General features: G+C 58.1%; 96 protein-coding genes, 8 pseudogenes and 1 riboswitch (1 of these 105 only partly in view). Of the genes and pseudogenes, 56 read left to right on the forward strand and 48 right to left on the reverse strand.

What is annotated here, in order from left to right; all coding sequences use genetic code 11:
* Nucleotides 1-127: 127 nt before the first annotated feature.
* On the reverse strand, nucleotides 128-1,771 hold the full coding sequence (groL, locus tag XH98_RS36655) for a chaperonin GroEL (RefSeq protein ID WP_271621440.1): 1,644 nt from the start codon (nucleotides 1,769-1,771) through the stop codon (nucleotides 128-130).
* A gap of 80 nt (nucleotides 1,772-1,851) precedes the next feature.
* Entirely contained in the window at nucleotides 1,852-2,166 is a 315-nt protein-coding gene (gene groES, locus XH98_RS36660) for a co-chaperone GroES (protein ID WP_271621441.1), read from the reverse strand.
* Between the two features lie 1,091 nt (nucleotides 2,167-3,257).
* Between groES and XH98_RS36665 the strand changes: the two genes are divergently transcribed.
* On the forward strand, nucleotides 3,258-3,905 hold the full coding sequence (locus XH98_RS36665) for an FkbM family methyltransferase (protein WP_271621935.1): 648 nt from the start codon (nucleotides 3,258-3,260) through the stop codon (nucleotides 3,903-3,905).
* A gap of 480 nt (nucleotides 3,906-4,385) precedes the next feature.
* On the opposite strand, the gene XH98_RS36670 is transcribed toward XH98_RS36665, so the two are convergent.
* The 4 genes from XH98_RS36670 to XH98_RS36685 form a co-directional block, all read right to left on the reverse strand.
* Nucleotides 4,386-5,555 carry an acyl-CoA dehydrogenase family protein gene (locus XH98_RS36670; RefSeq protein ID WP_271621442.1) on the reverse strand — a complete coding sequence of 390 codons (1,170 nt, stop codon included), beginning with the start codon at nucleotides 5,553-5,555 and terminating at the stop codon, nucleotides 4,386-4,388.
* Nucleotides 5,556-5,596: 41 nt separating this feature from the next.
* Complete coding sequence (locus XH98_RS36675; RefSeq protein WP_271621443.1) at nucleotides 5,597-6,340, reverse strand: carbonic anhydrase; 744 nt, start codon at nucleotides 6,338-6,340, stop codon at nucleotides 5,597-5,599.
* A gap of 8 nt (nucleotides 6,341-6,348) precedes the next feature.
* The gene (locus tag XH98_RS36680) at nucleotides 6,349-7,047 is read right to left on the reverse strand and encodes a thermonuclease family protein (protein WP_271621444.1); all 699 of its coding nucleotides are present in this window, start codon (nucleotides 7,045-7,047) and stop codon (nucleotides 6,349-6,351) included.
* A 1,771-nt stretch (nucleotides 7,048-8,818) separates the two neighbouring features.
* Nucleotides 8,819-9,643 (reverse strand): nodulate formation efficiency C protein, encoded by an 825-nt coding sequence (locus XH98_RS36685; RefSeq protein ID WP_271600813.1) that lies wholly within the window; start codon nucleotides 9,641-9,643, stop codon nucleotides 8,819-8,821.
* Nucleotides 9,644-10,376: 733 nt separating this feature from the next.
* Nucleotides 10,377-10,579: riboswitch (cobalamin riboswitch) on the forward strand.
* A gap of 100 nt (nucleotides 10,580-10,679) precedes the next feature.
* Between XH98_RS36685 and metE the strand changes: the two genes are divergently transcribed.
* The 13 genes and pseudogenes from metE (at nucleotide 10,680) to XH98_RS36750 (ending at nucleotide 31,519) form a co-directional block, all read left to right on the forward strand.
* Nucleotides 10,680-13,025 carry a 5-methyltetrahydropteroyltriglutamate--homocysteine S-methyltransferase gene (gene metE, locus XH98_RS36690; RefSeq protein ID WP_271621445.1) on the forward strand — a complete coding sequence of 782 codons (2,346 nt, stop codon included), beginning with the start codon at nucleotides 10,680-10,682 and terminating at the stop codon, nucleotides 13,023-13,025.
* A 2,083-nt stretch (nucleotides 13,026-15,108) separates the two neighbouring features.
* Nucleotides 15,109-15,315 carry a hypothetical protein gene (locus tag XH98_RS36695; RefSeq protein ID WP_271600815.1) on the forward strand — a complete coding sequence of 69 codons (207 nt, stop codon included), beginning with the start codon at nucleotides 15,109-15,111 and terminating at the stop codon, nucleotides 15,313-15,315.
* Nucleotides 15,316-15,407: 92 nt separating this feature from the next.
* Nucleotides 15,408-15,697: pseudogene (locus tag XH98_RS36700) on the forward strand (IS3 family transposase); the annotation flags it as partial.
* A gap of 235 nt (nucleotides 15,698-15,932) precedes the next feature.
* Nucleotides 15,933-16,118, forward strand: a complete 186-nt coding sequence (locus XH98_RS36705; protein WP_271621446.1) for a hypothetical protein — start codon at nucleotides 15,933-15,935, stop codon at nucleotides 16,116-16,118.
* A gap of 1,038 nt (nucleotides 16,119-17,156) precedes the next feature.
* The gene (locus tag XH98_RS36710) at nucleotides 17,157-18,257 is read left to right on the forward strand and encodes a sulfotransferase family protein (protein ID WP_271621447.1); all 1,101 of its coding nucleotides are present in this window, start codon (nucleotides 17,157-17,159) and stop codon (nucleotides 18,255-18,257) included.
* 268 nt (nucleotides 18,258-18,525) lie between these two features.
* Nucleotides 18,526-19,425 (forward strand): sulfate adenylyltransferase subunit CysD, encoded by a 900-nt coding sequence (gene cysD, locus XH98_RS36715; protein WP_271621448.1) that lies wholly within the window; start codon nucleotides 18,526-18,528, stop codon nucleotides 19,423-19,425.
* A complete protein-coding gene (cysN, locus tag XH98_RS36720; protein WP_271621449.1) occupies nucleotides 19,425-21,308 on the forward strand; it encodes a sulfate adenylyltransferase subunit CysN in 1,884 nt (627 codons plus the stop codon). Before cysD ends, cysN begins: the two co-directional genes overlap by 1 nt.
* A 2,242-nt stretch (nucleotides 21,309-23,550) precedes the next feature.
* The gene (locus XH98_RS36725; protein ID WP_442868674.1) at nucleotides 23,551-25,962 is read left to right on the forward strand and encodes a 2-aminoethylphosphonate--pyruvate transaminase; all 2,412 of its coding nucleotides are present in this window, start codon (nucleotides 23,551-23,553) and stop codon (nucleotides 25,960-25,962) included.
* A 31-nt stretch (nucleotides 25,963-25,993) separates the two neighbouring features.
* A complete protein-coding gene (rtxC, locus tag XH98_RS36730; RefSeq protein ID WP_271600820.1) occupies nucleotides 25,994-27,052 on the forward strand; it encodes a dhydrorhizobitoxine desaturase in 1,059 nt (352 codons plus the stop codon).
* Nucleotides 27,049-27,879, forward strand: coding sequence for a gamma-glutamyl-gamma-aminobutyrate hydrolase family protein (locus XH98_RS36735; protein ID WP_271621450.1), 831 nt, complete (start codon nucleotides 27,049-27,051; stop codon nucleotides 27,877-27,879). The genes rtxC and XH98_RS36735 overlap by 4 nt, the downstream gene beginning before the upstream one ends.
* 150 nt (nucleotides 27,880-28,029) lie before the next feature.
* Complete coding sequence (locus tag XH98_RS36740; protein ID WP_271621451.1) at nucleotides 28,030-28,899, forward strand: EamA family transporter; 870 nt, start codon at nucleotides 28,030-28,032, stop codon at nucleotides 28,897-28,899.
* On the forward strand, nucleotides 28,896-30,182 hold the full coding sequence (locus XH98_RS36745; protein WP_271621452.1) for an ATP-grasp domain-containing protein: 1,287 nt from the start codon (nucleotides 28,896-28,898) through the stop codon (nucleotides 30,180-30,182). Before XH98_RS36740 ends, XH98_RS36745 begins: the two co-directional genes overlap by 4 nt.
* Entirely contained in the window at nucleotides 30,182-31,519 is a 1,338-nt protein-coding gene (locus tag XH98_RS36750; RefSeq protein ID WP_271621453.1) for a glutamine synthetase family protein, read from the forward strand. The genes XH98_RS36745 and XH98_RS36750 overlap by 1 nt, the downstream gene beginning before the upstream one ends.
* A gap of 581 nt (nucleotides 31,520-32,100) precedes the next feature.
* Here XH98_RS36750 and XH98_RS36755 read toward each other — a convergent pair.
* The 5 genes and pseudogenes from XH98_RS36755 to XH98_RS36775 all read right to left on the reverse strand — a co-directional run.
* Nucleotides 32,101-32,652 (reverse strand): annotated as a pseudogene (locus XH98_RS36755) (TlpA disulfide reductase family protein); the annotation flags it as partial.
* A 318-nt stretch (nucleotides 32,653-32,970) separates the two neighbouring features.
* Nucleotides 32,971-34,218 (reverse strand): MFS transporter, encoded by a 1,248-nt coding sequence (locus tag XH98_RS36760; protein WP_271621454.1) that lies wholly within the window; start codon nucleotides 34,216-34,218, stop codon nucleotides 32,971-32,973.
* Nucleotides 34,215-35,156 carry a sulfotransferase family protein gene (locus XH98_RS36765; RefSeq protein ID WP_271621455.1) on the reverse strand — a complete coding sequence of 314 codons (942 nt, stop codon included), beginning with the start codon at nucleotides 35,154-35,156 and terminating at the stop codon, nucleotides 34,215-34,217. Before XH98_RS36765 ends, XH98_RS36760 begins: the two co-directional genes overlap by 4 nt.
* A gap of 28 nt (nucleotides 35,157-35,184) precedes the next feature.
* Nucleotides 35,185-36,495, reverse strand: a complete 1,311-nt coding sequence (locus tag XH98_RS36770) for an aminotransferase class III-fold pyridoxal phosphate-dependent enzyme (RefSeq protein ID WP_271621456.1) — start codon at nucleotides 36,493-36,495, stop codon at nucleotides 35,185-35,187.
* A gap of 29 nt (nucleotides 36,496-36,524) precedes the next feature.
* Nucleotides 36,525-38,075: an FAD-dependent oxidoreductase gene (locus XH98_RS36775; RefSeq protein WP_271600827.1), complete on the reverse strand. Its 1,551-nt coding sequence runs from the start codon at nucleotides 38,073-38,075 to the stop codon at nucleotides 36,525-36,527.
* Between the two features lie 1,237 nt (nucleotides 38,076-39,312).
* On the opposite strand from XH98_RS36775, the pseudogene XH98_RS36780 reads away from it, so the two are divergent.
* Nucleotides 39,313-39,794: pseudogene (locus XH98_RS36780) on the forward strand (IS5/IS1182 family transposase); the annotation flags it as partial.
* Nucleotides 39,795-40,243: 449 nt separating this feature from the next.
* Nucleotides 40,244-40,597: an MmcQ/YjbR family DNA-binding protein gene (locus tag XH98_RS36785; protein WP_271621457.1), complete on the forward strand. Its 354-nt coding sequence runs from the start codon at nucleotides 40,244-40,246 to the stop codon at nucleotides 40,595-40,597.
* A gap of 339 nt (nucleotides 40,598-40,936) precedes the next feature.
* On the opposite strand, the pseudogene XH98_RS36790 reads toward XH98_RS36785, so the two are convergent.
* From XH98_RS36790 to XH98_RS36820, 7 genes and pseudogenes are all read right to left on the reverse strand, one after another.
* Nucleotides 40,937-41,224 (reverse strand): annotated as a pseudogene (locus tag XH98_RS36790) (hypothetical protein); the annotation flags it as partial.
* A 920-nt stretch (nucleotides 41,225-42,144) separates the two neighbouring features.
* Nucleotides 42,145-43,869 (reverse strand): outer membrane beta-barrel protein, encoded by a 1,725-nt coding sequence (locus XH98_RS36795; RefSeq protein ID WP_271600829.1) that lies wholly within the window; start codon nucleotides 43,867-43,869, stop codon nucleotides 42,145-42,147.
* A gap of 426 nt (nucleotides 43,870-44,295) precedes the next feature.
* Nucleotides 44,296-44,715 (reverse strand): annotated as a pseudogene (locus tag XH98_RS36800) (P-type conjugative transfer ATPase TrbB); the annotation flags it as partial.
* A gap of 1,340 nt (nucleotides 44,716-46,055) precedes the next feature.
* Nucleotides 46,056-46,652 (reverse strand): anthranilate synthase component II, encoded by a 597-nt coding sequence (locus tag XH98_RS36805; RefSeq protein WP_271621458.1) that lies wholly within the window; start codon nucleotides 46,650-46,652, stop codon nucleotides 46,056-46,058.
* On the reverse strand, nucleotides 46,649-48,043 hold the full coding sequence (pabB, locus tag XH98_RS36810) for an aminodeoxychorismate synthase component I (RefSeq protein WP_271621459.1): 1,395 nt from the start codon (nucleotides 48,041-48,043) through the stop codon (nucleotides 46,649-46,651). The genes XH98_RS36805 and pabB overlap by 4 nt, the downstream gene beginning before the upstream one ends.
* 153 nt (nucleotides 48,044-48,196) lie before the next feature.
* Nucleotides 48,197-48,514, reverse strand: a complete 318-nt coding sequence (locus XH98_RS36815) for a Dabb family protein (protein ID WP_271621460.1) — start codon at nucleotides 48,512-48,514, stop codon at nucleotides 48,197-48,199.
* A gap of 135 nt (nucleotides 48,515-48,649) precedes the next feature.
* Complete coding sequence (locus tag XH98_RS36820; RefSeq protein ID WP_271621461.1) at nucleotides 48,650-49,285, reverse strand: GntR family transcriptional regulator; 636 nt, start codon at nucleotides 49,283-49,285, stop codon at nucleotides 48,650-48,652.
* 114 nt (nucleotides 49,286-49,399) lie between these two features.
* Here XH98_RS36820 and bioB point away from each other — a divergent pair, with 114 nt between their 5' ends.
* From bioB to panC, 7 genes are all read left to right on the forward strand, one after another.
* Nucleotides 49,400-50,395 carry a biotin synthase BioB gene (gene bioB, locus XH98_RS36825; protein WP_271621462.1) on the forward strand — a complete coding sequence of 332 codons (996 nt, stop codon included), beginning with the start codon at nucleotides 49,400-49,402 and terminating at the stop codon, nucleotides 50,393-50,395.
* 46 nt (nucleotides 50,396-50,441) lie between these two features.
* On the forward strand, nucleotides 50,442-50,795 hold the full coding sequence (gene panD, locus XH98_RS36830; protein ID WP_271600834.1) for an aspartate 1-decarboxylase: 354 nt from the start codon (nucleotides 50,442-50,444) through the stop codon (nucleotides 50,793-50,795).
* Between the two features lie 70 nt (nucleotides 50,796-50,865).
* Nucleotides 50,866-52,017 carry an 8-amino-7-oxononanoate synthase gene (locus tag XH98_RS36835; RefSeq protein ID WP_271621463.1) on the forward strand — a complete coding sequence of 384 codons (1,152 nt, stop codon included), beginning with the start codon at nucleotides 50,866-50,868 and terminating at the stop codon, nucleotides 52,015-52,017.
* On the forward strand, nucleotides 52,017-52,652 hold the full coding sequence (gene bioD, locus XH98_RS36840; protein WP_271600836.1) for a dethiobiotin synthase: 636 nt from the start codon (nucleotides 52,017-52,019) through the stop codon (nucleotides 52,650-52,652). The genes XH98_RS36835 and bioD overlap by 1 nt, the downstream gene beginning before the upstream one ends.
* The gene (locus XH98_RS36845; RefSeq protein ID WP_271621464.1) at nucleotides 52,649-53,914 is read left to right on the forward strand and encodes an adenosylmethionine--8-amino-7-oxononanoate transaminase; all 1,266 of its coding nucleotides are present in this window, start codon (nucleotides 52,649-52,651) and stop codon (nucleotides 53,912-53,914) included. The genes bioD and XH98_RS36845 overlap by 4 nt, the downstream gene beginning before the upstream one ends.
* Nucleotides 53,915-55,190: 1,276 nt before the next feature.
* On the forward strand, nucleotides 55,191-56,069 hold the full coding sequence (gene panB, locus XH98_RS36850) for a 3-methyl-2-oxobutanoate hydroxymethyltransferase (RefSeq protein ID WP_271600838.1): 879 nt from the start codon (nucleotides 55,191-55,193) through the stop codon (nucleotides 56,067-56,069).
* A gap of 3 nt (nucleotides 56,070-56,072) precedes the next feature.
* Nucleotides 56,073-56,924: a pantoate--beta-alanine ligase gene (panC, locus tag XH98_RS36855; protein WP_271600839.1), complete on the forward strand. Its 852-nt coding sequence runs from the start codon at nucleotides 56,073-56,075 to the stop codon at nucleotides 56,922-56,924.
* A gap of 257 nt (nucleotides 56,925-57,181) precedes the next feature.
* Here the strand turns inward: panC and XH98_RS36860 are convergent, their stop codons facing one another.
* Nucleotides 57,182-57,385, reverse strand: coding sequence for a hypothetical protein (locus tag XH98_RS36860; RefSeq protein WP_271621465.1), 204 nt, complete (start codon nucleotides 57,383-57,385; stop codon nucleotides 57,182-57,184).
* A 1,111-nt stretch (nucleotides 57,386-58,496) separates the two neighbouring features.
* On the opposite strand from XH98_RS36860, the gene XH98_RS36865 reads away from it, so the two are divergent.
* Nucleotides 58,497-58,697: a hypothetical protein gene (locus XH98_RS36865; protein WP_271600841.1), complete on the forward strand. Its 201-nt coding sequence runs from the start codon at nucleotides 58,497-58,499 to the stop codon at nucleotides 58,695-58,697.
* 398 nt (nucleotides 58,698-59,095) lie between these two features.
* On the opposite strand, the gene XH98_RS36870 is transcribed toward XH98_RS36865, so the two are convergent.
* A complete protein-coding gene (locus tag XH98_RS36870) occupies nucleotides 59,096-59,299 on the reverse strand; it encodes a hypothetical protein (protein ID WP_271600842.1) in 204 nt (67 codons plus the stop codon).
* 1,008 nt (nucleotides 59,300-60,307) lie between these two features.
* On the opposite strand from XH98_RS36870, the gene XH98_RS36875 reads away from it, so the two are divergent.
* Nucleotides 60,308-60,574, forward strand: coding sequence for a DUF3551 domain-containing protein (locus tag XH98_RS36875; protein WP_271600843.1), 267 nt, complete (start codon nucleotides 60,308-60,310; stop codon nucleotides 60,572-60,574).
* 262 nt (nucleotides 60,575-60,836) lie between these two features.
* On the opposite strand, the gene XH98_RS36880 is transcribed toward XH98_RS36875, so the two are convergent.
* The 6 genes and pseudogenes from XH98_RS36880 to XH98_RS36900 all read right to left on the reverse strand — a co-directional run bounded on the left by XH98_RS36880 (nucleotide 60,837) and on the right by XH98_RS36900 (nucleotide 66,391).
* The gene (locus XH98_RS36880) at nucleotides 60,837-61,148 is read right to left on the reverse strand and encodes a hypothetical protein (protein ID WP_271621466.1); all 312 of its coding nucleotides are present in this window, start codon (nucleotides 61,146-61,148) and stop codon (nucleotides 60,837-60,839) included.
* 615 nt (nucleotides 61,149-61,763) lie between these two features.
* Nucleotides 61,764-61,968, reverse strand: a pseudogene (locus XH98_RS36885) (cold-shock protein).
* A gap of 241 nt (nucleotides 61,969-62,209) precedes the next feature.
* Nucleotides 62,210-62,272, reverse strand: a complete 63-nt coding sequence (locus XH98_RS41315; protein ID WP_442868692.1) for a cold-shock protein — start codon at nucleotides 62,270-62,272, stop codon at nucleotides 62,210-62,212.
* Between the two features lie 279 nt (nucleotides 62,273-62,551).
* A complete protein-coding gene (locus tag XH98_RS36890) occupies nucleotides 62,552-63,850 on the reverse strand; it encodes a hypothetical protein (protein ID WP_271621467.1) in 1,299 nt (432 codons plus the stop codon).
* Between the two features lie 379 nt (nucleotides 63,851-64,229).
* On the reverse strand, nucleotides 64,230-65,255 hold the full coding sequence (locus XH98_RS36895; protein WP_271621468.1) for a hypothetical protein: 1,026 nt from the start codon (nucleotides 65,253-65,255) through the stop codon (nucleotides 64,230-64,232).
* 893 nt (nucleotides 65,256-66,148) lie between these two features.
* Nucleotides 66,149-66,391 (reverse strand): hypothetical protein, encoded by a 243-nt coding sequence (locus tag XH98_RS36900; RefSeq protein ID WP_271600848.1) that lies wholly within the window; start codon nucleotides 66,389-66,391, stop codon nucleotides 66,149-66,151.
* 1,012 nt (nucleotides 66,392-67,403) lie between these two features.
* Here XH98_RS36900 and sfnG point away from each other — a divergent pair.
* The 7 genes from sfnG (at nucleotide 67,404) to XH98_RS36935 (ending at nucleotide 74,838) form a co-directional block, all read left to right on the forward strand.
* Nucleotides 67,404-68,510 carry a dimethylsulfone monooxygenase SfnG gene (sfnG, locus tag XH98_RS36905; RefSeq protein WP_271621937.1) on the forward strand — a complete coding sequence of 369 codons (1,107 nt, stop codon included), beginning with the start codon at nucleotides 67,404-67,406 and terminating at the stop codon, nucleotides 68,508-68,510.
* Nucleotides 68,511-68,577: 67 nt separating this feature from the next.
* Complete coding sequence (locus tag XH98_RS36910; RefSeq protein ID WP_271600849.1) at nucleotides 68,578-69,456, forward strand: ABC transporter ATP-binding protein; 879 nt, start codon at nucleotides 68,578-68,580, stop codon at nucleotides 69,454-69,456.
* A complete protein-coding gene (locus tag XH98_RS36915; protein WP_271621469.1) occupies nucleotides 69,456-70,346 on the forward strand; it encodes a branched-chain amino acid ABC transporter permease in 891 nt (296 codons plus the stop codon). The genes XH98_RS36910 and XH98_RS36915 overlap by 1 nt, the downstream gene beginning before the upstream one ends.
* A 51-nt stretch (nucleotides 70,347-70,397) precedes the next feature.
* Nucleotides 70,398-71,396: a branched-chain amino acid ABC transporter permease gene (locus tag XH98_RS36920; protein ID WP_271600851.1), complete on the forward strand. Its 999-nt coding sequence runs from the start codon at nucleotides 70,398-70,400 to the stop codon at nucleotides 71,394-71,396.
* Nucleotides 71,397-71,423: 27 nt separating this feature from the next.
* Nucleotides 71,424-72,755, forward strand: a complete 1,332-nt coding sequence (locus XH98_RS36925) for an ABC transporter substrate-binding protein (RefSeq protein WP_271621470.1) — start codon at nucleotides 71,424-71,426, stop codon at nucleotides 72,753-72,755.
* Nucleotides 72,756-72,824: 69 nt separating this feature from the next.
* Nucleotides 72,825-73,619: an ABC transporter ATP-binding protein gene (locus XH98_RS36930; RefSeq protein ID WP_271621471.1), complete on the forward strand. Its 795-nt coding sequence runs from the start codon at nucleotides 72,825-72,827 to the stop codon at nucleotides 73,617-73,619.
* A 22-nt stretch (nucleotides 73,620-73,641) separates the two neighbouring features.
* Nucleotides 73,642-74,838: an acyl-CoA dehydrogenase family protein gene (locus tag XH98_RS36935; RefSeq protein WP_271600853.1), complete on the forward strand. Its 1,197-nt coding sequence runs from the start codon at nucleotides 73,642-73,644 to the stop codon at nucleotides 74,836-74,838.
* A gap of 1,522 nt (nucleotides 74,839-76,360) precedes the next feature.
* On the opposite strand, the gene XH98_RS36945 is transcribed toward XH98_RS36935, so the two are convergent.
* The 13 genes from XH98_RS36945 to XH98_RS36995 all read right to left on the reverse strand — a co-directional run bounded on the left by XH98_RS36945 (nucleotide 76,361) and on the right by XH98_RS36995 (nucleotide 86,351).
* A complete protein-coding gene (locus XH98_RS36945) occupies nucleotides 76,361-76,741 on the reverse strand; it encodes a hypothetical protein (RefSeq protein ID WP_271621472.1) in 381 nt (126 codons plus the stop codon).
* A gap of 339 nt (nucleotides 76,742-77,080) precedes the next feature.
* A complete protein-coding gene (locus tag XH98_RS36950; RefSeq protein WP_271600854.1) occupies nucleotides 77,081-77,473 on the reverse strand; it encodes an avidin/streptavidin family protein in 393 nt (130 codons plus the stop codon).
* Nucleotides 77,474-78,576: 1,103 nt separating this feature from the next.
* Nucleotides 78,577-79,836 (reverse strand): HipA domain-containing protein, encoded by a 1,260-nt coding sequence (locus tag XH98_RS36955; protein ID WP_271621473.1) that lies wholly within the window; start codon nucleotides 79,834-79,836, stop codon nucleotides 78,577-78,579.
* Nucleotides 79,833-80,060 (reverse strand): helix-turn-helix domain-containing protein, encoded by a 228-nt coding sequence (locus tag XH98_RS36960; RefSeq protein WP_271621474.1) that lies wholly within the window; start codon nucleotides 80,058-80,060, stop codon nucleotides 79,833-79,835. Before XH98_RS36960 ends, XH98_RS36955 begins: the two co-directional genes overlap by 4 nt.
* A gap of 376 nt (nucleotides 80,061-80,436) precedes the next feature.
* Nucleotides 80,437-80,736 (reverse strand): hypothetical protein, encoded by a 300-nt coding sequence (locus tag XH98_RS36965; RefSeq protein WP_271621475.1) that lies wholly within the window; start codon nucleotides 80,734-80,736, stop codon nucleotides 80,437-80,439.
* A 119-nt stretch (nucleotides 80,737-80,855) separates the two neighbouring features.
* Nucleotides 80,856-81,419: a MarR family transcriptional regulator gene (locus XH98_RS36970; RefSeq protein WP_271600858.1), complete on the reverse strand. Its 564-nt coding sequence runs from the start codon at nucleotides 81,417-81,419 to the stop codon at nucleotides 80,856-80,858.
* A 118-nt stretch (nucleotides 81,420-81,537) separates the two neighbouring features.
* Nucleotides 81,538-82,227: an amidase family protein gene (locus tag XH98_RS36975; protein ID WP_333932797.1), complete on the reverse strand. Its 690-nt coding sequence runs from the start codon at nucleotides 82,225-82,227 to the stop codon at nucleotides 81,538-81,540.
* Nucleotides 82,146-82,925, reverse strand: a complete 780-nt coding sequence (locus XH98_RS41320) for an amidase family protein (protein ID WP_442868675.1) — start codon at nucleotides 82,923-82,925, stop codon at nucleotides 82,146-82,148. Before XH98_RS41320 ends, XH98_RS36975 begins: the two co-directional genes overlap by 82 nt.
* Nucleotides 82,922-83,455 carry a flavin reductase family protein gene (locus XH98_RS41325; protein ID WP_442868676.1) on the reverse strand — a complete coding sequence of 178 codons (534 nt, stop codon included), beginning with the start codon at nucleotides 83,453-83,455 and terminating at the stop codon, nucleotides 82,922-82,924. Before XH98_RS41325 ends, XH98_RS41320 begins: the two co-directional genes overlap by 4 nt.
* A 9-nt stretch (nucleotides 83,456-83,464) precedes the next feature.
* Nucleotides 83,465-84,397, reverse strand: coding sequence for an ABC transporter substrate-binding protein (locus XH98_RS36980; RefSeq protein WP_271621477.1), 933 nt, complete (start codon nucleotides 84,395-84,397; stop codon nucleotides 83,465-83,467).
* 8 nt (nucleotides 84,398-84,405) lie between these two features.
* Nucleotides 84,406-85,245 (reverse strand): SDR family NAD(P)-dependent oxidoreductase, encoded by an 840-nt coding sequence (locus XH98_RS36985; protein ID WP_271621478.1) that lies wholly within the window; start codon nucleotides 85,243-85,245, stop codon nucleotides 84,406-84,408.
* Nucleotides 85,246-85,257: 12 nt separating this feature from the next.
* Complete coding sequence (locus tag XH98_RS36990) at nucleotides 85,258-85,650, reverse strand: cupin domain-containing protein (protein ID WP_271600862.1); 393 nt, start codon at nucleotides 85,648-85,650, stop codon at nucleotides 85,258-85,260.
* An 8-nt stretch (nucleotides 85,651-85,658) separates the two neighbouring features.
* The gene (locus XH98_RS36995; protein WP_271621479.1) at nucleotides 85,659-86,351 is read right to left on the reverse strand and encodes a DUF2848 domain-containing protein; all 693 of its coding nucleotides are present in this window, start codon (nucleotides 86,349-86,351) and stop codon (nucleotides 85,659-85,661) included.
* A 163-nt stretch (nucleotides 86,352-86,514) separates the two neighbouring features.
* Here XH98_RS36995 and XH98_RS37000 point away from each other — a divergent pair, with 163 nt between their 5' ends.
* The gene (locus XH98_RS37000) at nucleotides 86,515-88,008 is read left to right on the forward strand and encodes a 4-hydroxyphenylacetate 3-hydroxylase family protein (protein WP_271600864.1); all 1,494 of its coding nucleotides are present in this window, start codon (nucleotides 86,515-86,517) and stop codon (nucleotides 88,006-88,008) included.
* A gap of 359 nt (nucleotides 88,009-88,367) precedes the next feature.
* On the opposite strand, the gene XH98_RS37005 is transcribed toward XH98_RS37000, so the two are convergent.
* Nucleotides 88,368-89,090, reverse strand: coding sequence for a dienelactone hydrolase family protein (locus XH98_RS37005; RefSeq protein WP_271621480.1), 723 nt, complete (start codon nucleotides 89,088-89,090; stop codon nucleotides 88,368-88,370).
* 113 nt (nucleotides 89,091-89,203) lie between these two features.
* Between XH98_RS37005 and XH98_RS37010 the strand changes: the two genes are divergently transcribed.
* The 13 genes from XH98_RS37010 (at nucleotide 89,204) to XH98_RS37070 (ending at nucleotide 101,288) form a co-directional block, all read left to right on the forward strand.
* Entirely contained in the window at nucleotides 89,204-90,382 is a 1,179-nt protein-coding gene (locus XH98_RS37010; RefSeq protein ID WP_271600866.1) for a CaiB/BaiF CoA transferase family protein, read from the forward strand.
* Nucleotides 90,383-90,431: 49 nt separating this feature from the next.
* On the forward strand, nucleotides 90,432-91,181 hold the full coding sequence (locus XH98_RS37015; protein ID WP_271621481.1) for a citryl-CoA lyase: 750 nt from the start codon (nucleotides 90,432-90,434) through the stop codon (nucleotides 91,179-91,181).
* A gap of 119 nt (nucleotides 91,182-91,300) precedes the next feature.
* Nucleotides 91,301-92,506 carry an ABC transporter substrate-binding protein gene (locus tag XH98_RS37020; protein WP_271621482.1) on the forward strand — a complete coding sequence of 402 codons (1,206 nt, stop codon included), beginning with the start codon at nucleotides 91,301-91,303 and terminating at the stop codon, nucleotides 92,504-92,506.
* A gap of 54 nt (nucleotides 92,507-92,560) precedes the next feature.
* A complete protein-coding gene (locus XH98_RS37025) occupies nucleotides 92,561-93,430 on the forward strand; it encodes a branched-chain amino acid ABC transporter permease (RefSeq protein WP_271621483.1) in 870 nt (289 codons plus the stop codon).
* Nucleotides 93,431-93,571: 141 nt separating this feature from the next.
* Nucleotides 93,572-93,868, forward strand: coding sequence for a hypothetical protein (locus XH98_RS37030; protein ID WP_271621484.1), 297 nt, complete (start codon nucleotides 93,572-93,574; stop codon nucleotides 93,866-93,868).
* Nucleotides 93,868-94,833, forward strand: a complete 966-nt coding sequence (locus XH98_RS37035) for a branched-chain amino acid ABC transporter permease (protein WP_271600871.1) — start codon at nucleotides 93,868-93,870, stop codon at nucleotides 94,831-94,833. The genes XH98_RS37030 and XH98_RS37035 overlap by 1 nt, the downstream gene beginning before the upstream one ends.
* A gap of 32 nt (nucleotides 94,834-94,865) precedes the next feature.
* Nucleotides 94,866-95,573 (forward strand): ABC transporter ATP-binding protein, encoded by a 708-nt coding sequence (locus tag XH98_RS37040; RefSeq protein ID WP_271621485.1) that lies wholly within the window; start codon nucleotides 94,866-94,868, stop codon nucleotides 95,571-95,573.
* Entirely contained in the window at nucleotides 95,560-96,255 is a 696-nt protein-coding gene (locus XH98_RS37045) for an ABC transporter ATP-binding protein (protein WP_271600873.1), read from the forward strand. Before XH98_RS37040 ends, XH98_RS37045 begins: the two co-directional genes overlap by 14 nt.
* Nucleotides 96,256-96,291: 36 nt before the next feature.
* Nucleotides 96,292-97,065 carry an SDR family NAD(P)-dependent oxidoreductase gene (locus tag XH98_RS37050; RefSeq protein ID WP_271600874.1) on the forward strand — a complete coding sequence of 258 codons (774 nt, stop codon included), beginning with the start codon at nucleotides 96,292-96,294 and terminating at the stop codon, nucleotides 97,063-97,065.
* Between the two features lie 22 nt (nucleotides 97,066-97,087).
* On the forward strand, nucleotides 97,088-98,401 hold the full coding sequence (locus XH98_RS37055) for a Rieske 2Fe-2S domain-containing protein (RefSeq protein WP_271621486.1): 1,314 nt from the start codon (nucleotides 97,088-97,090) through the stop codon (nucleotides 98,399-98,401).
* Between the two features lie 28 nt (nucleotides 98,402-98,429).
* Entirely contained in the window at nucleotides 98,430-98,735 is a 306-nt protein-coding gene (locus XH98_RS37060) for a non-heme iron oxygenase ferredoxin subunit (protein ID WP_271600876.1), read from the forward strand.
* Nucleotides 98,736-98,744: 9 nt separating this feature from the next.
* Nucleotides 98,745-99,962, forward strand: a complete 1,218-nt coding sequence (locus XH98_RS37065; protein ID WP_271600877.1) for an NAD(P)/FAD-dependent oxidoreductase — start codon at nucleotides 98,745-98,747, stop codon at nucleotides 99,960-99,962.
* 225 nt (nucleotides 99,963-100,187) lie between these two features.
* The gene (locus XH98_RS37070; RefSeq protein ID WP_271621487.1) at nucleotides 100,188-101,288 is read left to right on the forward strand and encodes a zinc-dependent alcohol dehydrogenase; all 1,101 of its coding nucleotides are present in this window, start codon (nucleotides 100,188-100,190) and stop codon (nucleotides 101,286-101,288) included.
* A gap of 543 nt (nucleotides 101,289-101,831) precedes the next feature.
* Here the strand turns inward: XH98_RS37070 and XH98_RS41330 are convergent.
* The 5 genes and pseudogenes from XH98_RS41330 to XH98_RS37085 all read right to left on the reverse strand — a co-directional run bounded on the left by XH98_RS41330 (nucleotide 101,832) and on the right by XH98_RS37085 (nucleotide 105,538).
* Nucleotides 101,832-102,014: a BBE domain-containing protein gene (locus XH98_RS41330; protein WP_442868677.1), complete on the reverse strand. Its 183-nt coding sequence runs from the start codon at nucleotides 102,012-102,014 to the stop codon at nucleotides 101,832-101,834.
* Nucleotides 102,002-102,247 (reverse strand): hypothetical protein, encoded by a 246-nt coding sequence (locus XH98_RS37075; protein ID WP_271621488.1) that lies wholly within the window; start codon nucleotides 102,245-102,247, stop codon nucleotides 102,002-102,004. Before XH98_RS37075 ends, XH98_RS41330 begins: the two co-directional genes overlap by 13 nt.
* A gap of 74 nt (nucleotides 102,248-102,321) precedes the next feature.
* Nucleotides 102,322-102,969, reverse strand: a pseudogene (locus XH98_RS37080) (FAD-binding oxidoreductase); the annotation flags it as partial.
* A 273-nt stretch (nucleotides 102,970-103,242) separates the two neighbouring features.
* Nucleotides 103,243-103,449: an MmcQ/YjbR family DNA-binding protein gene (locus XH98_RS41335; protein WP_442868678.1), complete on the reverse strand. Its 207-nt coding sequence runs from the start codon at nucleotides 103,447-103,449 to the stop codon at nucleotides 103,243-103,245.
* Between the two features lie 1,120 nt (nucleotides 103,450-104,569).
* A complete protein-coding gene (locus XH98_RS37085) occupies nucleotides 104,570-105,538 on the reverse strand; it encodes an AraC family transcriptional regulator (protein ID WP_271600880.1) in 969 nt (322 codons plus the stop codon).
* A 134-nt stretch (nucleotides 105,539-105,672) separates the two neighbouring features.
* Here XH98_RS37085 and XH98_RS37090 point away from each other — a divergent pair, with 134 nt between their 5' ends.
* From XH98_RS37090 to XH98_RS37105, 4 genes are all read left to right on the forward strand, one after another.
* Nucleotides 105,673-106,104, forward strand: coding sequence for a YybH family protein (locus XH98_RS37090; RefSeq protein ID WP_271600881.1), 432 nt, complete (start codon nucleotides 105,673-105,675; stop codon nucleotides 106,102-106,104).
* 76 nt (nucleotides 106,105-106,180) lie between these two features.
* On the forward strand, nucleotides 106,181-107,173 hold the full coding sequence (locus XH98_RS37095) for a zinc-binding dehydrogenase (RefSeq protein WP_271621489.1): 993 nt from the start codon (nucleotides 106,181-106,183) through the stop codon (nucleotides 107,171-107,173).
* Nucleotides 107,174-107,215: 42 nt separating this feature from the next.
* The gene (locus XH98_RS37100) at nucleotides 107,216-107,566 is read left to right on the forward strand and encodes a TfoX/Sxy family protein (RefSeq protein WP_271600883.1); all 351 of its coding nucleotides are present in this window, start codon (nucleotides 107,216-107,218) and stop codon (nucleotides 107,564-107,566) included.
* Nucleotides 107,567-107,611: 45 nt separating this feature from the next.
* Complete coding sequence (locus XH98_RS37105; RefSeq protein ID WP_271621490.1) at nucleotides 107,612-107,923, forward strand: hypothetical protein; 312 nt, start codon at nucleotides 107,612-107,614, stop codon at nucleotides 107,921-107,923.
* A 27-nt stretch (nucleotides 107,924-107,950) separates the two neighbouring features.
* On the opposite strand, the pseudogene XH98_RS37110 reads toward XH98_RS37105, so the two are convergent.
* A pseudogene (locus tag XH98_RS37110) lies at nucleotides 107,951-108,124 on the reverse strand (ATP-binding cassette domain-containing protein); the annotation flags it as partial.
* A 27-nt stretch (nucleotides 108,125-108,151) separates the two neighbouring features.
* Nucleotides 108,152-108,655, reverse strand: a complete 504-nt coding sequence (locus tag XH98_RS37115; protein ID WP_271621491.1) for a hypothetical protein — start codon at nucleotides 108,653-108,655, stop codon at nucleotides 108,152-108,154.
* A 143-nt stretch (nucleotides 108,656-108,798) separates the two neighbouring features.
* On the opposite strand from XH98_RS37115, the gene XH98_RS37120 reads away from it, so the two are divergent.
* Nucleotides 108,799-109,452, forward strand: coding sequence for a M24 family metallopeptidase (locus tag XH98_RS37120; RefSeq protein ID WP_271621492.1), 654 nt, complete (start codon nucleotides 108,799-108,801; stop codon nucleotides 109,450-109,452).
* Nucleotides 109,453-110,148: 696 nt separating this feature from the next.
* Here XH98_RS37120 and XH98_RS37125 read toward each other — a convergent pair.
* Nucleotides 110,149-111,024: a LysR substrate-binding domain-containing protein gene (locus XH98_RS37125; RefSeq protein WP_271600885.1), complete on the reverse strand. Its 876-nt coding sequence runs from the start codon at nucleotides 111,022-111,024 to the stop codon at nucleotides 110,149-110,151.
* Nucleotides 111,025-111,162: 138 nt separating this feature from the next.
* Here XH98_RS37125 and XH98_RS37130 point away from each other — a divergent pair, with 138 nt between their 5' ends.
* The 5 genes from XH98_RS37130 to XH98_RS37150 all read left to right on the forward strand — a co-directional run.
* Nucleotides 111,163-111,924, forward strand: a complete 762-nt coding sequence (locus XH98_RS37130) for an SDR family NAD(P)-dependent oxidoreductase (protein WP_271600886.1) — start codon at nucleotides 111,163-111,165, stop codon at nucleotides 111,922-111,924.
* A gap of 23 nt (nucleotides 111,925-111,947) precedes the next feature.
* Nucleotides 111,948-112,799, forward strand: a complete 852-nt coding sequence (locus XH98_RS37135) for a transketolase (protein ID WP_271621493.1) — start codon at nucleotides 111,948-111,950, stop codon at nucleotides 112,797-112,799.
* Nucleotides 112,796-113,812 (forward strand): transketolase family protein, encoded by a 1,017-nt coding sequence (locus XH98_RS37140; protein ID WP_271621494.1) that lies wholly within the window; start codon nucleotides 112,796-112,798, stop codon nucleotides 113,810-113,812. Before XH98_RS37135 ends, XH98_RS37140 begins: the two co-directional genes overlap by 4 nt.
* Nucleotides 113,813-113,978: 166 nt before the next feature.
* Nucleotides 113,979-115,004, forward strand: coding sequence for a TRAP transporter substrate-binding protein (locus tag XH98_RS37145; protein ID WP_271600889.1), 1,026 nt, complete (start codon nucleotides 113,979-113,981; stop codon nucleotides 115,002-115,004).
* Nucleotides 115,001-115,343: the 5' end (the start) of a TRAP transporter large permease gene (locus XH98_RS37150; RefSeq protein WP_271621495.1), read on the forward strand. Its footprint extends 1,544 nt past the window's final position; the window shows 343 of its 1,887 coding nt (coding positions 1-343); the start codon lies at nucleotides 115,001-115,003; its stop codon lies beyond the right edge, outside the window. The genes XH98_RS37145 and XH98_RS37150 overlap by 4 nt, the downstream gene beginning before the upstream one ends.

Here is a 115,343-nt window from a genome sequence, read left to right on the forward strand (position 1 = left end):
CCAAAACCTGACGGACTCGATGCGATGCATCAGGCGTAGCAGCCTGAGCGGGTCGATGCTCTCCTGCCTTGGACCCTGCTTGACATTATTGCCTGGGTTTCACATGTCATCGAGAACTTGGGAGGGATCAGAAGTCCATACCACCCATACCGGGGGCTGCCGGCATTGCTAGAGCAGCCGCCGCCTTCTTCGGCAGTTCGGCAACCATCGCTTCCGTCGTAATCAGCAGCCCGGCTACCGAGGCGGCGTTCTGGACGGCGATGCGCACGACCTTGGTCGGGTCAATGATGCCTTTGGAGAGAAGGTTGCTGTACTCGCCTGTCTGCGCATCAAAACCAAAAGAGTACTGCTCGTTATCGAGGACCTTGCCTACCACTATCGAGCCGTCTTCGCCGGCGTTGATCGCGATCTGGCGGGCCGGCCAAGAAAGCGCCTTGCGAACGATCTCGACGCCCGTCTTCTGGTCGTCGTTGTTGGTAGGCAGGCCCTTGAGCTGCTCGGAAGCACGGAGCAGGGCGACGCCGCCGCCCGGGACGATGCCTTCCTCGATAGCCGCGCGGGTCGCATGCATGGCGTCATCAACGCGATCCTTGCGCTCCTTGACCTCGACCTCAGTCGCGCCGCCGACGCGGATCACCGCGACGCCGCCGGCGAGCTTGGCGAGACGCTCCTGGAGCTTCTCACGGTCGTAGTCCGAGGTGGTCTCCTCGATCTGCGCTCTGATCTGGGCCACGCGCGCCTCGATGTCGGCCTTCTTGCCGGCGCCGTTGACGATCGTGGTGTTCTCCTTGTCGATCGTTACCTTCTTGGCGCGACCGAGCATGTTGAGCGTGACGTTCTCGAGCTTGATGCCGAGATCTTCCGAGATCGCCTGGCCGCCGGTCAGGATTGCGATGTCCTGCAGCATGGCCTTGCGGCGATCGCCGAAGCCCGGCGCCTTGACCGCCGCGACCTTCAGGGGGCCGCCGCGCAGGCGGTTCACGACCAGGCTCGCGAGCGCTTCACCCTCGACGTCCTCGGCGACGATGACCAGCGGCTTGCCCGTCTGCACCACGGCCTCGAACAGCGGCAGCAGCTCGTTCAGCGTGGAGAGCTTCTTCTCGTTGACGAGGATGTAGGCGTCGTCCATCTCAACGCGCATCTTGTTGGCGTTGGTGACGAAGTAGGGCGAGATGTAGCCGCGGTCGAACTGCATGCCCTCGACGACGTTGAGTTCGGTCTCGAGCGACTTAGCTTCTTCGACCGTGATGACACCATCGTTGCCGACCTGTTTCACCGCGTCGGCGAGAAACTTGCCGATCTCTGCATCGCCATTGGCCGAAATTGTGCCGACCTGGGCGATCTCCTCGTTCGAGGTGACCTTTTTTGAGTTCTTGTGCAGGTCCGCAACGACGGCCTCGACCGCGAGGTCGATACCGCGCTTGAGGTCCATCGGGTTCATACCGGCGGCAACCGACTTGGTACCTTCACGCACGATCGCGGCGGCCAGGACGGTCGCGGTGGTGGTGCCGTCGCCGGCTGCATCCGCAGCCTTCGAAGCCACTTCGCGGACCATCTGGGCGCCCATGTTCTCGAACTTGTCCTCGAGCTCGATCTCCTTGACGACGGTGACGCCGTCCTTGGTAATCCGAGGCGCGCCGAATGACTTGTCTAGCACGACATTGCGGCCCTTCGGGCCGAGCGTGACCTGCACGGCATTGGCGAGAATGTCGACGCCGCGCAGCATCTTGTCGCGCGCGTCCGCTCCGAACTTGACTTCTTTGGCTGACATAGAAAATTCCCTCAGTTCCTTAGTTCATCCTTTGGCGAGCCCGGTGGGCTCTCCTCAGGAGGGGCAGCTGCGAGCCTGTGTCAGGCGACTTTCTTCGTCGAGAACACCTCGGTGAGAACGCCCATAATGTCGCTCTCCTTCATGATTAACAGGTCTTGCCCATCGATCTTGACTTCGGTGCCGGACCACTTGCCAAACAGCACTCGGTCACCCACTGCGATGTCGATCGGAATCTGCTTGCCGCTATCATCGCGACCGCCCGGGCCAACGGCAACGACTTCGCCCTGCGATGGCTTTTCCTTCGCGATGTCCGGAATGATGATGCCGCTTGCGGTCTTCTCTTCGGCATCGATGCGCTTAACCACGACGCGGTCGTGAAGCGGTCGCAAAGTCATAGAGGTCTCCTGAGCGTTTGAACAAGTTAGCGTTAGTCACAATGTGACCAGCACCCTTGTAGCAAGAGTCAGGCCAGAAACGTGCTCAGCGATTATCCTCACATTTTTGCTGAAGTATGGACCGGACTGCGTGTGTGTTTGTCCCGAAGCAAACGTGCTGAGTTGCACGGCCGCCCGGCTGTCGTAAAATTGACATTGCGCTTCGTCCAAGCTCCCGCATCGATCCTTGGAATACACCAACATTGCTCGGGTGGCGTTGCACCGATCGAAAGGCCGCGGCTCGACGACGGTATCGGGATTGCACATGACTACCTGACAGCACCATCTAGCAGCTGGGGCCGGCGCAGCGTGCACTCTACAAGTCCTATCGAAAAGCGGCTCGTCAAATCTGTCGTAGTGGTGCATGCGAAGAAGTTTGCAGCTATCTCGAAAAACCGGGAGCTGCTTCTTGTAAGTCGTGGCGTGCTCCAAGCCAGGTCGCCATCGAATGGTAACAATGGGCGTCCGGCCGCGGTGTGTAAAGCCTATCGAATTGAGCCTGGTCATCCTAGGGCCACAGCATTTTCAGAAATTTGAACGTGCCGCGAAAGCGGGATTATGCCAAGCAACGCGTGGGCTGGTGCTTTCACCGACTTTGGCTCCTCTCCGGCGATTCCGAGGAAGAGGTCGCCGGGAGCCACCGTCAGCCAATCTGAGATGGCGGCCGTCAGTCGGCAGAGCCCATTTTCGCACCACTCGTCATCGAGCGGAGTGGCTGTTGCTCTGCACGTGGGGCACTCTGATCGGCACGCGCCAGAAAACATGTCCGATAGGTGACGCTCGGAGGAAGGCGTTCTTTCGGCAATTCGAAAAAGAAAGAGGGTCTGGCTCACCGAGGCCGCATTTTTCCGATAAGTTCGAGATTGCATCGCGAGCTGTTCGACAGGCTCTCTGTTTGATGCCGATGGCATGCAAACAGCTGTCGTGGATCAAGGGGTGCTGGCGCATATATGAACTTTATACCTTGATATACGTTGTGCAGCGGCTTCTGACATGTGATCGGCTTCGAAGTTGAAAATCATCCGATCTCCGCGCACCATGGAAGAGCAGCTGTGTCGTCCGTAGAAGTACATCAGCACATCGTCTCACTTCTTCAGAAGCCGAATCCGGTCATCCTGGATATCGGCTGCAATGATGGGACTGATACGAAAAAGTTTCTCGAGCTGTGCCCGCAACCCAAACTCTACTGCTTTGAGCCGGACCCCCGAGCGATCGAGCGCTTCAAGAGGAAGCTCGGTCCATCCCTCGATAAGGTGAAGCTGCTTGAAATCGCCATCAGTGATCGCAACGGGACGATCGACTTCCATCCGAGCAATGCAGATGGGGATGCGAAGGATTGGGACTTATCCGGTTCAATACGCCGCCCAAAGAACCATCTTACCGAGTATGATTGGGTTCGGTTTGATCACCCTGTCTCGGTTGAAACACGGCGGCTGGACGACTGGTGCAGCGAAGCCAACGTGGACGTAGTCGATTTCATCTGGATGGACGTTCAAGGAGCCGAAGCCGACGTTATCGCCGGCGGAATGCGGACCTTGAGCAACACGCGCTTCATCTACACCGAATATAGTGACCGCGAGCTCTACGAAGGGCAGTTAACCCTGCAAGGCATTCTTAACTTATTGCCATCATTTGAAGTGGCGGCTCACTATCCGCGCGCAGTGGAAGGTGATGTATTGCTCAAAAATACGCGTCTCTAGCAGCTACTCATGTCGAAGGTCTCATTCATGTAAGGCTTGACCAGCGGACTCGATGATGGTCGCAGCTGCACAACGGTGGTCGTCAAGGCGAGCGGCCATCGCTAGCTGGACAGGCAGCGCGGTGGGCTGGCATTGGGCCGGCAAGGGTGAGTGCTAGGATAGTGCGCAATGCAGAGCGTCTTCCGCACTCTGCGCCCCAAGCGGCAAGGTAGGCAACGGTGAGAATCGGGTCGCGCGCGCGGCCATTTGGAAAGTGTGGGAGTTGAACCGCGAGCCGTTACGCAAAAGCAAAGGTGGATACCGCTCGGCACCTCAATGATTGCGACACGGCGGTAGAGGCATATAACGGCTCGCTATGTTTGGACAATGAACCTGGTGATCCGGGATATGAAGTGGGATCTTTTTCAAGGGGGAGAGCCCAAAGCTGTCTTTGTTCACATTGAAACGCGTGACGTGTGGCTTGCGCGTGCGTAACCCACTTCATGGAAAGTCCGGCTGTATTGCCGTGCCGAGCAGAGCGCGGCCAGCGCTCTGAAGCGTTCCCTCGTTTAAAGCTGCGTGCTGAGCAACCACGAAGCTGTCGCACATGGCGCGTGCTAGATTGCCGGTGGTATGGAGCGCCTCAGTACCGGCAAGACCGCTCGCAATCCTGCAGACCTCAGCGCCCTGCCGCGCGGCGTTCGTCGCGGCGAGCCGCATCAGCATCGTGGTGCTCAGAGTTACCTCACCCGTGAGCGCTTGCTTCCACAGCTCCTCCGTGGCCTCGTAAAAGAAGGAACGAGCGGAACGTAGCATGGCTTCGGCTTTGGCGATCTCAAGCTGGACATAGCCGCGCTCAGCCATCACGGGCGCTCCAGTGATCGAGGCGCGGCTTCCGGCCATGGCGATCACCTCGTCGATTGCGGAACGTGCAATCCCAATGCCCACAATCGCATGTGCCTGCGCGGCAAAAGCCAACGATGGATAACTATAGAGCGGCCCATCAAGTGTCGCCGGACCACCGCGGATCAAGGTCCATTCCTCTGGCACAATGACGTCGCTGACAACAACGTCGTGGCTTCCAGTGCCTTGTAATCCGATGACGTCCCAATTGGGCCGGATTGTCACCTTCTCGGCCGGAATCACCGCTACGCGCGGGAGGTCCCCGGCCGGATCGCCTTCCACTGTGATACCAACTCCTATCAAATCCGCGCCCGGCGAGCCGCTAGCGAATGGCCACACTCCGTTCACGACAAATCCATCGGTGCATCGCTTGGCGGGCTGGAGCGGGAAAAGCGCGCCCGCCAACACGACGTCCGGCCCATTGGCGTAAACTTTTCGAAGCGTGTCGTCCGGAAGAGCAGCGAGGTAGCGAGCTCCATCCCCGAAGCTGGCGACCCAACCGGCGGATCCGTCGGCCTCGGAGATGCGCTCGATCAGGCGACAAAAATCGGCTGGCGTTCGCTCCTCGCCGCCGAATCGCTTGGCGACCATAGCCCGATAGACGCCGACGCGCCTGAAGCCATCGATGATCTCTTTTGGAATTTTCTGCGCGCGGCCAAACTCATTGCGATGCGCGCGGATTTCGATGAGTAGCGGCGACAGATGAGCCCAGCTAGCAGCCGCACCGGGGGTATGTTGTGGTGGTGCGTTCATAAAAACGTCCTCCATGTCTTGTCCAGGTGATTTGCCGTGGGTGTGAAGGTGAAGCGTCAGCTCACAATATCGACCTTGCCGGTGTCGATTCGATACAGGCCCCCGACGACCTTCAGCCGGTTCTGCTCGACTGCAGCGTTCAGAATCGGGCCTGTCGATCTAAGTTTGTTGACATTATCGATCACATTTTGTCGGGCTGCGTGAGCGAATGTGTCGCCGGCTTGCTGTAGAGATGCTTTCACTGCAGGAGCAAGTGCGGTGACCAGCGATGAAATGTGCCCCGGCGGCGGCTTGTCTTGCTGGAGAGACTTGATCGTGGCGTCGATCGCACCGCAATGATCGTGGCCGAGTACAAGGATCAGCGGCGTGTTCAGCACTGCGACCGCATATTCCATACTGGCGAGCGTATCATCATTAGCGAAGTTTCCGGCGACGCGGCAGACAAACAGATCACCTAGTCCGCTGTCGAAGATAAGTTCGGGCGCCACGCGAGAGTCGGCGCAGCTCAGAACCGCCGCATATGGATTTTGGCCCTCAACCAAGACCGGACGCTCGCGCCTGAAATCGTCGACTCGTGATGCGCCCTGGACAAAACGGTCGTTCCCCTTTAGCAGCCGCTTTAGGGCAGCATCTGGACCCAGCAGGTTGTCGGGCTTGGGCGGGCCTTTTGCTTCCTTCGCATCGAGAATGCTATTGCCGAACCGCAGGGAAACTGCCAAAGCAGCGAACGCCAACAGCGACCGGCGCGAACGCGCTACCTTGGCTAAATGGTACAGGTTTGGAGAGTGGGGTGCATGCATGTGTCGCCTCATCGCGCGGCCTTACGCCACCCGGTGGCTTCGGCTTCCGCTTCGCCACAGAGCCAGCGTTCGCCGCGCTTCTTCGTCATGTCGATTTGTTCGTAACTGGGTTGCCCTGGCAGGTGGTAAATTCGCTCGCCGCTGCGCTCGAGAGTGCCTTTTATCAGGCACTCGGGGGACGGCGGTTCCGTTAGCAGATCGGATCCGAGCAGGACTTGCTGAGCGTTGATAGGAACCAACGTCGCGCCGACGATAATTGTCCCCCTATTGCGGCGAGGCCAGTCCCAGGGCGCGATGAACGCCCCCGACCACAGCCCCGCACGGGCTGTGCTCGCCACCAACTCATAGACAGCGTAGGTATGGAGAGATGCACCTGCCGATAGTGCCCAGCCCGAGCGTACCATCCAGGCGTTCACATTCTCGCCTTCGATGAAGCAGCTGCCGAGGGCTCGCCTGTACTCGTCGGCCCTTTGGGTATGACAATCCCAGGTTCGCCCATTCGAATGCTTGATGAGCTCGTCGCGAGCAGCTACGCCGCAGGCCCATCTCCGGCCCTGGGCGTCGAGGCAAATCTGGTCCGTCTCAGGAGCTTCGATGCCCGAGAGCCGAACGTTGGTGTGCTCGATCTCGATAGTATTGCCGTCGTGGATGCGCGGAACACCGCTGAGTGTCGCGGCGCAGACCGGAGATGTGATGAGAGCGAGCAATGCGCATATGATTCCGCGGTGCTTCATCCCGAGGATAACCTTTCACTCCTGATCCATGTTCACGCACGATACGCTGCCGATACATTCGACTGCCCGACCGAATTATATTCGCGATCCCGTTGGCATTTTCGACATGCTGTATGAGAGATTCGCGAAGCTACGACCTGACGCTGCGTAAGGATCAAGAGATTTTTTCGGTAGTCCGTGCGGCGCTATTCTTTGACCATCGACGGCTCTCTCACTGGGAGCGCGCTGTACCTTCTCGACTTGCGGAGAAGATCCTCGTCGGGCGGCGCCAAACTCGCGGCGCTGAACGAAAACCCAAACCTCGCAATGTTGTCTTTGCAAAAGCGGCCGACTATGAAGGGTCGGCGCTCGCGGTGTTGTCAGGCGTGGAGGAGCAACCCTGCTGGGTTGGTGATGGCTTCGATCGGCAAACTGAACGCTGCCGATCGTTCCGCAGAGGACAATGAAATTTCGCCCTAAAGTCTTGACAGGAAAAAAGATGTTCAAGAAGCTTCTGGTCTGCTCGCTCTGACGGATTTAGAAAAAGACGCAAGGGAGTTCAACCTCAACGCTCGCCGCGCAAATGAACTTTTCTTGTTTGAGCAAATCGGACAAGTCCGGTGCGTTTTGCGCCCGACCAGATGATCGCTGATAGCAATCGCATTGGGGCTTTTGGCTCCTCCGCCCTGGACCATATTGGTTAAGCGCTACCTCCCAAACGATTGCACAAGGACTGAATGGGTATTGACTGAAGCCGCGACGGGCGGTCGCTCTTCGGTAGGGACGTTCCCCGCGATCTCAACGTGCGTACCCATGAGCGCTGGCATTCGCGTCCGGTTGCTCGAGAAGTTGTAACACCTGCGATATTGAGCCGCGGCTTTGCCGTAGACGCGCCGGAAAAGGGGAGGCGGCCCACGTGTTCGGACAATAGCGAGCATCCTGATGCAATTCAGTGCGAGGCTTCAGTCTACAATAGGCGTTGCGCATCACCGCGCGCGGGGCGGATAGCTTCGGTGCGGTTGCCGACTCAAGCTACGCATCATTCTTAAGCACCTGGCTGCATGATTGGAATGACATGCTCGCGGCCGTTCGGGAAGTACCGGTCTCGTCTTCCGCACTTGAAGTAGGTGCCCGACTCAGAGCCGGATTCGCAATAAGAGGCGGTGTCAGCTGGAGCAAAGCTAAAGACGCGCTTTCCTATGTTTCGAATCCGGATCTATGCGTGCAGACGAATGAGTGCGAGGAAAGCTAAGGGCCGAGCCAGTCTGGTCCTCGACGTTCTCGCGTACGGCCCCGGAGCTTCCTGCTCTGCGCACTCGGAAACGTGCAGGCGCTCAGCGGGTATGCCGGGGTCGCTACCGCTGCCCCGTTCGCGGTAACTTCCTCGTCGCTTTCGTCGCAGAACTGCGACCTTGGTGCAGCCTCGAGCCGATATGCTCACGCTGTTACGTATGCTACTCAGTCACGCGATGCGCGGCGCACGCGCCGAATCGGCCTCGTGCTGGAGGCATCTCGACGGGTCCAGCGAATAATGCGTGATAGCTGGTTCCCTCGCAAATCGGTCGCGAGCCAGTATGCGCCGCTGAGCTCGACAACCGGCGGTAAAAACCAAACGTGCTGCCGACCCTTGCGCACGACGGGTCGATCCGCTGCAGCCGGACAGTTGTGGAGCCGTAAACAACGGAGCGGGTCTGTCTTGTAGCAGGGCCCGACGCGCCCAGCCATGGACGGGCTGCGCCGCTATGTTGCGCTGCTTGACAATTTGCTAAGGCCTTCGCTCTCCTAAGTCTTCCTCTTCGTTTGGCTCGGTGCGTTGGAACCAGGAGCCAGGAGGAAATTTGGCGATGCGCTTGGCAAAGGAGGATTGTGGCTCCCAATCATGTCCTTCAGTCTTCTCGAAAGAGATGACCCCATTGTATGTAAAATAACGTGGTCCTTGGATACTACAGTTCACCACGAGCAGAACGCGCCACATATCGCCTTTCTCGGTCGGCTTGTCATTCCGCTTCGGTAGGTAGTCCACTCCGACAGGATCGATGATAGTGCAGCGGCCGTGCCGCAGAAGATCGCCGAGCCGGCCTTGCGGCGTAGTCACAAAGTTGAAGTTGGTCGGATCATGCAGAAAGCTAAGATTTGCGCCCCGTTCGCCATCTGCGACTTCAGTGGCGATTAGCGAGAGCGCCAGGGCGCGCCAGCCTAACTCCATCGGCTTCGCATACGTTGAGGCGAGTTGAATCGTACCGTCGAGCGCGACTTTCCAAGCGATAACGTACTGTTCGTCTGATTTGTTGTCCCGGTGCCTGGTCCACGGAACGAAAACAAAGTCGTTTTGGCCAAGTTCAACAACGCCCCACATTTGCGGGACGAACTGGGCCACCATCGAAACATTGGAGATGATTTGTTCTATCGTCTCGCCATCTTGCGCTCGCCAAGTTGACTTGAGTCGTTCGACTAGGGGGCTGTCGTTGGCGCGAATATTGTTGCTCTTGGCAGCCGGCCAGGCGAGGCAGATTAGAAATCCGCCCAGGCAAAGCCATGGCACTGGTCTTCCAGACATTCTCTTCATAAGCCTCAGCCTATCGCGTTTCATCGAGACATCTTTCAAAGTGGGCGACCTTGAATTGCTATGAGCGAGCGCAAGAAAAGTCCCGAGATGCGGCGGGCACCCCTCGTTAGCTCTCCCGCGCCAGCAGGCGCTCCCCTCTATGTCACGTGCCGCTGACTTCCCTCGCCAGCGACAGCGTCAATCGGCTGAGCTGGACATGCCCAGCGGGAGGAGACTGGACATGCCGACGGCTTGCATTCTTCGTGCCAGGCAATAGGCGGAAATTTGCACGGATTTTGTGTCCCTCCTTGTCGACTTTCCGACCTGCGCCCGTTTCGATGTTTCCATTCAGTGTATCCGTCGCAGCTGTTGTATCCTTGTGCCGTACCCGATAGTCAGCGCGAGAGGTGAACGCCTCGATGCCAAGTGCCTGATGACAATCGGCAGTGCGTTTGCCGCCATTTAAAACCGTTCGGTTCGCTATCGTTGTCGTCGACGTTCGAGCTACAGGATTGCTAGCGACACAAAGCCGAGTTAACCCCGACTTTGAAGTCTGGCTGGCACGCCAAATCTACCTCTCGCCGCGCATGTTGCTAGATTGCGCCGCGTGCCGTGGCCTATTCGATGTCGACCCCTCAGTCCGAGAAAACAGCTGGCCAACGGAGGTGCGGGGCGAGCCTCTCAAAATCGGAAGCCGCATGCATGCTCATTCGCCTAACAGATGTCGCAGATTCGCTTGGCACACAATCTGAGAGGTTGACGGAAGAGTTCTCCTGCCGATAATCCAAGCCGTCGAGGTTCTCCGGTGCCCATTTGATCCGGAGCTAAGAGGGAAGCCGGTGCGAATGCCGGCGCTGCCCCCGCAACTGTGAGCGGCGAGCCGCTGTCCAACGATGTCACTGAAGCCTCCAAGGCTTCGGGAAGGCCGGACAGCAGCGATGACCAGCAAGCCAGGAGACCTGCCCCGATAAAATATTGGTCCACGGGCGGGGTGTCTCGGTGGTGCGCCAAGCAGTCGTCGCACGCGCGACTCCCCTGCCTGCGTCCGCCATGGCCTTTGTCCCGAACAGAGGTTAAAGCTATGTCTCTTCCCTCTCTTCCAATCGCTACGCTCGGGACGCCGCGCATCGGTCCAAGGCGTGAGCTCAAACTCGCTCTTGAAAGCTACTGGGCCGGAAAGATCAGCGAACAGCAGTTGCACGAGGACGCATCCGGCCTGCGCGCAGCGAACTGGGCTCGTCAGAAATCTCTCGGCGTCACGATCATTCCGTCGAACGACTTCTCGCTATACGATCAGGTGCTCGATACAAGTGTCATGGTCGGCGCCATCCCGGAGATCTACGCCTCGAAAGGAGAATCCGTTTCGCTCAGGACGTACTTCGCCATGGCCCGCGGATCACAATGCGACGATCAGGATGCGAGTTGCGGCCAGAGCCCGCGGGGATCTGGCGCACCCGCGCAGGGAATGACCAAGTGGTTCGACACTAACTACCACTATATGATCCCAGAGTTTTACAGGGAACAAGCGTTCAGATTGTGCAGTCGCAAACCCGTTGAAGAGTACGAGGAAGCAAAGGCTCTAGGCTTTCAGACCCGCCCGGTCCTGATCGGGCCGGTCACATTCCTAAAACTCGGCAGGAGTACCGATAGCGCGTTCCAGACCCTCTCCCTACTGGATGATCTGATACCGGTCTATATCGACGTTCTGCATGAATTGGCCGAACGAGGGGCTGGTTGGGTTCAGCTTGACGAGCCCTGCCTGGCCCTTGATCTGGATGAGGCGGCACGAAAATCGTTGCTACATGCCTATAACCGGTTCGCAAAGGAGGGACCGGACATCAAGATCATGGTTGCCAGTTATTTCGGCCCGCTAGGCGACAATCTGAATACTGCCTTGAGCCTGCCAGTTTCCGGTCTGCACCTTGATCTTGTTCGAGCGCCTGAGCTATTGGATCAAATCATTGCTGACGGCCGAAGAGATCTCGTCATGTCGCTCGGTGTCATCGACGGCCGGAATATATGGCGCTCGAACTTGTCGTCGCTCCGGAAGCGGCTCGATCCAGCGATTGCGAAGCTCGGCAGGCACCGTGTACAGCTCGCTCCATCCTGCTCGCTGCTTCACGTGCCGGTCGATGTTGAACTCGAGACCGGGCTTGCGTCCGACGTCAAGAGCTGGCTCGCTTTCTCGGTTCAGAAGATGCGTGAGCTTGCGATCCTAGGGCGGGCACTCGCAGGCGACGAGAATGTTGGGCTAGCTCTTGCCGATTCGGAACGCGCTGTGACTGCCCGCCGGACTTCGCCGAAGATCCATGATACCAAAGTCGCTGTCCGGATGAGGAGGATCGGCCAGACGATGCGCCGGCGCGCCAGCCCATTTGCCCGTCGTTCCGAAATCCAAAGGAAACGCTTTGGACTTCCAGCTTTTCCTACCACGACGATCGGATCGTTTCCACAGACCACAGAGGTCCGAAATGCTCGTGCAGCGCATGCGCGAGGTGCGATGAGCGACGAACAATACGACAGGTTCCTCAAGGAGGAGATAGCCCGCGCCGTACGCTGGCAGGAGGACATCGGTATTGACGTCCTCGTGCATGGCGAATTCGAGCGTAATGACATGGTGCAGTACTTTAGCGAGCAACTCGCCGGGTTCGCATTTACCAGGAATGGATGGGTACAGTCCTATGGTTCGCGCTGCGTCAGGCCCCCGATCCTGTTTGGGGACGTAGTACGGTCGACGCCGATCACCTTGGAATGGTGGCGCTACGCGCAATCACTAACCAGTAAGCCGATGAAGGCGATGTTGACCGGACCGGTGACGATCCTGAACTGGTCGTTTGTTCGCGATGATATTCCTAGAAGCGAGGTCTGCCGTCAGCTTGCGCTCGCGATCCGCGACGAAGTCCGCGATCTCGAGAATGCCGGTGCGGCCATGATCCAGATCGACGAAGCTGCACTCCGCGAAGGATTGCCATTGCGCCGGTCGGATTGGAAGGCATATCTAGATTGGGCCGGAGATTGCTTCCGCATCTGCTCATCTGGCGTAGCCGATCAAACGCAAATCCATACACATATGTGCTACTCAGAGTTTAACGATATCATCGCTGCGATCGCTGCAATGGATGCGGATGTCATTTCGATCGAGTCGTCGCGCTCGAAAATGGAGCTACTGGATGCATTCAAGACATACGAATATCCAAATCAAATCGGACCCGGCGTTTACGACATCCACTCTCCACGCGTTCCCGAGGTGGGCGAAATGAAGGAGCTGATGGTGCTGGCTCGGACGCGTTTGCGGGATTCACAGCTTTGGGTCAATCCGGACTGCGGCCTAAAAACGCGCAAATGGGAGGAGGTTCGGCCTGCGCTAACCAACATGGTCGCTGCCGCTCGCGAACTGCGCGCTTCATCTGAATCGCAAAACCATTGATCCCGCGCTCGGGTCTGTTCTCGACAGAGCAAATTCGCTTGTGGCCATTTGCGCTTTCCACAATGTCGAGGCAAGCCTTGCCGCCAACAAAATGCCCGGTCCAGTTCGCGGACCGGGAAGGTGAAGGCTCGGAGGAAAGACGGTGACGCGTCTCGCTGCCTTCTTGGCCGAGGGAGAATAGCCGACGGTTCGATCAAAGCGACAACATTCGCCGAAAATCTGCGCATGTATAAAGCACAAGTTTATCGTAGCTAAATTGTGTGGTGGTATGCGGCGTTATAGCCTGAGATACAGAAATCTGCGGCGACTTTGTCGCTCATGAGCACGATGGCAACGATTGCGACAGCAATGAGAAACGTCATGCTTGACGGACAGCGCAAGGCACCCACCATGGATTCGGTCCGCTCGGAGATGATTGCCGTCGGGCTCGCTCATTCGATCGACCCTGCACAGTTTCCGAGAGTACAGCAAGGCGGTCCCTGCCCAACTCACGCCAGTCCATTTTGCAGGATAGCGCAGCTATCCCGGCCAGATACGCCAATGCGTTGGCTGCACGGTGACGTGCTTTCCGGTATGCGCGTTGATCCATCCGCCGAAGACCCGACGGCAAGGAAAGACAACCCGGTGAATTGAATTACCCTCGATCACGGCAATCTCCAGATCCTGATCGGGGGGCGGCACCGTTTCGAGCCGCTCCCAGGTCAGATCGCCATTAGATCCTGGTCTATGTTCATTGCTGCGGGCTGACAAATTCAGATAACCTTGTGAAGACTACGCACGTTGCTCGGGTTCCGCGCGGACAGGCTCAGTCCAGTATCGCGCGCGCGGCCCGCGGGGTCGATCGCGTCAGCCGAGGCGAGAGGGCTATCGGCCATGCGCCGTTGTGAACGAAGCACGATCCGCTCGCGAACTGAAATATTTGGATTTGCGCTACGAAAGAACGCCCGAGCTTCCGTCGAATCGATCTGATCAGCTCAAGAACTCGCTCATATGTAGCTGTACTGCACAAGCTAAACTGGACTGCAGCTCCAGCAATCCGGCCCGCGGCGGGAAAAATGGTCCGGCTTTCTGTCATGTCACGTCCCTTATTGATGAGACATTCCTTGTTCTGCGGCGTCATCCTACTGGGTGTGTGGGGGCGCTCAGCCGCGCCCTCTGGCGCGCGGCAGTCTATGCAGCGAGAGCGCAAAGACGTCGGAACCGCTTAACAGCATTAGGATGAGCGTAGCTCCGCTCGGAGCCCATAGTTGGGCCGGTCCGCAGGCCGAAAAAGTGGACGCCCTCGCGAGCGGCGCAGCCTACCATGTGCAGTTCATTGGCCCGCGGCTCGGATGCGCTGGGCAGCAGTCCTAAAAAGCGGTCGTTGGTACCCGGACATGAAAGCATCGTGGGCGTCAAGCCTTTCTGTCTGCCGTGCATCTGACCTTACTGGCAGATAATTCTATCAGGGCGCAGCCGCCGCAGCGTTGATGCGGGTCAAAGAGTGGTGCCTGTTCGGGATTGGTCGAGCTCGAACGGGCACAACGAGCTGCAGACGCCCGCGTTGACAGTCGGCATGTCCGAACTCGCGCTTCCGCCAGCGCCTCGCGTTTCTCTGCAACGCGGCCAGAATGGTGATTTGCGGCGCAGCTCACGTCCATGGGCTATGACAGCATTTTCCTCATTGATCTGTCCAAGCGAATCGTCGATCGACGTTCCGCCTCTCATCGTCGGTAGCCTTGCCGGCGCCGATCCCACCCTTAAGCTTTGGCACTGAAGTCCCGGACCGGGCTCATTGACGACAAGCCTGATGATCGGATCTGCTGTCGCGGCGCCAGGTGGACCGTCGGATGCAGGATCGGGATGCGCGCTGCCCCGCGATCGCTTGCGCGTATAGCCGCCTGTCGGCGCATATCAGAAATCCGGCCGCGATGAGCCGGCAAGCGATCGCGGTTTTTCGCGACAACAGGAGCCTAGCGCCGCGCTGCTATGGACCTGTCTTCGGAGGAGCGGACAGAGCTCTTGGGATGCTGCTTGAGGCAGATCAAATACTCTAAGGGCGAATGGCAGATAATGCATAAGCGAACCATAGGAAGAGGGGGTCATGCCTTCATTTAACGTTCGGTTTATTAAGACCGTTCGCGACGATACCGGCGGCGAGCATCGTGCGTGCCAGGCGGCATTTAAGGTCAATGCCGCCTCGCTGAGTGCTGCTGCACAGCAGGCAGAGACCGATTTCTGCAGGCAAAAGAGAGTCCGCGATTGGACAATCTTCGCCGATGTATTGGAGCTCCGAACCCCGCCCGCATGAGCCAATCCGTCCCGATCAGCCGTTCGAGCATCCGGCAAGGACGAACTCTCCTGAATAAGCAAAGGGCCTTACAGTTCCCGATTGTTCCACGCAAGCTGGACGTCTTCAACACCGATTATTCTCGTCGTTTTCGGACGCAACGTTCACCTTTGCTCGCCAGTTATGGCATTGCCATCAGCGTGGACGGCTTGGGCGCCGGGCGGGACATCGTGTTCGTCGAGCATGCCTACGACACGTGTGTCCGACGTCCGCGTCTCGATCGGACGTACCTCCCTTTTACAACGGCCAGCGTCGCCATTCGCACCTGGGCGGCGGCGCTTCGGATCAAGCTTACTTCCGCCCGCTGCCATTCCGTGCGGTAGCCTTACTGTGCCGATGGTGATGTACTTCGACCAGATCGCGAAGTTCAATTTGGAAACACTGTGGTCGTGATGGGTCTCAGAGCGTGAGGTTTGTATGAAGTCTACAACTCCACAGCTGCACTCGTCGAGACGCCTCGCTCGGAAGACGTGACCGACCTTATACCCGCGACTTCCTATGATATTGCCTGTTTTTTTCGGTCGTCGCGCCGAGAAAACCATGTTACAAGCCGCTCCCTCTCAAAAGGAGCATTAATCGTGAAGAAAGCAACCAAGAAACGCGTTAAGCGGCGCGAATGGACGAAGGCAGATATCCAGGAGCTCAAAGTTCATTCGAAGGCCCGAACCCCGGTCATTAAAATAGCAAAGATGACCAAACGCAGCGTCGGTGCTCTCCGCCAGAAGGCCTTAAATCTTGGAATCGGACTCGGACATCAGCGGTAGCTTTGGGCAGCGCCGGTACTGGAGCGGCAGGGCGGCTCACAGGCCGCCCTCCCCCATGGAAGTTTGGGGCAAATTAGTTTTGCCGATCCGCGCTGAGAGGAATTTTTGGATGGCGTTTCAATGTCGCGGTGGGAGGCTCGAGCATCCTCTCATTGATGAACTCTCTTAGAAGTGGTCTAAGCCGTTATGACCACTCGCCATCCATATCGGCAGTGAAGACATTGTCTTGGCTATCTGTTAAGGATCTCCCACATGAACGGCTGACAATCTGCCTCCGTCACGAGAGGTAGGGCCAAGCGCGCTTGCTGATGGGGTAATCCCGAGGCCTGCTAGATCAGGTCCATCAATCCTAACACTGGCAATCTAACACTCCTTAGCGCCCGTCAGGGAGGAACAGCGTCGCGAGGTCCGCTAACCCAAATACACCTTACAGTTTCGACGAATGGGCTTGTGTAAAACAAGCTGGCCGGACCTATAATCCAGTGTGTTGACCAACCAACGGCGGCGCTCACTGGAAGTGAGTCTGGATCGCTGGCGCGTTCAGAAGATTGCTGCGTCCTGCCAGGTGTGATGTTCAGGATACCGTCGGCGTCTTTGTAGGACTGCGCTCATATGTCGAAATTGATTGGAGTATGCCGAGCCTCAGCGAGGTGCATGTCGCATTTACCTCTTCAACGCCCCAGCGCAGGCATCTTCTGACTAAGCGTAGCAATCTTCCATGCCGCGCGCGGCCGTCGGCAAACGTCGGTATAGTTCTTTTCAACCTTTCCATAGCCACAGTCAATCTTCGTGCAATTGAGCTGTTGCTTGATTTGGTCTCATTGGGTCGGCAACAGCGGAAGCGATTGCAGTTATCCCTTCTGTGATCCCACCCCATCAACTGAACGGGTCTCAGGTCATGAGTGGCAGACAGAATTTTTGTCGTTTCGAATCTTTGTGCGCAAGCGGTTGTCCTCATGTGATCTGCCGGCTGGCTTTGTTTGGCCCAATCGAGCTCGCGCCGACAGGGGGCGCTTGCCAAGCACGAGTGTCTGAACAATGAGCGGACGTCTTGGTCGTTCACCTGAGGTGTGCTTTCTCCTCGGTCTTCCACGATCCGGGACGACACTCCTGGCACATTTGCTGCAGCTCCATCCAGACATTGAGGCTCCGCCTGAGCCTTGGTTGATGCTGGCGCTTGAAGCATTTGGCAAGGTGGATCGGCGCCACCCGGCGGGCTGCTCACTGATTGAGACCGCAACCTCCGAATTCTTGGGACGGATAGATCGCAAGATCGCTTGCCGCGCTTTTGCAGACGCAGCATACAATCAGTATCTGGCAGAAGCGGGCAAGCGTATCATCATAGACAAGACACCACGCTATTGGACGGTCCTTGACTTTGTTGAAGCCGTGTACCCAGAAGCACCACACATCCTCTTGATGCGCAATCCCTACGCCATCGCCGCTTCACTGAAATCGACGTGGGGCATCCCACTGCGAGCAGAAAGCTCGCGGCCGGTCAGCGTATCCAGCCTCGCTGAGCTCATGCTCCGTCTGCCCGATGGCATAATCTCTTCACTTGCCGATTTGGTTTTGGGTCTGCCTAGGCTCGCCGCGCAACGTACTCGCCGGCAGACTCATTTGGTGCGATACGAACTGCTCGTGGCGCATCCGGACGAGGAGATCCAGCGTCTACTGGCAGGGCTCGGCTGTGATCCAGGAGGCGTCGCATCGGCGAGCATGGAACGAGCAGATTATCTTCAATCCAGCAGCTTTGGGGATCGAAAAATCCTGGAACGAAACGCCATCGACGAAAGCTCTGTCAAATCATGGCAATCTCAATTGAGCGTCGAAGAGATGCAAACCGTGACGGATCTGGTCGGTGCCGAGCTATTGCTAGACCTCGGATATGAGCAGGAACTGCTGCATGCCCAGAAAGCTGGAGTTCTGGACAGGGGACCGGAGGTAACCGAACTCTATCGTCGGATGTTCCGAACCTGGTGGGATTTGCGAAGTGCCAAGGCAAGAGAATTGTCCGGCTCATCTCACGCTGGAGGGCCGGTCGACACTTCTTGGAGTATTTCGGAAAATCGGGACGTGGCTATCGAGATGCTGCGAGGCGAGGTCGCGCGGCTTGAACAGATCCTCAGCATCTCCTAAGGACTCTGGATGCTTGTGATCAAGACACGCTGGTTGATTAGCCGAGCTCGTTAGTCGGCGCGCTGATCCCCCGATCAGGTATGACGCAGGCGCCGACCGCACGAGCGGAAGAATGCGATAAGTTGCCGCGTCTGGAATTCTGCTGTCCAACGGGCTAGACCTGATCGACGAGCCGTGCGTTTCCGCCGGTCGTATCTGGCTCGGATATTCCCACTCTCGGGAGCCAAAGAGCGGCGAATAACAGAGATCCTCACGGAAAACAAGATATATGCTGCCGAAGCATCTGCGCCGTCTCGAGGCTGAATCGATTGAAATCATGCGTGATGTGGTCGCCGAGTTCGAAAGGCCCGTCATGCTTTACTCCATCGGAAAAGATTCAAGCGTGATGCTGCACATCGCGATCAAGGCGTTCTATCCGGCAAAAATACCGTTCCCCCTGCTTCACGTCGATACGACGTGGAAGTTCCGCGAGATGATCAGCTTTCGAGACGCGACAGCCAGGCGACTCGGCCTCGACTTGATTGTCCATGTCAACAAGGACGGCATCGCGCGTGGGATCAATCCGATCGATTCCGGCTCCGCGCTCCACACCCAGGTGATGAAGACCGACGCCCTGAAGCAGGCGCTCGACTTCCATGGATTTGATGCCGCCTTCGGCGGAGCCCGGCGTGATGAGGAAAGGAGTCGCGCAAAAGAACGGATACTCTCCTTCCGTTCGGCCGGACACGTATGGGACCCCCGTAACCAACGGCCGGAGCTCTGGAGCCTGTTCAACACACGGATTCGTCAAGGCGAAACCATGCGCGTGTTTGCGATGTCAAACTGGACCGAGCTTGAGGTGTGGGAATACATCATGATCGAGAAAATTCCGGTCGTTCCGCTCTACTTCGCAAAACGAAGACCGATAGTGCATCGAAATGGTGCGATGATCATGGTTGACGACGAGCGATTGCCTCTTAACCGCGACGAGACGGCGGAAATGCGGATGATCCGCTTTCGCACCCTTGGATGTTATCCCTTGAGCGGGGCTATTGAATCCGATGCGACAACGATCGAAGGTATCGTTGCAGAAATGCAAACAGCGACTGTGTCGGAGCGCCAGGGACGCCTCATTGATACAGATGGAGCCGCTTCAATGGAGAAGAAGAAGCGGGAAGGCTACTTTTGATGTTTACAAATCCGACAATGGAGCGGTTCCCGGCCCGGACGAAGGATCAGTTGCGATTCATCACATGTGGCTCGGTGGACGACGGCAAATCGACGCTGATCGGCCGATTGCTGCACGACAGCAAGATGATCTACCACGATCAGATCAAGGCACTGGAACGCGACAGCATCAAGTACGGTACCACCGGGAATAGCATCGACTTCGCCCTGCTCGTGGACGGGCTCGAGGCCGAACGGGAGCAGGGCATCACGATCGATGTTGCCTACCGCTTCTTCACTACGCCGCGGCGCTCCTTCATGGTGGCCGACACTCCTGGCCACGAGCAGTATACCCGCAATATGGCTACCGGCGCCTCGCAAGCCCAGCTCGCCATTATCCTGATTGATGCCCGCAAAGGCGTGATGGTTCAGACGCGCCGCCACTCTTTTATCTGTGCCCTGCTCGGTATTCGCCATATCGTGCTGGCAGTCAACAAGATCGATCTTGTTGCCTACGACGAGGAGTGCTTCGATCGGATCGTTCGTGACTATCTGTCCTTTGCTGCCGGTCTCGGCTTCACCTCGATCGTTCCGGTCCCAATCTCGGCCCGCGAGGGCGACAACATCGTAGACCGCTCCGCGCGTACCAACTGGTATCATGGCCCCTGCCTGCTTGAATATCTGGAAAGCATTGACATCCACTCCGGGACCGCAAGCCAGGCTTTCCGCTTTCCGGTACAATGGGTGAACCGGCCAAACCCGGAGTTTCGGGGCTATGCCGGGACGGTGGCTTCCGGTCAGATCTCGGCGGGGGATGAGATCATCGTCGCCGCGTCGGGACGGACCACGCGCGTCAAACGGATCGTGACCCACGGTGGCGACCTTGTCGGTGCCGAAGCCGGGGATGCGGTGACCATTACACTGGAAGACGAAATCGATATCGGCCGTGGCGACGTTCTGTCACGTCCGGACGATCAGCCGAAGGTTGCCGACCAGTTCGCTGCTTATGTCATCTGGATGGACGAGGAGCCGCTCGCTCCGGGACGCAATTACGTCCTGCGGATTGGATCGCAGACGATTGCCGGCAGCATTACCGAAATTACGCACCGGATCGACGTCAACACTTGTGAGCATCTGGCCGCCGGGATGGTTTCATTGAACGAGATTGCTCTTTGTAATGTTGCGACCACAATGCCCGCAGTCTTCGATCCCTACGACGTCAATCGAAAGACCGGATCATTTATCTTCATCGATCGGTACACCAATCGTACGGCCGGGGCCGGCATGATTGCCTTTCCGCTACGGCCGGCCGCCAATATTGTTAGGCAAGGCCTATCCGTGGATCGGAGGGAGCGCGCCGCGCTCAAGAATCAGAAGCCCTGCGTCATCTGGTTTACCGGCCTGTCTGGCGCGGGAAAGTCGGCGATTGCCAATCTCGTTGATCAAAAGCTGTTCGCGATGTCGCGGCATACAATGCTGCTGGATGGCGACAACCTCCGGCACGGATTAAGTGCGGATCTGGGCTTCTCGGAGGCGGATCGCGTGGAGAACATTCGGCGTGTCGGTGAAGTTGCCAAATTGATGGCAGACAGCGGCTTGATCGTGATCTGTTCGCTTATCTCGCCCACCAGCGCCGAACGGGACAGGGTACGCATCCTGGTTGGCAAGGAAGAGTTCATAGAGGTCTTTGTCGATACGCCGATCGAGGAATGCGCGCGACGAGACCCGAAAGGGCTGTACTCAAAGGTAAGATCAGGCAAGATCAAGAACTTCACCGGAATCGACGCGTGCTACGAAGCACCAGCAACGCCGGACATTCATCTCAAGACCATGGAGCAGACCCTAGAGCATTCAGCGAAAGCGGTGGTGGATTTCTTGATCGCGCGCTCAATTCTTGATGGTTAGAGGTTCCTCGCACCGCGATTCGCACAATATACTGCTGGTGCGGCTCGGGCGATGTGGCTCAGGCGGGGCCTGCGACCGAACTTTTCGCTCTAAAGCAACAAAATGGCCACACCAACTCGTGTGCTGCCAGCTTCAAATTATGTGCTCGAAGTGGATGGTCAATTCAAAACCGAGTACGCGAGCGAAGATGGAGCATGGTCAAAAGCCGGGGAGCTCAAGAGACGCAGTCCCATGCTGCAGGTCAGAATTCGCGACGCGGTGAGAAAGGCCAGAGAGGAAGTCCGTCTTCCGCCAGGTTGAATTTTCGCATGGCGCTTTTTGCTGCGCGTGCGGCTAAGAAACGCAGAGCTCCCTTCAAAGCCGAGCCAGGGCCGCGACTCGCCGGCTTTAAGCTCCGCCCAGTACGAAGCTCGTGCCGCGCTTTCCGGAGGGCTGGCTATCCGGCGATCCTGCGCTTACTCCCGGCATACTGATCAATCTAAACCGAGCAATCGGTCACGATCCATCTGCTCGCGGTGATGGTAACGTCCGACGAGCTTGCTTCCTATTGGCCGCCGCTCGTGGGCAATCACCGTCGGCGTACGCTCCGCACCTTCCTATCGCGAGGCTACGCTGCCGCGAACACCGGCCAACACGAGCTACGGAGCTCCCGCCGTGTGTTTGGGTCATGCTTCATTCCGCCTTCCATCGTGTCGCCATGAAGGCCGCCATCGGCACGGCCGGAAAGGAAGGGCAGCTTGTCCTTGGCGAGCGACTATGAATAATCTCTTGATGATCCGCTCTGTCTACCGTCAACGTGCTGTAGACTGCGTCGGACGTGATCTCGCATCAATGAGCGGCCCTGCAGAGGAGAAGAGAGCAGAAGGCTCGGAAGTGCGGCTATCGTCAAGCCAGAGTGTCTCATCGGCGAGGTACTTGCGCGGACCGGGGGGGGCTGGTGATGCGCGGAACTCCTGTTCGCCGGCTCACGCTTTGAAGTCGCCGTAAACCACGGCATGCTGCTGCCGCCATAATCGCTCGGTGAGACGTCTCGCGGCGAAGCGGCGTGTCGTACCGAGAGATGCTGCCAGCCTAGTGATCGCTTTCAAGATGGACACGGGCCACTCATTTGGACTCGGATCGGTCGTGCTCCTAGCAATTCAGGACGAGATGCTCTGTCTCACGGACCCCCGCCGAAAGGTCTCGACTGATCCTTGCTGAGCGGGCAGCGATCCAAGATCGCTCAACCGCTTCTAGTCGGACTCGACCGCAGGTTGCGAAGGCCGCTCCATTCGAGCGCAACGACGTGAGACAACAGCTAAGCCAGGAGGTGTAAGCATTCAGGCGCCGCGTCCAGGGAGATCTCGCCGGAACCGCGGGGAAACTCCGTACCTCCAGATGGTGCTTTGGCCAGGATCGTACGTAAACGAAACGATCAGCCCTCACTTCGGCAGGAAACGCGCTCGCGGGCGAAAAGCTTACTGTAGATCCAAATTGAACTATCAAACTAGGTGCCGCTGTGGGTTCTCCGTATTCGGCCTTGCGTCGGCTTGTCGCAGCCAAATGCGAGCACTGAGGAAAAATTCGTGCGAGAAAAACTCCGGAGAGGGTTGAAACGCCCGTAACGTCAAGTTGTACGATCTCCGACATCGCCAACACGGTCATTGGCGTCACAAATCCTCCAACGAGCGACGGAGTGCAAATGTATCAAGCCCCAAGCAAACGCATTGGACTTCCCCCGCGAGCGACGATTATCGAGTGTGCCTGCCTAATCATCCGGGCGCGACGATCCCGGCTGCATCGCCTTACTGGCGTAAAGCGCCTGGCTGGGCAGGCTCACACGTAAATCGTCGGCCGACGGGCGCTGCGTAGCGCAAGAAGGCGACCGCGCCCAAGCCTGCACATGCGTGGCTGTTGGATGAGAGCATGGTCGCCGCCAGTTTGCGTCCGAGCGCTCAGCGCCAAAGGCTATTTGGGAGGTCTGAAGGGCATCGACGGGGAGCTTTGTGAGGAGTCGCTCTCCATCCGCGATGAGATGTTTGGGGTTTGTCATCCGGCAGCCATTTCGAGCGGCCGATGCCACGCGCTTAATGGCGCTTCATTCGAAGCTGTTGACGAGGAAGAGGACGCGTGCGCCACGGGGCTGCCCGTTGGGCGTACTCCAAGTCCTCGACGAATACAATGTAGGAGGAATGGTTTGACAAGACAGCGCTCTCTGCTGACGCCTGGTCCATTGTCGTTATCGCTGGCGGTGAGGAGCCAGATGCAGCTCGATCTCGCATCTCGCGACGACGAGTTCAAGGAGGTGACCGCCTGCATGAGGCGGCTGATGCTCAACTTGCTGGGAAATGCCGAGGACTATTCGGTGGTGCCCATTCAAGGGGGTGGCTCCTTTGCAATGGAGGCTGCCCTCTCTTCGTTTGTGTCCCGGGTCCACAGGCCGCTCGTTTGCGTAAACGGCATCTATGGCGAGCGCATTCTACAAATTTTGCGGCTGTGGGGTGTCGAAGCACTGAAGCTTGTCAAGCGCGCGACCGATTCCTTGGATGCGCAAGAAATCGGCGAGTATTTGAGCCGAAATCCTGGCATTACGCACCTGTGCTTCGTGCATTGTGAGACGACAACCGGAATCGTCAATCCGCTGAACGAGATCGTGGAGGAGGCGAGGCGACGTGGCGTAAAGACCATCATCGATGGAATGAGTTCCTTCGGCGCCATCAATATCGACCTGAGCCAGGGTGGACCTGACGTACTGGTCACATCGAGCAACAAGTGCATAGAGGGGCCGCCGGGCGTAGCGTTTGTCATCGCCTCCCGCGAGCTGCTCGAAGATACGACTCAAGAGCCGAGATCGTTTGTGCTCGACGTGAGAGATCAATGGCGCTCGCTCGAGCGCACAGGTGAGTGGCGATCGACCCCTCCCACCCACATCGTTCAGGCAACGACAAAGGCTTTGAAGATTCTGCACGAGGAGGGCATCGATGCCAGGCGCTTCAGGTACGAGAAGGTCAGAGACGACCTTATCAAGGAACTCGAAGGGATAGTGTCCCCGCTGTTGTCCCCCGAGTTGCAGTCGCCGGTCTGTGTCGCGTTCAGTGCGCCGCCCGGAATGGTGGACCAGCCAGGGTTCGATGGGCTGTATCGCCACTTGGCGAACCACAATCTTTACGTCTACTCGAAGCTGCATCTCGCGACGCGTAGCTTTCGGGTCGGTTGCATTGGGGAAATCCAATCCAGCTGGATTGAGGAGTTGGGATGCGCCTTTCGTACATATTTCCGGTCCGGTCAGGCTCGGTCAGTAAGGTCGACGTCGGGCCAAGAGGCATATCGGGCGCACGTAAAGATGCCGGCTCAAGCAGCTGGGGGCCGGCGGCTGCCGCTTTCCCCCGAGACTGCTGTTCTGCATGCGGGCTATCGACGCGATCCGGTGACGAAAGCCGTTGCAGTGCCGATTTACCAGAATACAGCTTATGAACTCGATGGCGATCTAAACCACATCGCTGACGTGTACAACGTCAAGGCGGATGGGTTCACCTACACTAGGATTATCAATCCGACGACACGCGCGCTGGAGAAGCGCTACGCCGCCGTCGATATGGGAAGCGACTCGCTCGCCGTTGCGTCAGGTCAAGCGGCGACGTTCCTTGCTATCATCAACCTTTCAAGTGGCGAAGTAGGGGACAATATCGTCGCCTCCCCGTATCTATACGGCAATACCTGGAACCTGCTCCACAACACCTTAAAGCGTTTGGGAATCAGCGTGAGGACAGCAGATCCTCGAAGGCCCGAGACGTTCGAGCGTGCCATCGATGACCGCACGATTTGCCTGTTCGGTGAGGTAATTTCGAATCCCTGCCTGATTCCGCTTCCCGTCAAACAGCTGGCGGAGATCGGCCGAAGGTACGGAGTGCCTCTGGTCGTAGACAATACCACCACGCCACTGGTATGTCGGCCGTCCGACCTGGGCGCTGCAGTTACGACGTACTCCGCAACAAAATATATATCTGGCCATGGCACGACCCTCGGCGGACTAATCGTTGACAGCGGAAAATTTAGCTATCGGGGAGCCCCTCGCTTTCCTTTGTTCAACGGTCCCGACGAAGCGCATGGCGGAATTGTCTGGCACAACGCTGTGCGAGATGTCGATGATCTAGGAAGGAGCGAGTTTCTCCTCAAGGCTCGCATGACCTGGTTGCGTGATACCGGCGCAGCCATCTCCCCGTTTGCGAGCTTTCAACTGATCCAAGGGCTTGAAACGCTGCCGCTCCGCATGAAGCAGCACTGCGCGAATGCCAGGATCGTCGCGGGCGCTCTAAAGGAGCATCCTAAAGTGCGTCGCGTCTTTTACCCGGGGCTCTTTGAAGGCGCCGATCGGGATATCGTCGAGCAGACACTCGACACCGCATACGGACACGGAGCGATGGTCATGTTCGAAGTGGAAGACGAACTGGCCGGTCGCAAGTTCATCCAGAATGTTGAATTGATGTATCACGTTTCCAATGTGGGAGATGCCCGCACGCTCGTGACTCATCCTGTCTCGACGACCCACACCACTGTCCCGCGGGAAAAGCGCGAAGCCGCCGGCATATTTGGCGGCTCGATCCGGCTCTGCGTCGGCATCGAAGATGTTAACGACATCTTGCGCGATCTGGACAAGGCGCTTTCCGCAATCTGACAAACTGCAAGGCGATCAGGAAGAGGTTCTCATGAATCAGGCAGAGGCTTGGAAACTGAGGTCATCACGCTATGAGGCCGTTCAATTCAGTCGGGAGATCAATCGGCAGCTATCCGAGCTGAGGCCTGACAACATAACGGGAGCGGCTTATATTGCCAAAGACTACGCTGTCATCGCAGCTTGTACGCTCGCGACTGTGTCGGTCTCATGGTGGCTCTACCCGCTCGCCGTCCTCCTGATTGGCGCCTATCAGCGCGGATTGACAACCATCGCTCATGATGCGGCTCACCGCACGCTGGCGAAGAACACCACCTGGAATTATGTCCTTGGCATTCTGTTCGCCTCCTATCCCTTGTTCCAGCGTCACTGGGCCTACCGGATCTCGCACGTCTATTTGCATCACCCCTATCTTGGAGATCCGGACAAGGATCCCGACCTGAAGTTCTTCCTGGCCAGCGGCGTTTACAACGTGCAGCCTCCCGAGCGGTACGCTTTCAACATGATCTGGAAGCCGATCTTCGGCGGCGCGACAATAGCGTATCTGAAGTATCTTTGGGCCAATCGATTTTCGATTACAGATGTCGAAGATCAGAGCCGCTCAGGCATACTTATCGACAAGTACGGCTTCTATCTCTTCTGGATCAGCATCCTGGCCGGGTCATATGCTGTTGGGCTGCTCCATATCGTCGTCCTGTTTTGGATCGTGCCCTATCTCACCACGTTTCAGGTCCTAGGCTGGTTCATCGAACTCGCCGAGCACTCACCGATGTGCGAAACCGAGACGCAGAACGTCTATCTCACCAGGAATCGGAAAGGAAATTTCCTCGAGCGAGCCATCCTCGGACAGAATCTGGATGAGTACCACCTTGAGCATCACCTTTCGCCGGGTATCCCGTTTTGGCTGTTGCGAAAAGCGCAGAAAATTCGGATGCAGGATCCGAACTACGCGAAGGTTGCCGCGACCTGGGGCGGGCTCTTTGTCAAGGGACCTCAAGGTCAACCTAGCGTCATAGCTCAGTTGAAAGAGCGAAATCGACGGCTGTATGAGAACTCCGTTGCCGGCGCTCGCACGCGAGGACAGGTGGCGTGAGGTTGCAACAGCCCGAGCACGCCCGAGCCGTTGTCGGGGTTACTTCGAACCGTCTTCTGGTCGACGGTGTGCACCGCGACTGGGTACGGCGTAAGTACGTGCAGGCACTCCATCGTCATGCGGGAGTGGCTTGCGTCGTATTGCCGACCGTCGATGCGGAAGATGCCAGCGAGGAGGTCGCCACGGCCATCATGCGCCGGCTGGACGGTGTGGTCTTGACCGGCGACGAATCTAACGTCGACCCCGCCGTCCTGTCAGCGCCTGCATCCATAGCGGATCCTGATCGGCATGACGTAGAGGCTGGGATCCTTGATCGTCCTAGGGACCGGCTTGCTGCCGTGGCCATACAGAGTGCCATCGCGCTTGGGATGCCTATTTTGGGTATCTGCCGTGGGCTTCAGGAGCTCAACGTCTATTTCGGCGGCACGCTCCGCCCATCGCTTGCGGAGTGGAGCCTCGAAAGCGGCGCTATGCATGCCGAGAAGCCAGATCGTCCCAGGGACCGTCAGTACGATGCCGCGCACAGCGTTAGGATATCTTCCGACGGGGCGCTCTTCCCCATCGCGCGGACGATCGAAGCCCACGTCAACTCACTGCACAATCAAGGCATTGAAGCGCTTGCCCCGGCCCTGAGGGGGGAGGCGTGGGCGCCTGACGGTCTCGTTGAGGCGGCTTCGGTGATCGGCGCGCCGACGCTGCAAATCGGGGTGCAATGGCACCCCGAATGGCACGTCTCAGCCGATCTCCTCGGCAAGCAACTCTTCAAAGCATTTGGAGAGGCCTGTGTTGTGTACCGCGGAACGAAGAATCACGAGGGCAGATCGTGAGATTTCAGACCAAACGTGGCCCGCACAGGCCGAAAGCTGAATGCGTCAAAACCGATGCGCGCGGCCCGTCCCTGCGAGGGCCGCGCCCCGTCGCGCGGGCACGAAAAGGGCAGACAATTGACGAATAGGTTCGCGCTCGGAGTGTTTTTTGTGGCCCTCTATGTCGTCGTGAGTGCAGCAGGCGAGGTTTATGCCGCAGCGTATTTTCAGCGAGCAGATGCGTTCGTCGCGCTCCTGCTGTCCTTTGCCGTGGTTTGTCTAACGTTCAATCTCTTGGCTCGCCACGACGCAAGCAAGGCAGGAGTGGGATATCGGTCGCTCTTGGTCTTCGTCGTACTCAACGTCGTGACTGCAATCAGCTGGATCGGCCTATTTATCGGCTTGAAATACGTTGAACCTGCGATCGTCGTTGCGTTCATGGTGGCGTTGGGGCCCACCGCAACTGTGTGGCTAAACGCAGTGATCAGGCGGCAGGGAGTCCCTCCAGCATCCGATATTGTCGTCAGCGCTTTGATCGCGATGATCGGGAGTTACATGATTTGGATCTCGGCCAGCGGCAACGCAGGCGTGGAGTGGGGGGCTCGATCGTCCTTTGGAATAGTCTTGGCCATCGTGGCCGGCCTATCGCTCGCCCTTACAAATATACTTGTCAAACTTCTGTTCGACCGTGGGTTTTCCGGCCGGCAAGTGCTGGCGCATCGGTTCTATGGAACGATCATCTTGCTGCTGGGACTGGTGGACTATTCATCCCTCGTGCCTGAAATCTCGCAGCACTGGTTTGCGATCGCAGCAATTGGCGTTTCGACGATGATTGTTCCTTTGCTCTTGATCCAGCAGGGCATTCGTTACGTAGAGCCCTTCACCGTCAATATGGTCTTGTCCGCCGCCCCTATCATCACCTTCCTGTTCCAGTACTGCGATTCTCGCATCGTGCCTTCGTCACATACGTTCGTTGGAAACATTCTCATTACGGCTATCGCTGTCAGCAACATCTACTTGCAGTATCGGAGATCCGCATGAAAGAACGCAATTGTGTAATCGTAGACGCATACTCTACCGGCCGATATCTACCGGAGCAGTTCAAGCGCTATGGCATTGGAACGGTGCATGTGATGTCTGCCGCACAGATTCCACCCATATTCCAGGCGCACTTTGATGCTAATCTGTATGATGAAGTCATTCGCCCCGGCGAGCGCTTGGGGTTTGACGACATCGTTGAATATCATCTTCAGTCGCTCCATGGCAGAGAATTTGAGTTCGTTATAGCCGGCTGCGAGTCTGGAGTCGAACTCGCCGATTCGTTGTCGGAGCGGCTGGGCCTACCTTCAAACGGCACCGCTCTATCGGCGGCTCGGCGTGACAAAGCGCGATTGTCTAGCGCGTTGACCTATGCCGGTGTGCGATCGATCCGACAAGTCGTGTCTGACAATGCTGTAGAAATCGCAAGCTGGAAGCGCGAAGCGAACTTCGACGAGATCGTGATAAAACCTCTGAACAGTACGGGCACCGAGGATGTATTCTTTTGCTCGACAGATGCTGACATTCAGCGGGCACTAAGTGCGATTGTCGGGAAGACGAACCGTGTCGGAGCGTTGAATCGTTTTGCCCTCGGGCAGGAAAAAATAAACGGCCAACAATACACTGTAAACGCCGTCTCGATCTACGGGGATGCCTTCGTTACGGAGGCCTGGACCTATGACACCGTTACTATCGAGGGGGCATCATCGGTCTGTTCACTGGAGAGATTGTTGGACGGCAGCGAACCAATCGTTCAGGAGCTGTCCGATTACCTGAAACGAGCGCTGCAGGCGCTTCAGATCGCTGAGGGACCGGCTCATGCCGAGATCATTGTCGATCATCAGGGGCCCGTTCTGGTGGACTTCGGGGCGAGGATTCAAGGGACTATGTCGGCAAAAGCGCGTACCATGGCGTTGGGTCATAACCATATGACGCTGACGGCGTGGCGCTACGCAGATCCCAAGGGCTTTGGTGAGTACATGAGGCTGCGGGGACCCTACAAGCGGAAGGCGCACGCACTATGCGTCTCCCTGATCTCCGATAGGGGCGGTGTCGTTGCCGGTTACCCGGGGCTCGAAGCAATACGCAAGCTCGCCAGCTTCGCGGATGCTATTGCGTTCGTTCCGATTGGTGAAGAGCTGGTTCCGACTATCGATTTGGCATCGACACCAGGCATCGTCTATCTCGTGAATAGCGACATGACTCAGCTCGAAGATGATTATCAAAAGTTGCGGGCAATGCGGATGGAGCAGGTGTTCGAACTGGTGGCGCGGGATAGCAAGTGATGCCAACTGAAGCAACGTTTACCGGAGCTAATGCAGCCAGCGCCGTGATGATCGGCGTAAGCGATTTCGACGGTGTGCTGCGAGGCAAACACGTCTTCGGTGAAGATCTCTCAAACCGAGATAAAGTCATCAAGTTCTCTGAAGCAGTGCTGGCGTGGGATTGTTCGGATCGGGTCATTCCGATCAGTGTCACGCAAAAGCCGCTAGCAGCATTCGGGGATGCTGATCTGCGTATTTTGTCAGGCACCGGCCGTTCGGTCTCTTGTGTCGGCAACCAATATCTTTACCTTGCCGAGTTCACGGGCGCACATGAGAACATTTGCCCACGGGGTGTTCTGCGCAAGGTCCTGAGAAGGGCTGCTGACCTCGGATACAGATGCGCTGCCGGGTTTGAATTTGAATTCATATTGTTCAAGGAGAACGCCGACACAATTGAGGATAAGCCGTTCGAAGAATGGGCTCCTTTAACACGGGGCCCGTTCGGCTACTCGGTTATGCGCTCCGTTGCTCAACATGAGCTGTTCGATGAGATCTTGGCGCTTTGTGAGAAGGCTAGAATACCTCTCAGCGGACTACACTTCGAAACGGGACCGGGCGTGGTCGAAGCCTCACTTCGTCATTGTGATGCGCTGGAAGCCGCAGATCGAGCAATCATATTTAAATCGATGATAAAAGCGTGGGCGCAAAGGCGAGGCATGATGGCTACATTCATGGCCAAGGTCTCCGAGAAATGGCCCGGCCAGTCCGGCCATATTCACATCTCTATGTCCTCAGATAGTCAAAATGCGTTTTACGACGGTGATGCGTTCGGCAACGTCTCCAATCTTATGAGGCAATTTATCGCCGGACAACTAGAATACATGAATGAGTTCTGTGTACTGGCTGCGCCAAACTTCAACAGCTACAAGAGATTGGTACCGGGCTCCTGGGCACCAATCTGTCCAAGCTGGGGAGTTGACAACCGCTCCTGCGCGGTTCGCGCCATTCCGGGAGAGCCATCTGCCCATCGCCTAGAGTATAGGCTGCCTGGCGCAGACGCGAACCCATATCTCGCGCTAGCATGTGCGATTGGTTCGGGAATATTGGGCGTCGAGACAGGTCCGGCACTACCGGCTTCGATCGTCGGTGATGCAAGCGCGGAAATGTGTCGTCCGTCCGCGAGACTGCCTCAAAGCCTATCAGAGGCAACATCTCGGTTTGCGCAGTCTGCAGCGGCCAGTGATGTCTTCGGAGAAAGCTTTGTTGAAGCGTTTTCTCGCTCGCGCCGCTGGGAGTGGGAAGCTGTCCAACATCGAGTCACCGACTTTGAACGTCGGAGATACTTCGAAATCATTTAGCTTGGGCTGTTCGACAGTTCTGTAGATCATTCTTCTGGCCGGTTCCGGCGGCGCGACTGCGGGGGTCTGTGCCGCTGATGTTGGAGTTCATGCAGAGAAAATGTGCGTTACTCGTCGGGTGAGTGACCTTGAGGAGGTGAGCTGCTATCTGCACTATAGCAGCAACCGAGATTGCTCCGTTTGCGATGCTAGGTAATTTCTAGCAACGATCAACACCACCTCTATTCGCATCAATGAAGACGTGCTCGGCTTCTTCAAGAGGGAAGGCAAAGTCTATTATGCTCAGAGGAAGCCGAAGAGGCACGTGATGAGCGACGAAGTAGCCGAGCCGCGGAGCCACGCAGGACGCGAGGCGCAGCATAAAATGGGGGCAGGCCCAGACGATGGCTTGCACTCACGACAAAGCCGGACGACGCGAGCCAGGTATTTATGCCGTCGGAGACAGAACCGCTGGCATCGAGTTCGACGCCAAGCAGCCAGCCGTTCCTCTGCCAATTGTAGCCGATCTGGCCACCTGCGAGGAACGCCGGCGTATCGACGATGCCGCCATAGATTGACGGACCGTAGGGATTGCTGAAGGAGATCTTGTGTCCAGGTTCGGGCTCGGTGGTACGCGGCCGGTGGCAGAGCGCCTCTATCCTCATCCGCCGCATTGGCGTTTTGGCATGCCAGCGGCTGATCTTGCACCCCTCGGCAGCCGACAGGTCTCGCAACATTCAAGAACCGGCGAAAGGAGCGATGTGGCCGTCACGGTCAATGACGAACGAGGTGGGAATCCCGATAGGAAAGCTGGAGTCCATCCAAAGCTTGTTCATTTCGCCTGTTGATTCGAATCCGATCCGATAGTTCAGATTCGAGAACTTGTGGGTCAACCACGCGTCCAACTTTGTTCGGGCCTCGTCGGCCGTTTGAGCTCGTTCGTCAGCTGCGATGCCGAGCAGCTCAAGTCCGCTGTCTTTGTATTTCTCTTGCAGCTGTACTAGATGAGGCATCACTGCCACACATGGCCCGCACCAAGTTGCCCAGAATTCGACGATGTACACCTTCCCGGGCTGGAAGCTCGTGAGGGGCTCGCCTCGCAGCCAGTTCTCCACCTTGATCGGAGGAGCTGGGGACTCCATGCGCAGCACCATGTTGCTCTCCAAAACTGTTGCCACTCGTAGCGCGACTTTGTGCGCTATCAATTGTAGAGATCTCATATTGGGGGCGCTAGCTTACGAGAATCTGATGAGGCTCGGCCCGATGCTTAGTTCGACGCTGAGAACGCCGTCATAGGTGTTGCGATGCATGCGATTTGAGCTGGTCTCCGCCGCCAGGAAAGCTAGCTGTCGCGGCGGCAGGTAGGAGGGCCGCTGATCAGATCGGCATGCGCTGCCACTTCGCCGAGATAGCGATCCATCGCCGTTAGGTCGGCAAATTCTTTGATGTCATGCGCAGCTCGATCGTATCGATCATCCACGCGAGCTGCGTGTTTGGCCGAGCGGCGACCGCCAAATCCAGACTATTGAGGCAGCGCCAAGCAGGCTGCTCACAAGCAGCGTAGCACGCAGTCCTGCCGCTGCAGCGAGTGCGCCACCGGCCAGCGCTCCCACTGACGCCAGCCCCCACACCAAGCTGCGGATGCTCGCATTAGCCCGGCCTTGCAAGCGCTGTGCGACCAGCGCGTACCGAAGGGGAACTTGCTGCACATTGTATATCCCCTGGCCGACCCACAGAATGAATTGGGAGAGCGCGACGCATGCAATCGTCGCCCATCGGGGTTCGGTGATCAGGGTGGCCACGCTCATGCCTGCTGCGCTCAGGGCCAAACCGACCATTAACGCCGGGCCGATGCCGATTGCCCGGCCCGCCGAGGGCGAGCTGGTCGCGCCGACCACGCCACCAAGCGCGCCGATGCCGAGCACCATGCCGACGATCCGGCCGTCGAACCCGAGATCCTTGGTCAGATGTAGTAGAAAGGCCGCAGAATACGCGCTATGGAAAAAAATGAAGGTGGCGGTTGCCAAGGTGACCGCCCTCAAGATCGGATTGCCGAACACGCTCGCCAGCCCCTCGCTTATTTGGCCGAGGACCGCGCTCGAGGCGGCCGTTGAACAACCAGCGACCCGCATCGGCACCAGCAACAGCAACGCGGCGGCAAGCAGAAAGGAGACAGAGTCTGCCAGGATTGCGGTCGGTGCGGAGAGCGCGTCGACGAGCCAACCAGCCAGGAATGGACCTGCCGCCATCGCGATCGCTTGGCTGAATTCCAATGAGCTTTGCGCCCGCACCAAGCGAGAGCGGTCTACCACGGTGGGGATGCACGCCAGATATGCCAGGTCGGCGATCACCGCGACACTGCCAACCAGTAGGCTTGTCATGTAGAGCTGGGCCATTCCAAGACGTCCGAGGCCCGCGGACAGTGGAATCGTCGCCAGCGTGGCCGCCATAATCACGTTGGCTGTCAAAAGGATGTTTCGGTGCGGTAGACGGTCCACGATGACCCCGGCCAATAGGCTCAGCAACAGACAAGGCGCCCGACCGCAGGCCAGCAGCAGTCCCGTCTGCGCGGGGCCGGCGTCCAGCAGGGTGATCGCGGTCAGCGGTAGCGCCAGCATCGTGACGTTGGAGCCCAGCAGCGAAATGGTCTGGCCGAGCAGCAGCGCAAGGTAGCTGCGCGGCAGCCCGCGAACAGCGGCTGGACAGTTCCTCCTACTCACGGCTCGCCGGACGGGCTTGCCAGTGACAAATAGCCGAGACGGGCCAGCTCACATCCGGCGATCTGTTCGAACTCCGTAATCTGCGCTCGCGTCAGATCCTGGGCGTAACGGCCGACCCGGCCTTGGTGCAGCGGCTTTCCCGCAGCCTCGGCCGCCGGATGGCCGTGCGGTTGTTCGAACAATGCGTGCTCGTATTCGGCGTGACGCAGCACCGCCTCATCCCAAGGCAAGCCGAGATGGTCCAGAACTCGTGTCAGCGTGGACCGAGGACTGCCGACAAGATCCTCGTAACGGATCTCGAGATAGCGGCCGAGCGGCGCGATCCGATGCGGCCCGGACACCACGTCAAGCCAGCCGCGCGCGGCCTCGGCCACAGTCCGGTACCCCCAATCAGGAACGGTTTTCAGATGCGAGGCAGCAACGTCCCTTCCGTCGCGCACGATATGCACGAAATGCGCGCGCGGCCAAATTCGGGCGAAGTCATCGATCTGCGCGATCTTGCGCTGCAGTTTCAATCCCCATCGCCGAGCGCCGCTGCGGGTCCTGCGCAACTCGCCCATTTCATTGATAAGCCTGCATCGGTCGGCGAGTGAAACGATGTCGTTGCCCAATTCGAGCATGACCTTGCTGGCCAGCTCGCGCACGTCATTGAAGTCCAGACCGAAGCGGCGGCATTGCACCACAAAATGTACGCCGTCATACCAGAACGGATCGACCGTGTTCTTGGTCGCGCCCGCAACCCGCGGATCGCCGGCGGCAAGCAGGTCCGTTGCATGCAAAATGTGCGGGCCGAGATTGGGCGGCTCAAGGAAGTCGACCTCCGGCCCAACCAGCAGATCAAGATGCGAGTCAAGCACCACGCTAAGCAAGGTCGTGCCCGACCGGTTCTCGCCGCCGAGCAGCACTGGGGACGTCGAAAATGGATTGGGCTGCTGCATATAAAGCATTCTCTTCGGAAGACCTTTCTCATCCCTGGGCTGGCGCAATGAACCAGCGCCGAACCGCCTCAGGGCTCGCAACGAAGTGCTCACCGGCAAACCGTATGGCGGCTGCAAGCGGATCGTGCTCGTCATCGCAGCTGTCCAGCTGCGACTGCGCGGCCGGCAGAGCCTCTGCAGCTGCTTCAACAGCTGCCTTCACGTCGGCATTCGATACCGCCGCGGATGGCATGAAGCGCCCGCCATATTGCATGAGAAAGCCTCGCGCCCACATCTGCTGGAAAAACATCTGACCAAGCTCGGCGTTGGCAAAAACGACGTCGAACATGGTCGGCCATGCAAACGCCCATGCCGCGACTTGCCGATTCGCGAAGACCGCGTTCAGTCCCCTGATCAGTTGCTCGCCAACCTCGCGCATCCGCGCCAGCGCGGTGCCGTCGCGCAGCGCCTCCAACGTACTCAGGGCGGCAGCGAATGGAGTGACCTCGCGCTGATAGGTGTTGCCCATGTATGTCTTTTCGCCAGCGCTCAATACGTCCGCCCGACCCGCGACTGCGGACAACGCCATGCCGTTCGCCAATCCTTTACTCAGCGTAATCAGATCGGGCGCAAGGCCGACCGCCCCGTGGTAGCCCCCGAAAGCGTAACGGAAGCCGGTCATCACTTCATCGATAATGAGCAGCGCACCGTGCCGATGCACCAGCCTCTGCAGCTCCTGATGATAGTCAGGCGGGAAGAAATTGACCTCCGGCGTGACGATCACCGCCGCAACGCGCTCGATGCTGGCGAACTCGTCGAGCAAGTCCAGGTGATAACGGAAGTCCAGGCTGTCCCTGTCGCGGTTGGGCAGCCCCATGCCCGGCCGGTCCTGCAATTGCCAGTCATGCCAGCCATGATATCCGCTGGTGAGCACACGGTTCACGCCCGTAAACGCGCGGGCAAGGCGGACCGCGGCGCTGGTGGCGCATGAGCCGGTGCGGAAGAACATCGTACGTTCCGCGATTGGGAATATCTCAGCGAGCCGTTCGGCCAGCTCGACCCGGTGCACGGATAACGGCCCGGGCAGGATGCCGCCGGTCCGGCGCATCTCAGCGGCGGCGTGCGCGACGACGGGTTCGTATCCGGCTCCCAGCGGCGCGGCTCCACTACAGGACGTGAAATCGACATATTGCTTTTCGTTGGTATCCCACACATGCGCGCCCGACGCGCGGGTCATCACGACGGGAAATCGCCTGTTGAGGTCCCATTTTTCCGAGGCCGTGACGCGCAGAGCGCGCCCTAGTGCCGATCTGTGTCGATCGCTCGCGGCCACGGTGCCACTAGGTATGTTGGTCGACAAGGCCGGCCTCCGTCGATGATCCACGCTGGTCAGCTCAACTGGCTGATTATTCTGCGAGCTATCCGCATTGCGTTCGCCTGGATCGTGAAAGTCGGGTTGACGCCGCCGGCATAGGGAAAGAAGCCGCCATCTGCGACGTAGAGGTTGTCTATGTCGTGCACCCGGCCCCAGCGGTCGACCACCGACTGTGCCGGGTCGATCCCAGCGCGACAGCCGCCGTGCAGATGGCTGCTGCCGAACTGATAGTTGGAATCCTGGTAATCGATCTTTTCCACGCCCGCCTCGGCCAGCAAGTTCGACGCGCGTCGAGAAAGATAGCCCAATCGGCGTTTGTCCAGCGGATGGGTTGAGTAATCGAGAATGATGTTCGGCAAGCCCAGCGGGTCCTGGCTGGCGGCCAATCGGACGGCATTGTCGCGCATGGGCTGGTCGGCCGCCAGGAAATGCAGCCGCAAGGTTATCGCTCCGTGGCGGCCCGTGCGGTTAGATGCGGTGGCTTCGTAGATCATTCCGCCCAGTCCGGACGGTGCCTCGCGGTCCAGGTAGTGATCGGAGATCGCGACTGTGGAGAATGGGCCGCCAGAGGGGGAGGTCGAGAGCCGATCCAACCTCGTCGTGCCAGAGACGTAGCCGCTGATTTTAAACGAGAGGCCGCTGCCGACCATACCAGAGGCATTGCCTATGCCGTTAGGCGCGGCCCGCTGCCTCGAGCGGAGTAGCAGGGCAGCGGATTGCACTGCGTTACCCGCGAGCACAACGCAGCGGGCGCGGACCCTGGCGCGTCGCCTGCTTAGGGTGTCGAGCCATTCCAGCGAGTCCGCGCGGCTGACACTGCCCAGATGGATGCTTACAACCTTGCTGCCCGGAGCAACCGTCAGTGCGCCCGGCGGCAGCGCGATGTCTGTGAATGGCGAGCGCGCATCGGCCCTCGCGCCTGTTGGGCACAGATGTTCGTTGCACGGTCCCTCGCAACGACAGGCTGGCCGGTTGCGATAGGGCACCGAGTTGATTGCCAATGGGGTGGGGAACGGCAGGCCGCCCAGCCGTCCACACGCCTCGGCAATCAAGCGACCCTGCGCGCTGTACTCATGGGGCGGCAGAACAGGAGGATCGCTCGGTGGTTCGAGCGGATCGGCCCCGGCCAGACGGGCCACTCCCATCCGGTGTTCGAGTTCCTCATAGAATGGACGTAGTTCGGCGTATTCGATGGGCCAGGCCGGGTCGAGCGCGTCCGTCGCAATATGCGCTCGTGCGTCAAAATCAATGGTGCGATAACGGAAGGCTATTCCGGCATACAAAGTCATTCCACCGCCGAGCGCAGAGACGGTCCACGGGCGGCCGAACGGCGTCAACGTAGCCGGCGCAGACCGAACCAGCGCGCTGTCCATGCTACTTTGGACGTTCGCCAGCGAGGCGCCGGCAGGAAGCGCCCGACCTGCTTCGAGGAGGAGCACTCGCAAACCACTTTGGGCGATCTCGTGGGCTACCGTCGAGCCGCTGGCGCCACTCCCGATCACGCATACGTCAACGGCGTCGGCCGCCATGTCTCGCACTTTGGCAACACTTCGACGATAGGTCATCCCGATTACTCAATATCGGGCAACTGTCTTCACAGATGCCGTCGCCAGCGTTGAACGTTCGGTAGGTCCCCAGATGACTGGTGTGGCTTCGCCACTTGCCAAAGGATCGTCGCGAACTACTTCGGCACTATACAATGTGACGCTACGTGCGATTCAAGCCTCTTCGGCGGTAAACGCATGAATACGATCACGAGAGTCTCGCAGGATCAGCGAGAGCTTCGAAGAGAATGACCAGATTCATGATCCATCAACAACCTGTGGACCTGATGCGGGCGGGTATGCGTCTTGCGCGGCCAAAGCGATACGTCCCGGACAGGTGAAGCATCGAGGCTTCATCAGTCGTCTTTTTTGAGCACGAATCCTGGTGGTAGTGAGTTAAACGCGGCTCGAACACGCAAGCTGTCATTCATGGTTGGCAAAAAAAGGCCCGGCCTCGTTTCGATGGCCGGGCCGAAGTTAGTCTGGACGGGCGAGGCTGCTAAGCATCGCGCCGACCTCCGCCAGCAGAGGGAGGGCTGCCGACGGCTATTTGCGGTGGAACATGCACCGCAAATCCGTAATTGCGAAGGCCTTGTTCTCGGATACACCCGGCGTTCATTCGAAGCGATCTCTTGGGTCAGGATCGAAGACGCCGGTATCGCTCTGGGCTGTCCACACATCGAGCGCATTGGCGTCTTCGTTCGCTGATGGCAACAGAGCACCTGATCGACGTGCCGGGGGGCCTCACCATATATTTGGGATCGTACAACGTGACGCTACGTACGATTCAAGTCCTTTGAGCCGCCGCGATAAGAGATCGAAGCTCCCGACCTCTCACCAGCATCCACAAGTAAGCGGTGGGCGGTGGAGGCGCGTGTCACATTCCATTCATGGACTCGCGTGCCTAGCCTGGAGCATGCTCGCAAAGGGCCGTGATTACGACGCCAACTTCACGGGGCCACGCCGCTTAAGACAGGGCCGGGACGGGAGAAGATCCACGATCCACCCGGAAAGGCACAATATCCCGCCCAGGTTTGCGAGACGGAAAGGACGAATGGAGCAACGGTTGCACCGACACTTCTGAAGCCTGGTTCGATGCCATCGCCCTTCTTGAGGCCAGCGAGTTACTGAGGACAGGAGTGGGCGGATATCCATAGTGGCTCGAGGCGAGAGCCTCAAATCGAAGCCGGATAGATTGGCGCAGACCGCTACATTTCTTTGTCGATTCCTCTTGCAACGCGGGTGTGGTCCATAGATCGGTGTCAAAGCCTCCATCGTCACCAACAACCGTCGGGCTCCCGGAGGCCTGTTCGTGCTGCACGCCAGGGCGCTGCCCGATAATCCCTACGACGGGCACACTTTGCGCGACGTGATCGACCGCACCGAGACACTCACCGGCTGTCCGATCGAGGTGGCCTATGCCAACAAGGGATACCGCGGACACGACGCGCAAAATCCCCGACGCGTCTTCATCTCTGGCCAGAAGCGCGGCGTCTTCGACGTCATCAAGTGCGAGCTACGCCGCCGATCCGCCATCGAACCCTTCATCGGACACCTGAAGACCGACGGTCACCTTGGCGGCCGCTACCCCAAAGGCCGCGCAGGAGACGCCGCCAGCGTCATCCTCTCCGCCGTCGGCCACAACTTCCGCCGTATCTTCGCCTGGCTCAGAGAACTTTGATGCCTATCCAGCTCTGCCGCACGCGAGCCTGTCCGGCACCGCTCAATTCGGCTTATTAACTTGGCGTAATCGCGGCTGACGTCTTCTTGAGAACACGAGGATCGGTAGGATCGGCGTCGCGGAGGAGGTCACCAAGCCGGCCGCCCCGATACCCAGTCTCTACGATGGCGTCGGCTGCTCGGCGCTGCATTGGGAATGCACGCGATCTGCCCCCTTCTACGGAAGTGAGGAAGCGCAGCCAGCCGCGTCGACAACCGCGCTCCGTATGTTGTATAGCTCTGTCAACTAACGCACTCTCAACAGCTTGGACCGTCCTACATGCATAAGTCCGAGATCGGAGGGCAGGCTGCCCATTCGAGTGAATTTGTGACTTCAGCCTCGGCCAACCGGATCAGCGTGCAAATACCAAATCTAGTGTGCGCGCGTTCTGAATCACGAAGAGAAAAAAAGACTGTCTCTGTCTAGCCGCTCTGCTCTGATCGTCAATAGCAGCGAAAGGACTGAGATGATGAAGAGAGTTGACATTCTTAAATACGCGAAGAGAAAATATGAGACCGAGGCAGAGTATCCTTGGGAGAACTTTCCGCGCTACGCGGTGCTTAAGCACGAGAACAATATGAAATGGTACGGTCTCATAATGAATGTGCCGCGCGAGCGTCTCGGGCTTAAGGGCGATGGCGAGATCGACATTATCGACATCAAGACCGACCCGTACCTGGTCGATGCGCTCAGGAATGCAAGAGGCTACCTGCCGGCCTATCACATGAACAAGGAACACTGGATCTCGGTGCTCCTTGATGGCTCTGTCTCCAAGCAGCAGGTTCAGAAACTGATCGATAGTAGTTTCGACCTGACGAAGTGACGCAGGCGGAGTTTAAGCGATGACGTTCTGGGCCGGCAACTTTGGAGTGCTCGCGTTGCGCTATATCAATGAGGAGGCCTCTGCCAGACTGTCTGCAGACTTCGAGCCTAGTCGTCCAAAGTCTCGAAGCTATGGCTGGCCATCGTACCGATGTGATCGACCTCCAAACTGAAATCCGGCAGGGCCTTGAGCGCAAGCTTGTGATGGAAGCTGGTGATGGCGATGCAGCTATGCTCGACCGGGGGGCATGAGAACCGTCAGCGCGTCGTAGGGCTGGAGAACGAGCGAGCCTGAGCATGCGTAGGGCATGGTGTACAGCAGCGAGACGAAGTGCCGTCGCCGCCCCGGCGCCGTATAGACCTGATAGAGAGCTCCCCCAGAGAAGGGATAGACCTGTAGCCCGTTGATGAAGCCGTTGCGGACCGTTTGCACCCATGCTGGATCGTAGGGATTGCTGAAGGAGGTTCGGCCGAAAGCGCCGCCGACGTGTCCACCAATATAGCCTCCGGACCAGTCCCACACCGCCGCGGGCAGTTTGACTTCCGGCTCTAGGTCTGCCGCATTCGCCGCACCATTTGCGACGAGCGCAATTGTCGTGGCGCCCAAAAGAAGAACTCCAGATCGCATTCAACAAGTCCCCTGCATTTTCTCGGTCCATAACCGAGCGCCCTTAAATTATCGCCGCAGTAAACCGTCGGGGCGGTCCAGACGCTGACAGCGACACGCGCCGAGTCCGTCCCGAAGACCATCGCACCGCGATTGGTGATGAGGCCGTAAAAGAGCAAGTCACGTGCCGAAGTGAATTCGCAGGCTTTGCAGGCACTTCGTCGGGGCGTGTACCGTCAAGTTGCTGACATTGTCTCAATACCGACAGCCGCAGCCACTGCCCGAGCAATCTTTTCAGCCTCTGAGGTAGAGATCGCCGCCAACCCTCCAGGCTCTTCGGCAACGCCGTGGTAGCAATATCGGTGAGATCATGATTGCCGCCGACAGTAAGATTGTCCGGCACGGCCGCGATCGCCGTGTCGTTTGAGGTAGTTGAGTCGACGTCGCTAGATTGCGGACCGTCAATCTAATGACAACGAGCTGCCTATCTGCCGTCGAGCCTTCCGCCCACTCTGAAGATACTCTACGCCAACCGCAATCGACGGCCCCATCTGCCCGAGATACTCCCGCCTGGTCTTGCATCTCCAGCTCAACGGGAGTGAGGTAACGCGCCTGCCCAATCTGCTTCCAGCCGGACTCGAGACTCTGTTGGTCCACTGAAATCGACTGACAGCTTGCCTCAGTCCCTCCCGGTCACGCTCCAAGGTGTGAACATAGGTTGCAATTTTTTATCCACGCTGCCCGAAACCCTCCCGATGTCATGGACCGAAGCGCACGATGCGCATGGTCTCCTGGCTACCGAAGCCATGCGCTCAAGATCGAAATGCTCGGACTGGATGAGGCCAGCGACCCGCAAGGACATGGCTAATGATCCTTGCTCGATGCGCGCGCCATTTCTTAGCGTCGAAGACGCCCGGCGCTTGGCTTGAGGTGTGATCTTTTCAATCGAACTTATAGGAGGCCTGAAAGAACGTACCCCAGCGCTCCATGCTGAACCTTGCAAACGCAGGTGGCGCTCCGGTGCACTTGCTGTCGCTGCCGTTGCAGATTACCTCGCCCCGCCTTTTGGTCCACATGGCCCAGTAGCGCCCGCCGACGCCGACGCTGAAGTTCTTGGTGAAGAAATAAGACAGCACGCCTTCAACCTGGACGCCGCCGCCACCATCGCCCCGCTGTTCAGCGAAGGTGGTCTCGTGGCGCAAGAGATGATTGTCGCGCCCCTTGAAATCGGTCCAAGGCAGGTAGGCGACATCGGTATTTAGTCTCCAGCCATCGGTCAGCATGGTTTCGGCGCTCAGGCCGATTCGAGGCGCATTCCACTGAGTATTCTGGCTGCCAACGATCCTGTCGTCGCCGCGCGCAAGACATGGGCGACGGGGGTTAACCGTTTCTACGCATCCGGTCGAGTCGGAGCTCTGATCGTAATAGGTCCAACCGATAAATCCCCCAACCTTGTAGTTGGCGCCGCGCAGGAAATCGTAACCCGCATCGGCGGTGTAATAGCTGAACCTCCCGTTTCCTTGGCCTGATACCGTGTTGACGTACGGCGTTATCGTTCCCGAGTGGGATGGGGGGAGGCTCCAGTCTTCATCGTTCATGTTCCCTTTGTCGAAGCGTCCGAGGCCAATGTTGCCCTTCAGGAACACTCCCCAAGGGCTGTCGGCACGGCCAAATAGCTCCCCGGAAAGTCCGTCGAGTCCGTGATAGGTGAGCCTCGATCCAAGAATGCTGGGGTCTAGAGGCCAGCCATAGGGCATTGCGCTGTTGTCCCATTGAAAACGTCCGCGGCTGAGCCAGAGCCGCGATCCGCCTTCAAACGACCAGCCGGTCGTGTAGGCAATCGGCGGCGCGCCGGCGGGTGCTTTTGCGTACAGCGGCGCACCGGACCATTGCGCCGTCCACGGGTCGGCGCCAAAATGGTAGTTCAATCCAATCTTTCCGACGTGATAGTTGCTGGACAGGCTCGTTGTGTTCCCCGGAAGAATTGACAAAGGCGGATCTTGCACGGTGGCGGGAGTCGCGACACTCGGCCCGCCGAAATGCAGATAGTCATACTCCGCTGTGACCGACCATGCGGACGTAAGCGCTTGCTCGACTCCCACCCCGATGATGCCACCGAAGCGACCATAGTCGAAATGGGTTTTCTGCTGTGGCAACTGGCGCCCCTCGTAGTTATTGACGACGTCGCCCTGATTGTTTTGCCAAGCCACGCCTCCCTTGAGATAGGCCAGTGTGCCACCCGACGCGCCAAACGTGTATCCGACACGACCGGTCGCGGTGGCAAAGACGTTCGGACCTGCCTTGCAGTTTGCACTCACGACAAAGCCGGACGACGCGAGGCAGGTATTTGTGCCGTCTGAGACAGCACCGCTGGCATCGAGTTCGACGCCAAACACCCAACCGTTCTTCTGCCAATTGTAGCCGATCTGGCCACCTGCGAGGAACGTCGGCGTATCCACGCTGCCGCCATAGATTGACGGACCGTAGGGATTGCTGAAGGAGGTTCGGCCGAAACCGCCGCCGACGTGTCCGCCAATATAGCCTCCAGACCAGTTCCACACCGCCGCGGGCAGTTTCACTTCCGGCTCAAGGTCTGCCGCATTCGCCGCACCACTTGCGACGAGCGCAATTGTCGTGGCCCCCAAAAGAAGAACTCCAGATCGCATTCAACATGTCCCCTGCATTTTCTCGGTTCACGGGGCGGAGCAGACGCTTACAGCGACACGCGCCGAGTCCGTCCCGAAGACCATCGCACTGCGATTGGTGGTGAGGCCGCAAAAGAGCAAGTCGCGTGCCGAAGGTGAATTCGCAGGCTTTGCAGGCACTTCGTCGTGGCGTGTATTGTCAAGTTGCTGACATTGTCTCAATACCGACAGTCGGCGCGGCCGCTGCCGCAGCAATACTTGGCGAGCGCGGGGTCATGGGTGGCCGAACCACATGATGCGCCGGTCTCGCTTTGGCTACGGGAAGCCTTGCTGCCTCCACAGATGGAAAGACAGTGCGGAACGGGCTGCGTCGCTTCGAAGATATTTGAGCTCGATCTGTGCTCCTAAGCGCTCTCATCGAGAGCGCTCTTTATTTGACGCCGCTTTAGTTGTGCCGCCGGCCACCAGAATGTTCTTGCGGGCAGCGAGCGCTTCGCGGAGCACGATCGCCTGAGCGGCCGTCATGATGCCGGCGGCCGCGTAGTCGTCCAGTGTGAAAACAGCGAAGGCAGGCTTGCAGATCGCAAAGGCCGGCCGCGCAGCGACCGGCGGCAAAATCCCCTCGAACCTCTCTCCCGTCTCGGAAAGTCGGCCGAGACGCGCGGCTTTTCCGCATGCACCTCCGCGCCGACATGGTGCCCGACCAGACGCACGATCCGCTCTCCGTCAGCGGCGGACAGCGTTCGGCCGCTATCCTCCAGCCCCCAGTCGATCCAGAGCCATCCATCGGGGTTGAGCATTGCCTCGACGATCGCGGGGCCTTCGAGGAACGTCGCGATCGCGGGGGCCAAGCGCGGTGCGAAGCATGCGCGCGCCACGCGAGAACGCTTCCGAATGGAGTGAAGTGCCCGCCACGATCGGTTCCCGTCGAGCGCCAGCCGCGGCAAGCACCGCGCAGCCCAGGGAGAATCTCGTGTAGGACGATGCCCTTTAAGAGCTCGAGGGAGAAAAGAATCGGATGAGCGACAATAGCAACCTCGAAGACAGAACCATCGAAGCGATACGGCACTATCGCGAGGCCCTCGCCGTGGTCGACGGCCTGGAGCGAAAAGAACGTTCCGCGCATCGAGCGCTGACCAGGATACTGCCTGAATTGGGACATGCCCTGCGCAGCCTAGACCCGCGGTCTCTCAAGGATAACATTAAGATTGGCTTGGCAGCTGTCTCGCGGCAGGACCAAGCGTGGGCCGAACGATATAGTTGGTCTTATGGTTGCGCTCGCATCACGCGTTTTTTGCGTGGGTTGCGCAGCATTTTTGTGCCGAAGTCGACTTCGGCGCTACAACTATCGATCGCCGAACAAGCAGGCACAGGAGCGCTGGAAGCGTCACCTAGAAAATCCCCGACCGCACAGCCTTTCGGTGAGGCGGCCCTCTCAAGAGCAAGCAGGTATGAATGTGCTTCACGGGTAAGCCCTCTACCGGTCTTCATCATTATCTCGCCATCCGCAGCGCAATGCGTAGCTCGTAAAAACCCTGATGGGATCAAGACCCCGGCTTTGGGGACTACATTGCTGAGAACGATGCAGCGGGGGAGCGGATCGCGGTAGCTCTTGACCATCTTCTCCTATCGCCGCAACGAAAACAAGCAAAGCAGATCGAGATGATGAGAGCGGGGTGTGGTGGTGACGGATCAAATCCCAAGCATCGGAGTTGCCGCCGGTCTTTTACGAATATCGAAACGTTTGCGGAGACGCCGCCGGCGGACCAAGTCGAGCCTCCCGCGCTTGGCTTGTCACCTGAGGATAGAGACGTCCTTTTATGGATCCAATCAGGACATCAGAAGACAGCCGATGAAATTGCCGAGCTCAATCGCAACGTCGATTGCGCAGCAAGCCGAGCTAAAGTGAATCTCGGATCAGATCGCAGCCCGGACCTAAAGAATCGAGGGGCTGCAGAATCCAGCGCCTGTTGCTTCTCCTGCTCCTGCTGCTTCTTCGCCACCGTGGCGCACCACATCCAAGCCGGCTAAGAGAGACGTCCGGCCCTCGAAACCACAAGGTCCGGTTTCTGTCGGAGGCGCGCCGCTGACTGCGGAGCTGAGCGCGGGACAGCGCTGATGACCACAGATGCCTGCCATATCAGGCTGCGCCTTCCAACCACCTCGCAAACCAACGGTCCACCATCTTGATCGTCAGGCCGAGCCTCTCATTGCTCCGCGTGGTTTCGGAAATCCTCTGTGAGTCGCAAGAAGTTCATAAGCAGGACGTGCCCCTGTGAGGTAAGTATCGACTCGGGATGGAACTGGACCCCATGAGTGGGATAATAGCCGTGCGTGAGGGCCATGATCTCGCCTTCCTCCGAACGCGCTGTCACTATGAGGTTCTGCGCGCATGACTGATCAAGCTCGACGATAAGAGAATGGTAGCGTCCGACGTCAAGCGGGGTTGGCAGCCCCTTGAATAATCCTCGGCCGTCATGGGCAACGTATGAGCGCCGACCGTGCATGGGCCGACGCGCACGCGCCACCCGTCCTCCGAAAGCGCTCGCAATACACTGATGTCCAAGGCAGATACCGAGAATTGGTACGCGTCCTGAAAGTTCGCGAACCGCTGCTGTCGATATTCCTGCCTCAGTTGGGGTGCAGGGGCCGGGCGATATGACCACCGCGCGCGGGTTGAGACCAACGAGCTCGCTGATGCTGATGGCGTCGTTTCGGATCACTTCCGTTGCTTCACTGAGCTTGTGGAAATAGCGGGCAATATTGTACACGAAGGAATCGTAATTATCGATAATGACAATCAAAATGCACCAGCTGGTTCAGAACCAAATGCATCAAAGAGTCGCTCTGCCTTGGCGAGCGTTTCCTCGTATTCGGCCTCGGGCTCCGACAAGGCTGTTATACCGCTGCCCGCATGAAACACAGCCAGGTCGCCGTCGATCGTGACAGTGCGGATCGCAATACTTGTGTCCATGTGCCCGTTGAAGCCGATGAACCCGATCGCCCCACAATAGACCTCTCGCGCTATGCGCTCGATTTCTGTAATAATTTCCATCGACCGCAGCTTTGGCGCTCCTGTAATGGAGCCGCCGGGAAAGCATGCACGGAGCAGGCTAACGGCGTCTTCGTCTCCGGCAAGTGCACCCGTAACGATCGACACGAGATGGTGCACCGAGGCATAGGACTCGAGATTGCATAGGGCCGGAACCTCGACCGAATGCGCAGTGCAAACGCGTGACAGATCGTTGCGCAAAAGGTCGACAATCATCGTGTTCTCGGCATGATCCTTTTCGGAAGCGAGGAGAACAGCCGCACGGCGGTGGTCTTCCTTGGGATTAGGCGAACGGGCGATCGTGCCCTTGATGGGGCGTGTCTCGATTTGTCGCCCGTCAAGTTTTAGGAATCGTTCCGGCGAACTTGATGCGATTGTCAGCTTTCCCCATCGCAGCAGGGCCGCAAAGGGCGCCGGATTCCATGATCGTAGCTGGCAATAGAACGCGAGCGGATCAAAAGAGGTCGCCAGGCGGGTGTTGAAACGCTGCGCAATATTCGCCTGGAACACGTCACCCGCCAGGATCAAATCGATCACGCGTTGTACCGCCGCAATGTAGCCCTCGCGGCTGAAGTTCGAGCGCCATGCGCCGGCGTTGCTGGGACAACCCTTCTGTGGCGCCTTTGGACCGGCAAGCAATGCTGCAAAATCGTCGGCTCGACGACGCGCTCGTTCGCTCCGTCGCGCGCGATCCTGCTCCGGCCATCCGGTCGAGACGATCCAGCATTTGTTATCCCGGTGGTCGAAGCTGATGACCAGGTCATAGAAATGCAGGATGGATTGGGGCAAACCCAGACCGGCAATCGCCGGCGCAGACAATCGCTCCAATGTCCTGTTCATGTCGTAGCCAAGGTAGCCTGCCGCTCCTCCCTGGAACGGCGGGAGATCGGGGCGATGCTCTTGCGGGTACTTCGCGAGTAGCGTTCGAAGGACCTTCCATGGATCGGCCTCGAGAGTCAGTCCGTTCCAACTGGCTTGGCCATTCGTGACCCTGTAGGTGCTGAACGGGTCGCACATTAGATATGAGTAGCGTCCAAGCAGCTCGTGCCTTGCTGAGCTATCGAGAAACGTGAGATTGGATCGATGCCCAAGACGTCGCATCGCTGTGACAGGTTCAACCCACTGCAACTCGCGAACGTACATCGCTTTATCAGTCACCGGCGGCTGACGTTGTGAAAGTGCCGTTCCATCTGTTGCCCACCCGATGAGAATGACGCTTATCTGCGATGGGCCGAAACATGAGGGCCATTGCCAAGGTAACCCGGCGGTGGACGTTTGGCTGCGACAGCACCTGGATCATCCTGCCGTGGAGGCGAAAGGGGTATCTGTTGATACATCGTAGTCGGCCGCGAACCGGAGCTCGCGGAGCGGTCGAACTCGTTTAATCGACTCCTGGTAGAGATCGTGCGCTTTGTACGCTGCGAGCTCCCTCTCGCTGTCGAACTCGCCATAGACCACAATGTCGATATCGTTGCCGAGCTGATCGGTCCTGCGGTTGCGGGCAACCTCAAGCCGGCGCGCATGTGGTATCGTGGTGAGAAGCGAAAGACCTTCGATGATCTGGTCGATCTGCGCCTCGTCCTTGGCGCTGAAGAAGACGATGTGACGAATCATGGCCGCCCGTAGAGATGTCGCTGGAGGGTGCCATAACTATCTGGGAATAGAGCCCGTTGCAATGATGCCAGTCGCTTGCCGCATGATCGTCGCTTGCGATCGTCGGCGATCCGCAATGAGGCTTGCCAGATTTGCTCAGGGCGCCGGAAGAGCAAGGCGCTCAATGGTTTGAATGTGCCGCGCGAGCAGGTTACAGGCTTGATCAACGTTGCGCGTCCGCAAGGCTTGCAGAATCAGGCGGTGATCTTGATTAGAGCGCGGTCGCCAGGGCACCGATCGCGCCATCGCGAACACCAATCGAGAATTGGCAAGCTGCAATCCATCGAGGCTCGCGAGCAGACGCGGCATCCCGCACGGCGCGACCAAGGCTTGGTGAAAGGCGCGGTTGGCCATCTCAAAAGCCTCGATCGTCTTTGCATTGTCTCCTTCGATCAAGGCCAGCTCGATCTCAGCCAAATGAGCTGTTGTGAGCCTTGGCCCCGAATGGCGCAGTGCCACCACCTCGAGCGCGGCGCGCATTTCGGCGATCTCCTTCACTGAACGGGTATCGAGCGGGGCAACCCGAACACCACGGCGCGGCACGGCGACAACAAGATGTTGTGCCTGCAGCTGCCGAAAGGCCTCGCGCACGGGGACGTGGCTGGAATTGAATTCTCGTGCAATGTGATCCTGACGGAGTGGCGCGCCTGGCTCTAAAGCGCCGCTGATAATGCGATCAGCGATTAAGTCCGCGATGCGCGCGACCGTCGTCTTGTTGTCAGCAGTGATCATAGATTATCTACCGCAATAACCGGTGCATTTTCGAGGCGGCTCGATTAGCATCTCTTCGAGAGCGATGACTATAGATAATTCACAGGATTATCTACAATTGAGCGGGATTGGGTTATGGATGCTGCTGCGCAAGTCCAACGGAAGGAAGCAAGCCACGGGGCGCAGGTTCGTAATCATTGGAACGTCGAAGAGGTCAAGGCGCTCTACGACCTTCCTTTCGCGAACCTGATGCTTCAGGCGCAGCGCGCTCATCGCAAGAACTTCGATCCAAACCACGTCGAAACTGCGAGCTTGCTCAGCATCAAGACCGCCGGCTGTCCGGAAGACTGCGGTTACTGCTCGCAAAGCGCGCATTACGAGACCGGCCTGAAAGCGACCCGTCTGATGCGTTGCGCCGATGTGGTTGCGACCGCGCAGCGCGCGAAGGATGCCGGCGCCACGCGCTTCTGCATGGCCGCGGCCTGGCGCACGCCAAAAGATCGCGATCTTGATTCCGTCTGCGACATGGTCAACGCGGTCAAAGGACTCGGCATGGAAACGTGCGTTACGCTCGGTATGCTGACACCGAAGCAGGCCGCGCGCCTCGCCGAGGCCGGCCTTGACTTCTACAATCACAACGTCGACACATCGGCTGAGTTTTACAGCAAGATCATCACCACCCGCAGCCTACAGGACCGCATCAATACGCTGGCGCATGTGCGCGATGCCGGCATCAAGATCTGCTGCGGCGGCATTATCGGCATGGGAGAGCGCGTCGAGGACCGCCTAGGTATGCTCGTGCTGCTCGCTAATCTTCCCAACCATCCCGAAAGCGTGCCGATCAACCTGTGGAACAAGATCGAGGGCGTGCCGGTGGAAGGCACCGCAGAGCCTCCCGATCCGATCGCGCTGGTCCGGCTGCTGGCGACCGCGCGGATCATGATGCCGGGGAGTGTGGTTCGCTTGTCCGCCGGGCGGCAATACATGACCGATGAATTGCAGGCGCTTTGCTTCCTGGCCGGCGCAAATTCAATTTTCGTCGGCGACGTGCTCTTGACCACCAAAAACCCTAAAGTTGATCGCGACGCGGATCTGCTGGCCCGGCTCGGCATCACGTCCGGACTCGCCTGACGGAAGCAGTGCACGCAATTGCCCCGACATCCAGCCTAGGTAAGAAATGCAGATAACTTTGATGAAGGGCAAAATCCATCGAGCCTCAGTGACCGAAGCTGATTTGCACTATGAGGGCTCGATCTCGATAGATCGTACGCTCCTGCAGGCAGCAGGAATGGTGATCAACGAGCGCGTCGAAATCTACAATGTCGAAACAGGGGCGCGCTTTGCTACCTACGTGATCGAGGCGCCGCCGATGTCTGGCACGATAAGCCTGAACGGCGCGGCCGCCCGACTGGCGATGCCCGGAGACAAGATCATTATCGTTGCATATGCCTCATTCGACGAGGCCGAAGCAAAGATGTTCAAGCCACGCATTGTGCGTGTCGACCGAGACAATCGCATCCTGGCAAGTTGAACCCAACCGGCCATCCTTCCCTCTTAAACGGCCAACGCATCTTATGCGTATGCGATCCTCGGAGTGATGAATGCGGTCGATCCAAACAGCTAGACTTAGTCCCTACGTCGCAGCGTTGAATGCCTTGAACGAAGATAAACGGCTGCGCTGCCTCAAGCCGCGCGTGGGGGTCGATTTCGCATCGAACGACTATCTGGCGCTCGGGAACGCTTCGCGCATCAAAAAGGCGATGGTCGCCGCGCTCGAGGCGGGCACTCCGGTTGGAGCCGGCGGGTCGCGGCTTCTACGCGGCAATTGCGAGGAACATGAACGGCTCGAGACGGAAGCGGCTCAGTTCTTTGGCGCGGAGGCAGCGCTTTTCTTTGGAGGCGGCTACATCGCAAATTTTGCTGTCCTGACAACGCTGCCGCAGCGCGGCGATCTGCTCGTCCTCGATTCGCTGGTGCACGCCAGTATTCACGAGGGGGCGCGGGCCGGTCGCGCCGAGTGTCGAATTCACGCGCACAATGACCCCCAGTCAGTCGAAGACGCAATTCGCGACTGGCGAAACAAAGGTGGCGCGGGCCGCGTCTGGATTGTGGCCGAAAGTCTCTACAGTATGGATGGCGACTTCGCTCCACTCGAAGAGCTGGTGGCAATCGCCGATCGCCAAGACGCGTTTCTGATCGTGGATGAGGCTCATGCCACAGGCGCTTACGGGCATCAGGGACGAGGGCTCACCGCCCCTTACGATAGGCGCGAAAATCTGATCGTCGTTCATACCTGCGGCAAAGCGCTCGGTGCGGCGGGTGCACTTGTTACCGCCTCCGGCATCTTGCGCGATTTCATGGTCAACCGCTGCCGCCCGTTTATTTTTGCCACCGCCCCATCACCATTGATGGCCGTTGCCGTTCGAGAGGCGCTCCTCACCCTGCAGAAAGAGCCGGAGCGGCAGCAACGGCTGGCCAAACTCGTTGCGTTCACGCATCGGCAGATCACCTCGCTTGGTTTGAGCACACCATCGACCTCTCAGATCGTGCCGTACATCGTAGGTGACAATGCTCATGCAATGCGACTTGCCTCTGCTCTGCAGGCGCGCGGCTTCGATATCCGCGGAATTCGGCCGCCAACTGTCCCTGCAGGCACCGCCCGCTTGCGAATTTCGTTGACACTCAATGTTGGGGAAGCGGACGTGCGCGCAATGCTCGATGCGCTGGTTGAGGTGACGAAGGGCTCGTTTTGATGAATAAGCGGATCGTCGTGACTGGTACAGACACCGGGGTCGGCAAAACGGTATTCTCCGCAGGGCTCGCCGGGCTTCTCGGTGCGAATTACTGGAAGCCGGTCCAGGCTGGACTCGAACAAGAGATCGACTCGGAGTGCATCCGCCGCCTCGGTGGCCTCTCGTCCGATCGGATTGTCCCGGAGCTCTATCGACTTCGGACGCCTGCGTCGCCCCATCACTCCGCGGAGATCGACGGCGTTCGCATAGATACAGATACGCTTCGACTGCCGGACAGCGGCGAGCGGAAACTCGTGATCGAGGGCGCCGGCGGACTCATGGTGCCGCTGACAGCGCGCACTCTCTACATCGACATCTTCGAGCGCTGGCAGCTTCCCGTCGTGCTTTGCGCAAGGACGGGACTGGGCACAATCAATCACTCCCTGCTCTCCATAGAGGCTCTGCGCAAGCGTCAGATTCGAATCCTTGGAATTGCGTTCATTGGCGAAAGAAGCGCCGAAACTGAGAGCGCGATTTGCGAGATCGGCAGAGTGCGTTGGTTGGGACGGCTCCCGTGGCTTGTTCCCCTCACGGGCGATAGGCTGCAGGCCGCTTTCAAAGACTCCTTTGTTATCAGCGATTTCCTAAACCTATGAAGACAGCCAAGAGGTCGCCGATCTGGCACCCGTTTACGCAGCATGCTCTACAGCCGAACATGACGAAGGTGCTGCGGGGAGAGGGGGCTTATCTTTACACCGAAGATGGCCGACGCCTTATCGATGCAATCTCCTCCTGGTGGGTCGTGACCCACGGCCATTGCCATCCATGCATCGTGAACGCGATCCGAGAACAGGCAGGCAAGCTCAACCAGGTCATCTTCGCCGGATACTGTCACGACCCGGCTGAACAAGTTGCGACGGAACTATTGAAGCTCACCTCCCCCGCGCTCGAACATGTGTTCTTCTCCGATAGCGGGGCAACCAGCGTCGAAGTCGCGCTGAAAATGGCGCTCGGCTACTGGCGCAATACCGGAAGAGAGCGAACCAAGATTGTGGTGATGCAGCACTCGTACCATGGCGACACGATCGGGGCGATGTCGGTAGGTAGCCGCGGCATCTTCAATGCGGCCTACGGGGCGCTGATGTTCGAGGTGACCTCGATTCCGTTTCCGGCAAGAGATTGTGAGCAAAGAGCGCTCGATGCGCTTGAAAACGCGTGTCGAAAGGAACATCCCGCAGCCTTTATCGTGGAGCCCCTGATATTGGGTGCCGGTGGAATGCTGATGTATTCTCCCTCGGTGCTAAGAGAGATGAAGCGGATTTGCGAAACCTTCGACGTCCTGTTCATTGCGGACGAGGTCATGACAGGCTGGGGCCGCACGGGTACCTTGTTTGCGTGTGAGCAGGCCGATGTCACGCCCGATATTGCCTGCTATTCGAAGGGCCTCACGGCTGGGGCGCTGCCGCTCGCCGTCACACTCTGTCGTGCCGATATTTTCGATGCCCACTATTCTGAAGATCGCACGCGTACGTTTTTTCATTCGAGCTCATATACGGCCAATCCAGTGGCCTGTGCCGCCGCCAAGGCTAATTTGGACCTATGGCAGGATCAGGAATATCGCTGCCGGCTGGCATCCTTGGCGATCATGCAAGAACAGGCACTCGCGCCGTTTCGCGCCGATTCACGATTCGCAAACGTCCGGCGCACAGGAACAGTAACAGCGGTTGAACTCAACACGAGCGAAGTCGGCTATCTGGCGGACATCGGTCCGAAGCTTTTGGCTTTCTTCCAAGCGCGGAATCTGCTGTTACGCCCACTCGGTAACACGATCTACGTGATGCCGCCTTACTGCGTTACGGCGGCCGACCTTGATGAAATCTATACTGCCATCCGCGACGCTGCTGACTTGCTGGTGTGAGATGCACGAGACTGTGCAATCGTCTGCAGTGACAGGAACTTGGAAGGCGAACGTGTCCGTATTGCTGCCTTTTGATAGTGCAACGAGGATGCAGCCCCCACGGCTCGCAGGTTGATCGTGCTTTAAGCACTTAAGCGCTCCCGATCTAACTGCCGCAGCAATTATGCGAGCTTGCCACGAAAGGCGCAGCATTTGACCGAAGCGTCGAGCGAATTGCGTTAAACACGACAGAGGAATCGATTATCTTGAGCAAATTCTCGGCGAGGCGTTTTGCGGAAAGTACTGCTTCGCGAAGGCAGTCCGCACATCAGAGTCAAGGCTCTTGATGGTTGCAAGAACCAGGGAGACGAACCGCCGGGCGGCCGCACCTTTGGTGCGCGCGTGGTGCTGCGGTCAGAGGGCAGCAGGGCTTCCCAAGTAAATGTCTGACAGGAGGCGAGAATGCACATTGGCTTCCGTAATTCCCTTGGCCATTCAGTCACATGCTGCGCGATATGCGGCGGAAAGTTTGGGCTGATCCGCCATTACTGCTGGCGAACGGCTCTTTGCTCCAAGAAATGCGTCAACCGCTTCAAGGCGCGGCGGGAGGCCGATCAGAAATGGCTTCGATGGCTTCGAGCGGCTTAGGAATGGACTGAGTTGTGCCGGTACGGCCCTGGTCGAAGAGTTCGAGTGGCCCTCTAGAGCACGTGGAAATAAAGTGACAGAAACATCGGCAAAAATAATCGACTTCAGGGCCTACAGGGCCAGCGGGCTGGCTCGGTCTGAGCGCCTTCGCGACAACATCTACTCGACGGCGACTCTCGCGGCGCTTTCTCCGGCCTGTCACCTCTGGACGTTCCTGGCCTGCCATCCGTTTGCTTTGCTCGCTGCGCCGAGGCAGGAGTCTCACGAGCCCGCCTAGGGGGCAGACAGGAAGATGTGCCCTAAAGACGAAGTCCTCACTGCGTGCATCTGCGGCTCGGTCCGGTCGAGCTGTCGCCATTTGGAGAGACTGCAATCAGCCCGGAACCGCGGGTAGATGGTGGTTCGTCGCGAGCGCCGCTGCTCGATTGAGGCCGCGGCTGGCATAGCGCTGAAACTGCACGGGAAGACGAGCCATCGGGTGGTGAAAACCGCGATGAGGAAGGTCTTGTCTCATGATTGCGCGACCATCGGACTGTTTCTGCGCTGTTCTCCAGTTCTACAGAACTGGGATCTCCATCCTCCATGCCATTGACAGGGTTCTCCCGCGTTCTTTAGGAAGCGCAGGCCGTGTGTGGGGAGCGGATTCAATATGAGCCACAGTTCAGAACAGCCTCTAGAGCGTGTCACGATTCCGGCACTGCAGCAGTGGAAGGATAAAGGACGGCGTCTCGTGATGACCACTGCCTACGATGCGGTTGCGGCGCGCATCGCGGATCCCATTGTCGATATCATCCTAGTCGGCGATAGCGTTGGAAACGTCTGCCTGGGATTCGACAACACGCTGCCCGTCAGCGTGGCCATGATGAATCATCACCTGGAGGCTGTTGCGCGCACGAGGCCTCATGCCCTGCTTGTGGCCGATATGCCCTTTCTGAGCTTTCATGTCGGTTCTGAGGATACGATTCGCAATGCAGGAGGTTTTCTGCAGCGTGGCGCCGATGCTGTGAAACTCGAGGGTGGTGCCAAACGCATCGAGATGGTACGCGCCTTGGTCGATTGCGAAATTCCTGTGATGGGTCATCTCGGTCTGACCCCGCAGAGCGTCAACGTGATGGGTGGATTCAAAGTGCAGGGACGGACAGCGGAGACCGCCTTGCGGCTGCTCGAAGACGCGCACCGTCTGCAGGAAGCCGGCTGCTTCGCGCTGGTCCTGGAGGGCATTCCTGCCGAGCTCGCGGCGCGAGCGACCGAATTTCTCACGATACCCACCATCGGGATCGGAGCAGGACCCGATTGCTCGGGCCAAGTGCTCGTGTTCCATGATGTCTTGGGACTAACCGAAGGCCATCGCCCCAAATTCGTTCGTGCCTATACAAATGGATTCCGGCTGTTCCAGGAGGCGTTGTCGCGCTGGGCTGCCGATATCCGCAACGGTGCATTCCCGGGCTCAGAGGAGTGCTATCGGCTTCCTGATCAGCTTCGGCATGCCGTGGCCAACTGGGCGCCCTCCAGTTCAACCTCAAGGTAAGAAATGCAAGTCATTACGAAGGTCGCTGAGCTGCGTCGCGCCCTTGCAGACGTTCGGAAGACCGATAAGCGCATCGGATTCGTTCCGACGATGGGATACTTGCACGACGGCCACCTGGCCCTGATCTCGGCTAGCCGGGGACACTGCGACGCCACTGTCGTTAGCATCTTCGTCAATCCCACTCAGTTCGGCCCAAATGAGGATCTCAGCAGGTACCCTCGCGACTTCGCGCGCGATGAAGCGTTGTGCCGCAGTGCCGGGGTCTCCATCATCTTCGCGCCAAGTGCAGAGGAGATCTATCCGGCTCAATTTGAGAGCTTTGTCGAGCCGGGCGAACTCGCAAAGCCGCTCTGCGGAGCTTTCAGGCCTGGACATTTTCGTGGTGTAGCGACTGTCGTCTGCAAGCTATTCAACATGGTGCAGCCGGACGTCGCGTACTTTGGACAGAAGGATTTTCAGCAATGCGCTGTGATATGCCGCGTGACGGCTGATCTGAATCTTCCGATCGAGATTGTCACTGTGCCAACTGTGCGGGAGGCAGATGGGCTGGCAATGAGCAGTCGAAACCGTTATCTCAGCCCGGAAGAACGTGGTCGGAGCCTTGCGATCAGCCGTGGCTTGTTCGCCGCAGCGCATGAGTTTGCCTCAGGGGAGCGCGATGCGGCAACGTTGATTGCGCTTGCAAGAAGGCATTTGGAAGGAATCGATCGACTGCAGTACCTTGAGCTTGTCGACACTGGAACCCTAAGGATTGCCGAGAGCCCTCTGCGCTATCCGGCGGTGCTCTGTGTCGCAGCGTACGTCGGCTCCACTCGGTTGATCGACAATGTAGTCCTGTCCTGGTCGCCATCGTAGCCAGATCACGCAAGTGATTGCGCTCACAAACAGTCGGACCGGATGCGTCGAACATGAAATCCTCAACATCCTGGAAAATCCTCAACATCCTGGAAGAACTCTCGAAGGGATCCGGAACTGCCCTTTGCGTGCTGAGCAACTGCCCCACGGCTCGAGCTCATGATGTCGGTTGGAGATTGGCTCTGCCGCTGACGGGGTGGAGGGCCCGGCCGCTCCCACGCTGCCGAGAGCAGCCAAGTGCGAGTTCGCTTTCTGTATTATGATTTCGGCGGCTCGCTCAGACACTCCGGGACGTTCCGACCGCTTTGCGCGTTTTTTACGAGGTCGCGCAAAGCAATTTCAGAAAGCCGTACAACCAGCTGTTTGAGGCGCGCAATCTCCTGCTTGCAGCGCTCCAGCTCGTGCTGTTCGTCTGCCATCACAGATGGTGCGCGACGATAGCTGCTGCCGAGATGATTCATGTAGCTCCCTTTCCGATTCGACAAACACGGCAAATAATCTGAACAGCCCAGGTCGCTTCCCTTCGCTGGACGAAGCGCCTCGGCGTCATGTGATTGCTCTGGGCGGAGACTGTAACAAAATGGCAATATCGATCGATGCAACGAGCCGCGCTCTCGCGCTCGAATCCTGCATTACGGCAGCGTTCCCGATGAAGTTTCACGCTACGTTCGCGTCTTGCTGCTGGGGTCCTTCAGCTACACCAGGCTTATATATCCAAAAGGCAAGTCGCTTCCGAAATCATCCGTCTGCAAGCGGGCATTGCCAGGAGATTCGCTCAAAATCGTGTGCTGCCAATACGTGCGATTATGGATCAACCACCACACGCCCATGACCATGAAATCACTTCGCGATCGCGCAGGCGACCTCGTCAAGTTGCATAAAGCCAAAGCTCTCTCAAGAGCGGCGAGGGGGCGAGCAAAAGGGGCACTGCGCGCGCCCCAGACTAGGCTCGATTTCGTCGCCAGAGGTTGGGTGGCGCTGGTTTTTGACGCAAAGATATGCTTCACCGCAAGAACTAATCGCGATGTCCCTTTACAGGGTTTGATGCCAAGCACTCGGGTTTCGAGCCGATAGTGCCGTCTTGTGACACGGCATCGGAGCAAGGCAGTCGCAAGCGATTTCTACCGACGCAATCGGGGCAGGTATGCCGAAGCATTGGTTGGACGCAGCGGGCGCGATGAACGGCAGATCCTCTAGCCGCAATTGAACTTGAAGAGGCTCGGCAACGAACTAGCACCGTTCGAGCAATGGCCTGCCGCCCAGTCAGTCCCGCGCGCAATAGATGGCCGAGCATACCGTACAGAATCGCAGAGCATGATCGCAGGGGCGCTCACATTGGCCCCTGAGCTCTAGCAAGCTTGTCATTCAGCCGAGATGGCCGACGAGAAGACAAAAGCAGGCCGATCAAGCGAGCTGCCGCAATGGATCAACGATCGCAGAGGTGCTGGGCATTGCACCGCGCTGGAAATCTGCTGACCGGTAGTCGCGGTAGCTCATAAGATCTGATGTGCTTGAGTTGCGGTCCAGCAAATGCTCATTTATCTTCCTCGATGGTAGGAGGGAGATCTCCCAATGCTGGACGGTGCCACGACCGCACTTCTGCGCACGATCCTGGATGAGGTTTGCAAAGGCGTCTCACCGTATGACGCCGGCGTCCGCGCCTACGTTGCCTCCGCAATCCTGGAGGCCGCCACCAAAGGTGAGACCCGCCCCGATCTGCTTAAACAGATCGGTCAGGAAGCGCTTTCCAGAGCACCAACGATGTGGCGATAGATCTAGGACATGGCTTGCAATTGAGGTGAATTTCCAAGTCACAGTGCTGAGGATCCTGCCCTGTTATCCAGGGTCGCGCGCGCCGTCGCGTCGGCTGCGGCCTAGTAATCCGGCTAGCTCGCAGAGGTGTATCGTAGTCGCTCGATGGCGGCCTAACGTCATCCAAGACGCGGCGTTATCCGATGTGAATCGGTCGGCGCGTTGCTCGCTGCGAGGCCAATCGTTGAAACGCGAGAGCTCGCACAACAGGCAGCATATCAAAGCCTTGGTGTGCCCACCCTTGCGCGCCACGATGTCGGTGAGGCGTTGCGCTAACAGCCTTCATCCCGAAGCGAGGGCGAACTCAGTGTTCGGCGCCGGAGCGCCATCACTCAAGCGAGTCGGCGCGCCATTGCTGTTTACTCCTGTGCGAGCGCCGCAAGTGCCTTTTCGATCACTGTGATGTCTCGACTGACCTGAGCGATCGCTGGCTTCGGATCAACCCCGGTAACGCAGTTCAACTGCTGCAGTAGCTCACGCCGATGCGCCAGAAGGTCGTCCAGCGCGCTGCGGTTGTTTAGTTTCACATAGCCGTCGACAATCAATCCAATCGAAAGAGACATCGAAGCTCACAAACAAAGCTGTTCTCAACGAAATGCGTATAGCACACCGGCAAACGATGTTCAGCTCGTCGTGAGAGGATACTGACGGGCGAGCTTGTTAGCGACAGTCCGGCGGCGGGGCGTGACCGGCTATTCCTTGCGCCCTACAAGCGTCCAGCTCTGTTTGAGCGATTAGCCGAGCAGAAAGACGGCTATGGCGAGCCAAAAACGCTGCAGATCGTCGCAATGGAAATGCTGGCTAGGGGGAAGGTCGTTGTCCGCCTGCCGAACGGCTTCCGAGAGGCGATGGCAGGCGGCGTTTGATCGACGACATGCTCGCCTGAATATTTCATCGGAGAGATTGCAACGACCTCAGGAGCGTCCCGGATGCTGATATTTGGCCCGGATTCGTTCTCCACCGTACCAGTATCCACCGCTATTCTCGCCTTTCGGAATCTATGGTCTGTTGTGATGCTCACGGACATGGTCCGGCACTCCTGAACCAGAATGTGCGAAGTGAATTGGAGCCTCGCGAATCGATCCGACCCAATCTATGGATGTCATTGTAACAAGCAACTATGAAGAGAAGAAGTCATGTCGCTGTGACGCAGTGTGCGCGGAACGGTTGAGGTGACGCAATATGTGGCCCTCCGGTCGAGGGGTGCCCCGCAACACGCGTCGGAGCGAATAAAGCGATCATGGTTTGACTGCTATAGGAATGTTTTGCTGCGCGAAGGCGCCAAGTCGCGCTTAAAAGAAGCGTTTCACAGCGGAGTATCTTTGAAGGCGGCTTCGGATTGCGGGCGAGTTTGTCCTGGACCAAGGACGGGTGCGGATCATCGGCTCCGGCCCTCTTATTGCCCCCACCCTGATATCAACGTCTGCTCAACTGCCCCCGTCGAGGCTCTGCCACGGGTGATTGTCTTGCTGACGGTGGTCCAACTGGACCCAACACCGACAATTGACTAAGATCAAGCCATCTAATTCGGATACTCTATCCTTCAGCGAATTAAGGAGGCAAGAGATCTCATGCGTTACCTTCTCGCTACTGGAATCCTAGCACTTCCCATCCTCGTCAGCTTTGGAACAGGTTCGATCGCTGCTTCACGAGTTTATTCGTACACCCCGCCGGCTCGCCAAGACGTTTATTGCCTGCAGGGCCGAGCCTGGGGATATCCGGGCAACTGCCAGTTCTCGACTTACAGTCAGTGCATGGCTACCGCATCCGGCACAGATGCTTATTGCGGTATCAATCCGATCTACGCCTTCGAGCGACAGGGAAGGCAATTGCGCTGAGGCGAATGCCGTCCGGTCAGCCAAGCAGCGTTGGATGGACGGGCGGGCCGGTCAGACTCTCGTCGCGGTTCGCTCGACCCCGGCCGCTGAATCGGCTGATTGGGCCGTTCGTTCGACTGCGCCCGGTGCCGCGCTTGCATCTGGACGGCAATATCCGCTTCAGGGGCGGGGCGACACTGTTAGAAACGGATCTTCTGGCTCAGATCGTCTCTCGGAAGATAGCAGAAGGCCCGCGTTCTTCCCAGCACTGTCTCAATCTGTCTCAGGGTTTCAGCGCGGCGTGCAGCCGAGCCTTCTCCAACCGAGACCTGAGTCCACTCAAACAGGCCGCCAGTTTGGCGAACTCCTGAATGCTGAGATAATCAAAGACGAGCTGCTCAAGCTCTTCCTGCGGCCCTGCAATGCTCGCAAGGCTCTTGGGAGCGATGGCCGTGAGCGACAAAAGGACGTACCTGGCATCCTTCATGTCAGATTTCCGGCGCACGAACCGCTTACTCTCGAGCTCCTTTGATTGCTTGGCGATGAAACCCGACGCAACTCTCATCAGCTTCGCGACAGCAGACGGGAACACCATGGTCTTCTTCGAGCTCCGTCAGAGCCATCAAGATCATCATTTGCGGACCATTATTGCCAAGCGCATTCGCGTGGTATGACTGAAGTTCGTCAAGACATAAGTCGATTGATCTGATCTCCCATGTAAAGCGCCTGAGTAGTTCCTGGCTGTCGCGCGGCTCCTTCCGGGAGCGTGTTGCTAATGCAGGCAGCTTGGGTGGCATCTGATCCCAGGAGCTCCATCCTCAAAATATGGCTTTGCTGGCTGGGCTCAGCAGAGAGGACCGATCCTCGCTGATCACTTTGACGCCCAAACCGCCCGATCAATCAGGCGCCACAGCCAGACCATTCGTTCCGGTTCGATTTATGAGGATGCCCCAGTCCGGCTTCGAATGTACCACGCAAATTCAGAAAATCGTTGCGATTAGATTCGTCAAAAAATCGATGGCCTCGGCAGGATATGTCCACCGCCGCCCGTATAAGAATTTGAGCTGCAATGCAGCGCGAGAGCGTGCTCAGCGAGGCACCAAGGCGGCTTTCCAGCTCTCACTTTGGAAGCAGGCACGCCAGCTGGTGCACCTCGTATAGTGGTGGCTTGGTCCTCAGAAAACCATGCCTCCCCTCGTCGCGAAAAAAGTCATCCCATATGCAGACTGTCTGCGGACACTTTGCCGGAGCTGCCGGTCTTACGCTCGAAGCTGATCCGGCCCCTCAGCAAGGGAGGTGTATCCGGCCTTCTCGACTGACCTGATGTGCACGAATACGTCGGCTTCGCCATCATCGGGCTTGATAAATCCATAACCCTTTTTCGCGCTGAACCACTTCACAATACCGGTTGCCACTACAAGGTCTCCATCTCAAACAACCCCGATCTAAGTATGCTGTCTCGCCATGTCCTCTGGACGGGTGTGGGACCGCCGCTTCGAAACAGGCCGGCGAGGCCGCGCTTTACCAACGCAGAGCCCGGTGCGAAGATGCTGAAGCGAAATCCGCCGCGTGGACTGCGACGAAACCAACGATCCTCTCGTGAGCGCATCCAGCTAGCGCCGGAAGTGAGACGAAGCCGTCCGTTGAAAGCTTAGTTTATCCTTCCGGCTGAATGAAGCCGTAGCCTTTGACGGCATTGAACCATTTGACCGTTCCCATTGCAACTCTGCGCACTCCTCACATTGAATGTCGCGACCCAATCGTCGGTCATGCTGGAAGGCAAGAAGACCGGGGCCGCATCACCTGTCGCCGATCGACAGGCGCCATCGTCCCGAATCCCATCCGCGTCTGCACTAATGCAGTTAATAGGCGCGCGGTAATCTGCTGACCGTTCACGTCACCGCTCTGATTTCCGCGTCGGCGCTAAGAGGCTCCATATCGAGGATGCTCCTGTCCGTTGCCAGGCGATCGCAACCGAAATGCTCGGTTGATTTAGGTTTAACCTTGAAGCAGAGCCGCAGACGTTTGCAGGTTGTGCGCTCTCAGTGGGTCGGGCAAAAAAGGTTCGTCCAAAAAATAAAAACGTCGAAAGTCGAACAATGCGGAAAGTAGCGCTAGGTCGAGATTGTAATACTGGATATCTCGATAGCAGAGCCGATGTGTGTGAAGCGCACCAGGCGTGGCGCAGTGCGGGCAGTCTTCGAAGGTGATAATATGGTCCAAGGCGCCACGCAGTTTCAGCGTTTCAATGCGCCCTCTAAGTATTTCAACTTCCTTAAGTTGGGTTCTCTTTCGGCTTAGCTGTTTTACTTTATTGGGATCGAGTGCTCCCGCGATGAGATTATTGATCTCGCCTTTCAAAGCGCCTTCCCTCGCCAGCAAGGTTTCGACGATGCCGTCGGGCCGTCGATCGAAGTCCGACAGGCTAAACCCACACATAAAGCCCTCAGCGTCGCCATTTAGTCCGTTCACATAAACCACGGCGCAGCGAGCGAGAAAGCTTAGATCGCGCAAAAGAGCGACGAAATCGGGCGAAGGATTGAAGGATGGGACGAGTACGATTCGCGGACGGCGAGCTTCTTGGTTGCGCACGGCATCAAGAAAAACGTTGAGGAACGTCGTGGGATCGTAGGTGTCGTAGCATATAGCGATTGCGACGCGCATCTCATCGGAGTTGAACATGACGCTCGTTTCATAGCTCAACGCGGTCGTTCCGGCGCGGCCTAGCACATTCTCGCCGAGCCCACGGGCCGACGCCGCTTTGTAATGCCAATGGTCGTGAATCGAAGTCTTGCCGTGCCTTTTCGATAAGATTAGACCGCGATTGTACCGATCTTCGTGCCGTGTCCCAGCAAAGAAAAAATAATCGAGAACCGCGTTGGAGCAGGCATTGCGCAGATCTTGCGCGATCGACCGGGAATTCCGCGGGGGAAGACAAAACTCCGGGATGACGATAATACGCGATTGGCGGTCCAGCGTGCGACGCGCCAGCGCCGAGATTGCGTCGTGCCAATCATGGATATCGGCCTTCTCGGCTAACGTTGTTCGACCAAGCTCGGTTGGAAGCGGGGCCTCGTTCGACACAACTGGCGTGTCGTCCTGAGGCGCCAGAAAACGGAGGTCTTCGCCTAGTTCTGCAGTGCTGAGCTTGCTGATTGGGACGCGATACCCGATTGCCGCGACCCTTAGGCGCCGATCAAACTCCTGTTGCGACCATCGATCGAGCCCGGCTTCAATCTTCGCATGGTTCTTGTGATTGTTGTCAGCGCGCTCGATCGTGCTGTCGTCGCTGACCATTGTTATCGCCCTTAGGTTCGCAAGGTCCTGGTCCGACAAGCCGGCGACCTTCGAGCGACGTGACCGCGCTTCGAAGTAAGCATCTTTTACTAGCTGAGATAGGGGAGGAGCAGTTCGTAGCTTGCGGACTGCAGGCGGCTTACTCGGATCGACCGGATAAGCACGGCTTGTTGTCAGCGGACGGAATACCAACAAGTGTTCAAGAAGCGACCTCCCGTAACGCCTCTGATTTGCTTCAGATAACAGTAACGGGTCAGCATCAAATATTTGCTTGTAGATCGGCGCAACAATTGGCCCCCGCGGCATTCCCCAACCCTAAATATATCCAACATGCGCTCTTGAGGCGCTTTGAGAATCTAGATGTTCTTGCTGAAACGACTTAAGACGCAAAGGCGGGAGACGTATGACCGGCTTGGGTTCGCACTCGGCGTTCCAGACGTAGCGCTTCAGCAGACGCCAGGCCGGCGCTTATGTGCAACGCAGCTGATCGAGAGCGAATTTGATCAAGACTTAAAGGCCGCTCAGCGTCAAGCTTATCGAGCTCGTCCTGATAACCGCCACCGTCGCCCATGTGACGAGCGACACCCGACAAAAGGCTCGAATAGCGTGGCGCACCCTCGAGCCGACATACGACCGCTTGCATGCCGTACGTTGTGTTTAGCACCGAAAACTTTTTGGGCTTTAATTTGTGGTCAGCAAACGCATGCGACGCGAAGTGGTCTACCGTCTCCAGCCCCTTCCGAAGCTCCTCATCAGACGTGGTTCTAAGCTGATTTAGTTCGATGTGATCGTAGTGGATAGCATCAACAAGATGGGCGACCGGCTTGGTATCATCATCTGTAAAATTGAGACGGACAGATCCATCCCTAAACTTTAAGCCGCTCGCGGCCGCCTTCGGCACTGCACGGAGACTTTCAACGAAAGCCGCACGTAGTTCCGAGAGAAGATGCAACTCGTTCTGATTAACCCAAGCCAAGAACGCGGTCGCGCGCGCTCCAGATTGTGACCGGTTAGGCTTCTGCGGCATGCCGTGGATGCTGAGCCACAGCTTGGAACGACCGGATGAACTCTGAAGTGCAGATGATGTCAGTGTTATTCGGCGACTGATTATCCAAGGAACGCTGGCGAACGTAATAGTTTCTTCAATGCGTGGAAGCTTTGCTATGAGCGTGTCAAAACGAGCTTTTTCGTGAGTCCCTGATCTTGCGCTTGACGGGTTCGTCGATGCGACAATTTCGACCGCGGGTACTGATCCTGCGAGAGAGCCGTACAATCTTTGGGCGAGTGCGGCAGCCTGACTCCGAAACGCCTGAACTAGGCTATCGCCAGCAAGAGGTTCAACGAGACGGTCATCATCACGCGATATGAATAAGCCAAATCGGCTCACGGTCAGGCTGTTCGGCATCGCCGCTCCAAGGGTCAGGTTAAATCACTTGGTGTCCAACCAGGAAAAACGCAAATCATTCAAGGATCATGCGCTTATCCCGTCATCAAAGCAACGTGACCTCCTCGCAAACCCGGTAAATAGCCCTCGGGATGTTGCTGCAATGCAACACGACTCTCGCGATCCTGCGATGATCCTTTCGCTTGTTCTCTCGATCATCGGCCAAAATGGTTAACGACCAATGCTACCAAACGTTGCTAAGCATTTGACACCAATGCAGCTTCGGTAGGTCCTCCTCCGGTGGATTACGATCGTGTCCGCTCACTCCCGAATGCAAGAAGTACCGGCTGCGACGTTTGGCGGCACGCATGGACAAGAACCGTGCACCAGCTGCCGCCTTTGACGCCACTGCATGTTTGCGGCGCGGCACGGGCTTCGCTGTGCCAACGGTAATCCCAACCATTACGTTCGCAGCGAATCTAACGATGACCCGTTTACCGGGCCGCGCTCGAAGGGGGGGACGGACCCGATCGTGATCGAAAGTCGGGATGACCTTAAGTCCGAGTTCCGCTATAGCGTCGGGCTTTTCAATCGGTGGCTAGGGCTAGCCTCTGGCGGCCTCGGTTTGTGCGGTTTGTGCTAACAAACCTGCTTCAACCTGAGGGGCGGGATTTTTCTCAGTGACCGTCAATCTCGCGCATGAGTGCCACCTGCCGTATGACAGTGTGAAGGAACCGCATCTCGTCATCGGTCACGCGCCGGTTGAAGTAGAAGCAAAGCGTCTTCTCGTTTTGGGCATCGCGGCCGGCGGAAGAGCAGCGCAGCGGCTCCTGTGTCGCGCCGCTGACAAGCCGCAGTGCGGACCTCGAGTGCGGTGTTTCGGTCTTGGGGGTGTCTGGCAGGGACGGGCTCTCTCAACGCGTGGGCGAAGCTAGTGGCGGGTTTTTGGGCAGGCGGCAGGCGCGCTTTTCCGCATCCACAGCGATCGCGGAGAGCGTTTCGTTCTGATCAATGAGCAGAGAGATCGCCTTCGTCGACCAGTCCTCGTAGGTCAGCGTGCCGGAGTGCCACAAGAAGACAAGCGCGCGGGCGACCGCGTTATGGTGCGATAGTTCCTGCAGTTTGCGGTAAAGCTCGGCGTTCATTTGCTCGGGCATGCTCTTCTCTTCGTCGAGGCCGTGTCGGGGGGTATCAGTCGACGCTAAGTTCGAGCGCGCAATGCCTCGAGCCTGTTGCCGCCATCGCGCTAGTGGTCCCGATCTTTCGTGATGTCGCGCTCGGCCCGCTCGGCGACCGACACGCGCTCACGGAGGGGCTCTTAACATCGCAACCAGTGCGATAATCGGCGTCGATGGGCGGCCTTGTGCCGTCTTTCTGCTTGATCTGCCGAGGGTTAACAAACTCAGAAGGAGCACCTGCGCGCGCGGACGCCGATCATCGCTGGGCAGCCACCAAAGATCAGGACCTTCCGATCGCGATCGATACTATTGCAGCACTCCCACCGTATTACTCGAGAGACGTCTTACCGCGCGGTGTAAAAAGTGTGTTTGCATGTTCGACTGTAGAACACTGGTCCGCTCACCCAAATTGTGAATTCAAGCTCTGTAGCTATTTGGGCGGAGTGTAATTGGTCTCAGGTGCCAGCGAATGCAATAAGACTATTCCAATAAATCGCCGAAGTCGTTGAACCGAGTGCCAAGGTGCAAACGGCCACGACATTGAAACTGCTCTCTGCGGCGATGCGTGATTGCCACAGCTGTACAGCAACAAACGTGCGTGCGCGGCGAAATAAAAGGAAGCTGATTATCTCCGCGCGACGAAAAATAGTTCGTCTTGGACTCGCAGCGCCGGACAATCTCTGAGAGGATGGATCATCAGGCAATGGTGCCAGTCAGGAGCGCGGATAATGCGCAACAACATCTTCGACAAGCCGAGGTGTTCGATCGTGCGCGAACTTGTCGATCCGTTGCGTTCGTGTCGCTCCTGAGTAGCGTCTCAATTCGCAGGAGCGACCTGGCCTTAGATCGCTCTAGCCCTTCGAAATCATAACACCGCAGTGGCTGAACAGCAGCATCGGCACCCGCTCGTCCTGAGCGGCGTGGTCGCACAGAGCTGCCTCGCTGAGGCCGTCGGGTGTTTCACCGCAAGCGTCATTCTCAAGGAGACAGCATGTCTGTGAACAACGAGCCGGTCAAATTCGCCTACTGGGTGCCGAACGTATCTGGTGGCCTTGTGATTTCGTCGATCGAGCAGCGTACCAGCTGGGACATCGACTACAACCGGAAGCTTGCGCAAATCGCCGAGAGAGCAGGTTTCGACTACGCACTCAGTCAGATCCGGTTCACGGCGGGTTATGGGGCCGACAAGCAGCATGAGCCGGTGGCCTTCTCGCACGCGCTGCTGGCTGCGACCGAAAAGCTCAAGGTGATCGCCGCTCTCCTTCCCGGTCCGTGGAATCCGGCCGTAGCCGCCAAGCAGATTGCGACGATCAGCCAGCTCACCAATGCGCGCGTTGCGGTTAATATCGTATCCGGCTGGTTCCGCGGCGAATTTCATGCGATCGGCGAGCCCTGGCTCGACCACGACGAGCGCTACCGGCGTTCGGAGGAATTTATCAACTCTTTGCGTGGGATCTGGACGCAGGAGAGCTTCACGCTCAAGGGGGACTTCTATCGGTTTAACGACTACTCGCTCAAGCCGAAGCCACTCGATCCGCTGCCCGAAATTTTCCAGGGCGGCTCTTCGCGCGCGGCCCGCGATATGGCCGCTCGCGTGTCCGATTGGTATTTCACCAACGGGAATACGCCAGAGGGGCTGAAAGCACAGGTCGAGGACATCAGGTCCAAGGAGAAGACCTTCGGCAAGCGCTTTCAGACCAAAATCGGCATCAATGCATTTGGCATCGTCCGGCAAACTGAAAAGGAAGCCAAGGACGTTCTGCACGAGATCCTCGACAAGGCGATCCCCGATGCAGTTCGCGGCTTCCACCATGAGGTCCAGAATGCCGGCAACGCCAGTCCCGAGCGTGAGGGCAACTGGGCCAAATCCACCTTCCATGACCTCGTTCAATACAATGATGGCTTCCGCTCGAACCTGATCGGAACGCCGCAGCAAGTCGCTGAACGCATCATCGAGCTCAAGCACGCTGGCGCCGACCTGATCCTGCTCGGGTTCCTGCATTTCCAGGAAGAGGTCGAATATTTCGGCAAGCATGTGATCCCGTTGGTCCGCGAACTCGAGGCAAGGACGCCTGTACGTATTCAGGCTGCCGAATAGGCGCAAAACGAGGGGCAAGCACGTGGCGGCGATTGTGACAGGGGCGGGGGCGTATCGGCTGGAGGAGATGCCTCCACGCCGATACGCGGATGTATCGACCGAAAGGCGCAATGACGCGCTGGACGGGGTCGCGGACGAGTCTGCCAAGACGCCCGGGCGGCCAGCTCTGGGACTTGCGAACATTTCGCTGGCGTTCGGCGGCGTCGCAGCCCTACGCGAGATAAATCTGGAGGTTGCGCCGGGTGAGATCCTGGCCGTGATCGGTCCGAACGGCGCCGGCAAGAGCTCGCTCCTCAACATCGTCAGTGGAATTTACAAGCCCGATCGCGGCGAGGTGCGGTTCGGCGAGCGCTCCTTTCGCGAAGCGCCAACTTCGCAGCTGGCAGTCCTTGGCGTGGCCCGGACGTTTCAGAATCTTGCGCTCTTCAAGGGGCTTTCCGTCTTCGACAATGTGCTGATGGGGCTGGCGCACCGCGTGCGTGCGGGGTTTTTGCGGCAGATCGTCGGCTCGCCACTGGCGCGACGGGTCGATGCGGAGAATCGCGCGGCCGCCGAAGAAGCGATCGGCTTTCTGCATCTTACCGCGGTTCGTGACCGCCTTGCCGGAGCGCTTCCCTATGGACTGCAGAAGCGGGTCGAGCTGGCGCGGGCCCTCGTTGCGCGGCCGAAGCTCCTGCTGCTGGACGAGCCGTTCGCGGGCGTGACTCTGGCCGAGAAGCGCGAGCTGTCACAGCATGTGCGCAACGCTCGCGACAGTTTTGGCGCAGCAATCGTCCTGATCGAGCATGACATCGGCGTGGTGATGGGGCTTTCCGATCGCGTGGCCGTGCTCGATTACGGACGAAAGATCGCGGACGGCACGCCCGATCAGGTCCGCGGCGATCCTGCAGTGATCGACGCCTATCTCGGCGTCGCACATGGGGACGATAAGGAGCTCGCGATCTAATGCTCGATTACCAGTTCCTGCTTGAGGTGCTGATCGGCGGCCTGCTCTCGGGTGTGATGTACTCGCTGGTCGCAATCGGGTTCGTGCTGATCTACAAGACCTCAGGCGTGCTCAACTTCGCGCAAGGCGCGATGCTGCTGTTCGCGGCCCTGACCTTCGTCAGTCTGGTCGAGCGCGGCGCGCCATTCCTTGCCGCACTCGCCGCGACGCTGGTCGTCATGGTCATGCTGGGCATCGCCACCGAACGGTTGGTGCTACGGCCGCTCGTCAACGAGCCGCCGATCACCCTGTTCATGGCGACGCTCGGACTCTCCTACGTCATCGAGGGCGCAGCCCAGCTTCTGTGGGGCACGCAGGTGCATGGCCTCGACATTGGCATCAGCGACACGCCGTTCGAGGTGGCGGGCGTGCTGATCAGCCGGTTCGACCTGTTTGCAGCAGCAATCGCTGGCAGCCTGGTCGCGCTGTTTGCGCTGTTCTTTCGCTACACTCGCACCGGGCTGTCGTTTCGCGCCGTGGCCGATGATCAATTTGCAGCGCTTGCGGTCGGCCTGCGGCTGCCACGGGTCTGGGCCGCGGTCTGGACCGTGGCGGGGATCGTTGCTCTCGTCGGGGGGCTGCTATGGGGCGCGCGGCTCGGCGTGCAGTTCTCACTTTCGCTTGTCGTCCTGAAGGCGCTCCCAGTCTTGGTCCTCGGTGGTTTCGACTCGATCGCGGGGGCAATCGTCGGCGGACTTTTGGTAGGTGCCATCGAAAAACTGGCGGAAGTCTATGTCGGACCATTCTTTGGCGGCGGCATCGAGGCCTGGGCCGCCTATCTCGCGGCACTGGCTCTCCTCTTGATCCGGCCGTCGGGCCTGTTCGGGCAGAAGCTGGTGGAGAGGGTGTAAGTTATGCCGACTCTCATCTCCGCCAAATCGAACTGGTTCTCCAGCAACGCGATGTGGATCGGCCTCGTGATGATGGCCGCTTACGGCATCGTTCCGCTCGCGGGGACGGACTACCTGCTCGACGCGGTGCTCACGCCGTTTCTTGCGCTGTCGCTGGCCGCCGTAGGACTCAACGTCCTGACTGGTTATGCGGGTCAGGTCTCACTCGGCTCGGCCGCCTTTCTTGCTGTCGGCGCCTACGCCGCCTACAATCTTCACCTTCGTATCCCGGCATTGCCGCTGCTCATCGATCTGGTGCTGGCCGGAGGCGTCGCCGCGGCTATCGGCATCGTATTCGGGCTCCCCAGCCTACGGTTGCGCGGTTTCTATCTCGCCGTATCAACGCTCGCTGCGCAGTTCTTCGTGCAGTGGGCGTTGACCAAGTTCAGCTGGTTCTCCAACGACAATCCATCAGGAGTGATCGACGCGCCGATTCTCAGCATCGGCAGCATCCCCTTCACGACCCCCGCCGAACGTTACGTCTTTTCGGTGACGATCGTGGTCGTTTTGACTCTGCTGACGCTGCGGCTGCTGCGTTCCCAATCTGGCCGCAACTTCATCGCGGTACGCGATCACGAGATCGCGGCCAAGGTGATTGGTGTGCCGCTGTTGCGAACCAAACTGCTCGCCTTCGCCATCTCGTCCTTCCTGATTGGTGTTGCCGGCGTGCTCTGGGCGTTCGCGTATTTGCGCACGGTCGAGCCGGCCGGATTCAATCTGGATCGCTCGTTCCAGATCTTGTTCATCATCATCATTGGCGGCCTCGCCTCGCTCCGCGGCTCGTTCGTCGGCGCGGCCTTCATCGTGGTGTTCCCACTTCTGCTGTCGCGTATCGGCGCCACCCTGCTTGGAAACGTGTTCGATTCCGGCGTGCTGGAGATGAGCCAGCGCATCGTCATTGGCGCGCTCATCATTGCCTTCCTCATCGCCGAACCGCGCGGACTGATCGCCCTGTGGGATCGCGCCTGGGCTGCCATTCGGACGGCCAGGCGCCCGGCGATCCCAGGCTGAGATTTGCTTAACCCAAAGGAGCTTGTAATGAACATCTTCAGACGTTTGAAAGTAACGATGGGCGCGGCAATCGCCGTCGGCCTTGCCAGTTCGTTCACGGCGCACGCCGACGAACAATTCTTTCCGCTGCAGAGCTATCGCGTTGGCCCCTATGCTGCTGGCGGTACCGGGTTCTTTGGTGGCTTCATCGACTATCTCAATCTGATCAATATTCGCGATGGCGGCGTCAACGGCGTCAAGCTGACCTGGGATGAAGGCGAGACCCAGTATGAGGTGGAACGCGGCGTCGAGGTCTATGATCGGCTAAAGAGTCACCCTGGGATCGCGGCCTGGAATCCGCTGTCGGTCGGCATCGCTTATGCCATGATCGACCGCATCACTAAGGACAAGGTGCCACTGATCACCATCAACCATGGCCGTACCGATTCGACCGATGGCCGCGTCTTCCCTTACGTCTTTCCGCTGCTGCTCAACCCCTACAGCGAAACCTCCGGCATCGTGAACTACATCGTCTCCAGAGAAGGCGGCACGGACAAGCTGAAGGGCAAGAAGATCGTTGTGCTCTATCATGGTTCGCCCTACGGCAAGGAGACGATCCCGATCTACAAGCTCCTGGCGGACAAATACGGCTTTGAGCTGGAGCAGATCGAAGTCCCGCACCCGGGCAATGAGCAGCAATCGCAATGGCTGTCGATCCGCAGAGCCAAGCCCGACTACGTGGTCCTGCGAGGGTGGGGCGTGATGAATCCGGTGGCCTTGAAGACGGCGCAGAAGGTCGGCTTCCCTGCCGATCACATCATCGGCAACGTCTGGTCCAACTCCGAAGAGGATGTCATTCCCGCCGGTGACGCCGCCAAGGGCTACATTGCAATCACGACCCAGGCCTCCGGCGCCGAATATCCTGTGCTCCAGGAGGTGATCAAGACCGTATATGGCGCGAACAAGGGCAATCTTGACGACAAGAAGCGCATCGGCAGCGTCTATCACAACCTCGGAATCGTAAACGGCATCCTCAATGTCGAAGCTGTCCGGATTGCGCAGGCAAAGTTCGGCAAGCGTACCCTGACGGGCGACGAGGTCCGCTGGGGTTTTGAGCACCTGCAGCTCGACCCGGCACGAGTCGAGGCGTTGGGCGCCAAGGGCTTGTTCCATTCGATCAACGTCACCTGGGACAATCACGAGGGGGATGGCCGCGTCACCTTCCAGCAGTGGGATGGCAGCAAGTGGAAGGTCGTCTCGGACTGGATCGCGCCGGATTGGGCGCCCCTGCGGCCCATCATCGAGAAGTCGTCGGCCGCCTATGCAAAGGAGCACAACATCAAGATCCGTACGTCCGGCGATGATCAGGTCGGCCAGTAGCACCAGGCAATGCTGGGGTCTCTGCGGGAGCTTCGGCTCCCGCAGCTTTCAGGCGGGGTGAATCAGGGCATGAGTGACGTTCTGCTATCGGTCGAAGGGCTGGCGGCAACCTACAACCACGCCATTCGCGCGGTGACCGACGTATCCTTTGCGGTTCGACGTGCCGAGATCGTCGCCGTCCTCGGCGCCAACGGAGCCGGCAAGTCGACAACGCTTCAGGCGATTTCGGCGCTGCTTCCGGCTCGGCGCGGTCAAGTGGCGGCTGGGCGCATCATCTTCGATGGCCGCGACATCGTGTCCGCATCGCCCGCGAAGCTGGTCCGGGCCGGGATCGTTCCGGTGCTTGAAGGCCGGCATTGCTTTCCCTCGCTGACCGTCGAGGAGAACCTTATCACCGGCGCCATTGGCCGCGATGCAAAGTCTCGCATCATCCGCGCAGAGCTTGACGAGATCTACGAGCTTTTCCCACGACTAAAGCATCATCGCAGGTCGATTTCGGGGCTCACCTCAGGCGGCGAGCAGCAGATGACGGCGATCGGCCGTGCGCTGATGTCACGTCCACGCCTCTTGGTGCTGGACGAACCCTCCATGGGGCTTGCGCCGCTCGTTGTCGAAGGCATTTTCCGGGCGCTGAAGCAGCTGAACAGCGAGCAGGCGCTCTCGATCCTGGTTGCGGAACAGAATTCGACGGTTGCGCTGCGCTTTGCCGACAATGCTGTCGTGCTTGAGAGCGGCCGCAGCGTGCTGTCCGGCGCATCAACCGAATTGCGCAGTCGCGACGACATCAAGACCCTTTACCTCGGCGTTTCGCCGCAAACCGATGTCGCCGAGACACCGCTTATCCGTGCCGTTGCCACGCTTTGACGAATACAGGGGAGAATAACCAATGGCTAACGACAATCTGGCGCGAAAGATCGATTCCGACATCTATTCTCGGCTGGATGCCGCGATCGATGCGGCCGTAAAGGTCGATGCCGATCGCAATGATTTGGAAAGTCGCTTTCCAAGAGAAAATCTGACGGCATTGGCGGAAGCTGGCTGGACCGGCGTGTTGAACGAAACGCGCTTTGGGGGCCTCGGCCTTGGCCATATTGATTTTGCCGAAGCCGCTTACCGCATCGGACAGGCCGATGCGTCGACCGGCCTCGTCTACGTCATGCATGTCGGCGCAGCTCAGACGATCAATCTGTTTGGTAACGACGATCAGAAGGAACGCTGGCTCAAGGCGAACAATGGCGCGCTGCTTGGGACATACTCGACGAGCGAACGCGCCACCGGTGGACACTGGTGGTATAATCTCTCGGAGGCATCGCGCGACGGCGACAATTATCTTCTCAACGCCGAAAAGTCATTCACGACGAGCTCCGGCCAGGCTGACTTCTATGTGGTGCAGACGCGTACCCCCGGCGCCAAGGACCAGGCCGACATCGTCTTCTTCATTGTCGATGGCAAGTCGGAGGGCATCGAATCCAAGCCTTGGGATGCGCTCGGTGTTCGTAGCAATCACTCAGGTCCGATCCGCTACAGCAACGTCCGGGTGCCGCAGCGTGACCGGCTCGGCACTGAGGGGCAGGGCAAGGAGATCATCTACGATGGCGTATCCCCGGTCTATCTGATCGGCCTCGGCGCGGTCTGGGAAGGTGTCGCTCGCGGTGCGTTGAATGCAGCCGTCAAGCACGCCACGAATTTCGTCCATAAGGACCGAAACAAGAGCCTGTCGGACTACCAGGCGATCCGGCAGGAGCTGGGTGCGGCAAAGGTCCTCGTCGAGACATTACGGCCCTGGCGGCTGGAGCTTGCCTCAAGGCTCGATGAGCTATGGCGGGCCGGTACGCCGCAGAGCGAGATCCTGATTCCTCTGACCGAGTTCAAGGTGCATGCGGCCGAAGTCGCCAACAAGGTTGCTGCAGCCGCGCTCACGGTCACTGGAGGTTATGGCTACCACCGCGGGCCCATCGAGCGCGCCTTCCGCGACGCGCGCGCAGCCATCGCAATGGGGCCGTCGAATGTGATTGCTCGCGACTGGATCGGCAAGGCGCTGGTCGGCCTTCCGCTCGAGCTATTCTACGAGGGCGGTGAGTAGTTCCAGCTCGGCACCTTTGGCCGCCTGCCGGCGATACGGTGTTCGGACCCTGGCCGATTATCGCGAGAGCATCACCCGCACCTGCTCGCGCGGGCCTGGATGGGTCGGCCCGCGGGGCGCGGCGGGGCGACTCACGGTCCGAAGCAGATCGCTCGTTCATATCAACTCTTGCGCGGCGACAGGAGGTCGCGTTCTTTTCAGTCCTCTCTCAATCTGCCTCAGAGTTTAGCTCGGCGTGCAGCCGAGTCTTCTCGAACCCAAACCTGAGCCCACTTAGGCAACCCGCCAGTTTGGCGAACCTCCTGAAGGCTGAGATAGTCAAAGACGAACTGCTCGAGCTCTTCCTGCTGACTTACAATGCTCGCAAGGCTCTTGCGAGCGGTGTCCGTGAGCGACAAAAGGACGTGCCGGGCATCATTCGCGTCAGACTTCCGGCTCACGAACCGCTTGCTCTCGAGCTCCTTCGAAGCCTGGTGATGAAACCCGACACTACTCTCATCAGCTTCGCGAGAGCGTTGACGGGAACACCGTTACCTTCTTCCAGCTCCGTCAGAGCCATCAAGATCATCATTTGCGGACCAGTAATGCCGAGCGCATTGGCTTGGTAGGACCGAAAATCGTCAAGACATATGTCGATCGATCTGGTCTCCCATCTGAAGCGCCTGAGTAGATCCTCACCGACGCGCGGCTCTTTTCGGAGGCGTGTTGCTAATCCAGGCACGTTGGGTGGCATCTGATCTCAAGAGCTCCATCCTCAAAACGATTGGCTGCTGGCTGCGCTCAACAAAGAGGATAGATCTTCGCTGATCGCTTTGAGATCCCAAGCGCCCGATCTAAAATCCATCGCCACTCAGATGAGTTCGTTCCGGTTCGATATCTAAGAGGATGAACCCCGGCCCAGCTTCGAGTGTACCACGCAACTTCACCTAGTCGCCCTGATTAAATCTGTCAAAAACTTGAGAACCTCTACAGGATTCCGTTATGCGCTTTGATCCGCAGACGTAGTCGCGCTGATGTCGCGAATCGCGGCCAGCGAATTCGAGGACCAGCCGATCCACCGTGCCCACCAACGCCGGTATCCAAAACGCGTGCTAGGATTTGCACGCATCACTCGCAATGACTTGGTCATTACGGAACGATGTCCGTCTCGGCGAGGCAATTCATTTTATACGGAGATTTGTGCCGACATTTTGTCCGAGCTACCAGTCTTGCGCTCGAAGCGGAGCGGTGCCCCCCTCAGTAGCCCGCCTCCTCGACGGCCTAATGTGCACGAATACGTAGGCGTCGCCATCATCCGGCTTGATAAAGCCATAGTACGTTTGTCGGGCTGAACCACTTCACAATGCCGGTGGCCACTACAATATCGCTCCATTTATACGGTCGCTGATCCAAGCACTGTTTGCAGAGGCATCAAGGTCTTGCGTGTAAGCCATACGCGAGGCTGCCGCGGCACATATGCAGCCACATCGTCGTCGGGAGCTAGCCTTGCAAAAGGGCTAGGTGGACCGGCCATCGCGCGTCCTCAGGCGCTTACGTCGGCGATGCCTGCGACTGGCGCGTTGGTCTTGTCGGCCCGGGGCATGCGCGGGAAGCTCACTTGCGAGAGGTTTCTCAGCCCTGCCTTCGAGCGCTCGCTCCCGAGAAGCCGGGGCCCCCTCTGTTCCAGCAAAGCAAGAAAGGCCTGGCCTTTTTCCGTTATGATCCACTGTCCGGGTTCTCGCGCGACCAGCCCTTGTCCGAAAATATTGAGATCCGGCGCCCGCTCTGCCAATTGCTTCATACGAGCCGTCCACTCCGGACCGCTGGTGTAGAACACCGCCAGGTAGTCCTTCAGTAGGGCGAGGCTCGCACGGCCTTCCGGCTGACCGGCGAGAATTTTAAGTATCGAGACCTGAAAACTCAATTTCTCTAACCAAACGCGATAGCACGAACGCCGCACATCTTAGCGGCACTTGCTGGACCCCGCGCTGGACTTCAAAACAAGAACCTGAAAACAAAAGCTGATGTACGGATCATCCGATAAATGTGGATGAAGCTTAGACTGTCCTTTCAGACCTGGGGAGACCCTTTTGATGCAATCCTCGGCCGTTCCTGGATGGCCTGCGGGCTGTCGAGCATCGAATCTGACTGAACCGTGGACAGCCCAGAGCTTTCCTAAGCTGAGCTTGCGCGTCTCACGTCAGGTCGTAACTCGCGAGCGCGAATTTTCGATCTAAGGTCGCCGTCGCAAGAAAGCTGAAGACTACCATACGCGCGTGAATGTATCGGCGCCCTTCAGCTTGCTGGGCTTGCCGCTCTTATCAACGTAGAACAGCGTCCATAACGTTGGCATTTGAAGACCGTTTATCTTTCCAACCCACCGGGTGAACGAATTGCACTGACCAAAAGTAACAACAAAATAGAGTCCGGTTGGACGGGCGGCTCCCGAAGCGGGATAAGGGATGCCCTGGCAGGCGAACCCTTGAGCATGGTTTGTGAAAGTCCCTTGGATGGACCCGCCATTGGCGGACCAAACAAACAGTTCCGAGCCCCGTTCATTCTTCCAGTATGAGGGAGCAGGAAGTCCCTGCGCCCCCGCCTGAGCGGCGACCAAGAAAAACTGAGCGATCAACAAAAATGCTAGAAGTCTCTTCATATTGAAGCTCCGAAAGTGTTCGCCTAAAAGTAGCAAAATGGATCGCCAGTCTGGTACAATCTGAGGTGACGTTCGCTGCTCTTATCTCGCGTTCAGCAAAGGATTGCGGCGCATATGCACGAGTTCATGCTGGATCTCGACGTCGCTCCAGCTTCGCGGCTCTGCATCTGCAAGCCGGTGCACAATAGCACCTGAAGTCCAAGCCATGATCGGTCGGTCAGCTGCCCGTCAAAAGTTTAAATCACCAGACGCAAGGGCAATTGCTGACATCGATAGTGGAGCTTCCGGCGAGCTTGCGCTTAGCACCGTACCGTCGTCCGCAGCTCTTGACCGGTGCCCATTATTCGTGAACGAGAAGCATCGATGTCTGGAACGGCAGAGAATCATGGATGTGATTGATGAGGCGAGCGCCTCGGAGTTACCGCATTTTGCACAAATCCTTACGGCGCTTGTCTTGGATCTTCGCCCTCGTGGTCACCTCCTTTGGCCTGTGTGCCGCGGGAGCCTACCTTTGGACCAACATGGAGACAATTTTGGTGAGGTCCCCGGCGCATGAACCAGCGCCAATTCCAGGCTTGTCAAGTGACGATAGGGAAGCTCTGTTGGAGGTTCGATCCGGGCAACAGCGGGCCAGCGATGAAATTGCAGAACTCAATCGCAATATCGGCGCGCAGCAAGCCGATTTGAAACGAATGGCACACCAGATCGAGGCGCTTACCGCGAAGATCGAATCTTTGCAGAGTTCACCCGTTGCTGCCTCAGCCGCTGCGTCTGCGCTGCCGGCTCCTTCTCCGCCTGCAGCCCATTCCGTTTTGAGGCCAGCGAGGCGAGCGGTCCAACCCTCTAAGCCAGACGGGCCAGTTTCGGTCGGCGGCGCGCCGCTGATTCCTAATTCAGGCTCTGAGCAGCATTGATATGGACCGCTGATTGTCCTGAGCGGATTTCATAGGTGTAGCGCTCCCGGCCGCGCGAGCCGCGGCCATGGCCAGTCTAGATTGACGGCTCTGTGGGTCCGCGGCACGCGCGAAGAAGAAATTCCCGGCAGACTCGACAGCGTTGGTGATGCGCTATTCATCGGAAGGTCATCGCATGCGTCCGCTGGCTCACGCCTTCGCTGCAATTTGCAGCAGATGAGAGGCGCGGGCCCCAATGACGGCCCGGATCGTCTTCAGAATTGCGTGCGTGATGCCTGCCTCTTCCAGCTCTAGGAGGAGGCCGTCGGCCGCGCTTCTGATGCTGTCCGCCGTTTCCTTGATATCCTTGATGAGGAGACGTTGTGCGCCGCGTGTTGCGGGAACGAGTGTCAGCCAGTGCTGCAACTGAATCGTATCCGGCATCGAGCGCCCGCCGATGGCCATGGCGAGCTTCTTTGCCAGACGCGGGTAAGCGGCTGTGCAGACGACGTCATAAAGCGGGGCGAGGTCTGGCACCTCGCCTCGATAGAGCAGGGCATAGTTCTTCCCATGTGCGTCGGCATTGCCGACGAGATAGTGAAAGATCAGCATGCGGATGAACTGCAGCCGGTCGGCTGCCGGTCGTGCTGTGGCGCGATTGATCAGGTCTAGTGAACGCTCGGTCCCCGGTCCTCCTTCTTCCTCGTATTTGAGCTCCGGAGGAACGCTCAATGCCTGGCAGAAATCCTCCTGATGCAGGCGCAAGATGGTGCCATCCTCATGTCTCGACCGGTCGTACCGTTCGACCAGAAGGAATGAAGTGGCCCCGTGCCGTCGCATCTGGGCGTCAGGCACAGGCAGCTTCAGGCGTGCGGCGAGGCGCAGGCAGAAAAATTCATTCTCGACGCTGCCCTCCAGCGCTTGAATGAAGGGCTTTAGAATGTGCGTGGTCGGGCGGCCTCCCTTGGCAAGTCCAATTGTCTCTCCCTCAAGACAAACGGCAAGCTTGTCTTGCACTCCGGCGAGCGACAGCCGCACGCCCTCTTCTCCACCGAGAAGGGGACGTTCCCGAAGTTTGCCCAAAATTTCCTCGAGCCGGGCAGGGGTCAATGCCTCGACGCCGTCGTCATCGGACGAGGGAGGCTCCTGGCCGGCTGGATACAGCGACAAGGCGCCCGCGCACTCCCCGCCGATTACTTCAAGGAGCCCAAAGACATTTCCTGCGGAAATCCCCAGCGCGCCGGCGAGACGTTGCCGGGCGCCCTCATCGGGCAAAAGACCTGAAAAGAAGGGACGGACAATGCGATCTGGGTGGGGGGCCTCCTGTAGCGGCATGGAAAAGGAGATTGCTCGAGGTGCCTCGCCGGCGAGGTAGCCGGCGTCATAGCTGTAGGTGAGCATGCCGGCTTCTTCCTGGCTGAGTGTGCCGGCCTTGACCTTGCCGAAATAGACATCCAGCAGATGGCTCATCGCGGAGTCTCCCGGCGGCTGCTAACCGAGACGGTGAGACCCAATGCGGCAGCGACCTGAAGTGCGCGACCGAGTTGGCAACTCTCTTTTCCGGCTTCCAATTCTCGCACAAAACGCACGCCGACCCCCGTCAGGCCCGCAAGCTGTTCCTGCGTCAGGCCTTGGTCCTTGCGTTCATCCCGGATCAGAGTTCCGAGGCCTTTGCTGGTCGCGATCTTCGGCATAATCGTCCCTATCGGGAGGATTTTAGCAGGTTCCGGACCAAACTGCATGGAAAAGAACCGATCGGGACGTTTTTTGCAAATTGATAGCCCGGTAACCAAGATAGTCCCGAGCGGGACGTTTCTGGATGGATCTCAGGGAATATGGTTCCAGATCGTCGCTGTCGTCAGCGGCAGAACGGAGGAAAAAGCTTGGAAATGAGGCAATTCCGCAGGAAAAATGCTTTCGGTCTGTCAATCGGCGTTCGACCATGCCGAAATACACAGGTGTGGGCGTTTTGGCGCCTGCTCGCACGTAGAATTTGGCGCCTTCCCGGACGTCTTCGGAAATTTTGTACAGCAGATTCTGAAGGGTGGGAGCCTGGTGATCGGCCCCTTTTTAGACCCGGTTGAGTTCAACGGCGTTCCACACGTCCTGTCGTGCGTTCTCCAACACAAACGGCATGTGAAAGTCGACGCGGCCGCTTAACTGCTGTACGCGGGCGAGTACCGCTGCATTGTTCGGGTGAGGCTCCTGGATCATGACCGCTCGCTGAGCGTGGGGGCGGTAGGGGTCAACGAACATCGGAGCGGTCGCATAGACCAGGGTTAGGGGACCGTGCAGGGGCGATTCCTGCTTCAACCGCCGATCCCAGATATGTTTGACGTTAGCGGCGGCCTGCGGCAACTCGCCGTTCATGTTCTCCCAGCTCTGAATCGTCGTCCGGCTTACCTTCACGCGATCGGACCGTCTTACGATCTCGTTGCGCGCATTGCTGTAAGTGGGTCTGCGCCCTGGGGGAGGTGGTGAGGCCAACTCTACAGTTTGGCTCCGACATAGAACGTCAGTATTGAAAGTGCGCTCTCTCGCTCACTAGGCGTGAGTTGACCAGCGAAGTAGTCGACGTGAAACTTCACCTTCTCGTCGATCGCGTGGAGGAGCTCTTTTCCCGAGTCGGTAACACCGACGAATGTGACCCTTTGGTCTTGATCGTCGCGCCTGCGATCTGCCAAGCCCTTTTCAACCAAAGTCCTCACCAGCGTGGAAGCAAAGGCTGCTGGTATATCGAGCCGAGCGGCGATCTGATTTACCTGCAGATGCATTTCAGCGCTACCGTAGATCTGGATGAGAGCCTGATGGGCCAACGGGTCTATCCCGAAAGCTCTTGCCTGATCCTCGACTATACGGAAGGCCTTGCGTAGAACATAGCGAGCTTCTGCCACTCCCATGAAATACGTGTGCTTGTTCTCCGCCTCGCGAGATTTTTTTGCCGCGTTCCGTCGGCGCCTCAGTCGTTCAAGATCGAGTGGTTGAGGAGTGAGGGCCGGAGACGGAGCAGGTTCTCGGGTGCGCTCGTCGGCTCTTTTTGCTTTAGTTGCCATATCCAATCTTTCCAGTCGGTGCCGCGAGTCGGCTACTTCAGTCTGGCAAATAACATGGATACACAAGGTAAGTAAGTGAATTTACGTAGATATATTTGCCGGATTGGGCATGTCAACGTCACCCACCCGTGAAACGCACAGCATTGATGCGGGTCTCGACCCCTACGGCCAACGAAAGTAGCGGCCAGTCGCCACGGCTACCGCCGATCAGCATCAGGCCGACTGGACCTGTTGTGGGTTCTTGGCAAGGCAGGCTGATCGCGCAGCCGTCCAAGGCATTAACGATAGTTGTGTTTCGGAGCATCAGAAGATTGGCGCGGGAATACGCCTCGTCGCTCGTCTCGAGCTCGCGGATTCGGGGTACAATAGTCGGCACGGTCGGCGCCAGGACGGCATCGAATCCTGTCAACTCTCGCTCCCATTCGGAGATTAGGCGCGTCCTCAGCTGAAGGCGACGGATATAGTCGGCGGCTCGGTGTTGAGCACCTCTTTTTATTCGAGAGCGTACCCGCGGATCGTAGGCAGCCCCCCTTCGTTCGAGCAGTTTTTCATGCCATTCGAATGCCTCAGCAGCCACGATACCCCCGTCCTGCATGATCTCGGAGAGGTGAGCGACGGCGCTGCTGTGGCGTTCAATCAGCTTGAATCCCGAATTAGACAGAAGGTTAAGCGTTCGCTCATAAGTTCTGGCGACCTGAGCGTCGAGATCTTCCAAGACGCGATTCTTCAGCACCATGAAGGTAGCGGGGTGGCCCATGGAGGACGACTGAGGCTTCTGACCGGACAACAGCCGTGGAGCCGTGCGCATTCGCCGACGCTGGGAGCTAGCGGCCCGATTGAATCAAATGAGGGTGAGAGAGGGAGCGTTCCTTGCAGGGGTACCGTTCGGGCCGTCGGTTTGAACCCAACGAGACCACATAGCGCCGCAGGAATCCGCTCCGAGCCGCCGGTATCGGTCCCAATAGCGGCTTCTGCCATTCGATCAGTAACCGATATTGCCGCGCCGAACGAGGATCCGCCCGGGATGCGCCGTTGGTCACGTTCCCATGGATTGGCTGTCGTTCCGAAGTGAGGATTTAGCCCAAGCCCACTGAAGGCAAATTCGGTCATCGTCGTGCGCCCGACAATAATCGCGCCGGCCTCCCGAAGGCGCCGGACGATCTCTGCGTCGCGTGGGGCTGGCTCCTCGCCCGTTCTCGCTCGCGAGCTGGCGCGCGTCACCTCACCTGTGACGTCGAACAGGTCCTTAATTGAGGCGATCATTCCGGCCAGTGGAGGCAGCTCGATTCCGAGAGCGAGCGCCTGATCAAAATAATCGGCAGTAAGCTTCGCCTCGTCCGCGTAAATTCGCGTGAAGGTATTGGAGCCTTCGCCCCTGGGTTCGCCGCGTTCTCGAGGCAATGCTCCACCTTGGCGCGAATTGTTTGTGCCAGCGCCATGCGCTCCTCCATTTTCGGCGAAATCAGCTCGTGCTTGAACTGTTGTCGTAGGATGCTTCAATATCACCAGCCATGGAGGGCGAAATCGATGTCCGGTGATGCTGGGGCTATGGAACCTTGCGCCAAAGCGCTGTAACTGCCCCGGAAAAAGAGCAGCGGACCCGCGCCAGCTGTTCGAGTTTTGAACCGTGACACCCTACAGACGAATATGTCGTGATCCCCTCCGTCGTATGTAGCGTAGGCGGCGCATTCGAAGTATGCGAGCCAGTCGGACAACAATGGGGACCCGTTTTGCATCTGGCCGACCGTTAGATCCGCCCATTTATCGCCTCCGCTCTTCGCAAATCGGTTCGAGAGGTCCTTCTTATCTTCCGGCAAGATGATAACGCCGTAGTCTGCGGCCGATCGCCATTGATCTATTCCGAGTGCGCGCCGAGACAAGCTGAACAATATTAGCGGCGGGTCCAGAGATACCGAATTGAAGGAGCTTACGGTGACCCCAAGACGTCCTTGAGGCGTTTCGGCGGTAATGATGGCAACGCCCGTTGCGAATGACCCGAGAGCATCTCGAAAGGCGCGAGAGTCGAAGTTTTCCATCTGGCCCACCTAGGTATTTTTCGGTTGCCATAACGATTGAAAGCGCGTCGCCACTACGTCATTGTAGGCCGGTGCACCATTTAAAATACCGAGTCTTCGGCAAAAGACGTTCATGCCTTCAACGAACGTCCTTGAGATTCTTGCCGAATATTGTGGAATGTCGCGGCGGATTAAATCGGTTGTCAGCTTCGCTTCCGTAGCGGGGAATACTTTAGCGCCTACTTCAGCAGCTTTCTCTGGAGCGGCCTTGAGGATCTCTTGGGTGCGAACGATCGCCCTCACAACCGCCTCGACCTGCTGTGGATCTGTCGCGATCTTCCGTTCAGTCGTCGCGATTGACGCCATGGTATAGTTGAAACATTCTGGTGGACCGTCGCCGCGGCGCACGTCGATCACCACAGATCCGGCGCCGGATCGTACAGCTGTTTCTGCACCCATGCCGTTTGCCCAAAAGCCGTCAATCAATCCCTTTTCAAGGGCATGAGCCGCTGTGAGACCGAAGTTCACAGTCTTTCCTATGGCGCCAGGCACCGGCGCGATTTGGACCTCGTCCCGTTCGAGGTCGATTCCGCCGGCGATGAGTAACTGGCGAAGCCCCATATCGACCCAAGGCGCGGCACCTATTCTCCGCCCCTTTACGATCGATAGATCGTTCCGCTGCGGGCTGAGATCCTTGCGCATGACCAGAAACCAATACATGCCCTGGCCTTGCGCGCAGACAAGCTTGACGCCGTTCCACTCGGGAAACGCGCTAAGCGCCGAATGAGCCGAACCTGCAACAAAATCTAGGCCGCCGTTCTGCAGCGCAGTGTAGGCACGGTCCACAGGGAAGACGAGCTCAATCTCGGCATTCACTCCTTCCTCCCTCATGATTCCGAGCTCGACGGCCGCGACAGCCGGAAAGTATGAATTCGAAATGAGATCGGGCACTCCGATTTTCATGCAAATACTCACGGTAGAGTGGACGGAAAGACCGACTGAGCGCCTAGCTGGGGCCAAGCAACAGGCGCGCTGGCCTCGGCCAGGCGCTGCTCGATCGGCAGCTGAGGATTCCACCTGCGCGCAATCACGCGGAGCCCGTTGACTTGATCCGCTTCGTCCGAGCAGAGCCAGATCAGAGGGGCACGCATTTGCTCCGGCTGGATTAACTTGTCGGCTGGCAGGCCGTTTTCCGCCGGCACTTGGCGCGTGTTTACCGGGCCACCAGGAACCAGAACGTTGGCCGTCACACCAGTCCCGTCCACATCGCCAGCCATGATCCTTGATGCAGCCTCCAATGCAGCCTTGCACGGTCCATAACTGCCGATGCCGGGGCGATACATCGTGTCGAGGCTCGTGGTGATATTCACTATTCGCCCCCAACCGTTTTCAAGCATCGGCTTCACGAAGGTTCGAGTCATGAGTTGAGGCCCGAATACGTTGACACGAAGCATAGCGAGCCAGAGCTCGTCACTTACCTCCCAGAACTTTGCCCGGTCGGCGAGATATCGATTTGAGATGCTCTCAGGCCCAATAGCTGCATTGTTCACGAGAACGTCGACGCCCCCGAAGTGACTCTCCGCCTCAACTTTCAGCGTCTCAGCCGACGCCGCGTCCGCAACGTCCATTGCCCGAACGAGGACCCGCCCACCCATGGCTTTGAGTTGCGCGCCTGTTGCCGTCAGCGCTTGTGCGTCAATATCGACAAGAACAAGATTTGCGCCGATCTCGACCAAACCCTCCGCCATTGATCGGCCGATCCCGCGCGCGGCGCCCGTAATGAGGGCCGTCTTGCCCCTGAGCGACATCATGCAAACACGCTCCTATTTAGTGGTTGGCTTTTCGCTGAAATAATGGAGCTCGAACAGCATGCACCCTTCGTTTGACTTGAACGGCCCGTGGTAAGCCCCCGGGGGACGGCAAGCATAAGTATTCGGGGCGAATGCAGTGCCTCCATTGCCCGATTTGTCATTGCCGACGGTCAAGTCACCCGAAATGAGGAACACCTCTTCCCAGTACTCATGTACGAACGGGTCGGTTGTAAACACGCCGGGATCGAATCGGAGCAGGCGGCTCCTGCCGCCCGTCTTGCCATCTTCGTTGAAATCGCTTGCGAGAATCTTCTGCTTGATGCCCTCTGGATAACCGGGCGGTGTTTCCCAACCGCTCTGCAGATCAAGCGTGTGGAATTCGAGATGCGGTTTACCATTCGACATATTCGCGCTCACTCCGTTGGCAGGGTTTTGACGGTATAGCTGTGATGGAGAGCCCTCCCGAGAACCGGGTCTGCTAACTCCAGCTCGTAAGCATCGCCGTGTTCGATGGCTCCATGTACGGGTAAAGTTCCGCAGAACATTGCGGTCGACATCGGCAGCCCGCTGCCGGCACCAAAGCAACGGGTCATGAGGTCGTGGGGATGTCGCATCGCTTTTAGTGATCCTTCTTGATAAAGCCGGCGCTCACCGTTCATGACAGCGTAGGAACGCATTTGGAGTTGGTCCCAGTGATCCTCGACGTCTGCCAGGAGCCACCAGCTGCGGCCAATCGGCTTGGGGCAGGACTGTTTTGAAATCGTAATGCCAATTGTTTCGATCTTGCGATCGGTATGATCCGAACCCAAGCCGAGGCAGACACCTTCTTTCACCCGCATCAAAACCGGCTCAACTTCTCCACTCGAATTGCTGCCGACGACTTCAATCATTTCGTCCATCGTGAGGAGCGATGAGGCGACCCGATAAAAAATCGGGGTCGTCTTCGGTCGCGGTACTCCCAATTTCTCGAGTTCCTCGATGTGAGCCAGTAGCGCGGCTTCGTTGCGGCCGGTCCAGCCGGCGATGATCAGATCCCGGATGGTCGCCTTGACGAGATCGGCCGCCCCCCCTCGCTCTGACACGATAAGCGCATCGAATTTCGTCACTTCTGCCACTCCGCCACGTTGTCTTCGCGGCCCCATCCGCGCACTGCAATGCAAATGGGCTGATAGGGCCGCTCTTTTCAGTTGAAATCGAACGCTAAGTAGAATACCTATGTTAGCTGACGTATGTCAAAACATTTCTCCTGCCACCAAATGGAGCTCGCCAGTGAACCCTCAGCCCAAGAGCATTACTGCTTCATCCGCCGGCGGCCTACGTTCCGGTCGCGATTTCCTGGAGTCGCTGAACGATGGGCGCCAGGTCTTTCTGGATGGCGAGCTGGTAAAGGATGTTACGAAGCACCCGTCTTTAGCTCGAACGGCCCATACGATTGCCGGCTTGTTTGATCTGGCGGCTGAACCCCGCCTGAGGGATCGCATGACCTTTACGAGTCCAAGGACTGGACAGCCGGTGCTTAGGGCTTACCAAATCCCGAAGACGACTGCAGACATGCGGGCCCGCCGCTTGTTCTCAGAAGTGTGGGCCGAGGCAACCTTCGGGCTGATGGGACGAACCCCTGATCACGTCGCGGGCTTTTTTTGCGGCTATGCGGCCGTTCCGGAGGTCTTCAAGACTGGCGGCGCTCAGTTCGCTGCGAACGTAGTGAACTTTTACGAGAAGATGCGCGACAATCATCTCTATGCCAGCTACGCAATCGTTCCTCCGCAGATCGATCGCAGCAAGCCGGCTCACAAGCAAGCTGATCCGACATTGTATGCCGGGATCGTGTCCGAAAAGGACGGGGGTATCGTTCTCAAAGGTGCCCAGCAGCTGGCAACCGGCGGTCTATATTCGGATTATATCTATCTTAGCTGCATCCATCCACTTCAGCCTGGAGACGAGAATTACGCTAATGGCGTCATGATTCCTGCCAACGCTCCGGGACTGAAGCTGTATCCGCGGCGCCCTTTCGGCGCGGTGGCGTCGAATTCACTCGACTACCCACTGTCCGGGCGTTTCGATGAGCCTGACTGCTTCGTCGTATTGGACAATGTATTCGTCCCCTGGGAGAACGTATTCATCCATCGCAACATCGATGTGTGCCGGGATCAGTGGTGGAAGACGCCGGCTCATGCCTATGGCAACTGTCAAGCTCAAACCCGTTACACCGTGAAACTGCGCTTCATGATCGGCTTGGCCAAGCGCATCAATGAGCTATCCGGAAACGATGGCAATCCGGCGGTCCAGGTGCAGATGGGCGAGCTGGCTTCGCTCGTCTCCATCGTCGAGAACATGCTGCTGTCGCAAGAGGTGACGGCATCGATCGATTCCAGTGGCGTGCTTTGGCCTTGCAAGACGGCGCTGTATTCGATCATGGCCCTGCAATCCGAGTTGAACGCTCGAATGCTAGAGATCATCCGGGAATTGAGCGGTGCCGCGATGATTACGTTGCCGTCGTCGGCAGCGGATTTCGAGAACGCCGAGATGAACGCTGATATTGCGCGCTATATGCAGTCGGGAGCGGCGGACGCCAAAACGCGTGTTGCCGTAATGCGTATGGCTTGGGACTTCATCGGGTCGGAGTTCGGAAGTCGGCAGCAGCAGTACGAGAAGTTTTATGGGGGGGCATCATTCTTGGTGAAGCAGAACATGTTCCGGAATTATGATTTCAAGCGGGCGACTGGGCTCGTTGAGAAGGCGCTTGGTCTTCAGGCTTTTTGACGCTTCAGCGTTTGGGGGTGGCCGAGCCCACCCCCGACGCGCTCCAGCAAGATGGCCGTGGGGGTAGGGTATATGACAAGCTCTACATACCGGCTTGATCGGGCGGCGGCTACGATGGGGCATTCCGAGACGTATCTCATCGATAGCTCTGAACCGCTCTATCGGAGCGATGCACGAAGAGCCCCGTCGAACGGGCCTGAAGCCCGAGTCATCGATGATGGGCCCAGAATCGCTATTGTGGGAGACCGCGTCCTGGGGATCATGGCCGGGATAGTTCTGATCTTAGGCGTCTAGGGATCGAACTACGGCGCCCCTGCTGGTGCAAGTCGCTCACTTGAACAAGGTGTAAACGTCGACCTTCATTCCATGACATTATGCCTCCCGAGGAAGCTCAGCACGCGCGATCTGGCGAGCTGATGGGCCTTCTCGTCGAACCGGTCCGTCCGAAACCGATTATAGAATGCATGCTCGGCGCCAGGATAGGTGAAGAACTCGTCTTCCGCCTTACCTCTGTCCATCACCATCTCGCGAATCCGATTGATCGTCGCCAAAGGATTGTGATTGTCATTTTCGCCAAAATGAAATTGCACCGGACTTCTTGCTGTCCTGATCTCCTCGCCGAGCGAGTCTAGCCGCACGCCATACATCGAGATCATGCAGGCCGTTTCGGTAGCTGACGCAGCTCGAACAGCGAGGCGACCTCCAAGACAGAAGCCCAGAATGCCCGGCCGCGAGGATCTGTTCAGGTAGTTGGCAAGCCAATCAAGGCTCGCGCAAATATCAGCCGTGCCAATGCGTTCGTCGAAGCGCACGGAGAAATCGACGGCCGTTTGTCTTTGCACCGGATCTTCGCCGTTACCAAGATCGAGGTCACGCTGCATTCGCCAATAGATGTCCGGCACCAGAGTGGCATAGCCCTCATCGGCGAAGTCGTCGGCAATCGCGCGCATGGCTGGAGTGACGCCAAAAATCTCCTGTAGAACGACAAGCGCTCCGCGAGGGGTATCGCGCGGCACAGCGAGGTAGCCGCCCATGTATGAGTTGTCGATTTTGACTTCCACAATCTTGGATATGATTTTCATCTGCGGTCGACGCTCCTTTTTGAACCAAAAGAATATATGTCGACAAAGGTAGTTTTCCAATATATCATTGCTGAAATTGAGAATGAAACGCAACGAAGTCGAGCGGGCTCATCATGAACAAGGACGCGCGCAGCTCCCTCACGGGCGTTAGGGTCATCGAACTCACTGCGATGATCACCGGGCCGCTTGCGGGTACGATGCTTGCCGATTTGGGTGCCGACGTCATCAAGGTGGAAAATCCGCCTGATGGCGATCCTTTTCGGTCATTCCGAGGGGGAAACTACAGCCCCTACTTCTGCACGTATAATCGGAACAAGAGAAGCGTCGTTCTCAACCTCAAGGGAGAGAAGGGACGCGAGGCATTCCTCAAGCTGATCGGGACCGCCGACGTTCTTATCGAAAACTTTCGCGCTGGTGTCATGGATCGGCTCGGGCTCGAGGTTGCCCGTCTGCGAGAGGCGAATCCGCGCCTCATAATTTGTTCGATCACGGGTTTCGGAGACTCGGGGCCATATGCAGATCGTCCAGCATATGATGCGGTCGGGCAGGCGCTGAGCGGAATTTCAGGTCTAATGCTCGGGGCTGATGCGCAAATCACAGGGCCCTCTGTGGTTGATAATCTTACCGGTATGTATGCGAGCTACGCCGTTCTAGGGGCGTTGTTCGAGCGCGAAAGAACCGGCGTAGCGCGAACGATCCAGCTCAATATGCTTGAATCGGCCATTGCTTTCATCGCCGATCCCTTCGCAAATTATAACATGGCCGGCATCAAGCCCGATCCGCTGATGCGGGTGCGGGCGTCGCAGTCTTACGCGCTGCGCTGCAGTGACGGAGCGCTGTTGGCGATTCACATGTCTTCGCCAGCGAAGTTCTGGGTTGGTGTCCAGAAGGCGTTCGGTCGGCCGGATCTTGGTGTCGATCCAAGGTTCGAGAGCCGTGCCGGCCGTATGGAGAATTACGAACAGCTGGCGCAGGAACTGGGACTTGTCGCCAAAACTCAAGAGCGCAAATATTGGATCGACCGTCTCGTCGAGAACGATGTTCCTCATGCGCCGATCCTTACCCTCCAGGAGGTGATGGATGATCCTCAGGTGCTCCATCTCGATACCTTCACCGAGATAAGCCATCCACTCCATGGTCCGCACACCACGATCAGGCGTCCGGTTCGGTATGACGGACAGCGGGCGGACCAGCCGTTGAATGCCGCTCCCGATCTCAACGAGCACGCAGCTGAGGTGCTCAGTCCGCTGGGTTATTCCGTCGAAGCGATTTCGGATTTGCAGCGCGGCTAGGAGGCTGCGCGGTGCTCGCGCAACGGATTCGACTTTGGAAGGAAGGCAAATGGCCACGACCAGAATTGGTAGTCACCCGAATGATGTCACTCGTCTCCGAATGAGAGGGTGTGACTCGCTGTCTAAAGTCGTCGGGGAGATGACCTTCACGCAGGGTTTCTATTTCATCGTGACGGGGCGTCGCCCAACGGAGGTCCAGACCAAGGTCCTCGATGCAGCGCTTTTGATTCTGATGGATCATGGGTTGACGCCGGGAGCGCTCGTTGCTCGCCTGGTGGCAGACTCGAATCCGGACGATGTTCAAATTCCGTTGGCTGCCGGCATTCTTATGGTGGGCAATCGGTTCGCTGGCACGATGACCGGCGCTGGTCGCATATTGAGCGACGGCATGGCATTTCAGGGCGACAAGCATGTATGGGCGGAGCAGGTCGTCCAGGACTTCAGGAAAGCAAGGCGGCGAATTCCCGGTTTTGGTCACCAGCAATACACGTCAGGAGATCCGCGGACTGAGCGACTCTTCAATATTGCAGAGAGTGCGGGCGTAAAAGGAGACTACATCGGCCTGATCAAGTTGCTCAGTGCTGCTATCGACAAGGATGCCAAGCGGCATATCACCCTCAACGTCACAGGCGCCCTAGGCGCTGTTCTGCACGAAATTGAATTTCCGGTTGGAGCCATGCGATCGGTTGCGGCAGTCGGTCGTTGTGCAGGATTGGCGGCGCACATCGAAGAAGAGCGGCAAGCGCCTGTCGCGCCTGAGCTGATCAATTTCGGTGCAGCGGTGGAGTACATCGATTGATCTTCGTTGCCGCCGTCTGTTAGTCAAATAGGTTTGTTGACTAAGCTATGAAGCTAATCTATATTGCGAGTGTGGAGAAACGGTACCGACTGTGACTCGCTTTCACAGGGGAGGTTGCGATGTCGATAAGCAGAAGGTCTTTTTTGGTCAGTACTGCTGCCGCTTCTGGAAGCGCATTGCTTCCTGGCTATCTCAGATCCGCTAAGGCGGAAGCGGGCCCCATCCGCATAGGTGTTCCCACCGGAATTACCGGCAACTGGGCGGCCTTGGGCCAGCAGGTGCAGCGGTCGTGCCGACTATTTGCCAAGTCCGTGAATGCCAAGGGCGGCATCAATGGCCGGCCCATCGAATTCATCTATGAGGACACTCAGGGCGATCCTGCTGCGTGTGTGCGCAAGGTTACCGAGCTTGTCGAGCGCGGCGGGGTCAATCTGATCACTGGCATCATTTCGAGTCCCGAGTCGTTGGCCGTGATGCCGCGCCTCAACGACTGGAACGCGATCTATGTCGGGAGCATCAGTGGCGTTGGGTCAATGACCGCCGCCAATTTTGTGCCAAATGCGTTCCGCGCGTGCACGTCCGGGCCTATGCGTGCGAGGACGATTGCTCTGTGGTTGGCGGACTCACCCAAGAAGCGTTACTTTGCGATCGCGCAGGACTATGCTTGGGGAAAGAGCAGTGTTGCGACCTTCGAGAAGCTCATAACGGATCTCAAGAAGGAGGTTGTGGGGCAGGTGTTGTCCCCGCTGGGAACTAAGGATTATTCGAGCTTTATTGCGCGTATTCGGGAGGCTAAGCCCGAGGTGCTCTACATCGCAATGAGCGGCGACGATGCGACGGCCTTCCTCAAGCAGGCCGCCCAATACCGGCTGGCCGATCGCATGCAGTTGGTAACCGAGGTGTTGGATATCCTGAACATCAAGCCCCTTGGCGAGGCCGCGGTCGGATTGTACGGCGTCAGTCAGTACAATTTTGCGTACGATGCGCCCGGCAACATTGAATTCGTTCGGTCGTTTAAGGCCGAGTACCACGACGTGCCGGATACTTACGAGGGCGAGCAGTGGCAAGCCCTCGCATTCTTGGCTGAAGCCATTCGTCGCGGGAATTCGACGGACGCGGCGGCCGTTCGTGGCGCTCTCGAAGGGTTAGAAATCGACAGCGTTAAGGGCAAGGTGAAGATGCGGGCTTGCGACCACCAGGCGGAGCAGCAGGTCTTCATCGCACAGGTCGAGAAGACGCAGCAGGTGGCTTACCCAGTGCCGAAGATCGGCAAGACCTATGCGGTCGATGCGGTGATGCCCGGTTGCCGCAAGGACACTTACTGAGGCGCGGAGATTCGGCCTCTCGCTCGGGAGGGGCCGGAATCGAGGGATGCGTAGATGATCTCTTGGCAAGTCTTGCTCAATCTGACTTTGAACACTCTCGCTCTGGCGTCGTTGCTCGCGATGCTGACGATGGGCCTCACTCTCATCTTCGGCATCTTGCGCATCATGAACTTTGCTCATGGCGCGATCTATATGCTCGGAGCCTATTCCGGCATATCGGCGGCTGCCCTTCTCGGAAATTTCTGGATTGGATTGTTGGTCGCGCCGCTCGCCTCGGGCCTCCTCGGTTGTGTCTTCGAGATCACTCTGCTGAGACGGCTGTATCGGCGCGACGGCGGAAGCTTTTTGCTAATCACGTTTGGCTTGAGCTTGGTCCTGAGCGAGTCGGTTCGCCTTATTTGGGGGCCGAACACCCGTGACGTGGATCTTCCCGAGATGCTCTCCGGTGTGCTGTGGATTGGCGACGAGCCGTTTCCCGCATACCGGATCTTCCTGATCTTGTGGGGCGTCGTCGTATTGCTTGCGCTGACCTACGTCTTCTTACGTACTCGGCTGGGGTTGTTGATCCGGGCGATCGCCCAGAACGCCGAAATGACCCAGGCGCTTGGGATCGACGTCGGGCTGATGAGGTCGTTGACCTTCGCTGTTGGCTGCGCGTTCGCAGGCCTGGGTGGCTATCTCGCGGTTCCGCTGATCACTGGCTACATCGGTATGGGTGGAGCGGCGATCATCGACTCGTTCGTTATCGTCATGATCGGTGGCATGGGGAGCTTGTTCGGCTCGGTTGCGGGTAGCGTCCTGGTCGCGCTCACGCAGACCTTCGGCAACTTCTATCTTCCTGAATTGGCGCTCGTCGCGACCTATCTCCTGATGATTGGAGTGCTTCTGTATCGGCCAGGCGGATTGTTCGGAGAGCAAGACTAGAAGGGCGTGTACTCATAAAGACGCAGATGCCTGAGCAATGAGCTTACATCACAAACTCACAAAGAACTGGCCGGGAGGGGTTGGCTCGTTGCATCGATGTTGGAGCGGAACGTTCTTGTTAACCCACTAGAGGAGCGCGCTATGTCCTGGAAGTCGAAGCCGAGTTGGTACAATCTGGGCGATGCGAAGGGCAAAGCGCCATTGCAGACCTCAGAGGAGTTTGTGCGCACCTATGGTGCTGTCGTCGACGCGCTCACAGCGACGATCGTCAATGCAGAGGCCGGGTTAAACTGGCTGAGCGCTCAACAGCCGGATCTGGAAGTAGTTCGGCGAACTCTCAAGACCATCGCTAACGACGGTAAGCGTGCAGGCGAAATTGTCGTTCGACTTCGGGCGCCGATGCGGGATGACGCTCCGATTTATGAGTACACGCCCTAATGAAGTACGCAGCTCCTATCGTCGCGCTTCTGCTGTCGGCGCCATTCTTCCTGTCTGGCTTTCACATTACGCTTTTGACGGAGATCTTGATCTTCGCCTTGTTCGCCATGAGTCTTGATGTCCAGGTCGGATACGCGAGGATGTTCTCGTTTGGGCATGCCGCCCCGTACGGCGTCGGTGCGTATGTAGCGGCATTCGCCTTGGTCGTCGGTCAGCTGCCGCTACCGGCCGCCATCTTGATTGCCGTGGCCGCGGTGTTCTTCCTCTCCGTCCCGGTGGGCTGGCTCTGCACCAGGGCGAGCGGCGTGGCATTTGCCATGCTAACGCTCGCCTTCGCGCAATTGGCGTTTGCCGTTGCCTTCAAGTGGAATAGCGTAACCGGAGGCTCGGATGGAATTTCAGGACTGATCCGGAACCCCGGCCCTTGGGGTTTCTCCAGTCTGGAATCGCGAGATGGCTTCTATTGGCTCACTGCGTTCCTCGTCCTGGGGGCCGCATGGCTCGCGAGCAGGTTCGTTCGCTCTCCGATGGGGACGGCTATTGTTGCCGTTCGGGAGAACGAGAGGCGAGCCATCGCGATCGGCTACGAGCCGCGTCAGCTCCGGCTCGCTGCATTCGTGATTTCGAATACCGGGGCTGGGCTGGCCGGCGCACTCCATGCGGGCTTCTTGTTATTCGTATCGCCTGAACTTCTGCATTGGACATTGTCCGGATACGTTCTCGTTGCCGTGGTACTTGGAGGAAGCGGAACCCTAGTCGGCCCGATGGTTGGAGCGGCTCTAATGGTGGTCGGCGGACATCAATTGAGCGCCGTGGCGACAAGCTGGCCGCTGTTCATGGGCCTGCTCTTTATGATTGTCGTGGTGGTTGCTCCGAATGGTCTTTGGGGGATCAAGTCGTCAATTGTGAATGCTCTCGCTTTGCGACGAGCGAGCCGGTTGGAGGTGAATCGTGTCGCTTCTTGAGTGCACCGGATTGACGAAGAAGTGGGGCGCGCTTGCTGCTGTGGGTTGACATCGTCGTTGAGGCGGGCGAAGTCGTTGCGCTAATCGGCCCGAATGGAGCGGGCAAGTCGACTTTGTTCGATTTGATTGCTGGGAGGGTCACCAAGACCGCGGGTGCTGTATCGTTTCGTGGTGATCGGGTCGATGGCCTGTCCGCGGCTGCACTCACTCGTCTTGGACTTAGTAGAACTTATCAGATCACAGCTCTTTTCCCTAACCTCACAGTTCTTGAGAATGTCCGACTGGCGGTGCAGGCTTGCAAGCCGGCACGAAGCCGTCCGATGTTCTCGAAGTCTCTTCATGACTCCACGACCAGCGAGGCCCTGCAGTGGCTGGCCAAAGTCGGATTGAACGCAAGAGCCAATGCACTCGCAGGTCAGCTGTCACACGGAGATCAGCGACTCACTGAAATCGCGGTTGCTCTAGCAATGCGGCCCAAGCTCCTGCTGCTGGATGAGCCAACGCAGGGAATGTCGGTTGAGGAAACGCGCGGTACGGTCGAGCTGCTCAAGTCTTTGCTAAAGGACACCGACATCGCCGTTCTACTCGTTGAACATGATCTGGAAGTCGTTTTTGGACTTGCCCATCGCATCGTGGTCCTGGATCGGGGGCGAAAAATCGCCGATGGGCTCCCCGATACAGTAAAGGCGGATCCTGTCGTGCAACAAGCGTATCTGGGGGCGGGGCATGTTGCGTATTGACGGCTTGGAGGCTGGCTACGGCATCGGCAAGGTTCTATTCGGAGTCGACCTCGAGGCACCTCCTGGGCAAGTTACAGCCATCATAGGACGTAATGGCGTCGGTAAGACGACAACTTTGAAGGCAATCCTTGGTTTCTTGCCCGTGACCGCCGGCCGGATTTCGCTCGATGGCAAGGAGCTTCGCGGAAAGCAGGTCCACGAAGTGGTTCGTGCGGGCATCGGCTACGTACCGGAGGGGCGTCAGATTTTTCCGGCACTGACCGTACTCGAGAACTTGCGGGTAGGTCAGCGCCGTCCTCCCCAGGTCTGGACCGAGGAGCGCCTTCTCGCGCTGTTTCCGAATTTGCGGGAGCGGTCCCAGAATGCCGGGCGCGCCCTGTCAGGTGGGGAGCAGCAGATGTTGGCGATCGCGCGAGCCCTTGTAACTGACGTCAAGGTATTGATGCTTGATGAGCCGACCCAGGGACTCGCGCCGAAGGTCGTGGACCAGATTGGAGACGTAATTCGTCGCCTGAAGGCAGAAGGAGTTGCGGTTCTTCTAGTGGAGCAGAACTTGAATCTCACCGAAAACGTCGCCGATCGAATTCTCGTCATGTCGAAGGGAAGGATCGTTGAGACGGTCACTGGCGAAGGATTTCGAGCCAATGGCGAAGATATTCGGCATCGATGGCTCACGATCTGACTAGACCCCGTATTGTAGAGAGCGACGAGGATCGCAATGATGGAATTGGACGGCAAGCCACTTCTGGACGGTCAAGCCGCGGTAGTAACCGGCGCCGGCCAAGGCATGGGCAGAGAGATCGCGTTGGGGCTGGCAAAGGCAGGTGCTCGTGTCGTTGTGTGCGACATCAATGTCGCCACGGTCGATGCAACAGCAAGCGAAATTCAACAGCGCGGCGGTACGGCTTGGCCACTCGTGTGGGACGTATCCGATGCTGCAGATTCAATGCGTGTAGCTAGCAAGGTTAAGGAACTCGCTGGCGACATCTCAATTCTCGTCAACAATGCGGGAATTCATCGTCGAGGCTTGGTCGGTGCGCCCGAACACGTCGATACGTGGCGAAGCATCATGGCCGTCAACCTTGACGGTGTGATGTTTGGGATAACTGCCTTCCTGGATCAGTTGAAGCAGACGCGCGGTTGCATCATCAACCTGGGTTCGATCCAGTCCTTCGCCGCGGCGCCGAATGATACGACCGCGTACACAACGAGCAAGGGCGCGGTCCTTATGTTCACTAAGGCGCTGGCCGTTGAGTTCGCTCGATACGGGATTCGGGTCAACGGAGTGGCTCCAGGATTCATCGAAACGCCACAGACAGAAGCATCTCGCGCGAATCCGGACCGCGTGGCTTTCATTCTGTCTCATACTCCGGTGAAGAGGTTCGGACGAGCCGACGAGATCGTCGGTCCCGTCGTGTTTCTTGCCTCTCCAATGGCAAGTTTCGTGAATGGGGTGATGCTGCCAGTCGATGGCGGCTTCCTCACCCTCTGACAACGCTGAAAGGATGCGGACCATGGCACGTACCAACCAAGTTGATGTTCTTTCCCATGTCGGCGCTGGCACTAAGGTCGGCGAGCTCTTTCGCTCGGTCTGGTTGCCGGCGCTCCTGTCCGCCCAACTGCCAAAGCCCGGCGGCGCGCCGGTACGTTTGAAGCTCCTCGGTGAGGAACTGGTCGCCTTTCGCAGCGGAGACGGTCAGGTCGGGATAGTGCAGGCGAACTGCGCTCACAGGCTAGCGCCGCTTTTTTATGGTCGCGTCGAAGAGCAGGGAATTCGTTGTGCCTACCACGGGTGGCTCTACGACAAGTCAGGCCAGTGTTTGGACATGCAGAATGAGTCAGACAAGGCAGTCTGTAGCAAAGTCAAGATCAAGTTCTATACGGCAGTCGAACAGGCAGATGTCGTCTGGGTCTATATGGGGCAGGACGCTCCGCCGGAGCTGCCGAAATTTCCATGGATGGGCCTGCCAAAATCGCAGCGGAATGCAACGGTCTGGATCCAGGAGTCCAACTGGCTGCAAGGCATGGAGGGCGAGCTAGACAGCTCGCACGTGTCCATCCTTCATACGAATCCAGCCACGATGGCCACATCGCCCGTGCATCAGCACTATTCGGCGTCGGACCTTTCTCCGAAATTGTATGCAAAAAACACTGCCATAGGCGTTCTTGCAATCGCCCGGCGAAACGCGGACAGCAAGTTCTACTGGCGTGTATCCCAGTTCATGGTCCCCGCGTTCAGCTCTATTCCTAGCGCAGATTTCCCAATTGGTGGTCGAGCGTTCATCCCGATCGACGATCACAACACGTATACGTGGGACTTCAACTACTATGAAAAGGGCGATCTGCCTAAGGCCTTCCTAGACTACGTTGGCAAGGGCCTGGCATTCCCGCCGGAAAGCACGTATCAGCCCTTCAAACTGAATACTGGAACAATCATCGATACGTACGTTCCCGTCCGCACTGCCCTGAATAGTTACTTGATCAATCGGGAAGGGCAGAGCCTCTCCAGCCCGACCGGCATCCATGGTCTTAACGATCAAGACCGAGCCATGCAGGAGGGCATGCTTGCGCTTGAAGGTAGCAGCGGTCGCATCGTTGATCGAGCCAAGGAGTTCCTTGTGGCTGCCGACATCGGCATCATTCGTGCGCGCCGCCGGATCCTGGACGTTGTGCAAGACGAGGCAAGCCTCGCAAAGTTCAAGCAGACCATCAAAGATGGTGCGGCATACGCCGTACGACCACTTGACGTTGTGTCTGAACATGGCGAACTTGATGCCTTTTTGGCACAGCACGACGGTCAGCTCACTTCGAAGCGTGAAGCGGCTTAGACAGAGGCCTCAAGCAGCGGAATCGAATATGGCCTGGCAGCAAGTGACGACTCGTGACAAGGTGTCGCCAGAGACGCCGTTTGCGTTCACTATCGGGGAACGCAATTTCGCGCTCTATCAAGTCGCCTCCACGTACTACGCTTTAGACAATGTCTGTCCGCATGCTTTTGCGCTGATGTCGGACGGCTTCGTGGAGGGCGACACTGTCGAGTGTCCACTCCACGGCGCACTCTTCCATATTCCAAGTGGTCGCTGCTTGGGGCCGCCTGCAGATGCGGATTTGAGATCCTACCCAGTTCGCTTGGACGACGAGCAGATTCTCGTGGATGTGTGATTCTCCACTATGCAAACGACGCGAAACGGCCAGCAATTCGTTATTGTGGGAGCGGGACAGGCTGGAGGATGGGCCGCTCGGACGCTGCGCGAACGTGGGTTCGCTGGCCGGATCGTACTTATTGGCCAGGAGGACCATCCGCCGTATGAACGTCCCCCTCTTTCGAAGGAGTTTCTCGTCTCGCGTAAGGATCCAGCTGGCACCTATCTGTTCGCGATGGAGAAGCTTTGCGGATTGGACATTGAGATGCGCAGAGCATCTACCGCGATAGCGATCGACCGGTCGGGACATGAGCTTGTGCTCCGAAATGGAGATAAGATCCCGTATGATCGCCTGTTGCTGACCACGGGCGCCCGGCCCAGAAAGCTGTCTATGCCTGGGGCCGATCTCAAAGGGATTCACTATCTTCGCACGATTGAGGACAGTGCTCGTATTCGACAATCGCTCGGAGCGGCCACCCACGTCCTTGTCGTCGGTGGTGGCTGGATCGGATTGGAGGTCGCTGCGGCCGCTATCGGTCTGGGAGTGGGGGTGACGCTCGTGGAGGCGGGCGATCAATTGTGCGGGCGATCGCTGCCCAAAGCAACGGCTGCGTACTTCCAGGAACTACACGCTAGTCGCGGAGTAGACGTGCGGCTGAATACCAAGCTCATCGGGTTCGAGGGTAACGGCGCCGTGGAGCGGGCGAGTTTTGCTGACGCCGCGCCTGTGCACACCACCACTGTGATCGTCGGGGTGGGAGTAGAGCCGAACGTTGAGCTCGCAGTCGGCTGCGGACTTAGCGTAGACAACGGAATCGTTGTGGACGAGACCACCCGTACCTCCGATCCATATATCTTTGCTGCTGGAGACGTGGCAAGCCACCCGGTAGATCGAGTGGGACTGCGACACCGTCTTGAAACATGGCATAACGCGCAGAACCAGGGAATCTCGGCTGCTAAGGCCATGCTCGATGAGGATGCGAGATATCGCGAACTACCATGGTTTTGGTCGGACCAGTTCGATCTCAATTTTCAGCTCTTGGGGATACCGGGCCGGGCTGATGAGATCTACGTCAAGGGCGATCGCAACGCCGGCCGCTTCGTGCAGTTTTTCGTCGCTGACCAGCGTCTCAGTGCGATCGCAGCCTTCAACAGCCCTCGTGAACTACGCGAGGCGAAGCGGATGATGCTAGCAAATCCGACGATCGCTCCGTCAGAGCTTACGAACTTGGCGAAACTACAATGAAGGCTGCTGACGTCTCGCACCACGGCGAACGCCAGTACTACGAGAGCATTCGTGAAGGGGCACTGGCTGCCGTGCGCGTGCTCGGTAGGTGACGGAAGTCCTGGGCTCGTAAGCTCAGTCAGGTTGGTATGGCAGTGGCTCGTGGGCCGCTTGAAACGCGTGAGTTAAAACTGCGAAAGCAGTCGCTCCTTTGCACAAGGCTCTATCATCTATCTGAGGTGTTTTATGGCCAAAGCGCTCGCAGCTGTTCTCGAAAGTCCGAAGAACTTTCAGTTTCGCGAGTTCAAGATCCCGGAGATCGCCGACGACGATGCGCTCCTGCGTGTCGAGGCATGTGGGCTCTGCGGAACGGACTATGACCAATGGCTCGGGCATCTGAAAGATTGGGGCGGTGGTATGCCGATCATCCCCGGGCACGAAATCATGGGGTTCATCGAGCGAGTGGGACCGAAGGCCTCCAAGCTGTGGAACGTGAAAGAGGGAGATCGCGTCGCTATCGAACCGATCATCCCCTGCGGCCATTGTGAGGATTGCGTTCGGGGTGCCTATACCCGGTGCCAGACGGATTTGGGGTACGGGCTATATCAGAGCACCGATGTGGCCCCTTCGCTTTGGGGTGGATACGCTACGCATACCTATTTGCATCCGCGCACGATGGTCCACAGACTGCCCTCAAACATCCCGACTGATTTGATGACGCTGGTGAACCCTTTGTCGAACGCGATCCGCTGGGCGTACGAAGTCGGAAGGGTTGGAATGGGCTCGACTGTCGTCATCGAAGGCCCTGGACAACGAGGACTCCTCGCGGTCGCAACAGCGAAGAAGGCAGGCGCTGCGAATATCATCGTGACAGGAACACGCGCGGATGCGGAGCGACTGGCACTCGCCGCGAAGTTGGGTGCGACGGCCACCATTGATGTAGAAGAAGAAGATCCGGTTCGGCGAGTTATCGAGCTCACGGATGGCCGGCTTGCCGATGTCGTTCTAGACGTTTCATCGGGAGCCATGGCGCCTGTGTTGCAGGCGATCGACATGGTAAAGCGGGGGGGAAGGGTCGTGTTGGCAGGTCTCAAAGGCCAGAACAAGCTAAATGGTCTACCCATCGATAAGGTTGTTCTAAGTGAAATCGAACTCGTCGGCGTCCTGAGCGCGGGATGGCAATCAACCGAGATGGCAATCAATATGATCAGGGAAGATGGGGGCGCGCTTCTGGAGCTTTGTTCACACTCGTTTCCGCTCGCTCGCGTAACCGACGCGGTGCGGACACTTGGACGAGAGATTGCCGATAGCCGTGATGCGGTTCACGTTACATTGACAACATCGTGATCGCCATGTGCAGCCTTTGCGTGGCCCGTTTGGCTGGTCGACTTAGTGCGTCCCTAACGCCTCGCGGCGGCGAGGAGAGCGATGCGGACAGTGCCGGTCAAGAGCCTAGTGGAAGTCATCGAACGAAGGCGACGTCGAAGGGGCCTGCCGTGGTCGAGACGAGTGGAGAGCAGGCCAAAGGCGTCGCGCACAGATGAGCGTCGCTTGGGTGCCTGGGAGTCGGGTGTGTGGCTCTGGAATGCCGCCCGATCGTGCGTCTACGCCGCGCTGCGAGCTATTCGAAAGCTTGATCATGGGATGGCGCAGTTCTGGGATCAGGGCAAAAGCTGAGCCATAGCGCAAATTCCTGAAGCTCCGCTGGCAGGCCGGTTGTCTGCTCCTCCCTGACTTGGCCGCCGCCGGCTCTCGCGGCGGCCACTTTCACGTTAGTCGGCCATTTGGTCGAGCCTCATCCCGCGGAACTCGAGCCCGACTCTCCTGGCGCCCCACGTCACAGTGAGTGAGATCGCGCCGAGGCTCGGCTGATCATCACCTTCGGCAATGTCACAAGATGCCGAACTCTGAAGAAAAGCGGTTTGACGGGTCGTAATGGGTCTTTAAGCGCCTCAGTTTCTTCAGGGCATCGCCGTAGAACTCGCGTGCTTGGTCGTGGCTGTCCACATCGAGTATGGCAGGATAGGCCCCGCGTATGCTCAGCGGCTCGATCGACCGTCTTATGCTGTCCACTGCCTGCCTTTTTTCTCGTCCTCAGGCTCGCGAGGATTCCAAGTGGAGACGATCTGCATACTAAAGTGGTCGCGACGGACTGAAAACGAGGTCGAATCCTCGGGGATGCGCGCCGCGGCCCCGTGAAAGTCGTGGAGCATGAGGCAGTTTCTGTCGGAAGGACATCGGACGGCGCAATCCACGATGAGGCCGATGACGTCGTCGGAGAGGCGGGCGATGTTGTAGGCGTCCATCTGGTAGCCTCGTCCCTTCGGCCAGGCGTCCTCGGCATCATCATACATATCTTTGTACGCGCACCACTTCTAACTTAACGTAGTGGCATTACCTTCTCGGACATCAGGCAAAAATAATGCTCTCCCTTTTGCTCATCTCCCGTCCATAACGGCTCCATGATCAGTCCGAAAACTCCGTTTGGCGCAGCCGCAAATGTCGAAGTGACGCCGAGGGCGTCGTGGTCCTCATCGATCAAGCTTTGTAGGATCCGTAAGCCTTGTTCCGCGGATGAGAGAGGAAAGAAGATCTTTCCTGTCAGCACTTTCTCCAGAGGAAACACGGAGTACTCGGCCGACGTCACGATACCGAAATTCTTCCCGCCGCCACGCCGCGCCCAGAACAGGCCTGGATTACTCGCGTGACTTGCAACGACCAACGATCCGTCCGCCACAACTACATTCGTCCTTTGAAGCGTGTCCGTCACCAAGCCGAAGCGAGAATTGAGCTTTCCGTAACCGCCTCCGAGAGCGCGCCCCGTTACACCTACCGCTTTGTGGACACCCGTCACCAGCCCGAAGCCGCTGGGAAGGCAAGTTAAGGCGTTCCTAACCAAGGCTCCGCCTCCAGCTGTGATTGTGTGTCGTGCGGGATTGAAAGTGGCCTCACTCAGTCTCCTCATGTCCAAGGTGATGCCATTCCTGCAGGCGGATCTACCGACGCAGTCATGCCCGCCACCCAAGGCTGATACGTCGCTGCGTGATCTCGAGCTATTTCTATTGCCTTTTGAACATCAAACGCATCGAAACACGCGACCGATGCGAGTGTTTCGACGTTCGCTGCCCCGTTCCAAAGACCCGTCCTGGCGCTTTCGTTGGCGCCGTCGCAAATCTTCACGTTCTCGCCAAAGGACTTTTCAGGTCGCCTATCAAGCCAGTCTTCATAGAACTGCTGCTCCTTGTGTGATCGCAGCAACCGCCGATCGCTATCTCGAGTCGATCCGACGATCCGCTACTTGTCAGCCGAACCTGGTGCCGATGAGATCAAACACCTCGTCCTTCGGTAAAGAGCTCTCCAAGAGGAGTGTTACCCAGTGCTCCTTGTTCATGTGATAGGCCGGTAAGATGCCCCGTCTTCTTTTGATGAAGTCGATCCGCTCCGGCCCGCACTTTACGTCGACTATCTCATCTCCCTCGAGGCCCAGCCTGTCTTTAGGAGCGTCCATGACGAGACAGAACCATTGTCGCTGCCGGAATGCCGCAGCACCGCGTAGTGAGGAAAATGCTGAAACGGGTAACCTGGTTTTACCTGGTATTCTCTCTTCGCGAACTTGAAGAGTTCAGAACGGTTGATGACATCCGACCTCCTGTGTTCCGGACACAAACTGCGCAGCTAATTTGCGGTAGTGTTGCAAGGATGTCGGTCCAACACGCCAGCTTAGACGCAAGTTTTCGCGTCTCGCAAATAGATCAGTTAGCTAGGCCAGATTAATAGGATATTGACATTGGCGACTTTACAATGCCATATATCCAAGGTAGTTTAGTCCGGTTAGAGCTACAGAGACGCTTCACATGCGAGAGCAGCCTGGTCCAAACGAGCTTTGTGCTTTGACCTTCTTTGCCTTTGGGGCACACGCGTCGCACGGTGAGCAATCGCCTACATCCTCAGGCGGCCTAGGGCTTAGGACGGTTTCATGGGAGACTGCTCTTCTAAAGTTTCAACGATTGAGCCGGCTGGCAAGTGCAATTCGCTGGACGCGTGGCCGCGAATGCAGCACGTCACGCCGCGGCGAGCTGACGGCTCGCTGCGCACCCATTTGAACAGACGTAGTTGGAAAGGTATCACAGGCGTCAAATGGAAGCTGCATGGGATTGCAAATAAGCAAACACCCGGCAGGCAATCCCACGATGGTCCGCTTTGAGTCACGAACCGATCTGGCGAGAGGGCGGCCTTTGAATGCGGAGCGGACCTGTATGGCCTCCGCGCAGCACGTAGTGGCGCCGGGACCAAAGGTCTCTTCCTGATCTCTGACGCTTCCCGGCTATGTGCCATGCGAGCTGTGTCAGTCTGCGGCGCGCCCTCCAGCTGACAAGGCTCCAACAGATGGCGAAATTGCCAGTGCTTCATCAGGAGCCATTTTTTCTGTGAATTCCCGCCCGAAAAATTGAGGCGGCTATGCCGTCGACACTTCCGTCAGAATCGAAGATTCGTGCTGATAGATCAACGTCTAAATGTCCGTGAAATGTTAGAGTGGGAGTGATGGCGCGGAGAATGGATATTGAGGAATATCAAGAGCCGAACTCGTATGCGATAGCAGCCCATAGTGGGCGAACTTGTTTTGGCGGCTACGACCAATGGCGGATCTTTACGGAAGAACTCCGGAGGCGGAATTCTCTTGGTGTGCAGCTAGTTTCACGTTTGAAGAATTTACTAAAGTGCGTGGCCTCGTAGAATCCGAGCTTTTCCGCAATCTCTCCAATTGGCAAATCCGTATGAGCCAGTAGGCGCTTGGCTTCTAGATTGATACGCTGGGACAGGAAGGCCTTCGCGCTCATGCCGACTGCGATTGTCGTAGCTCGTGTTAGGCTTTTTTCAGTACACCCAAGTTCCTTCACATAGTCACCAAGTTGATTCCATTCGGAAAAGTGCTGCTCGACGAGCTTCTGGAAACGGTTGAATCTTTGCAACGCGGCTGACCACTGAGGGTCCAGGCTCATTCCTCTGCCATGGATGACAGCGAGCCACGTAGCAAAAGCATAGAATTGAAAACGCAGCAAAGCATGGATGTCGGCGGGAAGCGCCGCTGCGCTGGCCTTATTCCTCGACACAGCACTCGTTGGTCGAGACGAGGTGTCGATCAGAGAATCGGCTCGCATCTGAACAATGGCATCTGATGCACGCTTCAGCTCATCGTGGTCCAGCTTAAGACTGTGTGGCAATCGCTCAAGATCAAAGGAGAGCCGGAGGTCCTGGGATACGGACATTGCGGGTAAGAGAAATTCAGGGCGAAACAGAATAATCCATCCGTCCCAGTTTTCATCACTTCCGAAGTTGTGTGCTTGGCCAGGCCTCAGTATGAGCAGGGCGCCTTCCGAACAGGAAACGGGTTCGAAATCCACAAACTGAACGCACCGTCCTTTAGTGACGCAAATGATCATGTAGAACTCATAGCTGTAAGTCCACCGCATGGCCTCCGCCCGTGTTCTCCGCTTGAGGTTGGTTACGCGGAAGATTTCGAGGTCATAGGGGTACGGCTTCGAAGGACGATAGCCGAGGCGCTCGACATCGACCTTCCGTCGGGAAGTGGCGTGCATTTCCGTGGCCCTTTCGAGTCAGATTGCCTGACCACATGTCCGAATTGTATCATAAATTCTCGTCTTTTCGCCTTTTTCCGGGAAGGTGATGGCCTATAATCGCCATATCGATTGATTGCTGAAGGCGTGAAACGATGACCGCTGATACGAACAAGATCGGAGAGGCGCTTCTTGAGCTCGAGCGTTCACTAAACGAGCGGTGGAGCGCGGGCGACAGCAGCGGCTATCTCGAGAATTACCACGACGAATTGAGCTATTTCGACCCCCATGTCGAGAAGCTTCTCGTCGGTCGTGAAGCTGTGCTCGGCCATCTCCGCGCGCTATACGAAGACCCGCATATCATTCGGAGCGAATATCTCAATCCCCATGTCATTGTCAGTGACGGCGGCGATCTTGCGGTACTGAGTTATAATCTCAATACATTCGTGTCGGACGGCAAGGGTGGCGAGAAGCAACTTCGTGCTTGGAATTCGACGGAAGTTTATCGCTTGATCGACGGCCGGTGGCGGATCGTGCATTCGAACTGGGCGCTGACGAAATCGATGGCTGCGGCCTCAGCCTCGTGATGGTTCAATTCCTCGCAATCTGCGACCGGCCCCTTCGGTAGATGGGCGCATTCGCTAGAGACGAACGGAGTGCGCCATGGGCGAGAGGATGCAAGCTGTTGTGCTTTCGGAATCGGGCGGCATCGACAAGCTCGTCATCACTGACCTTCCGATACCTTCAACACGGCCGGGTTATGTACGCATTCGCGTGAAGGCGTTCGGAGTCAATGAGTCCGAAGTCACCAGCCGCAAAGGGCTGTCCGACCCGGATTTCACGATGCCTCGCGTGCTTGGCATCGAATGCGTCGGCATTATCGACGAGGCTTCAACGGGCAGCGGTCTGGCACCTGGGCAACAGGTCGCCACCATGATGGGCGGCATGGGGCGCTCCCTCGATGGGAGCTACGCCGAATATACTCTCGTTCCGACCACACAAGTCATTCCGTTCCAAACAAGTCTGCCGTGGGAGGTGGTTGGCGCGCTCCCAGAGATGTTCCAGACGGCCTATGGCTCTCTGACCAAGGGACTTGCCATCGAGCGTGGCCAGTCACTGCTGATCCGCGGCGGCACGTCGACTGTCGGCCTCTCGGCGGCGACGATCGCCAAGGAAATGGGCGCAGTGGTGATCTCCACTACTCGCCGCGCCGAGCACGTGGCGCTGCTGCGCGAATTCGGTGTCGATCACCCTATCGTCGATGACGGAAAGATCGCGAAGGCCGTGTGTGCACACTTCCCAAAAGGGGTTGACGCGTCGCTCGAACTGGTGGGCGGCCGGACCTTGCAGGATACGCTTCAGGCGACCCGGGTCCATGGCACGGTCTGCTTCACGGGCGCATTATCCGACCAGTGGGTGATCCCCGATTTCAGCCCGCTAGGCTATATTCCGTTCGGGGTACGGCTGACCGCCTATGGTGGTGGGGCTGCCGATCTGCCGCCCATTGTCTTCAATCGGCAGCTCCTGGCTGTCGCGGATGGTCGGCTGAAAGCTCCCATCGCGAAAGTCTATCACGGTCTCGAAGGAGTCCGCGACGCGCAGGCCGACCTTGAGGCAGGGACGACGCCTGGCAAGCATGTGGTCGTGCTCGATTGATTTTGCCCTCTGCAAAGTTTGGTCCACGAAAAGGACAAGCAGATGTCAAAAAGATCCGAACAGACGCAGCGCTTTGCCGAACTCTATGTTGATCAACTGTCGGACTGGGCGAAGATCAAGACGCGGCCACTGTTTGGCGCAGTCGCCCTCTATCGTAACGACCACGTCTTCGCCATGGCGTGGCACGGCGCGCTCTACTTCAAGGTCGATGACGACTCGCGCATCGAATACGAGTCCGCGGGCTCCCAAGCGCTCGGCTATGTTTGCGACGGCGATGATCGCGCACTCAAATCCTACTGGGAAGTTCCCGCAGACGTGCTCGAAAATGGGGAAAAGCTGCACGCATGGGCCGAGCGCGCCTATCAGGCGGCGCTGAAGAGCGGGAAGCACTGACCGGCGGTACGATGCGCTTGACGGACACCGGAACCGCCGAGCCGCTTGCAAATTTTGCTCCCGGGCCGCGCGTGGTCCGCCTCGCTGTTCAAGGCCGCGAATGTCGGGATCATCGCGCGCAAGGAGGTCGGCGGCGGCCGGGTGAATCGGGGGTGGCCGGCGGTTCGAGATCAACTACTCGGGCTATCTGGAGCTCGCGAACCGCTCTGGACCGAGCACGTTCGGGCGCTGGCCGAACTCTATGCGTACACGCTCGAGATTCTCCATTGCGATTGCTTTGGCGGCATCGCGGGTCATCTTGCGGACGCGGATCAACGCCAATGTACAGTTATCGAGCACCGTCAGATGGGGAAATAGATCTAACTGATGGAAAACATCCCAAGCTCACGGCGCGCCTCGGCCAAGCCGTTCATTCCCCGACGGACTTCGGTGCCATTGACAACAAATTCTGCCCCGCTGATGCGTTTCAAGCTGATTTATGCAGCGAATCAAGGTCGACTTACCTGATCCCGATGGACCGCACACGACGATTCGCTCGCCGACGGCCACGCTGAGGCTAACGTCATCGAGGACTTGAAATGTGCCTTACCACTTGGACACACCTTCGATCAGCACTGCAGCAGGTGGAGGCATTCGCTGTTCTGCAGCAGAACTTTCGTATTCCGCAATATTAGGCGTCATATCGACCTTTAAAGCCGCCTCTAGGGGTTCTCCGGACATTTGCAACGGCATCCGGAGCGCTGATGCAGGCTGGAATGGATCCTGAGGCTTCCAATGAGATCGAGACCTTGAATTGTCGACCGACGCCTCTGCAACCTCGTTCAGACGCTGTAGGATGAATATGCGGCTGGAGGGTGATTGAGTCCGCAACGTTCCGGCAGCACAGATCTTTTCGGGTATCACGTTGTGGATGGAGCCGGCCACCAACTGGCCTATGCTGATCACCGCCGCTTCCTGAGCGTCAACCTCTCGCGCCACGAGATGGTAATTTTCCTGGATCAGTTGTGCCAGTGCGCCGACAGTGTCGTATGCAAGGTGAGGGATCGTCGAAGCAGGCCTGGCAAAGCTGGTAGAGGTTGCGGCGCCCAAGTTGCCCACATCACCCGCGAATCGCCCTCGATTACGGCAACGACCACTTCGGGCGGGGATCTCTTGTGCTTCCCGAAATGTGGCGATCACATCGCCAGAAGGTCGAAATCATCGACGGATCGGCCGCTATCTGGGCCGTGCGCATGATCAAGAGCGACGACGAGGTTGAACTGAAGCGGCAAGCCATGAAAGTGGCTACAGATGCGTTTTTTAGCTGCCTTGAAACACCGGAAATCGGGCACACTGAAGAGCAATTCGCAATTGCGTTGAAACGCGAAATGTTTGCGCAAGGATCGGAGAGCGTGCCATGGCTTCCGGTTGGGTTCGGACGCGCGGACATGGCCTACAGCCTTCGGTCTACACAACGAAAGTTGGCTGAGAATGATTACATTTGGTTCGATATCGGATGTGTCCGCGAGGGCTATATGTCGGACGTCAATCGCACCGCCAAGGCTGGTTCGGTTACGAACGAAGAACAAGCCGCGTATGAGACTATTCGAAGGTTGACGCTCGAGACGCTGCATTCGATCCGGCCGGTCATGACTGGAGGCGACGTATTCAGAAGATGTGCGGAACTCGCATCTGCAACATTGTTTGGTGCACCTGCCGGTGCAGCATCCCGCATCGGACACGGCTCAGGTATAGATCTAACTGAACCGCCCTCCATCATGGCCGCGTCTGATGAGGTGATCAGGCCCGGAATGATTACTCATATCGAACCAAAATATGAACCGAACTCGGCGTATTCCAGCTTGAAGAGGTTTGCGTGGTGCGTGACGCGGGCGTTGAAATGCTGACAATACCGGCGCCGGAAAGACTTCCAACCATTGCACTACGTGGTTAGAGCTGGCGGACGGACTGACTAGGCATCGTATCCGCCAAACGGAGGCGGAGGGTTTTTGCAGCAACAAGCGGATCACTCCCGCGGCGAGCTCAGGAAGGTCAATGCCTGACCAAATACCCATGCGCGGACAAAATGCTGCCACAGCGTCACCGCGGAACGATTAGATCCCATCGATGTGGTGCGTCTCCTAGCGGTAGCGCGCTCACAAGAGTCAAAACAAGCGCCTGGCGAACTATCAAGCGTTCCGGTAGGGGCTCGGTGCGGCCAAGGTGGTGGTGGCCTTGCGGTCGTGAGGCCGACAGCTAGCGGCAAGGCTAGATGAGCTCTGGCGAGCCGGCAATCCGCAGAGGGGGAGTCCTCGTCCGTCGACTGAGTTCAGGGTTTCTCGCCGCCGAGATTGAGAACAAGCTCGCGGTGGCGGCCCTCACGATCAGGGGAGATTAGGCATACCACCGCGACCGATCGAGCGGGCGCTCTATGATGCGCGGGCGGCGATCGCCATGGACCTTCGAATGTGATTGCTCGCGACTGGATCAGTGAGGCGCTGGCCCGGCTCGCTCAAAGGCACAGCGCCACGTGCCCATAGCGTTGCAGTTGTCCGCCTAACTCACCGAGGCCCGTTTGCTCGGGGCTCTCAACCTCATTCTTTTCAATAATCCAATTCAGAAGTAAGCCACTCGGCGAATGCTCGCACCGCTGCGCGTCGTCGGCTAGCACGCGGATAAACAAGGCTATGGCCGATATACCGAACGTCAGTTGATCGTCCCGCGAGCGGCGCAACAAGCCGACCGGCTGCCAATTCGCGCTCCGCGAGGAGTGTCGATTCCAGCGCGACACCAAGCCCCTCTACAGCAGCTGCGATCGCGAGAAAGCTCCGATCGAAGCGCATCCGGTGAAGCGCGGGTGACTCGATGCCGTTGGCACCGAACCATTGGTGCCATTGAACGCGTTTGACGTCCGACCGGATCAGCGACTGGTGGAGCAGATCTGCCGGCTTGTGAATTGCGGACGCCACTGCTGGCGAGCAGAGGGGAACGACCGTCTCTTCCTTGAGCGGGGTGATTTCAACCCCTTCGGCGCGCGGTTCGCCGTAAACGATGTCGATGTCGTAGTCATCATTGTTGAACCGCGCGTAGTCCGTGCTCGCGGCGAGGCGCACATCGAGCTTTGGTTGAGCGGCAAGGAAGCGGGAGAGCCGCGGCGCGAGCCATTGGGCGGCAAAGCTGGGCGCAGAATGAACCCGTACAAGCTGTGGTCCGCGGGCTGACACCTCCTCGAGACCGCGCCGTAGCTCATCGAACGCCGTACCCGCGTGCCGCATCAGATTCTCGCCAGCAGGCGTCAGTCGAACGGCGCGCGTACTTCGCTCGAACAGGGTGGTGCAAAGCGTCCTTTCCAGCTTCGTAATTGCGTGGCTGACCGCGCTGGATGTCAGGCGAAGTTCATTCGCTGCATCGCGGAACGACCCGGTTCTCGCGGCAGCCTCAAAGATCCGAATTGCCGATATCGGAATGTTCGACAGCATGGGCTTGAGTGAAACAGATTCAGCAATTGGTGACAACTGCGCATTTGTAAAAGGGCATGTCGAAGACGTAGAGAGAGAGTCAACAAAGCTGGCGGCGACCAGCGGTGCATCGTGTAGCCAAAACATAGGGAGGGATGAATGCTGCTGAGCGGCAAGACGGCGATTATTTCGGGTGCGGCTTCGCCGCGCGGTATCGGTCTCGCGACAGCTCGGCGCTTTGTCTCCGAGGGCGCCCGGGTCGCGATTCTGGATATCGATGGCGCGGCGGCCGAAGCGGCTGCAAAAAGCCTTGGGCCCATTTCCGGTGGAACGCATCTCGGTCTTGCGTGCAACGTCGCCGATCGAGAGTCCTGTGCCAAAGCCGTCGACGAGGCGGCGAGCGCCTTTGGCCATATCGACATATTGATCAACAATGCTGGCATTTCCCAGCCGGTGAAGCTGCTTGAGATCACGTCAAGCGATTGGGACCGTATTCAGGACGTCAATCTGAAGGGCGTACTGTTCTTGTCGCAGGCGGTCGTCCCGCATATGCGTCGGCGCAGGTCCGGATCAATCGCGTGCATGTCTTCCGTTTCCGCTCAACGCGGGGGCGGCATCTTCGGCGGTCCGCACTACTCGGCGGCGAAGGCGGGCGTGCTCGGGCTCGCCAAGGCGATGGCGCGCGAGCTCGGCCCCGATGGCATTCGCGTCAACTGCGTCACGCCAGGATTGATCGGGACAGACATCACGGCGGGCAAGCTCACCGACGAAATGAAGGCGAAAATACTGGAAGGCATTCCGCTCGGGCGTCTCGGCGAGGCCGCCGACGTGGCCGGCATCTATACGTTCCTTGCCTCCGACTTGTCGGCTTACGTCACGGGGGCAGTCATCGACGTCAATGGCGGAATGCTCATCCATTGAGCGGCTATAGCAGGGAGATCGTCATGGAAACCGTTGCGAAGCCGCTTGTGAATGCGCCGACGCTGGCGCAACGCGCCTACAATATTCGCCGCAATGCGCTTCGCATGGGCGAGGTTCAGGGACAGGGCTATATCGCGCAGGCGCTGGATATCTCAGATGTGCTGGCGGTGGCCTACTTCCATGCCATGCGCTACCGACCGGAAGATCCTTCATGGGAGGAGCGCGATCGCTTCCTCCTCTCCAACGGCCATTATGCGATCGCGCTCTACGCGGCGCTAATTGAGGCCGGAATTGTCCCCGAGGCGGAGCTCGAGAGTTACGGCTTTGACGAAAGCCGTCTGCCTATGTCGGGCATGGCTTCCTACACGCCAGGAATGGAAATGTCGGGTGGATCTCTCGGGCTTGGTCTTGGGATAGCGGTCGGGATGGGTCTTGGACTAAAGCGCAGGAGCTCCAGCTCCCGAGTGTACACGCTGTTCTCCGATGGTGAGCTCGATGAAGGCTCCGTTTGGGAAGCAATCATGTCCGCAGGCCACCACAAGCTCGATAACATCATCGGTATCATTGATGTCAACAATCAGCAGGCTGACGGCCCCTCAACTCAAGTGATGGCTTTCGAGCCCTTGGTTGACAAGCTGGAGGCTTTCGGCTGGTTCGTCCAGCGCGTTGATGGCAACGATCTCGACGCAGTCGTGAGTGCTTTCGATGCCGCCAAAGCTCACACTGAACCAAAGCCCCGCATGATCGTCGCCGACACGCTGATGGGCAAGGGCGTTCCGTTCCTGGAGCAACGCGAGAAAAACCACTTCATCCGTGTTGAGCAGCACGAGTGGCAGCTCGCACTCGCATCACTTGAAGCCGGGAGGCAGTCATGAAGCCCGCCACACCGCCGCCGGCACCGGGTAAGCCGCGCCTGACCACTTCGGCAATGATTGCCTCGATCGCGGCCGAAGGGCAAAAGACAAAATCGGCGCCGTTTGGACACGCGCTCGTCGCACTGGCCCAAAGCCGGCCCGACGTGGTCGGTATGACGGCCGATCTGGGTAAGTACACTGATCTGCACATCTTCGCGAAGGCGTTTCCCGAACGCTACTATCAGATGGGCATGGCCGAGCAGCTCCTGTTCGGCGCGGCCTCAGGCATGGCCGCGGAGGGATTTATGCCGTTCGCGACGACCTACGCCGTGTTCGCCTCCCGGCGGGCTTACGATTTCATTCATCAGACGATCGCGGAAGAAGATCGTAACGTGAAGATCGCCTGCGCATTGCCCGGTCTGACCTCGGGCTACGGTCCAAGTCATCAGGCGGCGGAAGACCTGGCCCTGTTCCGGGCCATGCCAAACATGACAGTGATCGATCCCTGCGATGCGCACGAGACAGAGCAACTCGTTCCTGCGATCGCTCAGCACCAGGGACCAGTCTACATGCGGCTGCTTCGTGGCAACGTGCCCTTGGTGCTCGACGAATACGATTACAAGTTCATTCTGGGCAAAGCCGCGATGATCCGCGACGGCTCGGATGTCCTGATCATCTCGTCGGGCATCATGACGATGCGGGCGCTCGAGGCGGCGAAGGAGCTCGAGAAGGATCGCGTCGCTGCTGCCGTGCTGCATGTTCCCACGATCAAGCCGCTCGACGAAGAAAGAATTGTTCGGGAAGCCGGGAAAGCCGGTCGGCTTGTCGTCGTCGCCGAGAACCACACGGTAATTGGCGGTCTCGGTGAAGCGGTCGCTGCTTTACTGATGCGCTCCGGCGTTCATCCGGCCTTCCATCAGATCGCACTGCCTGATGAATTCCTGGCCGCCGGAGCGCTACCGACCTTGCACGACCGGTACGGCATCTCGACCACAGAGGTGACGAGAAAAATCAAGGAATGGCTGGGTCGGTGAAGGCTTAGCCGTCACTCAGATCTATGCGCACCTATCGCTCGCAACTTTTTCGCGAGAAGGATCGCTGACGCCTTGTCGGCGGAAAACGGCCCAATGAGTGGTCAAAGGCCTGAATCGCCGCACCGCGAAACCAGCCTGAATTGACCCCGATTTCAAGGAGGAAACAATGACGAACCGCAAGCAGGTCGGGATTAGTCGCCGGAAGTTGATCGTCGGAGCCACCGCGGTCCCTCTATGCGGCATTCTTGGTGGTCGGGCATCCGCGGCGGAGTTTAATTATAAGCTGGCCACGGGCCAGGACCCTGCTCATCCGGTCAACGTCAGGGCGCAGGAGGCGATCGATCGCATCCGCGAGGCGACAAGCGGGCGGCTCGACATCAAGCTCTTTCCCGCAAACCAACTCGGGTCCGATAGCGATCTCTTGACCCAGGTGCGCAACGGGGGAGTCGAGTTCTTCAATCAGTCCTCATCCATTCTCGCCAACTTCGTGCCGGTCGCGGGTATTGTGAACACGGGGTTCGCATTTCAAGACTATGATTCCGTCTGGAAAGCGATGGATGGAGATCTCGGAACCTACATTCGTGCGCAGGTCGCGAAAACTCCGATCGTGACGGTCGGCAAGATCTGGGACAACGGCTTTCGTCACGTCACATCGTCGGTGCGTGAGATCAAGACACCGGACGATCTCAAGGGGTTCAAGATCCGCGTCCCGCCCGCACCGATTCTCACCTCCGTGTTCAAGGCATTGGAGGCCGGCCCTGCGCCGATCAACTTCAACGAACTCTACTCCGCCCTGCAAACCAAGGTCGTCGACGGGCAGGAAAACCCCTTGCCGATCATTGCGACAACCCGACTTTACGAGGTGCAGACCTCTTGCAGTCTCACCGGTCACGTCTGGGACGGCTATTGGATCTTGGGGAACAAGCGCGCGCTCGAGCGGCTGCCGAAAGACCTGCAGGAGATCGTCGCACGGGAGTTCGACCGTTCGGCGGCCGATCAGCGAGCCGACATCGCGAAACTCAGTCAGTCACTTCGGACGGACCTCTCGGCTAAAGGTCTCAAATTCATCGACGTCGATCGGGCCGCTTTCCGCCAGGCCCTGTCAAAGACCAGCTTCTACGCCGATTGGAAGGCGAAGTTCGGAGAGGAAGCCTGGGCGCAGCTCGAGAAAGCCGCCGGGCAACTATCATGAGCGCCGTGAACCACGCGTCGAATATTGACGCCGAATTGAGCGCATCTCAAAGCGGCGCGCGCCTATGGGCGGCAAACGCCAACAAGGTGCTCGGTCATGTGGTCGCGATTCCGGCGGCACTTTTGGTGCTCGCCGAGATCGCCGTTCTGTCAGCCGGTATCATCGGCAGATACGTGTTTCATTCTCCCATCATCTGGTCTGACGAACTCGCCGGAATCCTCTTCCTGTGGCTCGCCATGCTGGGATCGGTGATCGCCTTCCAGCGCGGCGAGCACATGCGGATGACCGCGATAATCGGCATGCTCAGGGCGGATACCCGCGCCTTTCTGGATGTCGTTG

The sequence above is a fragment of the Bradyrhizobium sp. CCBAU 51745 genome, assembly GCF_028128715.1.
Lineage (GTDB): Bacteria > Pseudomonadota > Alphaproteobacteria > Rhizobiales > Xanthobacteraceae > Bradyrhizobium > Bradyrhizobium manausense.

Excerpts from the sequence above, each read along its gene's own strand:
- panD (WP_271600834.1), top strand. The coding sequence starts at position 50,442 with ATGCAGATAACTTTGATGAAGGGCAAAATCCATCGAGCCTCAGTGACC.
- XH98_RS37135 (WP_271621493.1), top strand. The coding sequence starts at position 111,948 with ATGGAAACCGTTGCGAAGCCGCTTGTGAATGCGCCGACGCTGGCGCAA.
- XH98_RS36990 (WP_271600862.1), bottom strand. The coding sequence starts at position 85,650 with ATGTCGAATGGTAAACCGCATCTCGAATTCCACACGCTTGATCTGCAG.
- XH98_RS36975 (WP_333932797.1), bottom strand. The coding sequence starts at position 82,227 with ATGCGCACGGCTCCACGGCTGTTGTCCGGTCAGAAGCCTCAGTCGTCC.
- XH98_RS37055 (WP_271621486.1), top strand. The coding sequence starts at position 97,088 with ATGGCACGTACCAACCAAGTTGATGTTCTTTCCCATGTCGGCGCTGGC.
- XH98_RS37045 (WP_271600873.1), top strand. The coding sequence starts at position 95,560 with ATGTTGCGTATTGACGGCTTGGAGGCTGGCTACGGCATCGGCAAGGTT.
- XH98_RS37075 (WP_271621488.1), bottom strand. The coding sequence starts at position 102,247 with ATGGACGCCTACAACATCGCCCGCCTCTCCGACGACGTCATCGGCCTC.
- XH98_RS36675 (WP_271621443.1), bottom strand. The coding sequence starts at position 6,340 with ATGCATGCACCCCACTCTCCAAACCTGTACCATTTAGCCAAGGTAGCG.
- XH98_RS37015 (WP_271621481.1), top strand. The coding sequence starts at position 90,432 with ATGGCCACGACCAGAATTGGTAGTCACCCGAATGATGTCACTCGTCTC.
- XH98_RS41325 (WP_442868676.1), bottom strand. The coding sequence starts at position 83,455 with ATGGAAAACTTCGACTCTCGCGCCTTTCGAGATGCTCTCGGGTCATTC.
- XH98_RS36785 (WP_271621457.1), top strand. The coding sequence starts at position 40,244 with ATGAAGAGAGTTGACATTCTTAAATACGCGAAGAGAAAATATGAGACC.
- XH98_RS36980 (WP_271621477.1), bottom strand. The coding sequence starts at position 84,397 with ATGAAAATCGGAGTGCCCGATCTCATTTCGAATTCATACTTTCCGGCT.
- XH98_RS36815 (WP_271621460.1), bottom strand. The coding sequence starts at position 48,514 with ATGATTCGTCACATCGTCTTCTTCAGCGCCAAGGACGAGGCGCAGATC.
- XH98_RS36820 (WP_271621461.1), bottom strand. The coding sequence starts at position 49,285 with ATGATCACTGCTGACAACAAGACGACGGTCGCGCGCATCGCGGACTTA.
- XH98_RS37060 (WP_271600876.1), top strand. The coding sequence starts at position 98,430 with ATGGCCTGGCAGCAAGTGACGACTCGTGACAAGGTGTCGCCAGAGACG.
- XH98_RS36920 (WP_271600851.1), top strand. The coding sequence starts at position 70,398 with ATGTGGATCGGCCTCGTGATGATGGCCGCTTACGGCATCGTTCCGCTC.
- XH98_RS36890 (WP_271621467.1), bottom strand. The coding sequence starts at position 63,850 with ATGGTCAGCGACGACAGCACGATCGAGCGCGCTGACAACAATCACAAG.
- XH98_RS36900 (WP_271600848.1), bottom strand. The coding sequence starts at position 66,391 with ATGCCCGAGCAAATGAACGCCGAGCTTTACCGCAAACTGCAGGAACTA.
- XH98_RS37145 (WP_271600889.1), top strand. The coding sequence starts at position 113,979 with ATGACGAACCGCAAGCAGGTCGGGATTAGTCGCCGGAAGTTGATCGTC.
- XH98_RS36950 (WP_271600854.1), bottom strand. The coding sequence starts at position 77,473 with ATGAAGAGACTTCTAGCATTTTTGTTGATCGCTCAGTTTTTCTTGGTC.
- XH98_RS37120 (WP_271621492.1), top strand. The coding sequence starts at position 108,799 with ATGATCAAGAGCGACGACGAGGTTGAACTGAAGCGGCAAGCCATGAAA.
- XH98_RS37140 (WP_271621494.1), top strand. The coding sequence starts at position 112,796 with ATGAAGCCCGCCACACCGCCGCCGGCACCGGGTAAGCCGCGCCTGACC.
- XH98_RS37070 (WP_271621487.1), top strand. The coding sequence starts at position 100,188 with ATGGCCAAAGCGCTCGCAGCTGTTCTCGAAAGTCCGAAGAACTTTCAG.
- XH98_RS37090 (WP_271600881.1), top strand. The coding sequence starts at position 105,673 with ATGACCGCTGATACGAACAAGATCGGAGAGGCGCTTCTTGAGCTCGAG.
- XH98_RS36750 (WP_271621453.1), top strand. The coding sequence starts at position 30,182 with ATGCCAACTGAAGCAACGTTTACCGGAGCTAATGCAGCCAGCGCCGTG.
- XH98_RS36745 (WP_271621452.1), top strand. The coding sequence starts at position 28,896 with ATGAAAGAACGCAATTGTGTAATCGTAGACGCATACTCTACCGGCCGA.
- cysD (WP_271621448.1), top strand. The coding sequence starts at position 18,526 with ATGCTGCCGAAGCATCTGCGCCGTCTCGAGGCTGAATCGATTGAAATC.
- panC (WP_271600839.1), top strand. The coding sequence starts at position 56,073 with ATGCAAGTCATTACGAAGGTCGCTGAGCTGCGTCGCGCCCTTGCAGAC.
- XH98_RS36985 (WP_271621478.1), bottom strand. The coding sequence starts at position 85,245 with ATGATGTCGCTCAGGGGCAAGACGGCCCTCATTACGGGCGCCGCGCGC.
- XH98_RS37010 (WP_271600866.1), top strand. The coding sequence starts at position 89,204 with ATGAACAAGGACGCGCGCAGCTCCCTCACGGGCGTTAGGGTCATCGAA.
- XH98_RS36695 (WP_271600815.1), top strand. The coding sequence starts at position 15,109 with ATGCCTTCATTTAACGTTCGGTTTATTAAGACCGTTCGCGACGATACC.
- XH98_RS37025 (WP_271621483.1), top strand. The coding sequence starts at position 92,561 with ATGATCTCTTGGCAAGTCTTGCTCAATCTGACTTTGAACACTCTCGCT.
- XH98_RS37005 (WP_271621480.1), bottom strand. The coding sequence starts at position 89,090 with ATGAAAATCATATCCAAGATTGTGGAAGTCAAAATCGACAACTCATAC.
- XH98_RS36880 (WP_271621466.1), bottom strand. The coding sequence starts at position 61,148 with ATGGTGTTCCCGTCTGCTGTCGCGAAGCTGATGAGAGTTGCGTCGGGT.
- XH98_RS37020 (WP_271621482.1), top strand. The coding sequence starts at position 91,301 with ATGTCGATAAGCAGAAGGTCTTTTTTGGTCAGTACTGCTGCCGCTTCT.
- panB (WP_271600838.1), top strand. The coding sequence starts at position 55,191 with ATGAGCCACAGTTCAGAACAGCCTCTAGAGCGTGTCACGATTCCGGCA.
- XH98_RS36725 (WP_442868674.1), top strand. The coding sequence starts at position 23,551 with ATGCAGCTCGATCTCGCATCTCGCGACGACGAGTTCAAGGAGGTGACC.
- XH98_RS36775 (WP_271600827.1), bottom strand. The coding sequence starts at position 38,075 with ATGACCTATCGTCGAAGTGTTGCCAAAGTGCGAGACATGGCGGCCGAC.
- cysN (WP_271621449.1), top strand. The coding sequence starts at position 19,425 with ATGTTTACAAATCCGACAATGGAGCGGTTCCCGGCCCGGACGAAGGAT.
- XH98_RS37130 (WP_271600886.1), top strand. The coding sequence starts at position 111,163 with ATGCTGCTGAGCGGCAAGACGGCGATTATTTCGGGTGCGGCTTCGCCG.
- XH98_RS36765 (WP_271621455.1), bottom strand. The coding sequence starts at position 35,156 with ATGCAGCAGCCCAATCCATTTTCGACGTCCCCAGTGCTGCTCGGCGGC.
- XH98_RS36930 (WP_271621471.1), top strand. The coding sequence starts at position 72,825 with ATGAGTGACGTTCTGCTATCGGTCGAAGGGCTGGCGGCAACCTACAAC.
- XH98_RS36875 (WP_271600843.1), top strand. The coding sequence starts at position 60,308 with ATGCGTTACCTTCTCGCTACTGGAATCCTAGCACTTCCCATCCTCGTC.
- XH98_RS37035 (WP_271600871.1), top strand. The coding sequence starts at position 93,868 with ATGAAGTACGCAGCTCCTATCGTCGCGCTTCTGCTGTCGGCGCCATTC.
- XH98_RS36925 (WP_271621470.1), top strand. The coding sequence starts at position 71,424 with ATGAACATCTTCAGACGTTTGAAAGTAACGATGGGCGCGGCAATCGCC.
- XH98_RS41335 (WP_442868678.1), bottom strand. The coding sequence starts at position 103,449 with ATGGACGCTCCTAAAGACAGGCTGGGCCTCGAGGGAGATGAGATAGTC.
- bioB (WP_271621462.1), top strand. The coding sequence starts at position 49,400 with ATGGATGCTGCTGCGCAAGTCCAACGGAAGGAAGCAAGCCACGGGGCG.
- groES (WP_271621441.1), bottom strand. The coding sequence starts at position 2,166 with ATGACTTTGCGACCGCTTCACGACCGCGTCGTGGTTAAGCGCATCGAT.
- XH98_RS36960 (WP_271621474.1), bottom strand. The coding sequence starts at position 80,060 with ATGCCGAAGATCGCGACCAGCAAAGGCCTCGGAACTCTGATCCGGGAT.
- sfnG (WP_271621937.1), top strand. The coding sequence starts at position 67,404 with ATGTCTGTGAACAACGAGCCGGTCAAATTCGCCTACTGGGTGCCGAAC.
- XH98_RS36670 (WP_271621442.1), bottom strand. The coding sequence starts at position 5,555 with ATGGAGGACGTTTTTATGAACGCACCACCACAACATACCCCCGGTGCG.
- groL (WP_271621440.1), bottom strand. The coding sequence starts at position 1,771 with ATGTCAGCCAAAGAAGTCAAGTTCGGAGCGGACGCGCGCGACAAGATG.
- XH98_RS37065 (WP_271600877.1), top strand. The coding sequence starts at position 98,745 with ATGCAAACGACGCGAAACGGCCAGCAATTCGTTATTGTGGGAGCGGGA.
- XH98_RS37030 (WP_271621484.1), top strand. The coding sequence starts at position 93,572 with ATGTCCTGGAAGTCGAAGCCGAGTTGGTACAATCTGGGCGATGCGAAG.
- bioD (WP_271600836.1), top strand. The coding sequence starts at position 52,017 with ATGAATAAGCGGATCGTCGTGACTGGTACAGACACCGGGGTCGGCAAA.
- XH98_RS37085 (WP_271600880.1), bottom strand. The coding sequence starts at position 105,538 with ATGCACGCCACTTCCCGACGGAAGGTCGATGTCGAGCGCCTCGGCTAT.
- XH98_RS36895 (WP_271621468.1), bottom strand. The coding sequence starts at position 65,255 with ATGCCGAACAGCCTGACCGTGAGCCGATTTGGCTTATTCATATCGCGT.
- XH98_RS36955 (WP_271621473.1), bottom strand. The coding sequence starts at position 79,836 with ATGAGCCATCTGCTGGATGTCTATTTCGGCAAGGTCAAGGCCGGCACA.
- XH98_RS37095 (WP_271621489.1), top strand. The coding sequence starts at position 106,181 with ATGGGCGAGAGGATGCAAGCTGTTGTGCTTTCGGAATCGGGCGGCATC.
- XH98_RS36865 (WP_271600841.1), top strand. The coding sequence starts at position 58,497 with ATGCTGGACGGTGCCACGACCGCACTTCTGCGCACGATCCTGGATGAG.
- XH98_RS36915 (WP_271621469.1), top strand. The coding sequence starts at position 69,456 with ATGCTCGATTACCAGTTCCTGCTTGAGGTGCTGATCGGCGGCCTGCTC.
- XH98_RS37125 (WP_271600885.1), bottom strand. The coding sequence starts at position 111,024 with ATGCTGTCGAACATTCCGATATCGGCAATTCGGATCTTTGAGGCTGCC.
- XH98_RS36970 (WP_271600858.1), bottom strand. The coding sequence starts at position 81,419 with ATGGCAACTAAAGCAAAAAGAGCCGACGAGCGCACCCGAGAACCTGCT.
- XH98_RS37050 (WP_271600874.1), top strand. The coding sequence starts at position 96,292 with ATGATGGAATTGGACGGCAAGCCACTTCTGGACGGTCAAGCCGCGGTA.
- XH98_RS36910 (WP_271600849.1), top strand. The coding sequence starts at position 68,578 with ATGCCTCCACGCCGATACGCGGATGTATCGACCGAAAGGCGCAATGAC.
- XH98_RS37100 (WP_271600883.1), top strand. The coding sequence starts at position 107,216 with ATGTCAAAAAGATCCGAACAGACGCAGCGCTTTGCCGAACTCTATGTT.
- XH98_RS36965 (WP_271621475.1), bottom strand. The coding sequence starts at position 80,736 with ATGAACGGCGAGTTGCCGCAGGCCGCCGCTAACGTCAAACATATCTGG.
- XH98_RS36845 (WP_271621464.1), top strand. The coding sequence starts at position 52,649 with ATGAAGACAGCCAAGAGGTCGCCGATCTGGCACCCGTTTACGCAGCAT.
- XH98_RS36870 (WP_271600842.1), bottom strand. The coding sequence starts at position 59,299 with ATGTCTCTTTCGATTGGATTGATTGTCGACGGCTATGTGAAACTAAAC.
- rtxC (WP_271600820.1), top strand. The coding sequence starts at position 25,994 with ATGAATCAGGCAGAGGCTTGGAAACTGAGGTCATCACGCTATGAGGCC.
- XH98_RS36835 (WP_271621463.1), top strand. The coding sequence starts at position 50,866 with ATGCGGTCGATCCAAACAGCTAGACTTAGTCCCTACGTCGCAGCGTTG.
- XH98_RS36860 (WP_271621465.1), bottom strand. The coding sequence starts at position 57,385 with ATGAATCATCTCGGCAGCAGCTATCGTCGCGCACCATCTGTGATGGCA.
- XH98_RS36795 (WP_271600829.1), bottom strand. The coding sequence starts at position 43,869 with ATGCGATCTGGAGTTCTTCTTTTGGGGGCCACGACAATTGCGCTCGTC.
- XH98_RS36710 (WP_271621447.1), top strand. The coding sequence starts at position 17,157 with ATGAGCGGACGTCTTGGTCGTTCACCTGAGGTGTGCTTTCTCCTCGGT.
- XH98_RS36935 (WP_271600853.1), top strand. The coding sequence starts at position 73,642 with ATGGCTAACGACAATCTGGCGCGAAAGATCGATTCCGACATCTATTCT.
- metE (WP_271621445.1), top strand. The coding sequence starts at position 10,680 with ATGTCTCTTCCCTCTCTTCCAATCGCTACGCTCGGGACGCCGCGCATC.
- pabB (WP_271621459.1), bottom strand. The coding sequence starts at position 48,043 with ATGTACGTTCGCGAGTTGCAGTGGGTTGAACCTGTCACAGCGATGCGA.
- XH98_RS36685 (WP_271600813.1), bottom strand. The coding sequence starts at position 9,643 with ATGAAACGCGATAGGCTGAGGCTTATGAAGAGAATGTCTGGAAGACCA.